The following is a 115,343-nucleotide window of genomic DNA, read 5'->3' on the forward strand; positions in this document are numbered from 1 at the left end:
TATTTCGTAGTACAGCGGCGGACGGTTGGTAAATCCCAGCTCTATCATTACTGCAGGTTGATCATGGCAATACACGCATCCCCATTTCGCCGTATTGCCTGCGGTGAACAACAGTGAGGGAATGGAATCCATGATAAACCGGCTTTGCTGCCACTGTTCGGCCGATTGCTTTACCACGGCAGAATCAACCTTAGGACCGTTGGTATCCAGCCAGGTACGTTCCAGTGTGTGAACCGTAATTTTATATTTTGCACGTACGCCCATGGAACTCACGCCAAACTTCACCCAGTCCAGGGCATTATTGGCAGTAGGTGTTTGTGCAGTTGCGCAGGCGCTTACCAGCAGCAGGAATACAAGGGGGAACAAATATTTGCCCATACTAATAATTTGTAGTTAAACTTCTGTCCTTTCTCATGATATCCCATTGCCATTTGAAAAACGAGCACATTTTATCTCCTGTTTCAAAAGGGTTACGGTTGCCATTCTTCTGCCAGGTGTAGTCCATGATATTATCTGTATGGCCCTGGAAGAAAGTAAACGGCGGTGGTGTAAGGCCTTCCAATGGCGAACCAGCGCTAAAGGTGTGCTGCAAGCTCAATGAGTGGCCGGCTTCGTGCAGGAGTGTATGCCGGTGATTCAATCCATCCAGGAATATCACGTACGCATTTCCCCATTGAAATTCCTTCGCAACGTTACCTTCGCCGGAGGTTAAGCCCAAGAGGGTACCAGCAGGAGCGTCTGTCAGGAATATGTAGGTGCGTTTGTTTGCATCGCCGTCAATACTTCCACCAGCAGGCTTGTGCATACCATATTTCTCGTATAGCCTGATGATGTCATGCAGATAGGTATCTGTCGAGAAAGGCCGGTTCTGGAGTGATAAATTATCCAGGCAGAAAACCACGTCCATGTCCGTAGAGGGGAGGGTACTGATTTCGAAAGATGTATCTGTCTTTAGTTCTGCTCTGATAAGGGCCTGATTAAAAGAGTTTCTTTTAAACTGGTATTCAAAGTCCTTTACGTGTTTTTGCTCAATGGTAGCCATACTGGTACCACGGTAGCCTACCCGCACCAGCACCAATTCCATTTTAGGAATTTCATTGTTCTGGTATACCATCAGTTTTCCTACTTCGGTTTTCTTGTTACCCAGCTTCGCGAAAATTTTTACTTCTTCGTGCTGCGACAATGGGGCATCGTTATTCACCACATTGATGGCGGCTTTCAGGGTATAGTACATCACTTTTACTCCGCCGGGTAAAAACTTCTTCTTCTTACCGGTGCCGATCAATGCGCCGATACTTATTTTCTGCGGGCTTACTTTCAGGTGTGGATTTTTGCTTTCGAAGATAATCTCCGTACCATCGTTGATGACTTCCTCAATTTCCTCCAGTTCCAGATCCAGTTGCGCGCCGTTTTTATTCATAGATGAACCGTGCTTAAACTGCGCCGCGGTGGTATGCGGAAAAAGCGATAGCCATGCTGGGTAATAGTCTTTCCCATAAGGCTTTACCGGGCTTTTCACATCTTTCAGATAAGTGCTTTTCACGGCTGCTACATTATCTGCCAGGGGAAGGTTACTCATACAGGAGCTACCGTTATTATCCCGTTCTATGAAGAAGAGTGGATAAATATATTCATCCCGGACCCAGTCGAAACCATATTCGCCTTTGTAGTCGGCGGGTCTTCTGACATGTATCAGGAATTTTTTGAGTTCTTTTTCCTTTTGCTCCGGTGCTTTATACTTATCGTAAACAATTTTATCGGTGCTTTTCAATTTCACCTGGTTGGCGGCATTCAGGCTGATATCGCCGTTGGTGGCGTAGGTAACAGACTGCTCCGAATGCTCTACAATTGTTTTCGCTACAGAAATTATATTTCCCATGTGATCAGCTGATAGGGTTAAAACATTTTTGCTTTGTCGCCGCTTTTATTCACAATTTGTTTAGCGCTGTGCATTTCAATATTTTCTTTTGTGCTGTTCATGCTCACTTTCTCGGCTGTTTTCTCTATACTTTTAGCGGTGCGCTGCAGCGTATCATCCGCCACTTCTTTGATGTTAGCAGCCAGCAGACTAAAATCTTTGGTGGCGGTTTGTGAAATATTTTTGCCGGCGCTCACCTGAATATTCTCTTTAGCGGTGAAGCTGATATTTTTTGCATTGACAGTAATATTCTCTGGTGCGCTGATATTGATGCTTTGGGCGCTGGTGTCCAGCGTAACGATATTGCCGGATTTATCCGTGATGGTAATACTTTCGGCACCGTCGGTATCATCGAGGCGGATAATGTGGCCACTGCGTGTTTTAATGACTTTCAGGTTATTCTGTGCGTCGCCGAAACTCGTTTTGGCGTTACCGTTATACACCGTTCCCATGACCAACGGGGCCTCGGCATTGCCGGCTTCAAAATCCACCCATACCTCTTCTCCTGTTTCGGGGATAAAGTAAAAGCCTTTATCGGCGCCTCCATGCGGTGATACAATGCGTAACCAAGGGGTACTGCCTTGTTGCTGCCACTGGAATTTCACGCGTACGCGGCCCAGTCCTTTGGGGTCGTTATTATMTGTCACTACCGCACTTTGTGGCTCGCAAAGGGGTATCAGCCCAACATTCACCGTAGGCATGGCTGCTGCAGCAGGAATAGCTTCGAACGTATTTTTATACAATCCGTTTTCGGTGCAGTGATGTGTCAGTTGGGTAATCACAAATTCACCGTGGTGCTCCTGCGACAGCACTGATTCATTCACGGAAATAATATCCCCGATGCGCAGGGCGCTTTGCTGGCTGGTACCTTTCAGTACGGCCATCTGCGACAACTTTCCTTTCTTTTGCAGGGTAGTATATTTATCCAGTTGTGCTTTAGCACCGCTGGCCACGGCCTGGTTCAGGTTATAAAGAGAAGTTTTCTTGTAGAGTCGTTCGCTCACTTCTTTCATATGGCTCGTATATACGTCGAGGTTACCTGCCGCTGCCGTATTGGTATCATTGCTGACTGCCTGATTTTGGCGGTACTCAAACGCATGCAGGCAGCTGTTATTGGACTTCACGGTGAGGTCGAGATGAAAGTCGATCAGGTCTACCTGGTGCGTGAGGGTTGTTTTTTGCGGGCGATAGTTGCCAAACACTACTTTTTCTCCATCATAGAAAAACCATTCCCCGAAGCGGGCGGCCAGTCGTGATACAAACTGGTAGGTAGTTTCCTTGTATTGCACAATGTACTTGAGCGCATCGGTGGTGGCCGGATCTATGGAAGGGGATTTGGCGTAAGGTCCGCATCCCTTCAGCGCTTCCGTAACAATGGCGGATAATGTTTTTTGTTCGAAACAGGCAATGTGTTCATCATCTTCCAAAAGCATAGTAATACTATGTCCTTTGATAATACAAAAGCCATGGGTGCCATCACTGGCTTTGCCCATGCTGATCCCGCTTACAATGCCATTAAAAATTAACGGTTTATATACGCCATTGGCTTCTACTGGTTTTATGGAGATGGAAATTTCCTTGCCCAAAAATTCTTTACTGGCGCTGAACAGGCCTTTCCCTAATTTGGTAAGCCAGTCGTAGCCAATCATAATTTCAAAGGCATGATGTCCACTAATGGTTTGCTGTAGTTCCAGGGAATGAAAAGAGGTGAACTGGTGATCACCAATAGAAAATGAGGTGTGCGTATACAATGACATTTCGCAGCTTTTACGGTTTTAAATATGGTTATAAACAATATATCCTTTATCAGCAGCCGGTTCCGGCGCTTGAAAATGATATGGGCCAATACTTCAACATGAAATTATTCAGGAGCTGCCTGTTGAAATAACACGGGTTGAACACTCAACGGCAGATAGATATGGTTCCTAATAATCTGCACCTAATATACAACAAGTGGTAGAATTTCCAGCAACCGGATTCAAAAAATACCACCCATCACATTTAATCTGCAAAAGAGCTCTGCCGTTGCAAAAATGTCCAAATGAACGATTAAGTTTACAAGCTCAAAATCACTACTATGTCCCCTACCCGTATAAACCGGCTACTGGCCGGCTTCTTGTTGCTAGCCTTACCCTGTAGCAGCCAGCAACAAATTCCTAAAAAAAATATCGCGGAGATCCGCTCTATTGATCCCGCTGATACTGATTTTTCTGATCTCGAAAGTATCAAGACCGCCATCGGCGATACCCGTATTGTTTTGTTGGGAGAACAAACACACGGGGAAGGATCAACTTATCTAGCCAAAACAAGACTCATTAAATACCTTCATGAGCAGTTAGGATTCAGCGTGCTGGCGTTTGAGAGCGGGTTCTATGACATGGCCCGCATCTGGGAAAACACCCTTCATGGCAGCCCTTTCCAAAAAGAAATTCCCGGCAGTTTATTTTACATGTATGCACAGAGTAAACAGATGTTTCCTTTGTTCGATTATATACAATCGAAAGTGCACCAGCCGGATGAATTGACGGTGACCGGTTTTGAAAGTCAGCATTCCGGAGAAAAAGCGAAAACGCTGTTGTTCCCCGATTTTGAAAATTTTCTGAAAGAAAGGAATCCTTCCCTGTTAGGTACCGACTGGGAAATTTTCAAGAAGCTATCCGTAGCCACCATGGCTTCCAGAGCTTATCGTCCGGCAGAAGACGAGAAAAAAACCTTCTTCCGTGAACTGGCTGCTTTAAAGAAATCTTTATCGCCGGATGACGTAACACCAGACAACCATTTCATCAACTCCGGTGGCTTCTGGTACCGCGTAGTGGCTAGTATTGAATCTGAAGCACTGCGCTATTGGGACATGGTATCCGGCAATGAAATGGCCGTGCGGGATCTGCAGATGGCGGAGAACATCATCTGGCTGGCAGAAAAAGTATATCCCGGTAAAAAGATCATTGTATGGGCACATAACGTACACGTATCTAAAAGTACCCAGGGCATCAAAACAGCGATAGATCCTATAAATGGCTTCTTCTCTACCTATGCACCACTGGGAGTAACTGTTCACAAACACTTCGGCAAAGCGGCTTACACTATTGGATTTACAGCGGGAGCAGGCACCTTCATCGATTTCAATGACGGCAAGCTGCAAACTATTTCCCCATTGGACCCTAACAGCATAGAAGCCACGCTGTCTAAAACCGGCTATAAATATAGCTTTACCAACTATCAGTCTTTAAAAGGTAAGCCTGCATCAGGTATGCTCATGGACTATATTCCTGGAACCGCCGTATGGACCGATGTATTAGACGGATTATTCTTCATTAAAAATGCTACACCGGTAGATCGCTAACAATACTTACAGGCAGCCATCCATTTGTTGCCCGTTGCTTTTTATAAAATAACGAGTAATTTCAACCCTTCTACAACTTTAAATAAGGGATGATGAAATTAAAAGGATGGCTGCTTGCATGGATAGCCTCTACCGGCAGCATGGCTGCAGTGGCGCAGGAATACACATTACGTTCGCCGGATGGTAAAACGGAATTACGTATATCCGTAAAAGATAGTATACGATATGCATTATCGTACAACGGAAAAGCGCTGCTACAACCGGCTATTGTTGGACTCTCCACCTCCATTGCGCCGGATGGGCCGTGGAAAGTGGCCAGTACCAAAACCAGCACCGTATCACAACTACTTCACCCGGTAGTTAGACAGAAGTTTGCTACCATCGACGATCATTACGACCAGCTACAACTCAACTTTAAAAATCGTTTTGCGCTGCAATGGCGCGCCTATAACAATGGTATCGCATGGCGCTGGCTGGTGAATACCAAAGGCGCCTGGCAAGTCACCAATGAAACGGCTAACTTCTCCTTCCAGCCTAAAGACAGCGCCTGGTACCCTGTAGAAGATGGCTTCTTCTCCCATAATGAGCGCCTTTATCATCACCTGGCAATTAATCAGATCAAGGAAAAACAAAGCCTGGCCAGCCTCCCCGCTTTATTTAGTGTAGATGGTGTAAAGATCCTCGTTACAGAAACGGCATTGCTCAATCATGCCGGCATGTGGCTGAAAGGTGATGGTGGTAATACCATCCACGCGGTATTCCCTAACTACCCGATTAAAAAAGTAGCCACCTCCGACCGCGATGAACACGTAGAAACCCGCGAAAATTTTATTGCTAAAAAAGAGGACGCCGCAGAACTCCCATGGCGCATTGTCATGATTGCACCAGAAGATAAAGACCTCCTTGTAAATGAATTGCCTTATCAGCTGGCAGCGCCTTCTACCGGCGACTATAGCTGGGTGAAGCCCGGTAAAGCCATCTGGGACTGGTGGAATAACAACAACGTATACGGCGTAGATTTCCGTGCCGGTGTGAACACCGCCACTTACAAATATTACATTGATTTTGCGGCTAAATACGGCCTCGAATACGTGGTGCTGGACGAAGGCTGGAGTGATACCAGAAGTCTCCTGAAAGTAGCACCAGATATGGATATGGAAGAACTATCCAGTTATGCAGCCGCTAAAAAAGTAGGCATCGTGTTATGGGCCAATTGGCTGGCACTGGATCATGAACTGGATGCCTCGCTCAACCTCTTCTCCAAGTGGGGCGTAAAGGGTATTAAAGTAGACTTTATGCAGCGGGATGATCAGCAGATGGTCAATTTCTACGAAAGAGTGGCCCAAGCCGCTGCTGCACACAAAATGCTGGTAGATTTCCACGGTGCACATAAACCAGCAGGTTTACAACGTACTTACCCCAACGTAATTTCCTTTGAAGGCGTATATGGACTGGAGCAAAGCAAAGGCGACGACAGCAAATCTATTTCACCTGAGCACAATGTCACCTTTCCTTTTATCCGTATGGCGGCCGGCCCGGCTGACTATACACCCGGCGCCATGCTAAATGCACAAAAAGACGACTGGGCGCCTCATTGGACCAACCCCATGAGCATGGGTACCCGTTGCCATCAACTGGCCATGTATGTGGTATTTGAAAGCCCGTTGCAAATGCTGGCAGATAATCCTACCCACTATTACAAAGAACCGGAATGTATGCAGTTCCTGCAAGCCGTTCCTACTGTATGGGATACCACTCTTGTACAACAGGCCAGTGTAGGGAATTATATCCTCACTACCCGCAAAGCCACTAATGGCGACTGGTACGTGGGCGGTATGACTAACTTCTCCGCACGTACGTTAACGCTGGATTGCAGCTTCCTGCCGGAAGGTACTTATACTATGCACATCTGGAAAGATGGTATCAATGCAGATAGAAATGCACAGGATTATAAGATGGAAGAAATTACTGTTGATAGAAATTCCAAAGTGCCGGTGGTAATGAACATCGGTGGTGGATGGGCAGCACGCATCGTGAAAAAATAATGCAGCTGAAGGGCCTCCTTCACATCTTCCAAATAAAAAAGCGGGTGTTCTTTTAAGACACCCGCTTTTTTATTTATAATTTAATGACCCGTATCACTTCCGACTTCCCTCGTCCTTCCAGCGTCAATAAATATATTCCATTTCTMAATCGTCCCAGGCTTTCGCTGATCCGGCGTGTTCCGGGCGTGATCTTCCAACGGAATACCACGATGCCTGTTGCATCTACCAAAGTAGCTCTGTCATAAGCGTCCTGGAATGCGATGTTGAGTTGTTCGGTAAAGGGATTAGGATAGACCCGTGTTTTAGTCAGCGTAATGGTTTTAGGCGGCGCCATTGCCGATGATTGCATGGCTGACAGCGACTGTACCGGTGTACAATTATCAATGTTAAACCAGTTGAATTTAAAGGTACCGGCTCTCACATGAATACCGGTGTATGTCAATGCCGGCAACGTGATAGTGTCGCTGATGGTTTGCCAGGTGCCACCGGTATTGGGGATATTGATCACCCCGTAAAGTACGCCGCCGCTGCCCATGCCAGCCTGTGCAGGCGCAGTTGTTAACACCCGCAAACGTACGTTATACTTGCCCGCTGTTGGTACAATCAGGTTGCTATAAGCAAACCAGTCGCTCAGTTTTAAGTTGGTAAAATTCTGTCCGCCGCCCACATCCGTGCAGGTTTCCTTCACTGGTCCGGAGATATAAGACGAAGCGCTTTCTGCTTCATACCGGTTATTCACCGCGCAGTTGTATGCTGTAATACGCACATTGGCGGATTGACTCACGCCACTCACGGTAGCGGTTACACTGAAATTACCCAGGGTACTGTCTGCAGTAAATAATCCCGTAGGACTAATGCTGTTACCCGCGCCGGTCACCGTCCAGGTGGGCCCAATGTCTATTACATTGTTGGCGGCATCGTAGCCGGTGGCCGTAAATTGTTGTGCATTGCCAACCGGTAGCGTTACATCAGCAGGTGTGATTTCAATCCTGGCAGGCGGTGGGGCTACACAATCATCAATCGTGAACCAGTTGAATTTAAACGTGCCTGATACCACGTGTATACCGGTATAAGACAACGCTGGTAAGGTAACGGTATCTTTGATTGTTTTCCACACGCCGCCGGTAGACGGAATGTTAATGGTACCAAACGTTTGGCCGCCATGACCGATAGACACCTGCGCCGCCGCGGTAGACAATACCCGCAAACTGATATTGTATCTGCGGGCCACGGGCACATTCAATGTATTATAAGCAAACCAATGACCGGCATACAAATTCTTGTAATCCTGTCCGCCGCCTATATCGGTACACGCTTCCAGCACTGGTCCGGACGACAATGCCGATGCCGATTCTGCTTCGTATTTTCCATTTACGGTACAACCATAAGCGAGTGTTACCATAGCCGTATCTTTGATAGCTCCAGCGGTTAAGGTTACCTGGTAATTACCTATGTTATTGCCCGCCGTGAGTACACCACTGGCCTGTATACTGTTACCAGCGCCTGTTACCGCCCACACTTTGGATGCTGGCAAAGGCATCACACTATCCGTTTGGTCATAGCCTTTAGCCGTAAAGGTATAAGTAGATCCTACCGGAATGGTTACTGTATCCGGCGTGATCCTGATCCGCGTTAGCACCGGCAATGGTAACACTTTAACCGTAGCAGCGCCGGTGATACCGTTGGCTTTTGCCTGAATGGTAAAGTAGCCGGTGGTATCTGCTGCGGTAAACAAGCCGGTTTGACTGATCATCTGATGGCTGTTATTCACCATCCATTCCGGTGTAATAGCCATCTTAACACTATCCTGATCAAAGCCGGTGGCGGTGTATTGCTGTGTAGCCAATGCTACTACTGATACGGAATCCGGTGTAACCTTAATGCTGTTCAGGGTTACGGCCTGGGCTGGAATAATTTTCAGCCAGTTAAAATTCCATCCGGAACTGTTAGAGAAAATACGAATGGTCTGCGTTCCCTGCTTTAAGGTAAAGGCCGGCGAGGTAATGGTATACCAGTTTTGCCAGCCCCCGGAAACAGGCATGTTCATAGTGACAAGGTTAGTAGTATCCAGCTGCACAGACAGACTGGACAGCGTACTCACCGCTACCCGGAACTGTATGCGATACAAGCCGCTATCCGGTACATTCAGGTCGTATTCCATCCACGTGCCTTTGCCGATATAACTAATGTTCACATTACCGCTGGTATCAGACACCGGCTCGGTGCAACAGGTATTGCTGTTGTCAAATGCCTCTGCCTCTATCCTGGCGGGCACCGGCTTATAGTTGGTAGCGCGGATATTGGCGTAGGTAGTGGCGGAGCGCGTAATGGTATCTACAGTAGCCGTTGCCGTTATAGTACCGGACGACTGAAAAGTAGCTTTACCACTGGCAGTAATGGTGTTGCCTGCGCCAGTAATACTCCATACCGGATTGATGGCAATAGGCCGCCCGTTCTGATCATTAGCGGTAGCAGTATATTGAATCACTTTGCCAGGCAGCAATACCTGATTGCCGGGTGATATCATGATGGTATCCAGCATCGGTGTTCCCAGGCCTTTCTGATAAATTCTCACATAGTCCACATTCATGCTATCAGGCCAGTTGGAATCGGTAATATTACCACCCATACCGCCGCCAATAGCGAGATTCAGGATCACATGAAACTTCTGGTCGAAGGGCCAGTCTTTCCAATCGGTTTGCGGATTAGCATACGCATATATGCGACTGCTATCATAAATGAAGATGAGTGAATCGGCCGACCACTCCATCGCATACACGTGATAAGCCGTGTTTACATCCGGGATAATTTTTGAGCCGGTAAGATGACCACCATTTGTCCAGTTACTATTCTTTGTATGTACGGTAGACAACACATTACCCAGGTTATTACCTACTTCTTCMATGATATCCAGTTCCCCACTGGCAGGCCATGCGCCATAAACGCTGCTGGTAGGCATCAGCCAGATGGCTGGCCAGGACCCTTTGGCTTTAGGCAGTTTAGCCCGTACTTCTACTTTTCCGTAGAGGATATCCATTTTGCCCTGGGATATTAATCTGCCGGAAGACCATGGCTCAGTGGTGTTGCCGTTGGGATAATCTTTTTTCCCGGTGATCACCAGATCCCCATTGCGTATACGGATATTATCGTGCGTGGTATCTGTATATACCTGCTGCTCTCCATTGATCCATCCCTTTGGTTGTGGATCTACTGTCCATTTGCTGCGATCCGGCAAACCGTCGGTATTAAACTCGTCGTTGTATACGAGCGTCCACGCAGGGTTTCCGTCAAACACCGCATTGCCTTTAGCCACATAATAAGGCAGGTTAGCCGAGTCCAGTTCTGTACCGGCCACGGTTAACTGTAATGTTCTCCGGGAGTAGTTGGCGGAAGAATTACCACCCAGCACAATATTGGCCAGGGTATCGCTAATGCGCTGAATACTATCTATCCGTACACCAGGCGGAAGATTCGCTGCCGTCCAGGATAACTTATTCAGYTGCGCTTTAAAGGCTGCACCATTGAGTTTGGCAGGAATGATAGCGCCATTCTCCTGTCCCATTAATATCCGTGTATTCATTAACGTGACACCGATGGGATTAGGCGCCTGTACCAGGTCGAAATACAAAATACCGTTGGCCTTTTTACCATCGATAAATTGTACCGCGATATTGTTCAGGTCTGTGCGGTTTTTTACACTTTGGAAGTTGAAGGTGGCTTCTTCCCACTGATTAATATTCTTGATTTTGTACGTTAAATAAACTGCTTTCGTATAGTCGCTACCGGGTTGCAGTTTAAACATCACTTCTTCTTTTACATTACTGTACACCAACATCTTGAAGGTACTGTTGGCAGACAGATCAAAGGGGGTATTCAGGGGACAGGTGGCACTCATGTACTCAAAACAGGTAGTATCTTTCGTAAACTTTGCCACGTAGGGGCTGGGATTTACGGTAGATGGAGCTGGATTGGCTACATGAAAAAGCACCGATCCGGTGGCCCCTGCGCCGGCATAGTACGACCATCGGCCGGAACAGGGACCATGTCCTTCCATGTCATCCAGTAACAGGTACTGGGCATGGAGGGTTTGACACAGCAATATGCTGCACCAAAAGAGCAGTAACATTTTTTTCATAACGGGTATTTTTATCGTGGAATAAAAAGCATTACAGATTTGGATTCATCACTGCATCTGCACCCGGAATAGGCATCCAATATTTTTGTTTCGTAATAGGTCCGTTAACGGGTAAGTCGTCCGGACTTTTGTTGGCGTTGGCCGCTTCCACTTTCTCCAAGCGTACCAGGTCAAACCAACGGCTCCATTCACCGGCCAGCTCCCAGGCTCTTTCATTGACTACCGCCTCCGCAAAATCGGCACCCGATAAGTTAGCCGGCAGTTTGGTCAAACCAGCGCGCAACCGCACCGCATCCACAGCTGCGTAAGCTTCCGTGCTGGGCGCACCTGTGGCCCGCGCCTGCGCTTCCGCATAAGTAAGCAATACCTGTGCATACCGCAGCATAATCACCGGGTTATTGGACATGTAAGTATCTTTTTGTCCGCTCTGGATCGTGAATTTTTTATAGTAAGGGTGTTTAGTAGTTACCTGCTGCCAGGGGATGGTTTGTCCTTTTACTACAAACTCGGTGGAGAAAGTAGCATCTTTACGACGGCCTGCCGGGAAGTTATTGAAGAAATTAATTTCCGGGAAGAAGTCGGACCAGCCGCCTTCATTTTCCGGCATGGTTGATAAGCCATAGAAAGAATTGTAAGTAGACCACTGCCCACGTGTGAACAACGTGAATACATCTTCCGAAGTACCTCCTGCAAATATTTTCAGGTAATCATCCTGGTAAAGATCAAATTTATAGGTGGCTTTGTTGTCGATAACTTCCTTCGCTTTAGCCGCAGCCAGCGCATATTTGGAAACATCTTTCACAGGCCATCCCCCTTCTGTCAGATATACTTCTGCCAGTAACGCTTTTACGGAACCTTTGTTGGGTCTGCCCGGATCACGTTTGTTATTAGGTACCCAATCCTCTGCTTTCTGCAGGTCATCTTCCACCAACTTATACACTACGGCTGGGGTACTTTTCTTCAGTGTCAGCAAGTCGGGGGTGTATTTCTCAGAAGGAATGATGGGTACTTCTCCCCAATATCTTGTTAACCAGTAGTAACAAAGCGCGCGTAAAAAGTAAGCCTCTCCTACAATGGCTCGTACAGTGGCTTCAGTACCATCTTTTACTTCCCCATAGTTATTGATGATGTTGGTAGTAGATTGTATGGTTTTATAACAACCGCGCCAGATGGGCGTCATACGGCTGTTCAGTGAGGAAACATTGAAGCGGTCAAACTCCCGGAACTCTTCTTTGTTGGAACCGGGATGCGTAGTAAGATCATCTGCACCCATGCACATGGCGATTTGAGACACCGTGGTAAAGCCGCTTTCCCAGGGAACCATCAGGCTGCCGTAAGCGCCTGTGAGCGCAGCTTCCAACCCAGCCTGACTAYTAAGTCCTGCATTGCCGGCAATCAGTCCCCGGGGATTTTCTTCCAACGACTTGCTGCAACCTGCTAATATGATGATGAATGCGAGTGAATATATCTTTTTCATGTGGAATCGTTTGAGAAATTAAAAACTAAGCGAGAAGCCGCCTGTAATTGTTTTTGCATTAGGATAAGCGCCATAGTCAATACCCTGTCTGAAATCACCCGCGGAAGAATTCGATTCCGGGTCTATACCGCTGTAATTGGTAATCGTCAACAAGTTGGTGGCGCCAATAAATACTTTGATGGCTGCAATATTCCTGATCGCTGATTTAGGAAATTCGTAGGACAGACTAATATTTTTCAACCGCACAAAATCTCCTTTTTCGAGGAAGCGGGTAGATTGTGTGAAGTTTCTGTTGGTAGTGCTGAAAGCAGGAATATTGGACGTTTCATTAACACCCGGAATGTAGCGATCAACGATCTGATGCAGGGTTGCTTCACGCGCATCGCCGCCGTAGTACATGGTAGCCGCATTGTTATAATTCAGCCGGTCGAAGCCAAACATGCCCTGCAGGAATACGTTCAGGGTAAAATTTCTGTAGCTCACTGTGTTATTCCATCCGAGGGAGGTTGTAGGAATACCACTGCCAATTACGCCATAATCATTGGCATCAATTACACCATCTGCTTTCAGATCCAGGTAACGGGAATCGCCCGGTTTAGCCCCAAATTTGGCCGCTTCCGTTGCTTCTGAAGGTTTCCATGTACCCAGGTAAGTAAGGCCCCAAATGGCGCTCAACGACTGTCCGGGCATTACTACAAATTCTGACTGGGGCGACATACCAGAGCCTATCTTACGGGTATTGGGATCAAATAAGATAGTTTTGGCGCCAATAGACACCACTTTATTTTTCACGAAGGATACGTTGAAGTTGGTATTCCATTTCAACGGTCCTTTGTCGATCACCGCTGCTTCTACAGATATTTCCCAACCTTTATTCTGTACCGTACCTACGTTACGGGTAATAGTATTACCACCCAGGTAAATAGGCAGGGTTTCATTGAGTAACAGGTCCCGGGTATTTTTCACGAAATAATCGGCACTCACGCTGAAACGTTCATTTAAGAAACCCATATCCAGTCCTATGTTCTGCTGCTCGGTGGTTTCCCATTTCAAATCCGGGTTGCCAATATTACCCAACACAATACCATTCAAAAAGGTGCTGTTGGTAAAGGAGGCTATTCTGTTGGAGTAAGCAGAAAAAGTACTGTAGGGTCCTACGCCTTCGCTACCGGTAGAACCCCAGCTACCGCGCAGTTTCAGGCTGCTGAATAAACGCTGGTTTCTCATGAACGATTCTTCAGAAATCACCCAGCCAACAGACGTGGAAGGAAAGTAACTGAACTTATTTTTGTCTACAAACTTAGAAGACCCATCTCTGCGCAAGGCGCTGGAAATAAGATATTTCCCGGCATAGGCATAGTTTACGCGACCTACTAAAGAGAAAATACTCCATTTGGAATAGCCGGAACCAGGGCTGCTGGCAGTTCCCTGCGACAAATTATTCCATTGAAAGTTTTCATAGGTAAGGTTGGACGCACCGGCAGATACATAGTTATAGGTAGACTGCTGATATTCTGCTACTCCCGTGATGTCCAGGCTATGCTTCCCAAATATCTTCTTATAGTTCAGCGTGTTGGTATTCTGTAAGCGCATTTCTTTGTTAGACCGGATGCCGGCAGTAGCCGTACCGGAATTCACTACTTTTCCCGTAAAACTTTTATCGTCGTAACTCAGGTAGTTGGCGCCGAACTGTAAATTCAGCGACAAGCCAGGTACGAGGATATCATCAAATTTAAATCCGCCAATGATATTTGCGAGCATGCGTTCCCGTTCTGCCAGCTGCTCTGTAGTCAATGCTACCGGATTAAAAAATACGGACCCAATCGGATCGCTGGGGGTATAAGTACCATCCGCTTTACGCACCGGCACGGTAGGCGACCAGGTAATGGCCTGTGCCAACGGGCTGTGGGGACCATCTGCCGGAATATCGATATTTAGTCCATCGCTGTAAGAGCCGGTGATGTTGAGTGTTGCCGAAATTTTATTGGTCAGCTTTGAATTGATGTTAGAGCGGATCGTATATCTTTTGAAAGAAGAATTTTTGATGATCCCATCCTGGTTGAGATAATTACCGGATATAAAATAACCTGTTTTATCATTTCCGCCGGAAAGACTGAGCATATACTCCTGTGCAAAAGCGCGGCGGAATATTTCATCCTGCCAGTTGGTACCGCCTTTCGCCGCCAGGTCCTTTATCTGGGATTCAGAGAACGGAGCAGTAGTACCAATGGCTGCCGCATGGGCATTGGCGGTTTGCGCAAAGGTAGTGGCGTCCAGCAGGTCCAGTTTTTTAATTACTTCTGAAGAAGATAAGCGGGTAGAGAAGTTCACTTTCAGCCCACCTTTAGTCCCTTTTTTGGTAGTAACGATGATAACGCCATTAGAACCTCTGCTTCCGAAAATAGCAGTGGCAGAAGCATCTTTCAACACCTGAATAGATTCGATATCATCCGGGTTGATGGCAAATAATTCTGCACCCACAAAACCATCTACCACGTATAAGGGGCTGTTATCGCCATTGATGGAGTTGGCGCCACGGATACGGATACGTACACTTCCTCCCGGAGCACCGGCGGCATTGGTGACCTGTACACCGGAAACCCTTCCCTGTAATACCTGATCCAGCCTGTTCACCGGCTGTTCCGCGAAATCCTTCGCAGAAATAGAAGAAATGGCGCTGGTGAGGGAACCTTTTTTCTGTTCACCATACCCGATCACTACCAGTTCCGTCATTTTGGAAGCGGCGGCTTGTAAGGTGATGTTAATTTGCTGCCGCCCATTGATCCCAATCTCCTGGCGGTCAAACCCAATATAGGAAATGAGCAATACCGCATTTTTATCCGGAACGCTGATTTCATACGCCCCTTGTTCATTGGTGACTACACCTTTAGCCGTGCCTTTCACCTGAATGGTGACGCCGGAAAGCGGTTCTCCTTTATCACTGAATACTTTTCCTTTCACTATAATATCTGCTACAGGAACAGGGGCGATATTTACGACTTTCCTTTTAACGATAATCGTTTTATCCGCAATCACATAGGTGAGCGCCTGGTTCTCGAAACAGAGATCCAGCGCTGTTTTCAGAGACACATTTTTTACCTGCAGGGTCACGTTCTGTGCCTGCTCCATTTGCTCGCTGGTACAGAGGAAAGCATACCCTGTTTGCTTCCTTATTTCACGGAAGATTTTCTCCAGCGAAACATGTTCTGCTGAAATGGATACCGTTTGTGCATATCCTGTCGCATATCCCTGCATGAGGGCTAACGTCATTAAAAGCACTGTCAATTTCATGATCCGGAAAATTTTTACTGACAATCGTGAAAAATGCAGGGGACGCCACATCGCACGGGAAGCCCTGCCTTGGAAAAAAAGCCTTAAATACATACATTTGTATGGTTTGGGTAAATGAAAAATAATTGCTGAAACGATTATGGTTTATAGACCCATATTGACCGGGAGTGCTTCGAACCACTTCCGGTTTTTTAGTCTTTGGTTGTTTTTATGGTGATACGATAATTTGGTGTTCGCGTATGTCAAAATGTACTTCGCCAGTTAATTCCATCATTTTTAATACTTGAGAGATAGGTACGTTTCTCGGTATAATTCCGCGGAAATGTGCAGGTACTTCTTTTTGGTATATCACCTCCACATTGTACCAGCGGGCTATTTGCCTCATGACTGCGTGGAGGTCGTTTCCTTCCAGTTGGATAAATCCGTTTTTCCAGGCGATGGCTTCTTCTGCATCTGCGGCTTTCAATACTTTAATGACTCCGGTGCTACGATTAAGGTGTGCGCCCTCTCCGGGTGATAGCTTTTGGTTGTAATGGCCGTTATTTACTTTCACGGCGCCTTCCAGCAAAGTGGTGTTGATGTGTGCTTCATCGTCATAGGCCATGATATTAAAATGGGTACCCAATACCTGTACTTCCATTTGATCTACTTGTACGATAAACGGTTGGGCGGCATTTTTGGCCACCTCAAAATAAGCTTCTCCGGTTAACTGCACGGTGCGGTGCTGACTGGTGAAGGCCGCCGGATAACGTAGGCTACTGGCGGCATTCAGCCAAACCCGGGTGCTATCGGGCAGGGTAAGCTGGTATTGTCCTCCTCTTGGTGTGGATATTTTATTGAATAGTGCCGTAGTGTTGGTTAGGTGATGATCTGAGGAGCGATACAACAATTGCCCGCTGGCAGATTTGATAACAGCGGAACTTCCCTGTTGCGCCAGCGTTCCATTGGCGGCGCTGTCCAGCGATATTACACTTCCATCTCCCAACGTCAGCATCGCCTTATTACCACCTGGCATAATATCTTTGGCGGCTTTTGCAGCCACGACCCTGGTGGGTGTTGCGGTGCGGTGTTGCAGAAAGAAATAACCACCCATACCCAGCAGCAGCAATACAGCGGCAGCGGCGGCAATGCGGGTCCATGGCCACATGCGCACCACTTTGGGCCGGTCTGCCTGCAGAATATTATCTGCCAGCAGTTCCCAGTTGATGGTATCATTTACAGGAGCCACTGGTGTAGCCAACAGCTGTTCCACCCGGGCAGCGAGTGCGCCCGTATTATCTTCCAGCAAAAGATCACACAGCTCCTGCAACTCTTCCGGAGTAGCAGCTTGTTTTTCAGCCTGGTGAACGAGGTACGCCAGGCGTTCGTGGATAGTCAATTGGTATCGTTTTTCAGTTTAACGTGGTCATTCCTGATATAACAGACGCGCAATGGAACATTTAGGACCTAATGATTTGAAAAAAAATTTTTACTGCCCGTAAAACAGCCACAGCAGCCAAAAAGGTAAAATATATCCTGCAGTTTCCAGGTGTTTCCGGATGCTATGCAGTGATCTGACGAGAGAATTTTTAACGGTACTGGGAGAAAGTGATAGTTCGGCAGCGATTTCCGGAATCTTCTTACCACTTTCCCGGCTTAACAAATAAATACGTTTGGCCTGCGGCGGCAAAGCCTGCACCGCTTCATTAATCAAACGCAGGGTAGCCGTAAACGCCACTGCCTCCTCCGTGGTGAATTGCATATCCGCCTCTGCGGCCAACAGGTTCATCGCCTTTTCATGTACGGCCTGCCTACGTAAGTAGGAAAAAGACTGATGGAACAGAATACGTAGCAACCAGGACCTTGGATTTTCAATCCCCGGCAGTTTATCGCGACTCATCCACACCCGCAGGAAAGTTTCCTGTATAATATCTTCCGTTACCGCAGGCACTTTTGTCAGATGAATGACCAAAGGCTGGAACTGTGGACCATAGGTATAAAACAGTTGTTTGAAGGCCGCCTCATCGCCTTCAGCAATCAGCTGAAATAATTCTCTATCACTGTATAGCTGGTCATGCATGCGTTGGTAGGCCTGTGGAATGTTTTATGTCAACACCTGACTAAAGTAGGAAAAATAAATTATAGTTTCCAGACCAGGTATGCCAACGGCAGCATGCATCTGCCGCTTTCCCCTTGTACCTGATAAAAAAATAGCCACCCCGGTGTGGAGTGGCTATTTATATTAACAACTTGTTATTACTGCCATTCGGCCGCTGCATCTGCCACCGCTACGGCCTCTATCTCAATCAGCGCATCGGGAGAATACAGGGAAGACACTTCCAGAATCGTATCTGCAGGATAAGGCGCTTTGAAATACTTCGCTCTCAAAGCAACAATCTTATTGAAATTGCTCATATCTTTTAACAGAATAGTCACCTTCACCACATTTTTAAAACTGGAACCGCCCGCCTTCAGTACTTTTTCCAGGTTTTCAAAAGCCCTGGTAGCTTGTTTGTCGAAATCACCAATTCCCACTAACTGACCATTATCATCAATAGCCGTTTGTCCGGAGATGAATAACAAGTCGCCCACACGGTGGCCCTGGGCAAGGTGAAAGGGTTGATATGGATCTGGTGTGATTTTTATTTGTGAAATTTTCATTTTATTATTTTTTAATTGATGAGTTGAATTACTTTTTTGTGCAAAAGCATGGATGCTATAAAAGCTGATGAGTACTAATAAGAAGGTTTTCATAAACTGATGAGTGGGTTTGATTTAATGACTTTGTTAGTATGTTGGATGGTAGCTTCCGGCCAAAGCATATCCGGATGGAAATTAAGTGGCGATGTTCCATTGAGCGCATGCAAGGGCCATGCAGGATCTGCGAGCGCTGCTTTCCCTATCGCCAGCACGTCGGCATGTGATTCGTTGATCACCCTGGCTGCTCTTGTTAACTGATGCATGCCCCCGTTGGCAATAATGACGGCGCCGGTAATTTGTTTGGCCAATGCGGCATAGTTGGTGCCATCGGAGTAAAAGCTGTCCCGCTCCCACTCTCCGCTTTGAACGGCAATATGGATAAAGTCGGGCGTTACGTTGCGAGCTTCCTGCAATATTTCGATGGCCATGGTAGCGCCCTCTGTCCAGCGATACTTGAGGTCGTTCACCTTTCCTTCCGACAATCTGATGCCCACCAGGAAATGCGCGGGCACCACCGCCCTGATAGCCTGCATGATTTCGCGGATAATCCGGAAACGGTTGGGAGTATTACCCCCGTATTGATCTGTCCGAACGTTTAATTCAGGAGTCAGGAACTGATCCAGCAGATAGCCATTGGCGGCGTGTAACTCTACGCCATCAAAGCCCGCCTGTACAGCAATTTTAGCAGCATTCACAAATCCATTTTTAGCAGAGAGGATATCATCCTGGCTCATGGCCTCTGGGAAAGGATATGCACCGGTACCGCCATATTGTACCATTTTTACGCCGGTGGGTTGTACGGCAGAAGGAGCCAGCGTTTCATCGGAGTACTGCGATAGCGCGCCTGCATGCATCAACTGCGCAATGATCAACGCGCCATGTGCCTGTACCTGTTCTACGGCCGGCCGCCAGGCCGCTGCATGTGCGGGAGTAATAAGGCCGGGCTGATGACGATAGCCTTTACTCGCTATCTCATCTGTATAATTACCTTCCGTGATCACCATACTGAAACCACCTTTTGCAAAATGGGTATAATAGTCTACCATTTCTGCGGTGGCCAGTCCATCTGCTGAAGCGCTTACCCGTGACATGGGCGCTACTGCCAGCCTGTTTTTCAGCGGATGCTTTCCCCATGGCAAGGGTTGAAATATAGCGTGATTATTTGTGTTCATATGCTTAACGATTATGAACACAAAAGTATTTCAGCCGTTATTGCTGCACGTATAACTAGTATAACAAATGGGCTTAAACTAATTTAATTTTTTAAGTTCTTCTTTCGGATCTGACTGAGGAAAACGGGGGTGATACCGAGATAGGAAGCAATATGTTTCAGCGGCATACGCTGATCTATAGCAGGATATTTCTTTAATAGCCGGGCATATCGTTCGGCGCCGGTAATAGCGATGTTGTCGAGGATACGCTCATCCTGCGCCGCGCAGGCATTTTCATTGAGTATACGCCAGAAACGTTCCAGTGCGGGAATTTCTTGCAGCAAGGCGTCTCTTTTATGCTTTTCTATCTGCAATACAGTTACCGGCTCCATGGCTACAATACTACGGGTAGCGGCTTCCTGTCTGATCAGGCTTCGCAGATCGGTGATCCACCAATCTTCCATGGCAAAATGCAGGGTATGTTCATCGCCCTGATCGTCTACGTAAAAGGAACGGAGAAATCCTTTACATACATAGCTTTCCTGTCTGCAAATATCTCCCTGTTGCAGCAGGTACTGTTTCGGCAGTATACGCCGGATGGTTAATGCGTCGCAAAAACGTTGCTGCTCCTCTTCCGTTAAGGTGATCCGGGCAGTTAAATGATCAAGGATCATCTCATAATAGTTGGAAGCATCAGACATAGCAACGTTTTTGCGGGCAAAGATAAATAATAAGCCTATTTACTTTGGCGATCTGTCATTGCTTCCCTGCATTTCCTTCAGCATCTTCGTGGCAATAAACACCAGAAAGACGGCAATGGCAATCAGTGCGGCCCATATCCACCACTTGCTGCCGAATACGGTTAACGAGCTGTTTTTATTATCGGCCATGGCCGCTACCGCAATATTTACCGGCGCTTCCGGCTGAATCACGGGAATACTGGCTGGTACGCTGTCTTTGAAATAAGCCAGGTCGTATACCGGCGGTAGCAACGCGGCATCTCCGCCTTTGATTACATAAGCCGTGCCTTGCTGCAGGTTGGCCGTCAGCCAGATAGTTTGCTGCCAGGCGTTCACCGCACCGAATTGTAACGGCGGATTATCGTCATTATACACGATCAGCACCAACTCCTTATAGTTCCCGCCGTTCCCCAATACCACCTGCGCCGGCTGATCAGCCGAAAGATTGAACTCCCCCAGCCTGATGGAATGCACCACAGGGGGCTTTCCAATGGTTGATTCCGATGAATCCATTGCCACGATCTCTACCCTACGGCGATATAAGGCAGGTGCAGTAATGTTGAAAGATAATTTATTAATCAGGTAAGGCTGATCAAATTTCAAATGCAGGTGGGTTTCACGCGGATACTTAGCCGCTTCGGGCGTACTCATCACCGGCGCCGGCACGGCTGTATACTCAGTAGCACGGCTGTCCGACTTGTAGCGGCCAATCTTTTCTATAAATACCGGTGCGCTTGTAGAGTCATTAATCACCAGCTGGTACCAGGTGTATTTGGAAGATGGAATATCAATGGTTTTTACTACAATAGTCCCTGAGGCATCCGGTACTGCACTGGCGGGATCAAACACAAAAGCATCCGTAACACCATACCAATTCTTTTTATCATCGCTACCACTAATGCGCATGGTTTTAATCACGCGTGCATTCTTAAGCACCATTTCAAAATGATCCAGCGTGTAGTGATTAGCGTTATGAAATACAATAGTTGACTGTTTCCCGGCAACCTGGATATTATCAGCAATTTCAAATGGCTCAAATCCCGCTGTAGTGTAACCTCCTACCTGTTCCTGCAAAAGATAAGGCACCTCTTTGTTACCCTCCAATATCCTGAAATCCGCCCTGCCATTTACCCTGGCCGCTATTGCGGGGGTCACCATAATATGATAAAATCCAGTGGCCGGTACCGACGGCAACGCCGCCTGCCACGTATAACGTGGCGGATTTTGGGCATTTGCAGCCCCTGCTGCTAACAGCAACAGGAGCATTGGCCATTTATGCGTTATTTTCCGGAACATCTTTTTGTTGGTCATCTGCAAATAATATTTTTTTCAAACGCTGATACATAAATGAAATAATCAGCAGGATAACGCCCAGCGAAATGAAAGCAGCTATTTTTCCACCTTCTCCCAAACCTGTAAAATCAAACAGGAACAACTTCAGCAAAGTAAGGCCAAACAGCGATATGGAAATAATACGGACGGTCTTCGACTTCCAGCGCAAGCCCAGGTAAATCAACACAAAGGCAAATGCACCCCACAAAATGGCATAACCTACCCGATGCGTATTGTACAGTAAGTCGGCATCGTGGCCGCTGAACACCACCAGGTGATCCAGGCTGGCACTCACAATATAAAGAATGGCAGCAGAGCTGATCCATTGAAAAATAACGACAAACTCCCCACCCTTCAACGAACTAACCGTTTTCCATGCCTGGTAAATTACACCCAGCAACAGTACAATTAACAGGTAGTGCACATAGAAGTACACTGCCGGCGCCTTACCAGCCAGTACCTGCGCTCTTACATCAATGATAGCGGGGTTATAATATAACGGAAACGCTACCACGAAGCATAATGTTAATAACAGCAACGGCAAACGAACCGCTTCAAATTTACGGCGACTCAGATACAACAACACGCCAATGAACAGGTAATTATAAGCACCCGCCCATACAGGCGTTAATAACACAAAATGATGATTGCTCTGGTATATAATTTCCAACAGCAATACCACATAAGTCAGCAGCACCCCTAATATCAACAGTCCTGTATTGTAAACAGATACAGATAAGTCAATAATAAACGGCTTCGCCGGATCTTCATTTTTACACAGCCTGCGTAATAAAAACACCGCCGCTACGGATACGGCACCTGTTATAAAGGCTTTATTAATAAATGGCAGGAACAGCGTTTTGGAACCATCATACAGTTGTGTCCAGTCGAGCATCAGGCTAATCATCATCAGGGCCAATACCAGTACAGACACATACTTCATCAACGTGATACCTGACTTCTGCCATAACCATAATAACAACACGGTTTCCGCTGCCCAGAATAAGGTGATATAATTCCCATGCAGCTGTATAGGCGCGGTCAGACTCACAAAGCTCAACACCAATCCTATCAGTAAGAATATCAGGGTACGGTCAGCACGCTTATTACGGTACAGGCTATACGCAAAAACAAAGTTAAATACCGCCATCAGCGCGGTGAATAAACCTTGCCAGGTATCGCCGCTCAATTGATTCAGAATCAGCATGCCAGCGGCATAGTACAAGAATGTATTGCTCAGCAATATGGCGATATCGAAAAAGTCGAACTTCCTTTTATTACGCACATTGTTGATCACGTTCATCGCGAAGAATACGAAGTAATACAGCGTAGCATATACCAGCGCGGTGCCGTAAGGCGTAGGCTTCGTTAACGTGGTATTTTTCAGGTGAACAAACAACCAACCACCAAACAACAGGATAGTAGCGATGTAGCAAATGATATTGACAATATTCCATTTCTTGAAATATGCCAAAATCAACATACCTATATCCAGGATCAGGATGTAGGTAAACAGCACCACTATATTACCATCACCGGTACTCACCAGAAATGGCGCGGCAAAGCCGCCTACAATGGCTATCACCGCCAGTTCTTTCCGGTTGTAGTTCAGCGACAGTAATACCGTAAACGCTGTAATAAAAATAGTGAGTATGAAAGCCAGGGGCTGGCTAATCAAATGATATTGTTGAAACGCAATAGTGATGGTAAAATAAAGTACGGATACCCCACCGCCTACCAGCACAGAGCTGAAGGCTGCAAAAGTTTTGCGCATTTTATAAGACAACCCGATGAGCAATCCGCCACAAAGGATGCCTATAAACGTACGGCCTATTTCATTGATCCAATCCTTATCGATGGCGTACTTCAGGAAAAACCCGATGCCCAGCACCAATACCGCAATACCTATCTTATTAAACAGGTTCTCTCCAATGAATTTCTCAATATCCGGATTCTTTTCCCAGAAAGTGGGTTGTGGAGGCTTAACGGCCGCATGTTCTTCTGCATGGTACAGCACTTCCGGCGATATTGTCCAGCTGTTAGCTTCCACTGCAGCTACTGGCTGCGCTATGGCAGGTTCAGGTTCCGGTTCAGGCTCTCTTACCGGTTCCGGATCTGGTATTACTACCGGCGGTTGGTAGGTTGCTACTGGTATAGGAGGAGGCAATACCGGCTCCGGCGCCCTTACCGGCGGCGGTGGCGGCGATGACCTCACCGGCGCTTCAGGCGCTTGGTCGGCCAAAGACTCCGGTTTTTGCGCTGACTCCAACTCCCGGAGCTGCTTATGCAGGTCCAATATCTGGGTCCTTAAATTAAGTATAGCGGCAGATGTTTCATTTTTGAAAATTAACAACACAATGAAAATGGCCACCAATAACAAGAAAACGACAGCTTCGTACATATTTTATGACAGGTATGGTTGAATAATAGTCCAACAACAGTTAAATATAAATTTAAAATCGACAATATATTAATTTATTGATTCCCAATACCCTGATTGCGTAATATCCCGCTTGACAAGATTAAACCTCTCTACTGCACCGCTTAACATTAAAATAACCTTGCTGATTAATCATTTATAATTCACTTTGCAGAATCCTGATCCATAAAAAACGGCCGCAATATTTATATTTAAATGCTCAACATTTCACTAATAAAGGATGGAAACGAAAAAGCGTTTAAACAACTATATGACCTTTTTCACGTCAAATTATTTCATTACTTCCTTAAACGGAAACAACCCCATGACATCGCCCGGGAGCTGACCCAATGTACCTTTATTAAGATCTGGCAATACCGCCTTTCGTTAACGGAATCCTGCAGCATCGACACCCAGGTATTTACCACCGCCAACTCCGTTTTGATAGATCATATCCGCATGGAAGCACGGCAGGCGCATATCTCCGTGCATACCCTTGAACTATCCCATCCCGAAACAGCTGCCCCTGTACAAACTTTTGAAAAGAATAATTATATCCATACCTATATCGCCCAACTCCCTCCTGTCAGGAAAAAAGTGATTGAACTAAAACTGGTACATGGATACTCCAACAAAGAAATCGCCCATCAGTTAAGTATGGCGGTAAAAACGGTAGAAGACCATATCACCAAGGCTTTACGCACTATTAAAACATTGCGCCTGTTCCTGTAATATTAACTAAATGTTAAGAGCAGGGGTTACCCCACCGCCTATACGTAAACAATAAGTAACTATTTATTTTTTAGTAGCTATTCATGCAAATAACAAAAGAAAAGATTCAGCAATTTCTAAGTGGCGGTTGTACAGCGGCGGAAGCAGATGAAATAGCTGCGTGGCTGAGGAACAACCCGGAGGTATTGAACAGCTACCTGGAACAGGACTGGCAAACCGTTTCAGACGAAGGCCAATTGTCGCCCGATGAGAGCAAAGCCATGTACCAACAGTTATTACAACAGTTATCGCTGAAGAAATCATCCATTTTCACTATAAAAAAAATGGGACTGGTGGCGGCGGCTTCCCTGCTATGCCTGGTAGTGGTAACCCTTTATAACGTTTCCAAACAACCAGCTACAAAAGTAGCCGAAATTACTACCACCATCGCCCCGGCAACAACAGCTCCAACATGGACCGTATGCGAGAACAACGGCCCGAAAAAGAAAAAAATCACCCTCCCTGATGGCAGCATTGCCGTGCTATCAGGGAACAGCCGGATAAGCTACCAGCAGCCTTTTCCAGCCAACAAAAGAGACATTAACATGAACGGACAGGTATATTTCTCTGTGCATAAAGATCAATCAAAACCTTTTACCGTATATGCCGGCAACACCGCTACTACGGCATTGGGTACTGCTTTCCGCATCCACATGCAACAAAAAGAAATTACTATCCAACTGTTTAATGGTAAAGTAAGGATTCAGCCACTGCCAGGAACAACAAAAGGATGGGACAGCACTCTTTACCTGATGCCCGGAGAACAGCTACAGTACAACATTTCAAAATCATCTACCACCATATCTACATTTATTAAAAATACTGCTCATGAGGAAATATTGCCAACAACCACTTTATCATTCAATAATGAACCTATAGACAAGGTATTCGATAAGCTATCCGCAAAATATAAAGTCACTATCCTTTACAATAAAAAAGAAATCAATGGCATCTCCTTTACAGGAAGCGTAATGGAGAAAGATTCATTACCCATGATATTACATATCATCGGCAAAATGAATGGCCTCGAAACAGATCAGCAAAACAACGCATTCATCATTAAAAAAACAGCCGTACCGAAATAATTTATTCATCGTCACCCAATAAGATACCGATGCAGGAAATGCCTGCGTATGGGCATTCTATGCGTATTCACTAACATCACTTTACATTTTATGCATTTTAAGAGCAAACTACGCCGGGAAAAAACCGGACTACTTACCTGCCTTTTTTTATTGCTGTTTGGACAAGTTGCCTTGTCGCAGGAAAAACTGGCTGAACTCACAGGTACTGTTATGAGTGAAAAAGGTGAAACACTGCCAGGCGTAAGTGTTACCGCCACTGATCAACATACCCATCAACACTTTTCCACCGTTACCGATGGAACAGGTATTTTCATCTTCAAAAAATTAATACCCGGTAATAAATATGATCTGAACTTTACTTTCATGGGCTATCTGCCCGGCAACTATAAAGGCTTTGAAGTAAGCGCTGCTACCAACAACCTGCTCATGCGCTTACAGGAAGATACCAAAGCCCTCAGCGAAGTAGTAGTAACCGCCTTAGGCGTTAAAAAAGAAATCAAAAAGATCGGTTATGCCGTGCAGGAAGTAAAAGGCGCCGACCTCGTAAAAGCCAGGGATGCCAACCCTATTACCGGATTAACGGGTAAGGTGGCCGGCCTCTCCGTAGCTGCCAACACAGAAATGCTGGGTACTCCTTCTCTGGTGATGAGAGGTAACCAAATCACCCTGTTTGTAGTAGATGGTGTACCCATCAGCTCCGATACCTGGAACATCAGTCCGGACGATATTGAAAGCTACAGCGTACTGAAAGGCCCAGCCGCTGCTGCATTGTATGGTAGCCGCGCACAATACGGCGCCATCCTCATTACTACCAAAAAAGCGGGTAACAAAAAAGGCATGAGCGTAGAATTCAATTCCACCAACTCCGTTGATAAAGGATTTATTGCCATGCCACACACGCAGCACGAATATGGTGGGGGTATGTATGGCCAGTATGCTTATGCAGATGGATTTGGCAGTGGGGTGCAGGATGCCCAGTACCAGCTCTGGGGACCTAAGTTCCGTGGACAGCTGCTGCCGCAATACGATGGTGAATACGATCCTAATCAAACCTATACCACCATCTTCGGTGACCTGAAATACAATGGACATATCAAACCAACGCCTTACGTAAACCGCGGTTATGTAAACGGTAAAAGCAACCTGGAAAGATTCCTGAAACCAGGCTTCCAGTCCACCAACAACCTGGCCTTATCCGCTACCGGCGAGAAATACGCCCTGCGCTTTTCCGTATCGCAATCCCACCAAACCGGCATCGTTCCTAATACCGGCGTAGATGTGGCTAACTTCAACACCACTGCCACCTACAAAATCACGCCACGCCTGACGTTCAACTCAGACGTGAACTTCAGCAGAACCTACACACCTAATATTCCTGATGTAACCTACGGCCCCAACAGCCTTATTTATAACCTTTCCGTATGGACCGGTGATGAATGGAATGTTGATGCACCGGACATCCGCGGCAAATGGCAACCAGGACAAAAAGATGTGAAAATTGTATTCCCCGAGCACGTACACTATAACAACCCCTGGATGATGGTGGAAGACTGGCTCAGAGGACATTACAAAACAGATATCAATGGCTATTTATCCCTAAACTATAAACTGAACGATCACCTGGATGTAACCGGACGTACACAGGTAAGCACGTATAGCCTGTTCCGTTCTGAAAAAATGCCATGGGGCGCTTATACTTACGCCAGAACACTCGGGCAGGGCGACTATCGCGAAGACCGCCGGAATATGTTCGAGAACAACACCGATGTACAGTTGAATTATAATTACAAGGTGAGTCACCTGATCAGCGTTTCAGGCCTGGCGGGCGCCAGTTTAAGGTCGTTTACCTATAACTCTAATTTCACTTCTACCGATTACCTGGTGGTACCTACGGTATACAACTTCAGTAACTCGCTCAATACCCTGATGACGAATAACTTTAGTTCCGACATGCGGGTACTCAGCGCCTATGCTTCTATGGATGCGTCTTTCGGGAGATATGCTACGCTGTCAGCTACCGGAAGAGTTGATAAGTCATCGGCGTTACCTAAAGGCAGTAACGTGTATTTCTACCCAAGCGTATCACTGGCATCTGTTGTCTCTGATTATGTGAACCTGCCGTCTGTGATCTCCTTCCTGAAAGTACGTGGCTCCTTTGCTACCGTACACGGAGATGCTACCGCTACTTACATCGGCGCTACACCTTACAATGTATGGAGCCAGCTGAATGGTTCTACTGCCAACAGCTTAAACACCAACTTCTCCCAGTATGGTAATAACTATTTAAGCCCCTATGGCGGTCCGGATTACTCCCTGCAATCGGCTTTCTCTACAGCTAAAAAATATAACAACGTTACGGCTGCATTTTCTACCAACAGCATCTTCGATCCAAATATCAAAACATTTAACCGTGTAAACTTTGAAGAAGGACTTGATGTAAAAGTGTTGAAAAACAGGCTAGGTCTGAGTGCTACCGCCTTCCAGTATATTGATGGACCACAGATTTTACCAAATCCAATTTCTCCCTCTACCGGATATACTACTTACTACATTAACGCACTGAAAACAAAGAAAACAGGTTATGAGCTGTCATTGATGGGTACCGCTGTAAAAGCAAAAAACTTCAGCTGGGACGTACTGGTGAACTGGTCTACCTTCAAAGAAGTATATAACGAACTACCGCCCGGACAAACCAATTACAACACTTACTTCCAGAAAGGCGACAGAACCGATAAATTATATTCTACCGGTTTCGTAAAAACCCAGGATGGAAAGATTGTGTATGATGCCGGTGGTAAGCCATTGAAAAATCCCTATCCACAATTCCTCGGATACATGAATGCGGACTACATGTGGTCTTTCAGCAATAACTTCCGCTACAAAGATTTTAATTTCAGCTTCCAGTTCGATGGTAGCGTAGGTGGTGTAATCAGCAACCGTCTTTACTCGCTGACCATGCAGGGCGGCGCCAATATCGCCACGGTAGAAGGTGCGATCGGTAAATCCAGGCTGGATGATGATGCCAATGCTGGTGTAGGCGCTTACAAAGGTACTTACGTAGGCGATGGCGTACAGGTATCCAATGGCGTACCTATTAAGTATGACAACTATGGTAACATCACCAACTACAAAGACCTGCAATTTGCCACTAACAAATCTACCAGTACCGTACAAAGCTGGGCTACCCAATACTACGGCCAGATACAGGAAGGCATGCTCACCAGCAAAACCTACGCAAAACTGAGAGAAGTAGTAATTGGCTACAACCTGCCACAGCAATGGTTAAGCCGCACTTTCATCAGCCGCCTGACTTTATCGCTGGTAGGCAGAAACCTGCTTTATTTCTATAAAGACAATAAATACAAGGGTATTGACGTGGAACAGTATAATACTGCTACCGCTTCTTCCGGTTTGCAAACACCTACCACCCGCAGATTTGGCTTTAACGTTAATGTCTTATTCTAAACCAGCATCATTTTATGAAATCAGTACTTAAAAATATATTCATTGCCGGTACCGCACTACTGCTTACCGGAAGCTGCAAAAAAAGCTTTGATGAGCTTTATGTGAATAAAAACAAACCGTTGTCTGTACCGGCCTCCCTGCTGTTTAATGGTATCCTCAGCAGCATGATAGATGCGCCAGGCGGACAAATGGACAGAACTAACCAGTTTCAGCTACAGAACAACTCCTACTTTGGAAATAATCAGTACCTGTTTGGCGCCGGCGATAATCTCTATGCTACGTTAACCAACGTAGTGAATATGGAAAGCCAGGCGAAAGTATTTGGTGCCAGAGATCAAAACCCTTATCATGCTATGGGTAAGTTTTTCCGGGCCTATCTCTTTTCAAGGATGAGTCTTCAGATGGGTGATATTCCCATGTCGGAAGCATTGAATGGACTGAATAACCTGAAGCCTAAATACGATCCGCAGAAGCTGGTATTCAAGCAGGCATTTGCCTGGCTGGATAGCGCCAACACAGACCTCGCACAGTTAATCACCAACAATGATCAATCCTTATCCGGTGATATGTACTTCTCCAATAACCTGAAGAACTGGCAAAAAGTGGTGAACACTTTCCGTCTGAGATTACTGATACATCTCAGCAAGAAAGCAGCTGGTGAAGCGGATCTCAATATACCCGGACAATTTGCCGATATTGTGAATAATCCAACAAAGTACCCGGTTATGGAAGGTCCGGCCGACAACCTGCAATATATCTGGCTCAATCCCACCAACAAATATCCCATGAACCGGGAAACATTTGCAGATGGCGCGTTGAACAATATTTCCGCTACTTACGTCAGCTTATTAACCACGCTGAAAGATCCGCGCGTATTTATTACGGCTGATCCTGCGCCGGGTATTGTAGCAGCAGGCACCAATCCGGGTACGTTTGCAGCCTTCCAGGGCGGCGATCCGGGCTTAGACATGGGCGTACTGGCCAGCCAGAATGGTGGCGGGAAAATAGGTTATGTAAACAGGTACCGTTACTTCCTCGGCTACACCGGTGAGCCAACACCTATCATCGGTTATACCGAAATGTGCTTCAATATTGCAGAAGCCATCAACAGAGGTTGGTTAGCTACAGGGCCTAAAGGCGACGCCGAAGCGTATTACAATGCAGGCATCAAAGCTTCACTGGCCTTCTATAATATTCCGTTGAAAGGCAATATCACCGCCTATTCCCTGCCTCCGGGCGCTAAGTTAACAGATCCTAATCCTTTTGTGGCTACGCCGGTAAGTGTGGATTACGATACTTACTATGCACAGTCCACCGTGAAATATGCGGGTAATAACGCCGCGGGTCTTACCCAGATCCTGCAACAGAAATACCTGGCATTTTTCCTCAACAGCGGATTAGAGCCTTATTATAACTGGCGTCGTACAGGCGTACCCGTATTTACCACCGGCGTAGGTACCGGCAACAATGGTAAAATTGCCATCCGGTACAAATACCCAACGGCTGAACAATCTGCCAACACAGACAACTATAACGCTGCTATTGCCCAATACAACAATGTTGATGATATCAACGGGCAAATGTGGTTATTGAAATAATGCTAAAAATATATTGATATGAATCGTATAATATTATCTTTCTGTGGTGCGCTGCTTTGTGGCAGCGCCTTCGCACAGCAATCAATTGATGTACAGGCGCACCGGGGCGGTATGGCGCTGATGCCGGAAAACACTATTCCTGCCATGCTCAATGCCGTGAAACTGGGTGCCAGAACACTGGAACTGGATTGCGTTATTACCTCCGATAATAAAGTGGCGGTATCTCATGATACGTATATGTCTGCCGAATTTATGCGCAAACCGGATGGATCGGATGTTACCAAAGCAGAAGAGAAAAGCCTGGCACTGTATAAAATGACGTACGACAGCATCCAACAATATGATGCCGGTACCAAACCACATCCCCGTTTTCCGCAGCAAGCGAAAATGATGGTGCATAAACCGTTGTTATCTGTGCTCATCGACAGCGTGGAAGCTTATGTAAAAGCACATCACCTGAAGCCGGTGTATTACAATATGGAAACCAAAAGTTCCCCTGATGGCGATGGCACTTACAATCCGGCGCCAAAGGAATTTGTAGCGCTGCTGATGCAGGTGATCAAGGAAAAGAAGATTGCCAACCGGGTAATCATCCAATCTTTTGATGTACGTACTTTACAGGTGCTGCATCAATCTTTTCCTAAACAAAAAACAGCTTTATTAATTGGCAATAAAGATAGCTTCAGCGCCAACCTCGAAAAGCTGGGATTCACACCGGATATCTACAGCCCTTACTACCTGCTGGTAAACGCCGATCTGGTAAAAGAAGCACATGCTAAAAAAGTAGCCGTGCTGCCATGGACCGTAGATGAAGACAGTGATTTCAAGAAATTAATAGCAGATGGAGTAGATGGTATTATTACCAATGCACCGGATAAGCTGATCAAAGTAGCGGGTAGCTACCAGCGTTAGACGAGCAGAAAGCAGAAAGCAGAAAGCAAAAAGCTATTGAGGCGAATGATCAAAGCGAGATAATATTCGCAATGGTCATTCGCCTCAATAGCTTTTTGCTTTCTGCTTTCTGCTTTATGCTTCTTTAAACTCGTCCAACACTACCTTTATCTGATTCAGGTATCTTCCATAATAAAATTTCACCCAAAGGTTCACCGATAACATCATCACCAGCACAGCAACCAGGACGGGAATCACCAGGGCTACCGCCATCCCCTGATTTGTTTGCGCAGCCTGAAACAATAACTTCATCTTCTCATTTGACGTACTCGTCATACGTAATCCCACCCCTATCAATGTCAGTGGAATTAATGTATAGGCAAATGATTTATACATTTCAATATTCAATTTTCCCTCATAATACAATTCGTATAAATGATCCTTCGAGCGAAGCGTGCTTGTATTCAGATGTTTATAAAAAACATGGAATTTGGAAAAATAATAGATCGAAATAGTTACCGCAACAAAATATATTACGTAAAAAGGCATAGCTGCTATCGGGCCCACATAGCCAAATTTTGGTGCCACTCCTATCATCACTAAACTAATCAATTGTATATATAATTCCAACTGCATCCTTCTACGGATCTTTTCTATAGGAAGTGCCAGTGTCTTCAATTGCGTTACGCTATCAGGTACTGTACCTTCTCCCTTATCATCATTCCACATAGATTTTATATCATCAAAATTCATAGCCTTGTTTTTTAATAAGTACTTTTAATTTGTCTTTGGCCCTGCTGAGCTTTATTCTCGCATTCCCTTCCGATATTCCCAGGTTGTCGCCTATTTCTTTATGCGAATAATTCTCGAGATGTAGGAACACCAAAGCTTTTTCTAATCTTTCCAGTTTTTGTACAGCCTTGTAGAAGTGTGCCAGTTGCAGTTCTTTGGTAGCCGTTGCACCTTCCTCTATTGCTATATCTTCCGGCATCATATCGGTAACTGGCATTCTCTTCTTTTCTCTTTTGAAGAATACGAGGGCGGTATTCAGGGCCACCCGATACATCCAGGTAGAGAAGCGGCTTTGTTGCTGGAACGAATCAAAAGATTTCCACAATTGATAAATGATCTCCTGTGTTAAGTCCTGCTGATCATCTTCCGCATCCATGTACATTTTGGAAATTTTATGGATGATTCCTTTGTGGGTGGCTATCAAATCCAGAAATTCTTTTTCCTTGCTTTTCAAAACAGCGGGGCTTTAGTTCATAACAGGCTTAACAGTATATCCTTTTGCTTTCAACAATGCAATAACGCCACCAGGACCAGGAAGATGGCCCGCGCCTACCGCAAAGAAGCAGCTTTCTTTCTGCATCATGCCTGGCATCTTTTCCGCCCAGTTGCTGTTTCTTACCAGCAGCATGTATTTCATGGTATTTTCATCCATTAACTCAGGCGAGGTCATTAAGGCATACAAGCCGTTAATATCTTCTGCTTTATACCGTGATACCAATTTGGCAGACCCGTCCACTGCGTTATCAAAATCCTTCACTTGTGCTATAATCTGTGAATCAGTAAAGGCTTTATTCAGGAGCCGCATTTGTGCCACCACTTCCTCCATGTAGTCTCTGTGCATATTGTGTTCTGTAGCCATTTTATTAAACACCATTTCAAATGATTTTGGGGTAGCACAGGGAAATGTTTTAACCGCTACCAGCGACATCACCATGGAGAGTTTAAAGTTGTCGAATGTTTTTAGTGGCATGCCACATTTCAATTGTAAAATGGAATCTACCGCGGCATATTCCGGAGCGGTCAGCTTTTTACTCAATGGCACATCCGACATCATTTCCGCCTTTATTTCACTACCGATATTTGGATTAAACACATCTGCTTCCAGCACCAGCGCAGCCGTTTTATTGAAGGCCTTTGTCACTTTGTCTGTGATTTTAAAATCGTTTTCGCAGATCATGTGGATAGTGCCATAGAGATAAGAAGGCTGCTTCAGGCCCTTGCCACTCACTTCCCATAAGAGCGAATTTTCTTTCGAAGACGTTTGTGYAGATGCGTGACCTACAGATAAACAAGCCAGGATGACAACAAGGACGATATTACGAAGGGTCTTTTTCATATGCTTTTAAGTTTCTTTTCATCATTAGTAGGTGGTGAAATCATTTCGTTACAGATTTTCTCCACTTTTTTTAAAAAATTCCTGAAACCAGCCGCAGATAAGGAAAAGGCCCCGCTAAGTGCGGAGCCTTCCTGTATTTAAAAGTATTATTTTTATTCAAAAGGCAACTCCGCCCGTTTGGTAACAATATGAGTCAGCCCGTGATGAATCATTTTCTCCAGCAAATCATATCCGGCATTGGGACGGATATGGGCAAACTCCCGTTCCAGTTTGGTAATAGGCACTAACCAATAAAGGTTAACTTTATCTCCATATACTTCCGGTAGTGAAACGGCAGGGCCATTATATAAAGCAGTGGATGCCACCACGCTTTCGTACGGTTGAGGAAGACTTTCAGAGCTAACGGTATGCCCCTCTCCCAGCCACGTGACCTGCTTCCAGGGACGGTCGGCCAGGCCAGACATGAAACCCGCCAGGTTCATAATTTCCTCATCAGTATAGTCTGCCTTATTAAAGGCCATTGCCAGTTCCATCCGGCGGAAACCAGGCGAACGCTCATTGTATAACAGTTCTACCCAGGGCATAGGTCGTATACTTACTCCCATGGTACACAGGTACACTACTTCATCCTTTTCAAATTTTCCTAATGCCATGGGTGGCCATTGATCTCCATCTATGGCGTAGTATTTTACCATTGGGCCATAAGCTGCCTCATAAGCATTAATATACTTTTCTTGTAAGATGCCCCATGCCTGGGAAGCTTCATCGGACCACTCCTGCCAAAAGGCCTGTGCCTGATCTACCCTTTCGTACATCACGTTAACCCCGCGCTTACCCAGTGGCATCAGCCGGTCGGTATCACCGGCGCCGATGCAGTCGGCCGCATAGGCCACCGCATGTTCTTCATTATATAAACTCCAGCCGGGAATGACGCCGAGTATTTCCCCATCGTACAGCACCGCGGCGCCATCTCCTTCTTCCATCCATACTATACTCAGCCGTTCTTTTTCCAAAGGCTCCTTTCCCTGCGGATGATTACAGTAATCGGCCTGCAGCATGGGCGCCATACCTTCCTTCATGGCAGCGGTATCTCTCTTTTCCGGCGCTGCCTGCAGGTTGCGTAACCAGCACGGACGCGGATTATATTTAGATTGCAATAATTCTGATGGATACAGATAGAAATAAGCTACCCTGTCGTCCTGCTCTACTACGGCGTATAACGTTCCTCGGTTATTAGGCTGGTCTATCAACATTACCGGTTCTGACATAACTACATTTTTAATATTACTCAAAAGTAATGCATTCAAACAGGACTATAAATCCTGATTTATTTGCTGTATTTTGTTCCCTATACAATTATTTTATGATGAGAAATTCCACTTTGTTATTGGCACTGCTGCTGCTATGCGCTGTTACCCTTTCTGCCAAAGAGCGACAATTTTACCAGATTAAAATTTACCACCTGAAAACCGCTGCCCAGGAAACGCTGGTAGATAATTATCTCGAAAAGGCATACCTGCCTGCTTTACATCGGGCTGGCATCAAACAGGCCGGCGTATTCAAGCCCGTGGTAACGGATACGGCAGATATCCGGATCTATGTATTGATTCCTTACCAATCGCTGGAACAATTTACTCAACTGGGTCAAACACTGCAAGCCGATAAAGCCCTGGCCGCTAACGGTGCCGAATATACGGATGCATCCTGGAATAATATTCCCTATGCCCGTATCGAATCTATCCTGCTACAGGCCTTTCCAGGTATGCCGGTATTGGAAGCGCCGTCACTACAGTCGCCCAAAAGCGAGCGGGTATATGAGTTGCGCAGCTATGAAAGTCCTTCTGAAAAATACCATGTGAATAAAGTAAAAATGTTCAATACCGGCGATGAAATTGGTATTTTCAAAACCCTAAACTTTAATGCCGTATTCTATGGATCAGTGATTTCCGGTCCGCGGATGCCGAACCTCATGTATATGACCACCTTCAATAATAAAGAAGACCGGGATGCACACTGGAAAGCCTTTAGCGCCGATCCAAAGTGGAAAAGCCTCTCGGCGATGGAAGAATACGCCCATAATGTTTCCAAATCAGAGATCACTTTCCTGAGACCCACCAACTATTCAGATCTGTAGATATTATTAATAACCCCATATGGCTACTACCCTGCAGCGGGTAGTAGCCCCTCCCGCCCCTTTGATCACGAAGTATTAACGTGGATTTTTCGTTAAAATGCCTTAATTTAAGGTTCACTATACCCTCCAACAGGATAAGAAATGAGCCACCACACATTTTGCGTCCTGTTTCCAAAACTTCATTTTTAAAATTTCAAAAACTGACTTCTCATGGCAGATGAAATTCAACACAAGGTTCAGACAGCACTCGGCGACGTCGCCGCAAGACAATTGGCCATTGCCACCCGTACGGTGCCGCAGATGTCTACCATCACCCCACGCTGGCTCACCAGATTAATGAGCTGGATACCGGTAGAGTCAGGCGTATACCGGCTCAACAAAGTAAAAGATGAAAGTAATGTGGCCGTAGATTGTTCCGGCAGGGATGAACGGGAACTGCCACAAACCTTTGTGGATTACATCGATAATCCCCGGGAGTATAACCTCAGTGCAGTAAATACCGTACTGGATGTGCATACCCGCGTGTCAGACCTCTACAGCAAGCCTTACAATCAAATCAGTGAACAGCTGCGTCTGATCATTGAAACCATCAAAGAAAGGCAGGAAAGCGAATTAATCAACAACAAAGAATATGGACTACTCCACAGCGTAGTACCTGGTCAACGCATTAAAACCCGTACCGGCGCGCCTACCCCGGACRATCTGGACGAACTGATCACCAAAGTATGGAAGGAGCCGGGGTTCTTTTTGCTGCATCCCCTCACCATTGCCGCCTTTGGCCGGGAATGTACCCGCCGGGGCGTACCTCCGCCTACCGTTTCTTTATTCGGCTCTCAATTCATTACCTGGCGCGGCATCCCGCTGATTCCGTCAGATAAAGTGCCCATAGAAAACGGCAAGTCTAAAATCATCTTATTACGTACCGGCGAAGCCAGACAAGGCGTAGTAGGGCTTTACCAGCCTAATTTACCCGGAGAACAATCTCCCGGACTGTCGGTGCGCTTCATGGGTATCAACCACCAGGCGATTGCTTCTTACCTGGTATCCCTTTACTGCTCACTGGCAGTATTGGTGGATGATGCCATTGCGGTATTAGATGATGTAGAAATAGGCAAGTACCATGAATACAAATAATTTTCATAGCGACGGACTCCCGGATATTGCCGCCCTGGAAAAGCTGGCCAACCAGTTATTTACTTCGCTGCAATCCGGTAATGAGCCCTTATCGCCGGCATATGCCACCGCTGCTCCCGATCCGCTGTTGCAACAGGGCAGCGTGAGCGATGTAACGCAGGCGCCCACCAGCTTACCGGACCCTCATTTTTCCGGTAGTGGCGGCATTCCCGCCTCTGTAGCGGGTAGTGGCATTTCTCCTTCTGCTGTACAACAACAGCCCACTGCATATGACTCCCCTTTTGAAAAGGAGTTGCAGCGCGCCTTGCAAAGTATTCCGGTATCAACTTATACGGCGCAATTGCCATCAGCGGCTACATCGTATTATTTTCTGCCGGCACACACCGCCGGCATTACCGGCGCCACGCCGCCTTCGCTGGATATCAACCGTGTTCGGGCCGACTTCCCCATTCTGCAGGAACATGTAAATGGACGCCGGCTGATATGGCTGGATAATGCCGCCACCACACAAAAGCCCAGATCCGTTATTGATCGCATCAGCAGCTTTTACGAACACGAAAATTCCAACATCCACCGCGCCGCACACGAGCTGGCAGCGAGAGCCACAGATGCCTACGAAGGCGCCCGCGAGAAAGTGAGGGCTTTTCTCAACGCAGCCTCCGTAAACGAAATCATTTTTGTTCGCGGCGCCACAGAAGCCATCAACCTCGTTGCCAAAAGCTGGGGCGAACAATTCCTGCAGGCAGGCGATGAAATTATTCTCAGCCACCTGGAACATCACGCCAATATTGTACCCTGGCAACAGCTGGCCAACAAAAAAGGCCTGCTGATTAAAGTGATACCCGTAGATGATGACGGCCAGATTATATTGGCAGAATACCAAAAACTGCTCACTACTAAAACAAAGCTGGTATCGTTTACACAGGTATCTAATGCCCTGGGCACCGTAACGCCGGCACAACAGATTGTTGACCTGGCTCACCAGGCCGGCGCTAAAGTACTGGTAGATGGCGCACAGGCGGTGTCACATATGCGTGCGGATGTACAGCGGCTTAACTGCGACTGGTACGTATTTTCCGGACATAAGGTATTCGGCCCTACCGGTATCGGCGTGTTATACGGCAAAGAAGCATTGCTCAATGAAACAGGTCCCTGGCAAGGAGGTGGCAATATGATCAAAGACGTTACATTTGAGCATACCCAGTATCATGCGGCCCCCGGCCGCTTTGAGGCAGGTACCGGCAACATCGCCGATGCCGTAGGCCTGGGTGCAGCTATTGACTACGTAAATCATATAGGCATTGATGTTATATATCAATATGAGCATTACCTGCTCACTTACGCTACGCAATTATTAAAAGACGTACCAGGACTGCGCTTAATCGGTACGGCGCCAGACAAAACCAGTGTGCTTTCTTTCGTATTCAAGGATTACACCACCGAGCAGGTGGGTGCAGCCCTGAATGAAGAAGGCATTGCAGTACGGTCTGGTCACCATTGTGCACAGCCCATTCTACGCAGGTTTGGCGTAGAAAGTACGGTAAGGCCATCGCTGGCTTTTTACAATACCTGCGCTGATATCGACACCCTGGTAAATACTTTATTGCGCTTGCGGAGGAGCCGGATTTAAATATTTTAGTAAGATGATGGAATGATAAATTGCCTGATTTGCTAAGAACATCTTGTCATTTCATCATCTTACAAAAAATATTTTTCCGATACAGTCAGTTAAAATACAGCCAACCAAAATCCCCTCAAACACAATACAGCAAAGAATCACAGCGCACGCCAACATCCACGTCAAAAAAGGCAATCTTCTGAAATGCAGTGCTGTGCGGGGAAAAAAGTACATTTAAATTTTGCAGATTGAATTAATTACCTACATTTGCACTCCACATTGCGAGGTAGAGCAGAGGTAGCTCGTCGGGCTCATAACCCGAAGGTMAGTGGTTCGAATCCGCTCCTCGCTACAAACAAACGGCTTTCAAGTATTACTTGAAAGCCGTTTTTCTTTTAGGTAATTCCTTACTCATGAAATAGGTAACGTTACTCTCCAACTTATTTTCCCTTAAAAAATACATTCCTGCTTTACTTTATATTAGCCTAATAAAATTGAAAAAAAATTCATGAAAAAAACGAGCCTCTGTACACTGTTAATGTTGCCTTTATGCTGCTTAGCACAAACCTCTTCCAAAGTAAGTAAAGGCGTAAATACAAAGACTAGTAGCAAAACCTACGCTGACAGCGTATCTAAACAAAATGATTTTCTGAAAAATTTACCGACGCTACAAATTGACACCCTGCTAACAACAGAAATTGGTGGCATTAAACAAGTGATAGGAATTAAAACAGCCGATTACAACAGACCTGTCCTTCTCTTTTTATCGGGTGGCCCTGGAAGCTCCATGATGAAAGGCGCGCCTGCTTTTACAAACGAATTAATAAATAGCTTCACTATTGTTCAATGGGATCAAAGAGATGCCGGGAAAACATTGAAATTAAATGCTTCGCCAGTACAGCCATCCGTTGCGCAAATGGAAAAGGATACTTACGAGGCCGTAAATTTTGTAAGAAAAACATTGCACCAGGATAAAATATACTTACTCGGTAGCTCCTGGGGTAACGTTTTAGGGTTCTATATCGTAAGAAACTATCCTCAACTATTACATGGTTACTTTGCCTCCAATCCGGTGGTGAGCCAATTAGCAAGTGAGAAAGAAATGCTGCAAATCCTGAAAACACATTTTAAAGATAATACGGACGCCAGTAAAGAATTGGCGTTGGTAAACATCCCCTTTAAAAATGATGATGACCTGTTCTATTTAAGAAAGTGGCTCTTCTATAAAGACGGTAAAGAGTTTGTATTAACGGATAATTTCAAGACCAATTTTCTACAATGGACAAAAGTTTGGTCCCCTGTTTGGAATGAAGTAATGAACATCGACTTACCAAAAACTTTAAAGAAAGTAGATTGCCCGATCTATTTTTTTGTTGGTAAAAACGATATCCAAACATCAACAAGAATCACCAAAGAGTATTACGAACAATTGAAAGCACCTAAGAAAGGGATATACTATTTTGAAAATTCAGGCCATCAGATTCACCAGGATGAACCTGCGGAGTTTCAAAAAGTAATCACCCAGATACTGAATAGCAGTATAGCTGGAAAGTAAGGACCACATTACTCCCAACAAAAAAGCTTTTAAGTGACTACTTAAAAGCTTTTTATTTTATACACAGTAAGGTGGAAAATTTTCAATAAAAAACATTACCACGTTCTATAATTGTTCAATATGCTCTTTAATTCGCTCAAGCAATATTTCAAAAGGTAATTGCCCATTGAAATAAAGATCTTTAGTTGCTTCGTATCGTTCTTTAAATCGGCTTTGCAACGCAGGGGAAGCCAAATGAAATGCGTCATTTTCTGCGAGTACTACATCTTTATCCTTCCCTGCAAAACGACTTTTCTTATGACTATGATAATCATCCGTACCAATAAATTCCCTTACTAAAGGGTTGCCAAGCAAACAATAAACATCATAGTATTGCCGCATCAGATTCGGTTTTTCCACCCCCTGTTCCTGTTCAACCCTAAACTTTGTTACAATAGTCTGGAGCTTCTCAACAAAAGTATATCCGGGATGATAGCAAGCAATATCCACTCCGCGATTATCAGCCATCTTAATTCCGGCAGTCACTCCGCGATCATAAGCCCATGAACTGATTGTCAGATTGTTATTAGGTGTTACTGTATCAAACCCTACTTCTAAAAGAATTCCATCTTTTGCACCGGCGACTTTATCTGTGAAGCTTTCGTAAGACAGTCTAATGCCACCGCTATTATAATTCCTTTCATTATCAAACGCTCTATCCCGCACCACTGCTGTAACTCCTTCAATTTTTATTTGTTCGGCAAGCCAATCATAATATTCCTTTCTTGACACTACCGCTTCCTTTTTGATATTTTTAGGATCAGACACTACACTTAAATCATTTGGCGGATATATTTGTATATCTATATCTTCTGAAAATCGGTCTATAATGCCATAACCTTTTGATAAGGAAGTTCCGCCCTTCATAACGAATGAAAAATTCTGTTTCCTGAGTCCATATAGAACATGCATAATCCAGTAGTCCTTTTCAATCAGACCAGCCAGAATCCCTTTGTCTCTCTCTAAAATCCTTAACAGATCAGCAAAATCTTTATGTTCGTGAAGAAATTTAGACGACATAGATAATCACATTTTGTCTCCTAAATACGGAGACAAAAGCGATCTGGTTTTAAGGTTACCATAATTATTCAGCGATTTCTTTAATTGTTTGGTGTCCATGGAAATGGCCTTCGCAAAAACATTTTTTAAAAGCGCCTCTTTATCTTCTGCCAGATCATCTAAATTATTAACCAGATCTATCAACAAGAATTCCTGCGTAAGTTTTTTCGGGAAACGATGCTTGGCATGAAAAAAAAAACGTTTGCCACCTAAACTGAATTCACCATGTCGCTTATGATTATAAACTACTCGTTTATTATACAATTGCGTAGTTCCAACTCCCAGATTATTGTAAGCATTCGGTGAAGTCAGCAAAAAATCATCATCTTTTAAAAAAGTGCGCACCAATGTTTCCTCATCAGGTGGCGCCTCACCAAAAGCAGTTTTCTTCGGAACATGATATAGCCCGGCCGATACCTTCTCCAGGTATCCCTCCTGTACCAGCATAGCAATATGCCGGTCAACGGCATTAGACCATTGAGCCAAATCAGCCCGGCGATATACACCACCGCTTTTCAGATGCTTTTTAAGTTCCTGTAGCTTTTTCAATTCTTCATTCCTCATAGTAAAGATAGCGATAAATTGTGTACTTTGCATGTTTTTTTATTGAAAATTCATGCAAAAAAAGCCTTCAACCACCACCCCACCCTTTTTTTTATAAAATAAATAGTATTATTACACCGGGCCTTCAATATGCTATAGCAATTTTGTTTGCCATTAACCTAATCCCATTATTAAAATTTAAATCATTCAATGAAACAAAAACCTTCCACGGCATTTATTGCCGCCTCCTGGGTAGCAGTTTTTGCAGGTGTACTAGGCTTCGTCATTGGCCTCTGGAACGCCAACACTATGCAACTGAACGAAAAAGGTTATTACTTTACGGTATTAATGTATGGCCTTTTCTCCGCTGTATCTGTACAAAAATGCGTACGCGACAGACTCGAAGGCATCCCTGTTACCGACATTTACTACTCTCTTGCCTGGGTATCTATGTTGCTCACCATCATACTGCTAACAGTAGGATTATGGAATGCTACACTGGMCGCCAGTGAAAAAGGGTTCTATGCATTTGCATTTCTGCTCAGCGTTTTCGGCGCTATTGCAGTACAAAAAAATACCCGCGACAGTCAGGCTGCAAAAGATGACGCACCTGTTGTTAAAGAAAATGCTTCTTCCAACTTTTAATGATTGACAACCGCGCTTTACGGCGCGGTTGCTTTGCTCCCCCATCAGCTCCCCTTTTTCCGGAATACATAAATAGTTTTCCTGATTCGTCTTACGCCATCATTACCGCCCCACTAATTTTGTACCTCAACTAAGTCGTATCCGTTCTCGTCCCAATGAGAACACAAATTTTTTACCTCTCAATGAAACATATATTCTTGCTGACCATCAGTTTGATGGTAGCTGTCGGTACTATTGCACAAAACAATACAGGCGCTATCAAAGGCACGGTTACCACCTCCGACGGCATCGTCGCGCCGGGCGTATCTGTACAATTAAAAAACGGGAATAAGGGAGCTGTCAGTAATCACAAAGGCGCTTTCGAATTTGGGAAATTAGCACCGGGCAACTACCAAATACAGGTGTCGCTGATTGGATACAAAACCAGTCAGCAACAAGTTACCGTAGCTGCCGGGAACATCACTACCGCCAATATTACACTGGATGCTTCCGACGCACAACTACGGGAAATTGTAGTTTCCTCCAGGCAACAGCGCTACCAGGTGAATGCGGTATCTCCTACCTTAAGGCTCACTACCCCATTGCTGGAAACACCGCAAAACATACAGGTGGTAACGGCTAAATTACTGGCCGACCAACAGGTGTTCGATATGCTGGAAGGCGTAACCCGCAATGTAAGTGGCGTCACGAAACTGGAGCATTGGGATAATTATGCACTGATAAATATGCGTGGCTCCCAGGTAACGGCTTTCCGGAATGGTATGAACGTAAAAATGCCATGGGGTCCACTGGCAGAGGACATGAGCATGGTAGAACGTATTGAATTTGTAAAAGGACCGGCAGGATTCATGATGGGAAACGGAGATCCCAGTGGATTCTATAATGTAGTAACTAAAAAACCAACCGGTGTTACTAAAGGAGAAGCTACACTCACCGCAGGTAGCTTTGATACCTATCGCGCTACTATCGATCTGGACGGCAAACTGGACAAACCTGGTAAGTTATTATACCGTCTCAATGTAATGGGGCAACTGAAACGTTCCCACCGGCATTTTGACTACAACAACCGTTATAGCGTTGCCCCCGTGCTGATGTACAAGTTCAACGATCGCACCTCCATTACTGCAGAATATAACTACCAGTTTTCGAGAATGGCCATGATCGGCGCCAACTATGTGTTTTCCCCCAATGGTTACGCAGATCTGCCACGTAGCTTTACGTCAGCGGAAAAAAATTTTCCGCCTACCAATATCAATGACCACAGCGCCTTCCTGAATTTCCAACACCAATTCAACAGCAAATGGAAATTTACTACCCAGGTGGGATATATGAATTTCACACAGATTGGTAGCTCCATGTGGCCGGATTCATTACACGCCAATGGAGATATGTACCGCAGCGTAGGCATGTGGGATGCACATGGAGAAAACTATATTGGGCAGGCTTACGTAACCGGAGAAGTCCGCACAGGTAGTGTACAGCATAAAATACTGGGTGGTATTGACCTGGGGCATAAAAAATACATTGCCGTTTTCGCACAACCGTTTAAATTAAATGGCCCCAACGGACCATTTAACATCTATCATCCTGTATATGGACAAACACCGGCGCCACAATTTGACCGGTCAGTACCATTAAAAGATAGAGCAGGTAGTCCGGATGATMAACGTTATATCAGTTATTATTTGCAGGATGAAATCCATTTGTTTCATGATGTAGCGCGACTTACACTAGCCGCCAGATATACTACCGCCACTTATAATGACACCAGCAAAAACAGCAAACTCACTCCACGTATAGGCGTAAGCGTATCTATCGATAAACAAACTTCGGTATATGCCTTATATGACCAGGCATTTGAACCACAAGCCGGAAAGATATATCCTAACATTGTTCCTAAGCCGCTGCTGGGTGTGAATACAGAAGCTGGCATCAAAAGAGATTGGTTTCAGGGACGATGGAACTCCACCCTTGCGGTATATCGTATTCTGCGGAAAAATCAGTTGGTAGTAGATAATGATACACACGGAGAAGGAATGACGAATTACTCGTTGCAAATAGGAGAAAGCGAAACAAAAGGCGTGGAACTTGATATCCACGGAGAAATTGCCCGGGGCTTGAATCTCACACTCAACTATGCTTATACCGATTCAAAAATCACCAAAGATACCGCGGGCTCCAAAAAAGTAGGAGAAGCCGTACCGGGATTTGCAAAACATGTTACCAATGGATGGCTGTCTTACCGCTTTGAGAAAGGTACTTTAAAAGGAGTAGGTATTGGCGCCGGCTACCAGTACCAATTAGGCCGTTCTACCTGGAACTGGGGCGGCGCTCATCAGCTGGCACTTCCTGACTATTTCCGGATGGATGGCAGCATATCCTGGCAAAACAGCAAATATTCGGTAGCGTTAAATGTCAATAACCTGCTAAATGCTTATCTATACGCTGGCGCACCTTACGATACTTATTACTATTGGCAGGCAGAACCGGGTACTAATTTCCGGGTAACTGCCGGTATTAAATTCTAATCTATCCTTTTAATTCCCCTGAGCAAAGCCTCCTGCCATCTATGCAGGAGGCTTTGTTTTGTAACTTATTCGGGAAATGTACGCCACGAAATAGTCTCCACTCCTACTCTCTTACAAATGCTACATTACATTTTCGCGACAACGAAAAAAAATGTTAAAAATGATTTCATTTAATACAAATAAGTATTACTTTTATTCCCGAAGCAGAGAGAAAGTGCCTTTGTTTATCGAAACTTGTTATTAATTGATCAGATTCTCCGGAATCTTTTTTTGGAAACCATTGCTAAATCGATTTTTGTAGAGATGAAGCCTATCATCTTTAAAGAGTCGTTGTAGGAAAAAACCTGCGTATATGAAAGAAATTATTAAGCTAAATTTTATTGTTCCAGGCATTATCCGGTGACGTTTTTTGTTGAAACTTGTTATTCTAATTGTTAGCTAAATCGATATTCTGCTGATTAAACAGTACTGTAAGTATCGGGTGTATTTTGCTTATGCTATATTATTAGGGAAACCATTGCCAGCCTGACCGGAAGCCAGGTAACATCTCCACAGGGAGACTATTTTCTATTTTCTAAAACCACTTAAATCGCATCAGAATTTTAAACAAAATAGCCTGTGGCTGTATTGCTAAATCGATTTTATAAATACTGATACCACAACGCTTCTTTATTAACCACTATCAATAAATGTATATGCACAAACGATCCACGTTTTGGGCTCAGGTAAGTATTGCCAGTACTTTCCTGCTGCTTATCTCGCTATTCGCCTTCTCGCAAGGCAAAACAATTTCCGGCAAAGTGACAGATGCCGGTGACAACACCCCCATATTGGGAGTATCCGTACAAATCAAAAACACCAGCACCGGCACCATCACCAAAGCAGACGGCACCTTCAGCCTGCAGGCGCCAGCAAACGCAGTGTTGGTATTTTCATTCATCGGATATCAGCAGCAGGAAGTGCCCGTTGGCAACGGCACACCAATCCTGGTGAAAATGGCGGCAGGTGTAAAATCACTGCAAGACATCGTAGTAGTTGGTTATGGTACACAGAAAAGAAATGAAGTAACCACCTCCGTAGCAACTGTCAAAGCGGAAAACTTTAACCAGGGCGGCTCACGCTCTCCCATGGACCTCATCCAGGGTAAAGTAGCCGGCCTCTCTGTTACCAGGACCCAGGGTAATAACCCTAACAGTGGCGCCTCTATACAAATCAGGGGCATCAGCTCCCTGTCGGGCGACAAAAATCCACTCATCGTTATCGACGGCATCCCCGGTGGTAACCTCGACCTGCTGCAACAGGACGATATCGCTACCTTCGATGTATTGAAAGACGGGTCCGCCGCAGCCATTTATGGTACCCGCGGTAATAACGGCGTAATCCTTATCACCACTAAAAAAGGAAAAGCAGGAGAACCACAATACACCTACTCCACCTATCTGCAACGGGAAGCAGTCGCCAAAAGACCCAGCATACTCAACGCCGCTGAATACGCTAAAATTCCAGGCGCCGACAATAAAGGCGGCGATGTGGATATGTATGATATGCTGCTCGACAAAGACAACCTAAGCCATTATCACAACTTCGCTGCCTCCGGCGGAACCGTTAACAGCAACTACCGCGCATCACTTTACTACAACGACGCAAACGGTATTGCCAAACAAAATGGACGCAAACAATACGGCGGCCGCGTAAACGTTAATCAAACCGGACTACAAGGCATGCTCACCATGCAGTTTAATCTGGCGGCCAACTTCAACAAAGCCAACCTGAACGGCGGCAACAGCGGCGGCGGTGACAACAAAGCCGGTAACGCCGGCGCCGACTTTGAACAAGCCGTACAACGCAATCCCACCGCCCCTATCTACGGAGCTGATGGCAAATTCATTGAAACCAACGGCTTCAATAACTACAATCCCCTGGCCCGCCTCCAACAGGAACTGTACGACAGAGATCAGAAAACATACTCCGGAGACGCACGTATAACCTTAGAGCCTATACGTGATTTAAAACTGTCCGCTTTCGGCGCCATTGTACGCGATGAGTACAACGACCGTCAATATAAACTCAAAAGCTCCCGCTCTTCCGTACAGGACTATAAAGGCGGTGGATACGCCTACAAAGCCAATTCCGCAGCCATGGACAAAACTTTTGAGGCCACCGCTGACTATACCCGGACCATCAACTCCGACCATACCATCAATGTACTAGGCGGTTATAGCTACCAATACAGTACCCTGGAAAAATATTCCATGGATAACAACGGCTTCCTGACAGATGCTTTCCAGGACTGGAACATCTCCGCCGGTAATGCACTAAATGATCAAACATTACCACGTCCCAAACAAAGCAGCAACAAAATAGATAATACGCTGATCGCCTTCTTTGGCAGAATCAATTATAACTACAAGCAGAAATACATGTTGCAGGCCATCCTGCGCCATGAAGGATCTTCCCGCTTCGGCGCCAACTACAAATGGGGTAACTTCCCCGCTGTTTCCGGCGGATGGGTGATTTCGAAAGAAGCCTTCATGCAGGACATCACCGTCATCAACAACCTGAAATTACGTGCAGGCTACGGGGTTACCGGTAACCAGGGTATCCCCAGTTATCAGTCTATCATCACTCTTAGTACGGGTGGCCCCTACATCCAATACGGACAATGGATACAAACCTACGGTCCTAACAAAAATCCTAACCCGGACCTCAGATGGGAAAAGAAGAAAGAGTTTAACGTGGGACTGGATTTCTCCCTGCTGAAAAACAGGCTAGGCGGTTCCATCGACGTATACAGCCGCAAAACAGAAGACCTGCTGTTCAACTACACTGCACAACTACCGTCCAACATCCTGGACAACATCTTCACCAACGTAGGCGCCATCTCCAACAACGGGGTGGAAGTAGTGATCAACGCTATACCGGTACAACTAAAAGATTTCACCTGGCACAGTGATCTCACCTTTAACTCCCAACGGAATAAAATGGTGTCATTCTCCAACCAGATCTTTAAAACCACCGAGCAATACTATGGCGATCTGCCTTCTCCCGGCAACCTGGGCTCCGCGATCCGCGTAGTAGAAGGTGGTCCGCTGGGTACCTTCTTCGGCTATCGTTACGCAGGACTTACGGAGAATGGCAAATGGCAGTTCTACAAAAAAGATGGCAGCATTGGCACCATTGAAACCATGAATCCGGACGACAAAGCCGTGATTGGAAACGGTATTCCTAAATACATGGCTTCCTGGAACAACACCTTCCGTTATAAAAATTTCGATCTGAGTATTTTCTTCCGGGGCAAATTTGGTTTCGATATCCTGAACCTGCAGGATATGTATTTCGGTAACAAAAAATGGGTACCAAATAACATGCTTACTTCAGCCATTGGTAAAAATGCTAAACTCAATGCAGATCCACAGTTCTCCGATTACTACCTGGAAAAAGGAAATTTCGTAAAACTGGATAATATCACCCTGGGGTATAACTTCCAGCTTCACACCAAATATATCCGCAGCCTGCGKGTATATGCCAGCGGACGCAACATCGCTACCTTCACCAAATACACCGGCCTGGACCCTGAACTGCAGGATACCGCCCTGGATTCCGGTATCGATGGCAGAGGATTTTATCCACGTACCCGCTCTTATACTATTGGCCTGAACCTCGGATTCTAAACGCAGCAAAATTGTAACGTATGAAAAAAAGTAAAGTATATATCAGCGCAGCCTTGCTGGCCCTCGGTATGAGCGCCTGCACCAAGCTCGATGAAAAACCATACAGCGAAATCATCTCTAATCAGTTTTATAACAACCGCCAGGAAGTATTGTCCGCGGTACTCCGTCCCTTCACACATGCCGGCGCCTGGGCAGCGCCTACCGGTCAAACCGGCTACTGGCGCCTGCAGGAGCTTTCAGCCGACCAGCTGGCATGGCCACAAAAAGGACGCCACGGCTATGATGGCGGTAACTGGATACGCCTGCACTACCACACCTGGATTGCCAATGAAGACAATGCCTGGAATCCATGGCGACTCATGTTCTGGGGCATGGGCTTCTGCAACAACACCATCAAAGACCTTACACCACTGGACTTTACCAAGATAGGTATGACGGAAGCAGAAAAAACTACGCTGCTCGCAGAAACCAAAGTACTCCGTGCCTGGCACTACCTGAAGCTGATGGATCTCTATGGAAACATTCCCATCGTTACAGAAGTGGCCAACTCCGCCTCTCCTGCCACCAAATCCCGCAAAGAAGTATTTGCGTTCATTGAAAAAGAAATAAAAGACAATATCGACGGGCTACAGCCCTTGTCGCCTGCTATGGTTGGCCGCGCTACTAAAGCATCCGCCTACGCCATGCTGGTAGAATTATACCTCAATGCACAGGAATGGACCGGCACCCCACGCTGGGATGATTGCATCACCTACTGCAATAAAATTATTGCAGGGGAAGGCGGCTCCCTCAGCGGAACCGTGCCCGCACTGGAACCAGATATTTTCCGCGCCTTTGCCAACACCAACAGCACTTCCCCGGAAGACTTGTTTCAGCTCACCTACGATCTCAGAGCCGGTAACTCCCGCTTCGGATGGCAAGGCGATTTCTGGCACTACCGCCAACGCCAGATCTACAACGCAGATGTAGATGGCAACAACAGTATCGTAGTGATTCCTTCTGCCTATGATGCGTTCAAAGACAATGACCTCCGTAAACAAAACTGGATGCTCATCGGACCACAGAAAAAAGATCCGGCGCTGCGCACCAGTGTGGGCGACAGCCTCGTACTGGGTACAGAAGAATATTCAGATAAACCGCTCGTTTTTGTAAAAGAAATTCGCAAAAATGCTGCCGGCGAAACTGGTCCTGGTGGCATGACACAGGGAGAAGAAAACAGTGGCGCACGTTTCGCCAAGTACTTACCCGGCAAACAAAGCGATGCTAACTACTGGGGCAACGATTTTGTACTATACCGCCTCACGGAAATTTATTTCAATAAAGCAGAAGCCATTATGCGGAAAGCCGGAGGTACGGCTTCTCAGGAAGCGGTAGACCTGATCAACACGTGCAAAAAACGGGCTTTTAAGGCGGAAGACTGGCCTAAGGAAGCTTATACTACCTCAACCCTCACTATGGACGAGTTACTCGCTGAAAGGGGCAGGGAATTCATTTTTGAGGGCAAGCGTCGTACGGATCTGATCCGCTTTGGCAAATTCACCACAGCATCGTGGTGGGATCACCAGCCATCTGCAGACAAATACAAATTGTTCCCGATTCCATTCAAGCAAACCAGTATCAATCCTAACCTGGCGCAAAATCCAGGCTACTGATAAAAGGAAATGAATAGTTGTAGTAAACACAATTATTCAATTGGCGGAAAAACGAGAAACGCCCCCCCGGTTTCAGCGGGGGGGCGTTTTCTTGCTATCAAAAGTTGACTACAAAGTAAAGGCATTCACATTCCCCGAAAAATCTGCTACATATAACAATCCGTTAGAGATAGCCATTTCTGCAAATACGGGAGCGCCTGTACGAAAACGGGATACCGGCTTACCTGTTTTCAAATCTGCCACATATACATATCCATCGGAAGCGCCAATGTATACGCGGTTGCCTGCGCATAACGGTGTAGATTCAATGGTAGCAGAAGATGGCTGTGTATACGGCGCCGTATAGAACAGGGCTTCTCCCGGTACAAAGCGCCACACCAGCTGTTTGGTATGTTTATCGTACGCTGCCAAACCATTGGTGGCAGTAGATATCAATATCAACTGATCCGTTAGCACCGGTGCTGTCATTGTCTTCAATTCATCATTCATCGGAATACTGTCTACCGTACGGCCATTTGCCGGATCAATAATGTGCAGCTTATTCAACCCGTGCACATACAGCTTACCATCATAAAATGCCGGTGTACCGCTGCGGAAACGAATCCCTTCATCACTGCGCTTCCAACGCAATTTACCGGTATGGAGGTCATGGGCAAACAGGTGATTCCAATTGGAAGAAGTGACCAGGCAATCGCCTTGCACCGCCATAGCCGCAGGGGTTCCTTCTCCCCCACTCCAATCCTGATTCGTCCATTTTACCGTTCCTGTCAGGATATCCAATGCCTGCATGTATTTCCCGGCACCGGTATAGTATGTACCATTTTGTATAACACCACCGGAATTGTAAGACGCCAGGCTTTTCATATTGCCGGCATGCTGCCAGCGCAGCTTACCGGTAGCTGCCTCCAGCGCGTATGTAATTCCTTCTGCGTCGGTTGCCAGCAAGAGATGATCAGCATAACTAATGCTATGTTTAATGGAATTTTTAGTGGCAAACTGCCATACTATTTTACCCGTGCGGGCGTCCATTGCAATAATGCCACTGTGGTGATTACCTTCATCATCCAGGGTACCCACAAATATTTTGCCTTCGGCACATATGGGAGATGATTTCCAGATATTACCACCAATGTTGGCAGACCATAACAGGTGGAGCCCTTTGTTGTTATTGCTTATATCAGCTACCACCCCTATGCGCTGTGCATTCTGCAACACTTCTGGCCATACAGGCCCGGTAATAGCAGGTGTTTTAGTTTTTTCCAGGGAGAAGGTATCCCTTCTGAACAATATTTGCCCCGTACTGGTAGTGGCTTCTACCGTAGAAGTATATACGTTCTTTAACCATGCAGCAGGAACAGCGGTAGTAGTAGCCCAGTTCCAATCCGTGCGGGGTTGCAGCGGTAACTGCTTCAGTAACTGCCCTTGCTTGTTGTACAGACTAAAGAGTACCTGCCGGATGTTGGCCGCCGTGTGATATGCATTCACACTCACCAGCAGTTTGTCGCCTTCAAATGCCACGCCTGTAGCGGCCGGTGATACCTGCGTAATTTGATTCTCCACGTAGGTATAACGTCTTTCTACAGATGAAATTCCATCTTTATTAACGCCTATTACATCAAAATTGCTGGCAGAATTATCGATGCCGCCATCGGCTGCCGGCGCAGAACAAAGTGAACGAATACCGGTGTTACCATGTTCCTTGGCAAAATTGATGTGCCAGTGCCCGTAAATCCATGCTTTCAGGCGGTGATCATTCAGGTTGATGCTATCTTTGTCTGTACGGATAGTAAACAGCGTATCGTAAGTCAGCAGATCATGATTGAAAATGATGACTGGCTTAGCTGGATCAGTGGCAGCCAGATCATGCTTTATCCACTGCAATACATCATCTGCGGTGTAAGATGGCGCATAGTCGCCATACCACATAGGCGTTACAATAAAATGCGCAGGCCCGGCTTCGAACGAATAAAATACCGGTCCGAATAACGACTCATACAACGCTTCTCCATAAGGGCCTTTCACCAGGTCGTGATTACCGATGCAATAGTATACCGGTAATCCCATCGTAGCGGTATTCACCTGTTTGGCATGAAACTTCATACCATCTTCGTAACAGATATCACCAGTATGCACAATGAAATCAGCCTGCTCATTCTTTGCATAATCTTTCGCTTCAGTAATCCAGTTATTGTAAATGGTGGTTTCGGTGTCCGTTAACCGTACAAACTTCGCTGCAGTAGCGGATGCCTGCTTTACCGGCATCAGCGCAAAATCATAAGCGGTTTTGCTGCTGTCTGTCTTGAGATAAAACGATTTGGTAAACCGGTAGCCGGCAGGCGTGGTAATAAACACAAACCGGGTTTTAGGCGATGCCGGCAAATGAAACTTACCTGCTGCATCTGTAACGGTAACGGCTACACCGTTCGATACCCTTACCCCAGCCATTCCGGCCTCTCCTGCATCGCAAACATTATTGCCGTTGCTGTCTGTAAATACTTTCCCGGAAAAACCCTGGGCCATCGCTGCCTGCGTACACAACAGCAGCAAGGCTGTTCGCATGATACTTTTATACATCTCCATTGTTTTTTGCCATGTCTGGATATAAATAGCAAAGGGGAAGACCGTAGCCTTCCCCCTTACCTTCTTCATCATTTACTCTTCCCAACCTAAAATTTGCTTCAGCTTGTCGTTCAATACTGTTTGATCCTTCGGTATAGGACGATAATAGTACTGATACTCTTTAAAAGTGCGACCAGCACGGTCTGCCACAAACATAATGTGACCACTGGTGCCATTTTCCAGATAGAAGTTCTCATTTAAATAAAAACGCGCCATATCTTTCTTCTCTGACCAAGGCATACCAGCGATAGAAGCAGTATCCGTGGCAGAAGGCAGAATGGCAATATCTGGCTTATTATCTCCGGTCATATCGATAGCACCTACTGCAGGTACATACATTCCCTGTGGAGCTTTTCCGAGCAATTTACCCGCTGCCCATCTGTTCACATCATTGGCACGTAATCCTTCGCAGGCAGTTTCTACTCTTCTCTCTCTTCTGATTTCCAATATCACGCCCTTATTACTGCTTGTTATTGTACCAACACCATTTTCCTGTACAGGATCGGGATGGCTGTTAGCAGCCGCCATATTAAGGCCTGGCATACCTACCCGCTTACGTATTTCGTTAACGGTATCATCGATGTCTTTCTGTGTAAGGCTACCCAACTCCGCTTTTGCTTCTGCATAGTTCAGCAACACTTCTGCGAAACGATAAATAGGTAAAGCAGTATAGTTCGCCTCCCACCCCTGACGCAATGCCGGATCACGTGGGTAGAATTTCAACTGATCATAACCGCCGAGATTCGGTTTCGCCACATACAATATGCTATTCTGCGTAGTTGAAAAACCAGGATATGCGATTGTTTCCGCCATGCGGGGATCACGGTTGGCAAAGCTGCCTACGAATCCTATTTTATCATATCCTGCGATATCAGTAAAAGGAGTACCGTCTTTCATCAGGTAACTGTTCACCAGACTTTGGCTCAATGACCATACCCAGCCCAATACCGTGTGCGTATTGTTTCCCACACCCATTGAAGCCTGGTAGTCGCGCCATTGAATAATTTCCGGATTACCACCCAGTGAAGTACTCGTAAATAATGCCCGGTAAGAAGCAGCGCCATCACCATTCTGATAGATCGAAAATTTCTTGCTATCCATGATCTGTTGCGACGCCCATACTGCAGTATCCAGGAATTTTTTTGCGCTACCAGCCAATTTCAGTTCATCATGGTATTTACGGAAAGTTCCCTCAAACAAACCGAACCTCGACATCAATGCCAACGCGGTATACTTATTCACACGGGTGTTGTTACTCTTGCTATCCGGCACTTTCAGGTGAGCTACGGCGTACTGCAAATCATCCAGTACAGAGTCTGCCACCATGGCACGTGGATCACGGGCTTTATACATAGCGCCATCTGCCTCCCCCAATGCCTGACCATACCAGGGCACATCAGAATAGGTCGCTATTTTTGCGAAGTAGAATTTCGCGCGGAAATAACGCGCTACCGCCACATAATGTGCGATCTCAGCGGCATCACCTTTTGTTCTGTACACGTTATCAAGCATAAAGTTCACCCGGCGCAGTTGATCCCAGTCGTCCCAGCCCCCAACGGTATTAGGCGTAATAGCGCCACGCACCAGTTTATCCATTTCACTGCCGGTATAGCTGGAAATGTTATCAGAATTGGCATCGTCGTATGGAGATGATAATTGCTTATCATAGAACCCATTAACGTAAGTATTCAGATCCGCCGGGGTGTTAAAAAATTGATCCGGAGAAATTTCTGTTTGTGGATTACGCTGCAGGAAGTCCTTTTTACAGGAGGCTGCAGTAATCCCTAATATAGAGAGTGATAATAAAAGCCACTTATTTTTCATGTTGCACATTTTAGAATTCATTAAAAGTTCAGGTTCAGACCACATGAATAGGTTTTCTGATAAGGATACAATGCTCCGTCCAGACCTTCCGGATCAATATTCGCTTTCAGGTGAGAAATAGTGAAAATGTTCTCTGCACTGAAGTAAAAACGAACACGGTTAAGCTTGATCCGTTCTGTCAGCTGCTTAGGTAATGTGTAGCCCAGGGTCACGTTCTTTAAACGGGTATAAGCAGCATTCTGTAAGTAACGGGTTTGTGGAGCACCCAGTTCTGTAGCATCTTCCGCGATGTAAGATTTCAGACGTGGGAAGTAGCCATTTGGATTGTCTGGTGTCCAGCGATCCAGGTTGTGCAGTTGCACGTTTGTCCACGGTTGCGCATATACGCCCCAGAAGTAGTGGTTGCTTGCATTCGGATACCAGTCTCTTTTACCGATACCCTGAATCAGTGCACGGATATCAAATCCTTTGAAAGAGGCAGCCAGGTCCACACTATAAGGGAAACGAGGTGCAGTGTTACCAATGATTCTTCTATCACCAGGATTAGCAAGTGTTTTGTCTCCGTAGTTAATCTTACCATCGTTGTTGAGATCTTTAAACTTCAGATCTCCTACATAGAACAAATAGTTCTGATCATCGGAACCAACTTCTGTTTGCTTGGCATGCTTATCTATTTCAGCCTGGCTCTGGAAAAATCCTTCTGTTTCCAATCCCCAGATATCACCAATCTCCTGTCCAACATAATAGTTTCTCTTAGTAGGATCAGAATGATCATAGTCTATCAACGACCCTGTTGGGTTAGCATAGCGGGTAATGAAAGAACGGCTGTCGGCCACCAACAATTTCACACTGTAGTTAAACGGATCTTTACCAATGTTAAACTGATCTCTCCAGGATAAAGTCATTTCCCATCCACGCGTTTTCAAGTCCGCGGAGTTGGTTTTAGGAGATGTTGCGCCATATACATTCGGCAGTTTCTGACTGGGAGCAAACATACCGTTGGTATAACGGGTATAACGGTCATAGCTAAACGACAATCTCTCTTTCAGGAAACTCAGGTCTATACCGCCATTGATAGTTTTTACCGTTTGCCAGGTATACGTAGCGGTTACAGGTACAGGATCAAATACGGCCACCGGTTGTCCGCCGTCCAGGATAGTAGTGATATTACCCGGCTTCATCAAAGACATATAACCATATTCGCTCCATTGTTGATCTCCCAATGTACCATAAGAGCCACGGAGTTTCAAAAAGTCCAGTCCGGCAGCTTGTTTCACCCCTTCAAAGAATTTTTCTTTAGAAAGTACCCATGCAGCAGAAGCAGATGGGAAGAAGCCCCAGCGGTTGTCTGCACGGAAGCGGGAAGACCCATCGTTACGGGCATTCAGTTCCACGATATATTTATCATCGAAAGTATAGTTCAGACGATAGTAAACACCTCTTACTGCCCAGTCTGCGATCCGTTGCTGTTGTTTAACCAGACCAGTGGTTAATTGCGCAGTAGGCAGGCTTGGACTAATCAATCCGTTGGCAGTAATGTAGAAGTTGTTGTAGTAATGATATTCCTGGTTAAAACCCACCAGGGCGCCTACGGCATGCTTCCGGTTAAATGTTTTATGAAAATCCGTATACACGTTAAATACGTTATACTTTACATCATTGCTGCTGTTGGAAGCGGATGTTAAATTACCACCAGTATAGCTGAGCGGCTGATTAGGACCGGTACGATACGCCACCGGAATACTAAATCCTTTACCTATACTATTCCCACGTCTCCACGTAGCATCTGCTTTCAGGGTCCATACATCTTTAATCAGTCCCAGTTCTGCATTCAGGGTCGTCATAAATTCGCTCCAGGTGTCCGTTCTGCGCCCACCATCCTGTAATACTCCCAACAGGCTGGCACCATCTGATGTCCAGGTACCATCCGGATTACGGGGTATAGATAAAGAAGGCGTACGGTTCACCGCGTTGAAGAAGGAATTGTTGGTATTTCCTTTATAAATGTCTGCATCGGAGGTACTGGTAGCAAACGGCTGGTCATACTTCGTATTGGTATACATAGTATTGGTACCCAGCTTAAAGCGGTCATTAAAGGTATAGGTAGCTTTTGCACGCAGGTTATAACGTTCGTATTTATCGGGATTATTGCGCATCATACCATCTTGTGAATAATATTCACCAGATAAATAATAGTTCAATTTTTCATCACCGCGGGATACGCTGAAATTTGCGGTGTAAGCCGGGGCCGATTTATTGTATACTTCATGCAGCCAGTCCGTTTCACCGTAATAGTTCCAGCTCTTAGCGTCTGTTGGACTCACAATCGCTCTCGGCAAAGAAGGATCTTTCTGCAGTTTCAGTGCATAGTCTCTGTCTGATTGCGGATAGAGGTTATATAACGGGGCCCCTGCATCATGCTTTAACAGCATGGTGGTGAGTGGATCGGTCGTAATTTTAGGAACCATTCCCAGTGTACGCACCGCATAGTTGGTATTAGCAGTTACTGCAATGCGGCCGTCTTTACCTGATTTAGTGGTAATCAACACTACGCCGAAAGCAGCACGGGCACCATAAATAGCAGCAGAAGCCGCATCTTTCAATACTGTTACGCTCTGGATATCTGCCGGGTTAATCCGGGATACTTCGTCACTCGTAAATGGAATATTATCTACCAGAATAAATGGATCACCACCATTGATAGAGGTCATACCACGCAGGTTAAACTTCTGCGCAGAAGAGGCCCGGCCATCGGTGTTGGTGATATTCAGGTTAGGGATCAATCCCTGCAAACCACTACCCACATTGGTAATAGGGCGACTTTCCAGCTCTTTACCGGAAATGGCGTCTACCGCACCACTGAGGTTAATTCTCTTTTGTTTACCATAACCAACTACCACTACTTCATTCAAACCACTGGAATTGGCTTTCATGGAGATATTATAGTGTTGATCTGCTTTGGCAGTCATCTGCATGGTTTCGTAACCAACGTAAGAAAACTCCAGTATGGCATTTTCAGGCGCATCCAGGGAGAAACGGCCGTTTTCATCGGTATGCGCACCATGGGTGGTACCTTTTACCAATACGGTTACACCGATCAGCGGATTGCCCGCTTCATCAGTCACCTTACCTTTTATGTTAATGTTCAGCACTTTATCACCTGCCTCCACAATCACTACCAGGTTATCCTTCATTACTTTATAGTCTAACGAAGTGCCTGCCAGCGCATTATCCAGGACTTCCCGTACGGGCGCATCCTTCATGCTGATGGATATCTTCTTATCCGGAATGATGGCGTTCTTATACAGAAAAGTATAATCGCTCTGCTTTCCGATGATTGTCAGGAGTTTGGCAATGTTGATGTTCTTGTAATCAACACTGATCTTCTCCTGGGAAAATCCATGTGCGCTCAATTGCAGAAAACCTGCACAAAGCAATACAGAAGTTAATTTCATACTTAGTAACAATTTCCTCATACGCCGACGGGGAATATGAGAAGGCCACCAATGACTTTTTTTCATAAATTTGTTTCGTTAGGTTAAATAATTAGGCCATTACCAGATTGTGTGGATCGGTTTAGTTGTTTTAGCCAGCAAATTTGAAAGGGGAATGTTCGAGCATTTCCCTTTTTTTATTTGCAGACCGCCATAAAAAAAGTAATATGATTTATGTGTCTAAAAGATGTTTACCATATGTCAATAACATTTTCCTTACTGTTCACTTCATAATGAAATCCGGACGTTAGCTGCAATGCCTGCAGAATGCCGTCTATGCTCTGTTTCCGAAAGGCGCCACTAAATACTTCGCTTTTGTAACGGTCGTTTTTAAACCGGATGGTTACATTGTACCAACGCTCCAGATCGTGTGATAACTGCTCAAAAGTGATTTTATCAAAATCAAATCGATCATTCATCCAGGCGGTAGTAGGGCTATTAACCGCTGCATCCCCTTCCTGGCTGACCTTTACAGGCGTAATGGTGTAATTGCTATTGTTGTTGGCATTCGCTGCTTTCACGGGTAAAGCAGTGTTATTATTTTTATCGATGATTAGTTTTTGCTCCGGTTGTAATACCACTACTTTATGTCCGCCGGAAGCTGACTTTTCCGGGAAGCTGACTTCTACTTTACCACTCAGCAAAGTGGCTTCCACCGTGGCATCTTCGGCATAAGCCTTTACATTGAATACGGTTCCCAATACCTTGATATTGGCATGTTCTGTTTGAATAATAAAAGGATGTTGCGGATCATGTTTCACGTCAAAAAACGCTTCTCCCACCAGGTTTACTTCCCGGTCGCCATTCAGGAATTTCGTTACATCATAACGTAAATGGCTGCACGCATTCAATACTACGCTGGTACCATCTGGCAGTACCACAGCGGTTTTTGAACCATTTTTAGTCACCACCTCATTGCGCAGATTCTTGTTCTGTGGATGCTGCCAAACACTGTACGCCGTTACCAGCACCACAATACAAGCCGCTACTCCCATCACCTTTTTCCAGGGAAACATCCGTCTTTCTTTTGCCAGCGCCGGTGTTGCCATCAGGCGATCTAAATCAGATAGCCCCTCCTGTAATAAGTGCTGTTCTTCAGCAGCCGTAAAGCCATTCCCTTCTCTCAATACCTGAATATCTTCTACAATGGTATACGCATAATGAAGACCGGGAAATTCCAACAGCAATGCTTCCAGTTCCGTCAACTCCTCAGGAGAAGCTTCCCCTGCAAGTTTCCTGGCCAGTAAAATGTTTATCCGGTGTTCTTCCTTCATCTAATTTTTTCGAATTACAACAGAAGGACGAAAAGAAATTGAAAAACCCCCAAAAGGATTTTAAAAATAATTTTCTGTTCATTTAACAAGGGCCAGAAGCAGCCAACAGGAGAGAATACTATCAATTTATCATGAAATAACATCAGTCTGGAAAAGATAACGTGATAATTATTTTTGTTAACTTTAACGTAATCTACGTTATATAATTTGCAACCATTATCAGCGGACAAAGGAATGGATGAGTCTACAATAAGTGAACTATTCAATAATATCACAGCGAACAATGATCAGGCAGCCTTCCGGGCTTTCTACAATCATTTCTTTGTGACGTTACTCCGTTTCTCCTATACCCTCACCCACTCCAAAGAAACAGCCGAAGAAATTACCAACGATGTTTTTATGCATTGCTGGGAAAAAAGAGCTTCCCTTTCTCACATCAAGAATCCGCAAGTATATTTGTTTGTCATCGCTAAAAATAAATCCATCGATCACCTGCGTAAACAGGCTTCGTCGCGACAAGTAGTATTTGAAGAAGAAGAAAAAATGGAAATAGCATTCGACAGCAATCCGGAACAACTGATGATTTCTGCAGAGATGGTACGTAAAATGGAATTTGCTATTCAGCAACTTCCCCCCAAATGCAAAATGGTATTTACGCTGATAAAACAAAACGGTATGAAATATAAAGAAGTAGCTACCGTATTAAACCTCTCCGTTAAAACAGTAGAAAATCAACTGGCCATTGCCATGAAACGCCTGACAGCTACAGTAAATTTCACCTTAGGCACTACCCCTAAACCTGTAAAATAATCCCGTTTATTTTCCCTGTAGCAAAGCTGGCAGCCCTTCTTTTTCAAAAATAATCCGTCCTATTTTCAAGTCCGACCAACCTGCACGCAGCCGGTAAAGAAATTGTGGCGCTTCATCCTTCAACACGCAATCAATATACCATGCATTTACAGTGGACAACAGCGGTTGTAATTGATACAAGTGTGTGGAGATGGTAAAAAAGCTGCCTGTAAAGCGCTGCAGTCCATGGATCGTTTGCGCAGAAATATCCAGGGCATCATCTACATTGGTACCTCTGAACAATTCGTCAAATACGGCAAAACAACGTTTGCCTGCATGTGCCTCCAGTACTACCTTTCGCAGGTGTTGTACCTCCATCATAAAATGACTGTATCCTTGTTTCAGGTCATCAGATAAGTTAATGATCACCGTGATGGAATCGAAGTAAGGCAAGCTGCACGACGTAGCAGGCACCCCTATGCCCGCATGTGCCAGGTACACACAAATCCCGATGGCCTTTAGCAGCGTAGATTTCCCGGACATATTAGGCCCTGTCAGCAACATCACCGGCCCGGTAGTATCCAGGTCATTCTTCACTGGTTGCTTCAACGCTGGGTGATAAAAATCTTTCATCCGGATGCCGCTGTCTGTGAAAACAGGAAAAACAAATCCATGTTTCACCATGCCTTTCGCCAGCGACAACCACGCTTCGTAAGCATAAAATGTTTCCCAATGCTGTGCTGCCTCTTTCTCTGTGATGCGCCGGTTCAGCAAGTCCAGTAAGAACAATTGATCCTTGATACCAAAGCGGTTCTTACGTATGCGCTCTGCAATTTCTTTAGCGCGAAACCGCAACAGGTATTCCTTCAATGCGGCCATGCGCTCACCAAATGCCGGTGGAAAAACAGCCGCATCTATCTGTTCAAAATACTGCTGCAGCAAGTCCATGAAAAGTCCCAGCTGCGCAAGACGGCTTCTCATGGCATAACGATGATGGCGGCGCCACAATAGCTGCACCGTAGCTATCGTAGGGGAGCTATCGTAATAATAGTACTGATCATTTATTTGTTTGAATGCCTGTAATACTTCCTCATAATCCTGGCGGGAGTAAGTAATTTGCGTATATACGTATCCGTTAGTAATGAACGACTGAATAAGTTGTTGCCGTTGGTATACTTCTTCCTTCGTTTCGGGTAGTTCCAGCAATACATTGATCAATGCCCGGCGGGCGCTGATATTGCCGGTAGTATCAAATAATGGGAGTAGTTGTTTTTCTATCTCAAGGTCAGTAACATTGGCTTTCATTGCCAAAAGATAGAAAAAATGAAGGGATGCCGGGGCGGTGGGAAAACATTTAACAAAATGTAAGGAAGCACGTAAACGCGCTTCCTTACTCATAATTATCTAGTATTAATAAGCTAATAATTCTTTGATGGCGGCTTCCACTTTTTCTGCGGTAGGCAGCATAGCGGCTTCCAGACCGGTGTTCAACGGGATAGCCGGCAAGTCCATGGCGCCCATGGTAAATACAGGAGCATCCAGGTAACGGAAGCAGGCCTTTTGAATACGACCGGCAAGTGCCTGTGCAAAGGAATTATTGAGTTGTTCTTCTGTGAGGATCAGGCACTTTCCATGTTGCTGTACCATGTCAAATACCAGCGCTTCATCCAGTGGGAACAAGGTGCGCAGGTCTACAATAGTAACATTACCAGGATACGCTTTGGCAGCTGCTTTAGCCCAGTATACGCCCATACCGTAAGTAATGATACAGATGGCGTTACCACGTGAAATATCTTTAGGATGCGCATGTAATACCACATTCCCTTTTCCCATCGGCAATACGTAGTCAGCCGCAGGTTCTACTGTCATGGCTTCCAGCGTGCCCGGCACCTTGCTCCAGTAAAGACCCTTGTGTTCCAGCATCACCACCGGGTTAGGGTCGAGGAAAGCAGCTTTCATCAAGCCTTTCATGTCGGCAGCATTGGAGGGGTATACCACTTTAATGCCTTTGATGCTCAGTAAGGTAGATTCCACGCTGCCGGAATGGTATGGTCCTCCGCCCCCATAGGCGCCAATCGGCACACGGATCAACGTTTGCACGGGATATTTACCATTACTTAAATAGCATGATTTAGATATTTCTGTTACCAGTTGATTGAATCCGGGATAGATGTAATCCGCAAACTGTACTTCCACAATAGGTTTTACGCCTACGGCAGAAAGCCCTGCAGTGGCGCCTATAATATACGCTTCCTGTATCGCGGTGTTGTATACACGATGGCTGCCAAATTTATCACCCAGGGTAGCTGCTTCGCGGAAAACGCCTCCCAGTCTGCGTCCTACATCCTGTCCAAAAAATATGGCTTCCGGATATTGTTGCATAATTTCTTCTACTGCGTGTAAGGCAGCATCTACCATCACCACCTTCGTTTTAGTGTCCGGGGTGCGGGTACCGCTTTCTGCTGTAATGGCAGCAGGTGCAAATACGTGTTCCTGTACTGTTTCAGGCGAAGGTTCCGGTGCAGCCACCGCTTTATCAAAGGCGGCCTGTATGTCCGTTACTGCCTGCTGTGCAATGCGATCCAGTTCTTCATCCGTAACGCCATGCTTTTGCAGCAGCGCTTTTAATTTAGGCAGGGGATCATTGGCTGCATGTTTTTCCAGGTCTTCCGCTGTACGATACCATTCTTTCCTCACGCCGGAAGTATGATGCCCCAACAAAGGCACATTGGCCTGTACCAATATAGGGCGGCGTTCGTGGCGCACGTAGTGGATGGCTGTTTCCATAGCGGCATAACTGGCAGTAAAATCACTACCGTCTACCCGCATGCGCTCCAGTCCTTTAAAACCGGCGGCGTACTCATAGGCGTCCATAGTGCGTACTTCCGCTGCGGTAGCGGAAATGCCCCAATCGTTGTCCTGTACCAGGTATATAATGGGTAGTTGTTTCAATACGGCAAACTGAAAGGCTTCGCTTACCTCTCCTTCGGTTACGCTGCCATCTCCCAGGGAACACAATACTACTGGGAATTCTTTGTCGGGGCTGGCTTTCAGCAGTTCGGAGTGAATCTGTTCCAGGTATTGTATGCCTTGCGCCATACCAGTAGTTGGAATCACCTGCATGCCGGTAGCGCTGCTTTGATGGGGGATTTGCGGTTTATCGGCTGCGCGGCTGTTCGGATGACTGTAATAAGATCTTCCGGCAGAAAACGGATCATCTGCTTTGGCCAGCAACTGCAGCATCAGCTCATAGGGGGTGAAGCCCATGGCCAATAACATGCTCTCATCCCGATAGTAAGGACTTACAAAATCCCATGGCCGCAATTGCAGGCCTGTGGCTATTTGTATGGCTTCATGACCTCGGGAAGTGGAGTGAACATATTTGCAGATAGGCCGGTTAGCTTCATAGGTGGCAGCCATTTGGCCTGCTTCACACATCAGGCGCCAGGCTGTTAACAATTCAGCCAGTTCGCCACTGTTACGCTCCGGATTAACGGCAGGCGCTTTTAAAGTTGAAACGCTTGTGCTATCTTTAAACACAATAAGACTGTTTTGGTGATGATGGTGGTTCAAAAACAATAGTTGCCATAGCAACAGTTGCTAATGCAAATTAATTAATATGACTGATACTTTCGTCAGTAATCCCTCTTTTTTTAAGTTGGATGCTACGCTTAAAAAATTGCGCAACTACTGGCAAAAAATGTTCGATGCCCAACAGAAGGACATCACAGTGGATCAATGGCTGCTAATAGAGAACCTCTATAAGCATAAAAAAACTACTCATAACGAACTGGCGCGTAATACTTCCAAGGATATTACCACCATTTCGCGCATTATAGAATTACTGGTAAAAAAAGGACTGGTAAAAAGGGAAACCGATGCACAGGACCGTCGCAAGGTATATTTACAGCTAACCCCGGAGGGTGTGGATAAATATAAAGACGTGAAATCACTGGTATATGATATGCGAAAAATTGGCTGGAAAACACTCTCAGAAGCTGATTATTCGGAGCTCACCCGCATCCTGGATACTATTTATGCCAATATTCCTTCTTAGGGTTAAAAGGGCTTAAAAGGACTTATTTTCGACTGATTTTTCCGTTTTAAACTCATTTTGCAATATCTCACAAAAAAAAAATTGGCGAAGAAAGCAGGTGTAAAACTGCTTTTCTTCGCCAATTCTTCTATTAATAAACAGGCAAAAAGCTTATTTCACGGAAAATTCCAGCAGGCTGTCGTCTTCAATAAAAGCTTCAAATCCATCTCCAATTTGAGCAGGTCCTACACCGGCAGGTGTACCGGTAAAGATCAGGTCGCCAATATTCAGGGTAAAGAACCGGGAAATATAGGCTACCAGGAAGTCGAAAGAAAATAAGAGATCCTTGGTATTACCTGACTGGGCCAATGTTTTATTCTTATATAAACAGAAGTTAATATCTTTTTTATCCATTTCCGGGGTAATGGGAATAAAATTGCCTACCAGAGCGGAGTTGTCGAAAGCTTTGGCTATTTCCCAGGGTAATCCCTTCGCTTTTTGCTTATCCTGCAGATCACGCGCGGTAAAGTCAATCCCTACGGAAATGTGGTCATAGTACTTATCGGCAAACTTTTCCTGTATATGCTTCCCATTTTTGCTGACTCTCAGCACCAACTCACATTCGTAATGCAGATTGGTGGTAAATTCCGGGTAATAGAAAGGATGCCCATTTTGTAGTAATGCATTCTTTGGCTTCATGAACAATACAGGTTCATCAGGCACTTCGTTCTTTAACTCTTTGGCATGGTCGGCATAATTCCTGCCTACGCAAATAATTTTCATAATGCGCTTTTTTTTAAAGATAAAAAAAACAGATAGCGATCAGTGATGCCATCACAACTGGAAGGTGAGTTTATTACAGTCATTCATGGTACGGGCAATGCCGATACTGGCGAAACTCTCTATAATTTCTGTGCTCTTATTAATTTTCTCCTGTACTACCGCTTCCTCCACATTTTTCCATTTGCTGAGTACAAAATCCACCTGGCGGCCTTTGGGGTAGTTGTTGCCCACACCGAAACGCAGTCGCGGATACTGGTTAGTACCTAATGATTCCTGGATGCTTTTCAAACCGTTATGTCCGGCATCGCTGCCACCGGGGCGCAAACGGATCACTTCAATAGGAAGCGCCAGATCGTCGAGGATCACGAGCAGGTTTTCTACTGGAATCTTTTCCTTATCCATCCAGTATTTGATGGCCCGGCCACTGAGGTTCATGTACGTAGTAGGCTTAATCACGATAAAGGTTTTGCCTTTCCATTTACATTCGGCTACATCTGCCAGGCGATCGTTATTAAAAACCGCGTTATGCTTGGCAGCAAAAGCATCTACCACATCAAACCCGATGTTATGGCGGGTATGCTTGTATTCATCTCCGATATTGCCTAATCCTGCAATTAAGTATTTCATTTGAGAAAATTACGAATTAGGAATTACGAATTACAGATTTGTGAGAAGATAATTACGGAAGATCTTCCCGAAGATCCATAATTCGTAATTGGTAATTCTAAACTAAAAAGCCCCTCTAAAAGTAGAGAGGCTTTTTGGAAAAATATTTCTAAAAGATTATTTCTTTTTAGCGTCTTTTTCAGCAGTAGCTTCTTCCTGACGCAGCTGACGGGTCATTACCACAGAAGCGATAGGAATACGTGGAGAGTTGGTAATTTCGATACCTTCTACTTTCACGTCTTCAACACGGATGTTTGCATTCAGCTCCAGGTTATCGATGTTAACTTCGATGTTTTCTACCAGGTGCTTAGGCAAAGTTTTTACTTTCAGTGCTTTCAGTTTGCTAACCAGTTTACCACCAGCTTTAACACCTACAGAAGAACCTACCAGTTTAATTGGAATAGTTACGCTTACTTGTTTGTCGTCTACCAGCTCCATGAAATCGATGTGAGCCAGTTCGTCAGTAACTACATCAAACTGCAGATCTTTCAATACACATCTGTAAGTTTTAGCGCCCAGTTTCACTTCTGCGATTTGGAAATCGGCAGTGTAAACCAGGGTTTTGAATGCTTTGGCAGGAGCTGAAAAATTAACAGTTTCTGCACCCCCGTAAATAACGCAAGGCACTTTTTCCTCAGAACGGATCTGGCGGGTGGCTTTTTTGCCGAATTCGCTCCTGAGTTGTCCTTCGATGGTTATTGTTTTCATTGTTTAGACAATTTATATTGATGTTTAAAAATACTCGTTATTCTCCCCGGCGATGACTGTGAATAAACAGGCTGGTGATAGATTTGTTTTCGTGCATGTTACGAATAGCTACCGCAAACAGCTCTGCTACTGAAATCACCTTTATTTTGGAATCGGGCCCCTGTGGTTTGATAGGAATGGTATCACATACCACTATCTCCTGCAGTACTGAGTTCTGGATGTTTTCGTACGCATTTCCGCTAAATACGGGGTGAGTACAAAATGCACGTACACTTCTGGCGCCTTTTTMCTTTAACAGGTTAGCAGCTTTGGAAAGGGTACCTGCAGTATCACAGATATCATCAATGAGCACAATATCCCTGTTTGTTACGTCTCCGATCACTACCATGGATGCGATTTCATTGGCACGCTTACGATGTTTATCGCAAATCACCATTTCCGCATTAAAGTAGGAGGCTACTTCACGTACTCTGTTAGTACTTCCTACATCAGGGGACGCAAAGGTAAGGTTTTCCAGCCTTAAATTCTCTATATAAGGAATAAAAATAGCGGAACTATCGAGGTGATCTACCGGGATATCGAAGAAGCCCTGGATCTGCGGAGCATGTAAATCCATGGTTATCACCCTGTTAGCACCTGCAGAGGTCAGCAAATTAGCGACCAGTTTAGAGCCGATGGCTACACGGGGTTTATCCTTTCTGTCCTGGCGGGCATATCCGAAATAAGGGATTACTGCGGTAATGTAGCCGGCAGAAGCACGTTTGGCAGCATCAATCATCAGCAGCAGCTCCAGTAGATTATCTGATGGAGCACTGGTACCCTGAATGAGAAAAACATAGTCGCCACGGATACTTTCCAGAAATACCGGCTGAATTTCGCCATCACTGAATTTCTGGATCTTTACTTTGCCAAGACCGCCATTAAGACCCTTGCCATATTTCTTGGCAATTTTCTCGGCCAATGCCGGATTACTGTTGCCTGTGAAAATTTTTACTGAAGGTTGCATACTAGATACTAGTGGAAAAGAGGTTGCAAAACTATGATTTTTGGGTGTACCAGCCTGATTTTTTTTAAAATGCTTTCCATATAGTTGTTTTTAAACAACTATAACATGCTTTGTATCATATTGCTCGGAAAGGTAAAAGCTCCCGAAAAATTCCCATAACGATCGATACCCAATATAACAATTTTATAATGATCAGAATCATATAGAATAAAAAAATGGGGAGGAGTGGAAGACAAACCGGGGGAAGAGAAGTATATTTGGGTAAATGGAATAAGTCATGTTTGTAACCCCTAAACCAGCCACTTATCTGGCCATTCGCTATTGGCCGGAAAATGAAAAACCCAGGGAAAAATTAATGAATACCGGCGCCGCCACCCTCAGCGATGCAGAACTACTCGCCATTTTATTGCAAACCGGTCATAAACACAAGTCAGCCCTGGAATTAGCCACAGAAATACTACGCCTGGCACATAACAATCTTGCTGAACTGGGAAAAATCAATGTGAAACAGCTGAAAAACCTTCGTGGAATGGGACATGCCAAAGCGGTCACCGTTTTAGCCGCTATGGAACTGGCCCGCAGACGACAGGCGGGCGCCATCCACAAAAAAAGCGTTATCAGGTGCGGTGCAGACGCCGCCCTATATTTTAAGCCTCTGCTCGCCGATCAATACCATGAATCTTTCCATGTCATGTTTCTCAACCACGCCAATAAAGTGTTGAAGCACCGTTGTATGAGCAATGGCGGCATGACCGGCACCGTAGTAGACACCCGCATCATTTTCCGTGAAGCACTCGATGCCAACGCCACCAAATTACTCCTCTGCCATAATCACCCATCCGGCAGCCTCCGCCCCAGCCAGGCAGATATCCACATCACCCGCAAAATAAAAGATGTGGGAGGCCTCTTCGATATTGATGTACTGGATCATATCATTGTTTCTGAAACCGGCTATTGCAGCCTTGTAGAAGAAGGAGTGATCTGAGATGATGATATTTGTTTACTTTCGCGGATATTTATTCATTCCATATGCTCAAAATAGGACTCTTCGGCGTAGGACATTTAGGTAAAATACACCTCTCTCAACTAGCCACTATGAAAGACGTAGAAGTTATAGGCTTCTATGATCCAAACAATGCTAATGCAGCCAGTATCTCCGAGCAATATAATATTCCGCGCTTTACCGTGGCGGAAGAACTCATACAGCTGGTAGATGCCATCGATATCGTGGCGCCCACCACCCTCCACTTCAAATTATGTGAACAAGCCATCCGGAACGGCAAACACATATTTGTGGAAAAACCAATGACCAACACCATGGATGAAGCTAAAACACTGGTAAAACTGGTGGATGAAGCCAATATCAAATTCCAGGTGGGCCATGTGGAAAGATTCAACCCCGCCTTCCTGGCACTCAAAGGGTATGATCTGAAACCCATGTTTATTGAAGTACATCGCCTCGCTGAATTTAACCCACGTGGCACCGATGTAAGCGTGATCCTCGATCTGATGATCCATGATATCGACATCATCCTCAGCATCGTGAAATCTACCGTTAGCCGCATCTCCGCCAGTGGTGTAGCCGTAATGAGCGACACACCGGATATCGCCAACGTACGCATCGAATTCCATAATGGTTGCGTAGCCAATCTCACTTCCAGCCGCATCTCCCTGAAGAAAATGCGCAAAATGCGCCTCTTCCAGAAAGACGCCTATATCGGCATCGACTTCCTGGATAAAAAAGCAGAGATCATCAAACTCAAAACACCAGAAGACGAAGGCTTATTTACCCTGGATATCGAAACCAACAATGGCAAAAAAACCATCGCGATCGATAACCCGGAAATCAAACAATCCAACGCTATCCGCATGGAACTGGAAATGTTCCGCGACAGCATCCTGCAAAATAAACCAGTAGTGGTCAATGCCATTGATGGCCTCCAGGCAATGGATGTAGCACACCAGATTTTAGCGAAAATAAATAAAGGCCTGTCTGAAACAGCTGCCGCCAAATAATTTGTTATTGTAACAATAGCCGCCGTCTGCCCGTTTTCATAACACAACCAATAATTATGAAACGTATACTTTTTGTACTGACGGCGGCCCTAATACTTTCCTCCTGCTTTAAAGATCCCCCTCCTCCTGTTGCAGCCTATATGTCGCATAAAGAAACCCTCTGCAATGATCCCTGGGGTAAAGCATTAACCACCACCAGCGACACCATTGCCAACTGGCTGACCAAACAAAATATTAAACATGAATACGTTACCATCCAGGGACAAATATTCCAGGGCGCTGCCAACGTGACCAAATGCGATACCTTTACCAATCGCATGATTGTAGCATCTATTCCTTTTACTGACACCGCAAAAGCAGCCGCCGTTGGCTTCCACAGATATTATTAAAAGCAACTGATTTTATACAGCCGCTTGCCTGTCTTTCAACAGCGCTTCCGCAATCGTCAGATCCAGTGGTTTGGTAATTTTGATATTAGATTCCTCTCCTGCCACCAGGTACACGGGATGTCCCAGTCGCTCCACTACCGTAGCTTCATCCGTAAATAACGGATCAAACGGCAGTTCAAAAGCAGGCAGAATTAATTCCGAAAGAAAGGTTTGAGGGGTTTGAATGATTTTGAAACGATCACGATCCACAGCAGCATTATTGCCGTCTGTTATCTCCCGGATACTATCTTTCATATCCACAACAGGAATAGCACTACCATGGCTGATAGCAGCTTCATAACAGTGACGGATCAACGTAGGAGATACCAACGGACGTACGCCGTCATGTACAAATACCACAGATGGTGTGGTCACTTGTTGTAACCCATTTTTTACGGAATGGAAACGGGTTGCTCCTCCGTTTACAATGGTAATAGCCGGCCGTTGTTCAAAGGCAGATAATAAATCGCTGGCAAAAGTGAAGTGAGCTTCCGGCAGTACCAATACAATTTCCATATCCGGAAAAGCAGTGGCGAAAGCAGTAATAGTGTGGTATAGGACAGGTTTTCCTGACAGGTCCAGAAACTGTTTTGGGACAGTACTCTGCATCCGGGTACCGGAGCCTCCGGCAACAATGATGGCTACTTTTTTATATTCCATATAAAAAAGAATTACGAATTACCTATTCCAGGCTACGGGAGTAATCTGAAATATGCAATTCGTAATTCATAACTTTTTTAAACGATCAACATGGCATCGCCATAGCTGAAGAAACGGTATTTTTCCTTAATAGCCTGCTGATAAGCTTCCATTACCAGGTCATATCCTGCAAAGGCGCAGGTCATGATCAGTAAGCTGGTCTTAGGCAGGTGGAAGTTCGTTACCATTGCATTTGGAATAGCAAATTCGTAAGGCGGATGAATGAAGGTGTTAGTCCATCCTTCAGCAGCCTTCAGGTGGTTTTGCGCAGTCACAGAAGATTCTACGGCACGAACAGAGGTAGTACCGATTGCGCAGATTCTGCGGTTCTCTTCCTTCGCTTTGTTCACCACTTTCACAGCATGATCTTCGATGTGAAAATACTCCGCATCCATTTTGTGCTTGCTCAGGTCTTCTACCTCAATTGGGCGGAAAGTACCTAAACCAGTGTGCAGCGTTACTTCTGCAAACTTAACACCTTTGATTTCCAAACGCTTGATCAACTCCCGGCTGAAGTGCAAACCTGCGGTAGGTGCAGCTACAGCGCCTTCGTACTTGGCATACACCGTTTGATAACGCTCTTTATCTTCATCTTCCGGCTTACGTTTAATATACTTAGGCAATGGCGTTTCACCCAGCTGATCTAACACCTGTTTGAACTCATCATCATTACCCTCAAATAAAAAACGAATAGTACGGCCTCTGGAAGTAGTGTTATCAATTACTTCTGCCACCAACGTTTCGTCATCGCCAAAATACAATTTGTTGCCTACACGAATTTTACGGGCCGGGTCAACAATTACATCCCACAGGCGGTTTTGCTTGTTCAGCTCACGCAGCAGGAATACCTCAATTTTTGCTCCTGTCTTTTCTTTACGACCATACAATCTCGCAGGAAATACCTTCGTATTGTTCACAATCATTACGTCCTTGTCATTGAAATAACCAAGGATGTCTTTGAATACTTTGTGCTCAATTTTGCCGGTATTACGATGTACCACCATTAAACGTGATTCATCTCTTGTCTTGCTTGGGTGCTGGGCGATCAGATTTAAAGGAAGATCGAATTTGAACTGTGATAGTTTCATATTACGGTATGAATGAATTTTTAGAGGTGCAAAACTACCGATTAATATCAACATCATCAAAAAATGATATAGAAAGCGTATTAATCAGATAATTATATATTACATTCCTTTAGGAATAGCTGCAATCAGTTGTCGGGTATAAGGTTCCTGTGGGTAATTATAAACAGCATCTGCCGCCCCCATTTCTACTATTTTCCCCCGCTGCATCACCATCATCCGGTCGCTGATAAACCGTACCACCGACAAATCATGGGAAATAAAAATACAGGTGAAGCCCAGCTCCTCCCGTAAACGGATCAGCAAATTCAGCACCTGCGCCTGTATACTCACATCCAGCGCCGCCACCGACTCATCACAGATAATGAACGATGGCTCCACCGCCAATGCGCGCGCAATCACAATCCGCTGCCGCTGCCCACCTGAAAATTCGTGCGGATACCGGTGATAGTAATCGGCTGGCAGGTTTACCTTCTCCAGTAACGCTACTACTCTTTCCCGCTGACTACGTTCATTTCCATACAAACCATGCACCTGCATGGGCTCCAGAATAGCCGCTCCAATGGTTTGGCGCGGATTCAGCGAAGCATACGGGTCCTGGAAAATCAACTGCATATCCTTGCGCAATGCCCTCATTTCACCCGGTGATAAGCTGCCGATGTCTTGCCCTTTATAAATAATTTGTCCGGCCGTGGGGGGTATTAATCTTAACAAAGATCTTCCCAGGGTAGTTTTACCACAGCCGGATTCTCCTACCAGGCCAAGGGTTTCGCCCGTTTTTACTTCAAAGCTCACATCGTCTACGGCCTTTGCCCATTGCAGCACTTTGCCGGTAATGCTTTTCTTCACCGGGAACCAGGTTTTAAGTCCGGTTACCTGCAGCAATGGCGGAGCTGCCACCAGTTGTTGCTCCCGTTGTTGTAACATAGCCGGCGGAATCACCAGCGAATGTACCAGCTCCTGGATGGCGCCGGCTTTTTCGTATATCTGTCCCTGTGAGTCTGTTTCCATGAAGTCGCGGATCACCGGGAGTCGTACCAAACGCTTATCCAATGGGGGCCTGCAAGCCAGCAGCCCTTTGGTATAAGGGTGTTGCGGATGCTGAAACACGGCTTTCACTTCTCCCGTTTCTACAATATTTCCTTTATACATCACCACTACCCTGCTGGCAATTTCAGCCACCACGCCCAGATCGTGTGTAATGAAGATCACGCTCATATCCATTTGCTGTTGTAGCTCCCGGAGTAATTCCAGGATGGCCTTCTGCACGGTGACATCTAAGGCGGTGGTAGGTTCATCGGCTATCAGCAGGCGGGGATGGCAGGAAATAGCCATGGCAATCATGACCCGCTGCTTTTGACCACCGGACAATTCATGTGGATAACGATTCAGGATGCCGGCAGGATCAGGCAGTTTTACTTTTTCGAAGAGGGCAATTACCTGTTCCCGGGTAGCTGCGCGGGTGGGATGGTTATGCTGGCGAATGACTTCCGCTACCTGATCGCCGCAGGTATGTAGCGGATTAAGAGCCGTCATCGGCTCCTGAAATATCATGGCTATTTCATTGCCCCGGTAGCTGCGCATGTCTGCAGCGGGCAATTGTAGCAGATCTACTGCTACTTCATCTGTTGCCTGGTAAAGGATTTTTCCTCCGGAGATGACGCCGGGCATGTCTATCAGCCGCATGAGCGAGAGCGCCGTAACAGATTTACCCGAACCGGATTCTCCTACTACACCCACTATTTCTCCCTTACCAATGGAAAGGGAAATGTGATTAACGGCTGTTGTTGTGGTGGGGCCTGACCGGAAAGTAACGGCCAGGTCCTGTATCTCTACCCGCGTGGAAAGCATAGCGGGAAGATACAACAATTCTAAAAACGCAGGTGCTTCACGGTTTGGTGACTGTCGATCAGCTTCTGTAAAGAGTCGATCCCCACTTTCAGGTGACGTTCCACAAATTTAGTAGTCACTTTTTTGTCGCTTTCTTCCGTTTTCACGCCTTCTGGCACCATGGGCTGGTCAGATACGAGCAATAAAGCGCCGGTAGGAATTTTATTATAGAAACCCACAGAAAAAATAGTAGCGGTTTCCATGTCCACTGCCATGGCCCTGATCTTTTCGAGGTATTGCTTGAATTCGCCGTCATGCTCCCATACGCGGCGGTTAGTAGTATAGCAGGTGCCTGTCCAATAGTCGTAACCGGAGTCGCGGATGGTCGTGGAAATGGCCTTCTGCAGGGCGAATGCTGGCAGTGCAGGTACTTCCGGCGGGAAATAGTCGTTGCTGGTACCTTCTCCCCTGATGGCTGCGATAGGCAGTATCAGGTCGCCGATGTTGTTTTTCTTTTTCAATCCACCGCATTTTCCGAGGAATAATACCGCTTTGGGAGAGATGGCAGATAAAAGGTCCATCACGGTAGCAGCACCGGGACTTCCCATCCCGAAGTTAATGATGGTGATATCGCCTGCAGTAGCGCACTGCATGGGTTTACCGGCGCCAACGATTTCAACGTTGTTCCATTCGGCAAACATAGTTACATAGTTACTGAAATTGGTGAGGAGGATGTGTGACCCGAATTGGTCCAGTTTCTCACCCGTGTAGCGGGGCAGCCAATTAGCTACAATTTCTTCTTTTGTCTTCATAGCCTTTTGACACGCAAATATAAGGTTTTGTTCGCTAACGGCAATATTATCCTAATGTGACTATCTTCGCAACCGTATTAAAATCAATCGCACCTTGATCGCTATCAGCTTCCCACCACCAGATTTTAAGATTACCAGAGAAGGCGACAAAGAACTGATCTTTGACCGCTATCGTAAAAAATATGTGGTATTAACCCCGGAAGAATGGGTGCGGCAAAATTTTCTCAACTACCTGGTGCAGGTACTACAATACCCGGCTTCGCTGATAGGTATTGAAAAAGAAATTTTTTTGGGAGAGATGAAGAAGCGGTATGATATCGTGATCTACAATCGTGCGATGCAACCCTGGATGCTGGTAGAGTGCAAGGAAATGAATGTGCCGCTCACCGAGCAAACCATGCAACAGGTGATTCGCTACAATATGGTAATACCGGCTACTTTTCTGGTAATTACCAATGGTACTCATACCTTTTGCGGCAATTATATCGCCACGGAAAACAAGTGGCGGTTTCTGCATGCGTTGCCGGCATTTGAGTAACAAAGCACCCTCAAAAAAAACCTCCGCCAAAGGCGGAGGCTACAAAAATTATTGATCGCGTAGCATCAAGGGAAAATACCCAGTTGCTCGTAAGCAGCACCTACTTTATTGATAGCTACTACATAAGCAGCAGTACGCATATCATGAATCTGCGGATTTGCCATCATCACATCACGTACTTCGTGGAGTGCAGCGTGCATGGTTTCTTCCAAACCGGAATATACCAGATCCACTTCATCCGCACCGTGTCCGATGAATTTCCTTTCTTTCTCAGATACTTTTTTACCAGTCAGGTCTTCGATGGTTTGCAGGATATGAATGTTCATATTCTCATCAAAGCGTTTTCCTAAACGGCCATAACGCACGTGGCTCAGGTTTTTCAACCACTCGAAGTAAGAAACGGTTACACCACCGGCATTCAGGAACATATCCGGAACAACGATTACCCCTTTCTTATTCAGGATTTCATCTGCTTCCGGTGTTAACGGACCATTGGCAGCTTCCCCGATGATTTTTGCCTTTACATTAGGCGCGTTATGTTTATCAATTACATTTTCCAGGGCAGCTGGGATCAGGATTTCGCAATCCAGTTCCAGACCGTCTGTATTTTTATTCAGGTTGGTAGCACCGGCGAAGTTGATGATAGAACCGGTAGCTTTTTTGTGCATCAGCACTTCATCAGGATTCAGACCCTGTTCGTTGAAGATAGCACCATCCCACTCGATCAGACAGATAACTTTAGCACCTGCTTCGTGGAAGTATTTAGCAGCGTGGTAGCCCACGTTACCCATACCCTGTACAATCACACGTTTACCTTCAATACCAGTAGTCAGGCCCAAACGGTCCATATCTTCCTTGATATTGCACAGTTCACGTAAACCGTAGAAAACACCTAAACCAGTAGCTTCTGTACGACCACGTACACCACCCTGTGATACAGGTTTACCGGTAACGCAACCATAACCGTCAATTTCACCCGGACGTAAGCTCATGTAAGTATCCAGTATCCAGCTCATTTCTCTTTCACCGGTTCCATAGTCAGGAGCCGGAACGTCTGTACCGGGGCCGATAAAGTTTTTCTTTACCAGTTCAGCCGTATAACGACGGGTAATAGCTTCCAGCTGGAAGGGAGTATAGTTGCGGGGATTGATTTTCAAACCACCTTTAGCACCACCAAACGGCACATTCACAATGGCACATTTGTAGGTCATCAGGGATGCCAACGCCATTACTTCGTCCTGGTTTACTTCTTCGCTGAAGCGGATACCACCCTTACAAGGGAGCTTATGATGGGAATGTTGTACACGGTAAGCTTCAATTACCTGTACAGAATCGCCTATTCTCACCGGGAATTTAATCTGGTAAACGGCGTTGCAGGCTTTGATCTGCTCCAGGATACCTTTGTCCCATTTGGTGAACGCAGCTGCTTTGTCGAAGCTTCTTTCCACACTCTGGAAAAAGCTATAATGCTGATCTTGCGACATAAATTATTGTTTTGGTATAACGATTAGATTTTAAGCAATTATGGGTTATTTCTATCTCTTTCTTCCAGCTTACCGATCTTTCTATCCAATCTGATCAGAAACAATACAATTCCGGTAAAGATGATCACTAAAACGCCTACTATCACATATATCTTATCATTGCTGCGAAAGAATTCGTTGACAGGTCCTTTCTCTGTATTCTGCTGTTGTGCATTTGCCAGTACTGATATTAATAACAAGGCCAGGCTCAGGCAAAATGAAAACGCTTTGTTGATCATTTAAAAATATTTTTAAGCTGTAATTTCTTATAACGCACCACCAGTGTAAAGATCCACACACTCAGTAAAGTCCAGCCAATAAACGCCGGATACAACACCATTTTCATGGAACCATCTGTATCTTTAGAAGCAAAACCCGGTGTGGTAGCACTTCCCGGATGTAAGGAGTCCACCATGCGGGGAATGATATAGGTCAGTGGTATTAATAATGCAAATGCAAAAACATTGAAAACTGCGGATATGCGTGCCCGTTTGTCGAGGTCATGGATAGACATCCGCAATACCAGGTAAGCCATATAAATCAATATCGCAATGGCTGTACACATTTGCTTAGGATCATCTGTCAATGTACCCCCCCAGGTATAAGTAGCCCAAAGTGTACCGGTAGCAAAACCCAATACGCCAAAGAAAGTACCTACTCCAGCTGCGCTGGAAGCAATTACATCTTTCTTCAGATCATATTTTGACAGGTAAAGCAGGGAGTTGACAATCGAGATAGTGAACATGGTATACATACATATCCACATCGGTACGTGAAAGAACAATCCGCGGGATGATTGTCCATTGGTTCCTATTATAGGTATTTTAACAGTGAACCCGGCGATAATTACATATATAAGAAGCAGTATCGCTAATGCTTTCCACCAATGTCTGGCCATTTTTTAACAGCTATATTCGGGGGCAAACCTACAGGTTTTAAACCTAACCGCAAAGCTTTTCGGGGATTTTAAGTTTATCCAACAGCAGTAAATCCCTGTTAAATATCCTTTACATAAGTAGCGTTTTTATTTGATATTTCTAATATCAGTCTTTCCACAGAAACGGGAAAAGGATCATTGTCAGGGCAATTACGAGGATATCCATTCCCCCCAGCAACAGGAACATCTTAGGCAGCTCCGGTTGAAATACGGTCACAAAGGCCGACAAGGAAATATTAGCCAGCAACATCAGCACCGGCATAATCAACGGGAAGCCCATTACCGCCATGAGGGCAGCATTATGGTTAGCCTGAGCCGCTATAGCGGCCAGCATCGTAAACAACAGGGATAAACTAACCCCTCCCAGCAGCACCATTCCAATGAAATAAAAGGGGTTAATGATAGGATTCCCCAGAAACGCAATACTGCATACCAGTGCTATAAGGCTCATCAGGGTCATCAATATCACATTGTAAATCAGCTTGGCCGCAATAAACACCCGGGGATTGACTAATGAATAGAAGTACAACAAACGGCCCCTGCTTTCCTGCATGAAGCTTTTGGCCACTGCGTTTACCGCCACAAACAGCTGTATCACCCAGAAAAGGGCGTTCCACACCTTATCTTCCGGCCGTCCCATCATCAGGTTGATAACAAATACGGTAGAAACGATATAGAGTAATACCCCATAAAAAGCATACTGCTGGCGTAATTCCAGCTTAAGGTCCTTTTTTACGAGGGTAAATGTCTGGTGGATTGGGCTGTTTTGTTTCATGATCGCCGCAAAGATAACATAAAGCGGAAATCAGAAAACAAAAAGCTATCGAAGCGGATGAACAAAGGCAACATACTCGCTGGTCAACCGCTTCGATAGCTTTTTGCCTTCTGCTTTCCGCTTTATGCTCCTAAAGAACTATATTAGCCCCTCCATAAAAAGTAGCGATGAATAAAATTCTGGTTGCCAATCGGGGGGAAATAGCCTTACGCATTATGCGTTCTGCAAGGGAAATGGGGATTAAAACAGTAGCAGTGTACTCCGAAGCGGATCGTACCATGCCATTTGTACAATATGCGGATGAAGCGGTTTGTATAGGTCCTGCTCCATCCAATCAATCCTATCTGCTGGGTGAAAAAATCATTGCCGTGGCGAAAGAAAAAGGCGCTGATGGTATACATCCCGGCTATGGTTTCTTAAGTGAAAATGCCCGCTTTGCCCAACAGGTTACGGACGCCGGCATTACCTTTATAGGTCCCTCTGCTGCGTCCATTGAAGTAATGGGAAGTAAGCTGGCGGCCAAACAGGCGGCGCAGAAATTTGGCGTCCCCATGGTTCCCGGCACAGAAACCCCGTTGCGTAGCGTAGAAGAAGCAAGGGAAGTAGTGAAGAAAACAGGCTTCCCTATTCTCATCAAAGCCTCTGCCGGCGGTGGTGGTAAAGGAATGCGTGTGGTGAATGCTGCTGAAGAACTCGACGAACAGATCAGGATGGCGAAAAGCGAAGCCCTGAGTGCATTTGGCGACGATGCCGTATTTATAGAAAAATATGTGGGTTCCCCACGACATATAGAAATACAGATCCTGGGCGACCGCCACGGCCACTGTGTGTATTTGTTTGAAAGAGAGTGCTCTATACAGCGCCGTCATCAGAAGCTGATAGAAGAAGCCCCTTCTTCCTGCCTTACACCTGCTATCCGGGCTGCCATGGGACAATGTGCCGTAGATGTAGCCAAAGCCTGTAACTATTATGGCGCCGGCACTGTAGAATTTCTGGTAGATGAACAACTGAACTTCTACTTCCTGGAAATGAATACCCGCCTGCAAGTAGAACACCCGGTTACAGAGCTGATCACCGGGCTGGACCTCGTTAAAGAACAAATCAAAATAGCCAGAGGCGAGCAACTGTCCTTTACCCAGGATGACCTCAAAATCAATGGCCACGCCATAGAGTTACGCATTTGTGCAGAAGATCCTGCTAATAACTTCCTCCCTGACACTGGCCGGCTGGAAACGTATATCCGTCCACAGGGTTATGGCGTGCGGGTAGATGATGGTTATGAGCAGGGTATGGATATCCCTATCTACTATGATCCGATGATCGCCAAGCTCATTGCCTGGGGCAGTACCCGCGAAGAAGCGCGGCTTCGCCTGATGCGGGCCATTTCGGAGTACCAGGTAAAAGGCATCAAAACCACGCTGCCGTTCGGATATTGGGCGTTACAACAACCCGCATTTATTGAAGGAAACTTTGATACCAACTTTATCGGTAAGTATTTCACTCCGCAGGTGTTACAAACAGAATCCGCCGAAATAAATAAATTGGCGGCAATCCTGGCTGCATATGTGTGGCAGCAAAACAATATAAATTTACAACAGGCAGCTATCAGCAATACCCCGTCGGCTTCCGGATGGAAAAAAAGAAATATGTTAAGATAAGCTGCAACAGTTGTTAACTTTCGTTAAAGTATTTCCGAAAAACGGGAAAACGTATAACTTTGCGCCAATTTTTAATATGCTACGTAACATCATTATACAAATCCTGGAATTCTTCTACCAGCCTTTTTCAAAGGTAGTGCCCTGGCAAACCTTCCGCTACCTGGCCTGTGGTGGGGGTAATACCGCATTGGACATCTTCCTGTACTTTGTTTGTTACAATTTTGTCTTACACCAACAGATGGTACATCTGGTGTTTTTCAATATGAGTGCGCATATTGCCGCCCTGTTTATGTCGATGGCGGTTACTTTCCCTACCGGCTTCCTGTTAAGCAAATATGTGGTATTCTCAGACTCTAACCTGCGTGGACGGGTACAATTATTCCGTTATTTCGTACTGGTGGGCATTTGCATCGTACTGAACTATGTGCTGATGAAGCTGTTTGTGGATCAGTTACACTTCTTCCCTACCGTAGGAAAAATATGTACCACCGCTTTGGTAGTGATTTTCAGCTATCTTACCCAGAAGAAATTTACATTTAAAGTGCGGAAAGCATAAAGCATAAAGCTATTGAGGCGAATGATCAGCGCGAATATTCCGCTTTCATCATTCGCCTCAATAGCTTTATACTTTATTTTCTATGGCTAATGCTCTTCATAATAACAATGCCGGCATCTTGGCTCGTACAAATCTTTTTCCCCCAACAACAACGTTTCTTTGGAAGCAGACTTACGATAAGAATAGTTGGCAATATGCCCACACTTTACACAAATCGCATGGAGCTTGGTAATATAATCCGCTTTGGCCAACAGGAAAGGCATCTGCCCAAAGGGTTTGCCGGTAAAATCCATGTCCAGCCCGGCGATGATCACGCGAACACCACGTAATGCCAGCTGATCACATACATTGGGTAATTCGTCGTCGAAGAATTGTGCCTCATCAATGCCCACTACATCTACATCTTGCGCCAACAGCAATATTTGCTGGGAGTTTTCTATCGGAGTGGATACTATTTTGTTTTCATCATGAGAAGTAATGCTGCCTTCATCATAACGGGTATCTACAGCTGGTTTAAAGATCTCCACTTTCAAATTGGCGATACGCACCCGTTTTAGCCGGCGGATCAGTTCCTCGGTTTTTCCCGAAAACATAGAGCCGCAAATTACTTCAATCCAGCCCCTCCGTCCTCCTGCAAGAGAAGGTTCAATAAACATATTATACTAATTTGATTATTAATTAATTAAAATATTCTAATTTTATGAAAATAAAATAATTTCTATCATTCACCCGTTAACAATTAAGGCATGGAAAAGATTAATGCATTAATTGAAAAACTACAGGAATTAAAGAATTCCGGCGCGGACCTGTCCACATTGTCCTATTATGTACAATTGCTACAGGCGGAAGTGTTGCATGCACGTAACAAGCAACATCAACAACGGGTGCAGTCGACCCAGGGTAACATCGCCGTTATTATGCCGCAACAATCCACGGCAACAGACACCGTACACGTAACAACCGCGGCGCAAACTACAACATTACCACCAAATAAAACGCCTGAGCCATCAGTAGCTGAAAAGCCACTGCCCACTGCTCCAGAAATAGCTGCCAAAGCAGAAAGTCCGGTTATCGCCCCACCTGTTCCGGATAATACCCGGCAGGAGGCGGAAGATATCAATAGCCGCGCTGCCAGGCTCGATACAGCCAATACCATCAATAATATTATTCCTTCAGAAGACATTAACAGCCGTGCAGCAAAAGCACAAGATGCTCCCCCTCAGCCGGTAACCACGGAACCTGTTCCGCCTCCTGCCACCCCTGAGCCGGTAGCAGCTGCGGTACCACCCGCGGCCGACCTGGTACCTCCCAAACCAACACCGGTAGTCATTGCGCAACCTATTCCCACACTGGCTGCTTCACAGCCAGCTGCGGAAAAGCCTAAACCAGCCACGCTTTTCGATGATGTCCCCGCTACTAACGGGCACACGGATACGCCTAGCCCGGAATTGAAAAAAGACCTGAACGAACTGGCTGGCAATAATGGTCTGTCGTTAAATGACCGCTTGCGTCAACAGCAGGTAGAAGTAGCCCAGAAGCTGGGAGATATGCCTATACAGGATCTCCGGGCAGCCATTGGTATCAACGATAAATACCAGTTTATCCAGGAACTGTTCCGTGGAGACCGGGACCTCTATGAGCGCTCCATTAAAACCATCAACGAATGTGGTAACCTGCAGGAAGCAGATTACTGGATACAGCGTGAAATAAAAATTATACAGGGCTGGCAGGATGATCACCACCTGGTGCAACACTTCTATTCTCTGCTTAAGAAGCGGTTCTCCTGAATATAATGTATGATTTTTTGTGTAGCCCCTGTATTGGCGGCTACATAGGCTCCTGCTATGGCAGCTACTTCGTTATACTCCCGGAGATCTGTCAGGAGCCAATCCATATTGGAATGAAGCTGCTGATCATTGTTCACCACCAAAGCCCCTTTAGCCTTCACCAGTTCAACCGCCTCAAAATATTTGCTAAACTCCGGCCCAATAATCACGGGTTTGCTGTAGGCAGCCGGTTCCAGGATGTTATGAATACCATCTTTCCCAAAGCCTCCGCCCACATAGGCGATGCTGGCATAGCGGTATAAAGTCGTCAGCATGCCAATATTGTCGATAATCAGTACATTGGCCGTGGTCGGCTGTTGCAGGGTGGAATACCTCGCCGCATCGGGAAACAGTGCAAGGATGGCCTGTATATGTGTTTCATGAATTTCATGCGGGGCAATGACCAGCTTCACATCCGGTACTTCGTTTTCTTTCCACCACTCACTCAATACCTTTTCATCTTCCGGCCAGGTGCTTCCGGCTACCACTAACCTTTTCCCATCTGCAAAGGCGGTGATAGCGGGCAGGCTGGTTTGTTCCGATAAAAGGGCGGAAACCCGGTCGAAACGGGTATCTCCACTGATGCTGCTGTTATGCAGACCAATGCCTTGCAGTAGTTCCAGCGAGACATCATTTTGTACGAAGATATGGGTCAACTGCTGTAGCAAACCACGGAACATGCCACCATAGCCTTTAAAAAATACCTGGTCGGGACKGAAAATACCGGATACCAGTAAAGTGGGGATATTTCGTGTATACAAGGCCGTGAGGTAATGATACCAGAATTCATATTTTATAAAGATGGCCAACGCGGGCTGTGCAATATCCAGAAATTCCCGGGCATTGCGCCGGGTGTCCAGGGGGAGATAAAATACAAAATCGGCGCCTTTATAATCTTTCCGGACTTCGTAGCCGGAGGGTGAAAAAAAAGTCAGTAGTATTTTATACGAGGGCCAGGTGGCGCGAATGGCCTCCAGCACGGGTCTTCCCTGTTCAAATTCACCCAGGGAGGCTGCGTGTATCCATACCACCGGCTGGGCGCCTACACCAGCCTGACGCATACGGGTTGCCCAATCCTTCCGGCCCTGAAGCCAGTGTTGTGCTTTGGCTTTGCCGGCCATAGCTGCCAGCTGCACCCCTGCTTTATATAATTGAAGCCCTGCGTTATAAATTCCTTTTGCTATCATTCGCCTGCGTACTTTTACCTAATTTTCAACTAAATGCAAAGATAATCCCCAGCCATTCGCAAAATTTGTAAATTTGCACACTTTAAACAAAATAAAAATATACGATCATATGGTTCCTATTCAGATGGTGGACTTGAAACGCCAGTATACGAAGATTAAATCCCAGGTAGATGCTGCCATCGAGGAAGTATTGGAAAGTACCGCTTTTATTAATGGTGGTGCTGTACAACAATTTGCGGGGGCTTTACAATCGTACCTGGGCGCCAAGCATGTGATTCCCTGCGCCAACGGAACTGATGCGCTTCAAATTGCCATGATGGCACTCGGCCTGCAACCCGGCGATGAAGTAATCACTCCTTCTTTTACTTTTATTGCTACGGCAGAAGTGATTGCACTCTTACATCTGAAACCTGTTTTTGTGGACGTAGACCCCAAAACGTATTGCCTGGACATTGCGGCGGTAGAAAAAGCGATTACGCCTAAAACCAAGGCAATAGTGCCTGTGCACCTGTATGGTCATGTGGCAGATATGGAACCATTGATGGCGCTGGCGGCCAAACACAACCTGTTTGTGGTGGAAGACAACGCACAGGCGATTGGTGCGGATTATACATTTGCAGATGGCACTAAAAAGAAAGCGGGTACTATTGGTCATATTGGCTGTACTTCTTTCTTCCCTTCCAAAAACCTGGGCTGCTATGGTGATGGTGGCGCTATCTTTACCAACGACGATGCTATTGCCGCACAACTCCGTATGGTAGCCAATCACGGCCAGTCTGCCMGCTACTATCATGATGTAGTAGGTTGCAACTCCCGTTTGGATTCCGTACAGGCAGCGGTATTAAATATCAAATTGCCATTGCTGGATGAATACATCAATGCCCGTCGTGCTGTAGCTGATGCTTATGACGCTGCATTCGCTGATATACCACAAATTACAACGCCTTACCGCGCTCCCAACAGTTATCATGTATTTCATCAATATACGCTTCAATTAAACGGAGCAGACAGAAATGAATTGCAACAGTACCTGTCCTCCAAAGGGGTACCAGCAATGATTTACTATCCTGTTCCCGGTCACCGTCAAAAGATGTTCGAGCATTTCGGTGGCGCGTCCTTTAATCTCCCTGTAACAGATAACCTAACCACCAAGGTGATTTCCTTGCCAATACACACTGAAATGGATGCCGATCAACTGGAACACATTATCCAGTCCGTTAAATCATTTTTAAACAACACCCCCGCATGAAGATTACAGTAGTAGGAACCGGTTATGTAGGACTCGTAACCGGCACTTGTTTCGCAGAAACAGGAAATGACGTCACATGTGTAGACATTGATGCAAATAAGGTAAATAAACTTTCCGCTGGTCAAATTACTATCTATGAACCAGGGCTGGAAAAGTTATTTGAAAGAAACCTGAAAGAAGAACGTTTGTTTTTCACTACCAGTCTGGAAGAAGGTATTAAAGATGCAGAAGTAATTTTCCTTGCATTACCTACTCCTCCGGGAGCTGATGGTGCAGCAGACCTTTCCTTCGTACTCAATGTAGCTACCCACCTGGGTAAAATCATGACTGACTACAAAGTAATTGTAGACAAAAGCACGGTACCTGTAGGTACTGCTGAAAAAGTGATTGCTGCCATTTCACAGAATTGCCGTACACCGTTTGACGTAGTATCCAACCCCGAATTTTTACGGGAAGGAGTTGCGGTAGATGACTTTATGAAACCAGATAGAGTAGTCATCGGAACAAATTCTGAAAGAGCGCGTAAGGTAATGGGAGAACTGTATGCTCCTTTCGTAAGACAAGGAAATCCGATATTGTTCATGGATGAAAAATCTGCAGAACTCACCAAGTATGCAGCTAACTCTTTCCTGGCGACCAAAATTTCCTTCATKAATGAAATTGCGGTACTATGTGAAAAACTGGGTGCAGATGTTGACATGGTACGCAGAGGTATTGGTAGTGATGACCGTATTGGAAAACGCTTCCTGTTCCCTGGTATAGGATATGGTGGTAGCTGTTTTCCTAAAGATGTGCAGGCACTGGTGAAATCTTCCGAAGATGCGCAGTACGAGTTTAAAATACTGAATGCTGTAATGGATGTAAACGAGAAACAAAAACTCTTTTTATTACCTAAGATAAAGGCATTCTTTAACAACGACCTTACCGGAAAGCATTTTGCACTGTGGGGTCTTGCGTTTAAACCTAATACGGATGATATCCGCGAAGCGCCCGCTTTATATATCATTGACGCCCTACTGGCAGCAGGAGCTACTGTAAGCGTTTTTGATCCGGAAGCCATGAATAATGTAAAACAGATAATGGGAGATAAAATCACCTATGCAGAACATCAGTACACCTGCCTGGAAAATGCAGATGCCCTGATTATTGCTACTGAATGGAGCGTATTCAGAACACCGGACTTCCATAAAATTTCCGCCAGCTTAAAGCACCACGCTATCTTTGATGGTAGAAATCTTTTTGAAGTAACGCGTATGAAAGAATTAGGCTATCATTACGAAAGTGTTGGACGTATGCCTGTTACTCTTTAATAACTTACACCCATATATGGAAAAGAAAAGAATTCTCATTGCTGGTGCGGCCGGATTTCTCGGTTCTCACCTTTGCGACCGCTTTATAAAAGAAGGTTACCATGTAATAGCCATGGATAACCTGCTCACAGGCAATATCAAAAACATCGAGCATCTTTTTCCGCTGCCCGATTTTGAATATTACCACCATGATGTAACCAAGTTTGTACATATTCCAGGAAAACTGGACTATATACTCAACTTCGCTTCTCCGGCCAGCCCAATTGATTACCTGAAAATGCCTATTCAAACATTGAAAGTAGGTTCATTGGGTACCCACAACCTGCTCGGTTTGGCTAAAGAGAAGAAAGCCCGTATCCTCGTGGCTTCTACTTCAGAAGTATATGGCGATCCTAACGTACACCCTCAACCAGAAGAATACTGGGGCAATGTAAACCCTGTAGGGCCAAGAGGCGTATATGACGAAGCCAAAAGATTCCTGGAATCTATCACCATGGCTTATCACAATTTCCATGGCGTAGATACCCGCATCATACGTATTTTCAATACTTATGGTCCACGCATGCGACTCGATGACGGCCGTGCTTTACCAGCATTTATGAGCCAGGCATTGAATGGACAGGATCTGACTGTATTTGGCGATGGTAGCCAGACACGCTCTTTCTGCTATGTAGATGATCTCGTAGAAGGTATCTACCGCTTATTATTAAGCGATTACCATCTGCCTGTAAATATTGGTAATCCTCAGGAAATTACCCTGAACCAATTTGCAGAAGAAATCATTGCTTTAACCGGAACCAAACAGAAAATCGTTTACCATCCGTTACCAAAAGATGATCCTAAACAGCGTCAGCCAGACATTACCAAAGCCCGTACGCTGCTGGGATGGGAGCCGAAAGTAAGCAGGCAGGAAGGTTTAAAGATCACTTACGAGTACTTTAAAAAGGCGTTATTAAAATAAATTAAATCTTAGCTGGAATGAAGCGGAAACTATTGATTACCGGCGGGGCCGGGTTCATTGGTTCACATGTAGTACGGTTGTTCGTAAATAAATATCCGGACTACCAGATCGTAAACCTGGATGCACTTACCTACGCAGGGAACCTGGAGAACCTGACTGATGTAAAAGATAAACCTAACTATATTTTCGAGAAGGGAGATATCACAGAGGAAACTTTTATTGATGCGCTTTTTACTAAATATCAGTTCGACGGTGTTATTCACCTCGCAGCAGAAAGCCATGTAGATCGTTCTATCATGGACCCGCTGGCATTTATTAAAACAAATGTATTAGGCACCGCTGTATTGTTGAATAATGYCCGGAAACATTGGAAAGATAAGATGGATGGAAAATTATTCTACCATGTATCTACTGATGAAGTATACGGATCTTTGGGAGAAGAAGGATTTTTCCTGGAAACAACTGCCTATGATCCCCGTTCACCGTATTCCGCTTCAAAAGCCAGTTCAGATCACTTTGTGATGGCTTATCATCACACGTATCACTTACCGGCAGTGATTTCTAACTGCTCTAATAATTATGGTTCTCATCATTTTCCAGAGAAACTAATTCCACTGGCGATACACAATATCAAAAATAATAAGCCAGTGCCGGTGTATGGTAAAGGAGAAAATGTACGCGACTGGCTATATGTAAATGATCATGCCAGAGCAATCGATACTATTTTCCATCATGGTAAAATCGGGGAAACCTACAATGTAGGCGGCTTCAACGAATGGAAAAATATTGACCTTATTCAGCTGCTGTGTAAAATCATGGATCAAAAGCTGGGACGTCCGGAAGGCACTTCTGCACAACTCATTACCTATGTAAAAGACCGTGCAGGACATGATCTCCGTTATGCCATAGATGCTACCAAACTCAATAAGGAATTGGGTTGGGAACCGTCTCTCCAATTTGAAGAAGGACTGGAAAAAACAGTAGATTGGTACCTGGAAAATGAAAGCTGGCTGAACAATGTTACCAGCGGAGAATACCAGAAATATTATAACGAACAATATCAAAAAAGATAGCAATTAACCATTAGCTTTTAGCTGTTAGCCTATCATTGGCTAATGGCTAAAAGCTAACAACCAATTGCTAACATCATTATCTATGGGCTTTCAACAAACCGGAATACCAGGGCTTTTAATTTATGAGCCCAAAGTACACGGCGATCATCGTGGCTATTTTTTCGAGAGCTATAACGCCAATACTTTCAGCGCAGAAGGTGTCACTTACCAATTTGTGCAGGACAACCAGGCACGCTCTACCTACGGTGTATTAAGAGGATTACACTATCAGCTGGAACCATATGCACAAACCAAGCTAATACGTGTACTGGAAGGCGCTATTATTGACGCGGTAGTAGATATCCGTAAAGGCTCTCCTACTTACGGTAAATCTTTTGCCATCGAATTAACTGCGGCCAACAAACTGCAGTTGCTGGTTCCTAAAGGATTTGCACATGGTTATGCTGTTATCAGCGAAACCGCAGAAGTGATGTACAAATGTGATAACTTCTACCAAAAAGGCAGCGAAGGTGGTATTATTTACAATGACCCCGCATTGAATATCGACTGGGGCATTGATCTTAAAGATGCCATCGTTTCTGAAAAAGATCTGATACTACCTACACTGGCAGACGTACAACATAATTTCATTTTTAACAGCTGATCATTTGCTATGAAAAATATTCTTGTTACCGGCGGAAACGGTCAACTGGGTCAATCTCTGCAAAAAATTGCCGGAGCATACCCGCAATTCAACCTGTTATTCACGGATTCTCAGGACCTGGACATCACGAATGCAGATGCACTTGCTGCGTACTTTGCGGCCCAACAAATTGATGCCTGCATTAACTGTGCCGCTTATACTGCAGTAGATAAAGCCGAAGAAGATGAAGACAATGCGTTTTTGCTGAACTTCCAGGCCGTAATCAGTCTCGCCGAAATCTGCTCACAACACAATGCGCAACTGGTACATATTTCTACCGACTACGTATTCAGTGGCAAACAATATCTGCCCTATACAGAAACGGACGACACCGATCCGCAAGGCATTTATGGCGCCTCTAAAGTACGGGGAGAAGCAGCCGCAATGGGCTATAATGAAAACACCATCGTGATCCGTACCTCCTGGCTTTACGCTGAATATGGTGTCAATTTCGCCAAACGCATGAAAGAGCTGATGCAGGAAAAAACGGAATTAAACGTGGTTTTTGATCAGATAGGCACCCCTACTTATGCCGGCGATCTGGCTACTGCCATCCTGGATATCCTCCAATACAAAACACTTCATCAGGATACGGCTATTGGCGGTGTATATCACTATAGTAACGAGGGAGTGGCCAGCTGGTACGACTTTTCGCTAGCCATTAAAGAAATGACCAACGCTACTACTGCCATTTTACCGGTTACATCAGACAAATACAAAACTGCTGCAAAACGCCCGGCATACAGCGTATTAAACAAGGAAAAAATTAAAAGCACGTTCGGTATCACTGTTCCTTACTGGAGAGACAGTTTAGCGAAATGCCTGAAAAATATATCATAATATACCGGAAAGGCTGATTAAAGAGACGGATACCTATGTGGTACTTTCTTTTAATCAGCCTTTTTTCATGCCCGCAAATTATTTCTTTAGCCCCGTAATCAGCGTTCCTCCTACCTTTTTCCCCTCCATAAAAGAGGCCGATTTAACCGGACCAAAACCAGGTGCAAACCACTCCGTAGCACTAAACTTCCTGGGCACCACTTTATTCATCATCGTCATCTGGAAATCCAGGTCGTAGTTAATGACATAGCAATTCCAGCTGCCGGCCGCCGTAGTAACAGTTTCCCTACCGGTTACTTTCCGGTTGCTGATCGTATAACGGAACACCATTTCCATGCCTTTCACCGCGCTTTTCATTTCATAAGACCCTCCGGGCAGCTCCTGCCCTACTGTCATATGCGCCGGATAATCGAGAAAAGCCGCATTACTTTTACCTTCAATCTTAGTCTCCGTGGCATTGGGCATAGCCGGAATACTCATTTTCATATCTATTGCTGCGCTGCTACCACTGCATTTGAAATGTCCGCTACCATTGGTTACCTGCTTATTGTTCTTATCATAAAATGTATTGGAGAAGTCAGAAACAAGGCCGCTGCCGTCATTATGCACATTATTTACCTTGTAAATAGTTTTGCCGGTGGCCGCACCACTGGCATCATAAACCGTCATTTCAATTTCTGCATTGTTGAGCAGGTAATAAAAACCTTTGCAATCCTGTGCCAGTGCGGGGATACTACCACAGCAAACCATGACAATCAGTAATAAGCGTTTCATAAAACAAGGAGTTTTGGGGGAGATGAGGAATAGTTACCGGATGAATTAACGCTGGATGGATGAATCAGCTACAGGGCTGTTGTTATAAAGTTACGCAGATATCGCCAGATCTGACCGGACCGCCTTAAAATGGGTGAATCCTGTGAATTTTATGTAGGTTTGCAAAAATTGTTATTAAAATCATGAATCTGATAGAAGAACTGCGCTGGCGGGGTATGCTACAGGATATGATGCCTGGCACGGAAGAGCAACTGCAAAAGGAAATGACCACTGCATATATTGGTTTTGACCCTACTGCGGAGTCGTTGCACATCGGGAGCCTGGTGCCTATTCTGCTGCTGGTGCACCTGCAAAAGGCAGGACATAAGCCCCTCGCGCTGGTGGGCGGCGCTACCGGTATGGTAGGCGACCCCTCCTTTAAAGCGGAAGAAAGAAAAATGCTGGACCTGGATACCCTGCAAAAAAATGTAAATGGTATCAAAGCACAGCTGGAACGCTTCCTCGACTTTGATCCTGCCCAACCGAATGCGGCAGAAATGGTGAATAACTTCGACTGGTTCCAACACATTTCCTTCCTCGATTTTATTCGCGATACCGGTAAACACATCACCGTCAACTATATGATGGCCAAAGATTCTGTGAAAAAGAGAATTGAAGGCGACAACGGGATGTCTTTCACGGAATTCACCTATCAACTGATACAGGGTTACGATTTCTATCATTTATATACGGCTAAAAACTGTAAACTGCAGATGGGTGGCTCCGATCAGTGGGGTAACATTGTTACCGGTACTGAGCTGGTACGCCGCAAAGCCCGCGGCGAAGCTTTCGCTTTCACCTGCCCGCTGATTAAGAAAGCGGATGGCACCAAATTCGGCAAAACCGAATCCGGTACCGTATGGCTGGATGCAAAACGCACCTCTCCTTATGCGTTCTACCAGTTCTGGTTCAGAACAACTGATGAGGATGCCGAAAGCTATATCCGCATCTTCACCTTCATGGAACAAGCCGAAATAGAAGAGCTGATTGCACAACACAGGCAGGATGCCGGACAGCGACTGTTACAAAAGCGCCTGGCCAAAGAGGTTACTACCTTCATTCATGGCGAGGAAAGCTACAACTTTGCCGTAGAAGCATCTTCTGTTTTATTCAATAAGGATACCGCTGCGATATTATCTTCCCTCTCTGAAGAGGATCTGACGGATTTGCTCAACAACATCCAGAAGTATGATATTTCCAGAGCAGAAATTGAAGCTGGTAAAGACATTGTGAGCCTGGCTGCTGAAAGTGGTTTACTCCCCAGCAAAAGCGAAGCACGCAAAATGGTGCAAGGCGGTGGTGTAAGCGTTAATAAAGTAAAAGTCCCCGGCATTGATATGATGGTAAATGCCGAACATTTACTGAGGGATAAATATATTCTTTTACAAAAAGGAAAAACATATATCGTTGTACAAACGGTATAAATCTTACCCATAAAAGAAAGGCCCCCGCATCAGCGGAGGCCTTTTCCTTTTATACTTACACCCCATATTATTTTAGTCCATACTTCTTTTCATATTTCTCATACAACTGCTTCTGCTTATTATCCAGGTTAATTTCCCGACCCTGAATAAAGGCTTTGCTGATAACGCTGGATTTCATATCCATGATATCGCCGGCGCTAATAGCAATATTAGCATCTTTGCCTGCTTCCAGGGAGCCGGTAGTTTTATCAATGCCTAATATTTTAGCAGCATTCAAAGTCATCGCAGCAAGCGCTTCTTCTTTGCTGAGGCCATAAGTGGCCGCCGTACCAGCTTCATAGCCAAGGTTACGCTGCTGCCAGAAACCATCGTTGCTCAGGCAAAACAGTACACCGGCTTTTTGCAGCTGGGCCGCAGTTTTATAGGGCTGATCTACATCATCATCTTGCATGATAGGCAGGCTGTGTGGCTGCGTCAATACAACCGGCACATTATTTTGCTTCAGGATGTCGGCAATGAGCCAGGCATCGCTACCACCTACAATGGCCATATCCAGATTAAATTCCTTTGCAAAGTCAATGGCGATAAGCATTTCCTTTACCAGATCACAGTGAATAAACAGCTTTTGTTCCCGGGTAAACAATTGGCGCATCGCCTCAAACTTCAGGTTGGTGGCGGCATGCTTTGATTCCTGCTGATAAGCACGGGCATCACGGAAAAAAGCCCTCACGTGTTCAATCTGGTCCATGGCTGCTTTCAGGCGATCCGTAGAAGAAGCGCTACCACGGCCACTACTGGCCACGGGCAGCAAACTGGGCATATAAAAATGTAAGGCATTATCTGTTTTATACGCTGCATCTTCCCAGTTCCACGCATCCAGTTGTACTACCGAAGAAGTACCGCTGATAAGGCCGCCTTCCGGCGTTACCTGTGCCAGCAGTATACCATTGGAGCGCAGTGTATTGATCACTTTTGAATCCGCATTATAGGCAATAATGGAGCGCACAGAAGGGTTGATTTCGCCTACTTCCCGCGCATCAATAGTAGCGCGGACGCTTTCAAACTCCACCAGTCCCAGTTTGGATTCCGGCGCAATAATACCGGGATATACATGCTGTCCTTTCAGATCTACAATGGTGGCGTCGCTACCACCTGCAGGCACATTATTACCTACCGCAGTAATTTTTCCTTTGCTGAAGGCAATGGTACCATTGTTAATCACCTCCCCATTGCCTATGTGGATAGTGGCATTGGTAAGATAAACCGGCTTGTCCTGTGGCAGCGCCGGGGATATAGTTTCCTGTGCATAGGCGGTATGTACTCCCATGGCCAGGCCTAATAAAATTAAATGTCGTTTCATCGCTGTTTGCATTTTGCGTGTAGCTTTTAATAATTAATAGCCAATGGCTTGCTGGTGTCCGCCCTGTAAGTCTTCACAGTGGTACATTTCATCTGCCACAAAAGCTGCCTTTTGGGTAGGGGTACCTTTCTTCTTTTCTGACAGCAGCAGCTGAGTGAGACGGTTACGTTCTGCGGCGATGCGTTTACGCAGCAGTAAATCATTATCGCGGTCAAATTCCACGATACCATCTACAATGGTTTTCTCTGCTTTGGCATATATGCTCAATGGGTTACCGCTCCACAATACTACGTCGGCGTCTTTTCCTACTTTGATGCTGCCCATGCGGTTATCCACATGCAGCAGTTTAGCGGGATTGATGGTCACCATTTTCAGGGCCTCCTCCTCGCTTACACCGCCATAGCGGATGGTTTTGGCGGCCTCCTGATTCAGGCGGCGGGCCATTTCCGCGTCATCTGAGTTGATGGCGGTTACTACCCCTACGTTATGCATGATGGCCGCGTTGTAAGGAATAGCATCCTGTACTTCCATTTTATAAGCCCACCAGTCGGCGAACGTACCGGCACCGGCGCCATGGGCTTTCATTTTATCGGCTACCTTATATCCTTCAAGGATATGTGTGAAAGTATTCACGCGGAAGTGGAAACTATCTGCCACATGCATGAGCATATTGATTTCACTTTGTACATAAGAGTGACAGGTAATGAAACGTTGCTGGTGTAAAATCTCTGCCAGCGCATCCAGTTCAAGATCGCGGCGTTTGCCGGGGCCTTGCTTTTCATAGTCACGGGCACGGGTAAACGCATCTATATAAATCTGCTCTACACCCATCCTCGTTTGTGGAAAACGTACGGTGTTCCGCTCGCCCCAGTTGGATTGCTTCACGTTTTCGCCCAGCGCGAATTTGATGAAAGGGTCCCAATTGGCGACTTTCAGGTCTTCTGCGTTCTGGCCCCAACGCAGTTTAATCAGCTGCGACTGCCCACCAATAGCGTTGGCACTACCATGTAATAAATGGGAAGCAATGACGCCACCACTGAGTTGACGGTAGATATTCACATCATCGGGATTCAATACGTCGGCAATCCGTACCTCAGCGGTGACCGACTGCGAGGATTCGTTGACGCCCTTGCTGATGGCGATATGCGAGTGTTCGTCGATAATGCCGGCAGACAGATGTTTGCCGGTACCATCAATCACGCGGGCATTGCCGGCGGAGAGATTTTTTCCGATCTGTGCAATTTTTCCATTGCGTAATAACACATCGGTATTCTCGAGTTTACCTTCTTTTTCGTTGGTCCAAACAGTAGCGTTTTTGATAAGCAGGTCTTCCTGTTTAGGCAGTTTCTCCCAGCCATAGCCGTTAAACGGATATAAGAGGGAACCGATTGCCGGAGCAGGTTCTTTCTTAATTGCTTCCGTTTTTTCTGTGGCATTACTCACAAATACCGCCGACCATTTCACCAGGTTGCCGCTGGTATCAACGCCCGTGCCGGTCCAGCTGTTACCGCTGATGATACCGCTGAGACGAATGCTGCTTTTGCTGCTTTTAGTCAGTGGCAAAGACATCGACACCAGTTTCTCATTTACATCGATGCGGCCGGGCAAGGTATCTTTTTGTAGTACAGACAACAGCGGAGCACTGGGAGTACCTCTTACTTCCAGGCTGTAGCTGTTACCTGGCGTGAGTGTAACGGTATAGATACCGCGGATATCATTCCATCCGTCACCTTTGATGATGTAACGGTTGCCTTGTACCCAGTTTTGATACAGGACCGTTTTATCGCTGAACACAGGACCGGAGGTGATGAGGAAGTTAGCGAGTTTACCAGCTTCCAGGCTCCCTACTTTGTCGTATGCTTTCAACAGGGTGGCCGGCGTTTTAGTCAATGCTTCGAGGGCTTTTTGTTCGCTGAGGCCATAGGCAATCGCTTTGCGAACATTGGCCATAAATTGTTTCACATCTTTCAAATCAGCAGCTGTTAAACAGAAAGGGATATTGGCTTTTTCAAAAGCGCCGGCTTCGGAGGGAGCCATTTCCCAGTGTTTCATGTCTGACAGTGATACAAAGCGGGCATCAGCGGGATCTTCCATGTCGATGGCGCCGGGGAAGTTCAGGGGCAAAATGAAAGTGGCTTTGGTGGCCACCATTTCAGGGATGCGCTGGTATTCGTTGCCACCGGCTTTGATGATATATTGTACACCAAATTCATCTCCTATTTTATCGGCGCGGAGTACATCCCATTTATCTGCGGCTTCAAACACCTGTGGTAGCTGCTGATTAGCGTTCCATGCCTGCAGGCTGAGGTTTACCCCTTCCTTTGCGGGCTGGGATTTGTACCATTGGGCATCCAGGTAAGTTTGACGTAGCAGGGCAATACAGCCCATCAGGGAGTTAGGATAATTCTGTGTAGAAGTGCCTTTATCGAAAGAATAGGTGGCAGCCGCTTTCTCCCGGATGATGGCTTTGTTGTCTCTCACCGTTGCCAGCGTTACCAGGGCGGCCGTACCACGGGCGATACCATCCGGTTGCTGGGTGAGCACCGTTCCAAAACCGGCTTCCCGTAATGGGGCCGCTTTACCATCATCTCCCGTAAACAAATCCACCGCATTTACCTCACTCCGGATAGCCTGATTCCAGCCGTATGCCCCTTTGGTGTTAGACAAAAACTGAGGTGGTGCATTCCAGGAAGAGCCGCCGCTTTTGGCTTCCGACAATCCATAGCTGCTAAAGATATCTACAAAGGAAGGATAGATGTATTTCCCCTTACAATCCAATACCACGGCATCTTTAGGAATAACAGCAGTTGCATCCGCCGCAATAATTTTTCCATCCCGGATAACGAGGGTGGCGTTTTGCAGGGTGGTTTGCGCATCTTTTACAATGGTAGCATGTGTGAACGCGAAACATCCTTCCCGGGGATCTGCGATACCGTTCACAGGAAAAGTCTCCTGTGCACTGGCGTAAGTACCTGTTCCCAGCAAGGCCAGCAACACCAACTGGCTGCGATACCGGTGCAGGGCATGGGTTAAGCATCGTGACAGCAATGCCATCGCGGGTTTCTCAAAAGCTCTTTTCATGTAAATCTTTAATTTTTCGGTACAGATTTAGTTGATTCGCTAAATGTAGTAAATCATTGAGGCGGACGTTAACAAAACACGATATTTTTTATGAATGGTAGCCGGTTCTAAAATTTTGGATTCACACGAAAAAGGGATAATTTGACAGGGGATTAGATACTAAGTTTGTTTTAAATCGATAATACTTGCTGACTATGCATTTTTTTTCTATCTATACACAAGTACTGCGCATCTGTTTGCTGGCAGTGATCACTACCTCCGCCTTCGCGCAAACCAAGGATAGTACTGATATAAAAGGCCGCTGGAGCGTGGAAGGAAGGGCCGATAAAATCACTGATAAAATTTCTCATAAAATAGGGCTGAATAAAGAGCAGTCCCAAAAAACGTATGAGATCAATGAAGACATTGTGCGCCGGAGAGATGCCGTAAAAAACAATCCTTCCCTTACACAAAAAGAGCGGATGACACAGTTTAAAGCATTGGACTCCGAACGTAGCCAGCGCTTTAAAACCGTTTTTACCGCCACACAGTATAAGAAGTGGAACAACTGGGAGATGAATAAAAAAGAGCATCTTGAACAGAAAATGGAAAAGAAGCGGCTGAAAAAACAAACGAAAAATGCCGCCCCGCAACAATAAATAACTTATTTTTAAATGGATAAGCAGTGAGTCTTCTCACTGCTTTTTTATTTTTAGGCATATGACCACGACTGATATCCGCCATATATTTTTACACGCCGCGGCAGCGGTACATCCGCAGGAGCTGATGCGAAAAAATGTACAGGTGCTGCCGGCTACCCGTATAATAAATATTTCCGGAGATGAATACCTGATCCCGGAACATGCCCGTGTTTGGGTACTGGGAGCGGGCAAAGCTGCCGCCGCAATGGCACAGGAACTGGAGCAGTTGCTCCTTCCCCATTTTCCGCTACAGGGCGTGGTGATCACCAAATACGGACATGCGTTGCCGTTACAGCAGCTTACCCTGCTGGAGGCGGGGCATCCGGTGCCCGATGAAAATAGTGTAGCCGCTTCCGTTAAACTACAAGCCATTACGGCGCAGGTGCAACCGCAAGACCTGGTGATTTTCCTCCTGTCTGGCGGCGCTTCCGCCCTGCTGGCCGATGTTCCGGCTGGCAGTACCCTGCCGGAGGTGCAGCAGTTGTTTGCCGCTTTGCTCAACAGCGGCGCAGATATCCGCGAAATGAATGTGGTCCGTAAACACTTATCAGCCATCAAAGGCGGACAGCTGGCCAAAAGCATATATCCGGCCACGTTATGTACCCTTATCCTGAGTGATGTAGTGGGCGACGACCTGAGTGTGATAGGCTCCGGCCCTACCGTGCCCGACCCGTCTACCTTTGCGGATACCCTGCAGTTACTCCGGCAGTATCATTTACCGGAAAAAATAGCGCCCGCATTACTGCAACATATCGAAAATGGGGTAGCCGGAAACGTACCGGAAACACCCAAACCAGGAGATCTCCATTTCAAACATACGCATAACTACCTGGTGGGCACTAACCGTATTGCGCTGGAAGCCGCTGCCACAAAGGCCGGAGAGCTGGGTTATCATCCGGTGCTGTTATCTGATACTATTACGGGAGATGTACACGCAGTGGCGCAGCAACTGGTACAAACAGGGCTCGATTATCACGGACCACTGCCAGCCTGTTTATTAGCAGGTGGAGAAACTACCGTAACAATCACGGGAAACGGCCTTGGTGGCCGTAATCAGCAGTTGGCTCTGGCGGCTGGTATTGCTTTGGCCAACCATCCCCATATCACTTTTTTAAGCGGAGGCACCGATGGCAGCGACGGGCCTACCGATGCAGCCGGCGCTATCGTAGATGCGGCTACGATGCAAAACGCCCAAAACAAGCAACTGGATGCAAATAGTTTTTTGCACAACAACGACGCCTTTCATTTCTTCTCAAAAGCAGGCGGGATAATGGTTACAGGCCCTACTCAAACCAATGTCATGGACCTCATGATCCTGCTCATCACGGCAGATACGCCTGAAATTTAAAATCAAAGTTTGTATCTATGTAGATAGATTATATTTTTGGGGTTTGGAATTAGAAATTCTGTATTTACAAAACGTATTTGCATTATGCTGAGAATGGAACAGACATGGCGATGGTACGGGCCCAATGATCCGGTTAGCTTGTCTGATATAAAACAGGCTGGCGCTACTGGCATCGTAACAGCATTGCACCATGTACCTAATGGCGCGGTATGGACGAGAGAAGATATATTAAAGCGAAAAGCCATCATCGAAGCGGCAGGTCTTACCTGGTCAGTGGTAGAAAGTGTGCCGGTGCATGAAGATATTAAAACACAACGTGGGAATTTTAGAGAATATATCAACAACTACCAGCAAACCTTGCGTAACCTGGCAGCCTGTGATATTCGTACGGTAACGTACAACTTTATGCCAGTACTGGACTGGACCCGCACCGATCTTTCCTATACCGTGGAAGACGGCTCCAAAGCACTGCGCTTTGAAAAAGCCGCATTCATCGCTTTTGATTTGTTCATGCTGCAAAGACCAGATGCAGCCAAAGATTACAGCGATGACGACATTGCCCGTGCGAAAGAACATTTCGACAGCATGAGCGAAGAGGCACGCACCCTGCTACAGAAAAATATTATTGCCGGTCTTCCCGGATCTGAAGAAAGCTTTACGCTGCAACAGTTTCAGGAAGCCCTGGATAAATACAAAGGCATTGATGCCACCCAACTGAAACTGCACCTGTTCTATTTCTTACAGCAAATAGCGCCGGTAGCAGATGAAGCCGGTGTAAAACTGGCTATTCACCCGGATGATCCTCCATTCCCAATTTTCGGGCTGCCACGTATTGTGAGCACCGAACAGGATGCACGGGAACTGCTCATTGCCGCTCCTTATGCCGCCAACGGCCTTTGCTTCTGCACCGGCTCTTATGGCGTACGGGCCGACAACGACTTACCCGGCATGATAGAGCGCCTTGGCGATCATATCCACTTTATTCACCTGCGCAGCACCCAACGGGATGCGTTGGGCAATTTCCACGAAGCCAACCACCTGGAAGGTGATGTGGACATGTTTGCCGTAGTAAAAAATATCCTCGTCACCATGAAACGCCGCAATGTATCTATTCCAATGCGCCCGGATCATGGACACCAGATGCTGGATGACCTCCATAAAAAAACCAATCCTGGCTATAGCGCCATTGGCCGTTTACGCGGCCTGGCAGAGCTTCGTGGCCTGGAAATGGGCATCGCGGGGGCTTTAGGCTCTGATTGACTGACGTCTACCAGTATCAGGTCTGCACAAAGAGTAAAGGTGGGGATAAGCAATACCATCGTCGGACTGAGATGCTACACCAGGGCAGAAAGCGTATTTGAACACATACCGTAATGGCTGATTACGCGTACAAATTACACTGACCTACTAAAATATAAAGGACCCGCCTTGTTGGTGGGTCTTTCTTTTTATAACACTTTTTATAATCTCAAAAAATCAATGCTTTTTTGTAGCATTGCATCAGGATAACATTTTATCAACTGTACACTTTACCAAACCTACAATACGATGAACGCAACTATAGATGCGAGATATGAGGCATGCCTGGCCAAAAGACCAGATAGCCTTGCCCGGCTGATCAACCTCTTCAAAAAAGATATCGACACGCGCGTTACCAACAGGATTCAGCAACGGGGCTACCAGAATTTTAAATTGGGCGATATGTCGCTGTTGGTGCATATAGATCCGCAAGGCACCATCAACAATGACCTCGCCAGAAAAGCGCGTATCAGCAAACAAGCCATGAGTAAAGTGGTGAAAAACCTGGTGGCAGAAAACTATATCGGCACCCGTAAACACGACACCGATAACCGCGCCAGCATCATTTTCCTCACCGAAAAAGGCAAAGAATTTATGATCAACGTGTACGACGGCGTAGATGAAACTCAGGCGTTATACGAAGAGATTATAGGAGTAGATGGCGTGGCGGAGTTGAAAGCCATTCTGAAAAAATTAAACGCAGGCTTAAAAATAGACTAATCCCTCCCCGTTATTTCATACTTACATAGTAACGATTAGCGCTGTCTTTTACGATCGGCACACGCAGCATTTTACGCAACATCCCCAGGGTTTCATCTGCCGACCGATGTTCGAAATCTGCCGTGAGCCGACGTTTATACAGGTCATCCGCAGATGGTGGCACCAGTATTTCAAGACCGTAATAACTATTTACTGCATCCAACACCTCTTCTAAAGGAATATTGCGAAACTTGAGCAGCCCGGTTTTCCAGGCCAGCTGCGACTGACTTTTCACCGTTTTCTTTTGCAGCGTGTGATGCAACTCCCGCTTTGCCTGCATATTGGCCGTTAATTGCACTTTCTTGCCCTTATCCGGCACGAGGGTTACCTTTCCCTTTACGACCAATACCTGGAACATGGTGGCCGTTTTATGCACACCAAATATGGCATTGGCAGTGTATAAAACGGTGTGCTGATCCAACTGCATGCGAATACGCTCCGGCTGATGAATTTCGAAATAGGCGTCACCGTTAAGGAGCTGTAGCTCCGGCGTTAGGGCAAACTTTGCCGCGTAGGCGATAGTGGTTTCTTTGTTGGTTATAGCCCGGCTGCTCTTCGCCAGCTGAAGGGTATCAATACCGTTAGTATGATTGGCATATTGCAACATGTGAGCTGCCGGCTGCCACCAGTAAAAAATAACGCCACAAAGCATCAATATTCCACCAATGATAAGTGCCACCCATTTAGGCGACCAGCGACGAGGCTGAGGCTCCCTTAAAACAGGCACTAACCGCTCTACATTAGCCACCGGCACAGGCGCACCTTCCTTTAACCACCCCGTCAACCGGCTCTCCACATAAGCCGCCTGTTCAGGTCCGGCAGCTGCCAATGCAGCCACCTGTTCCTGTAAAAACGGATCTTGCGGAGATTGTATATATCGTGATATCAGGTCACTGATATCTGGCGGCGGTTTATACATGTTATATGGATACTGTCGGCTATAGCTGGTACATCCGGCAAGATACTTAACTTCCTTACAAGTTCCACCGCATAGGCACTGCATTTGTATACAGAATAAATAATTAGGTCACTTGCGCAAGGTTTAATATTTTTAGTAAAGACGAACAAGGCAAAAACGATATGTATGTCACCTGAACCATTAATTCATAACGACCAGGAATATATTGAGGGATTGCTTCACCATACACCAGCAGTAATAGAAAGCATCTACCAACGGTTTGCCTCCAAGGAAAAGCGGTTTATCCTTCAAAAAAGCGGTCACGTAAAAGATGCCGCACATATCTTTGAAGAAGCCCTGATGGATATCTATTACTTCGCCAGACGTCACCCACTCAAAGTAACCGACTTCGAACCCTTTCTTCAACTCCTCTGTAAACGTATCTGGGAACAGGAACTGGAAAGACGCGGACAACGCATTCCCGGACTGGAAGCCGAAGAACTCTCTACCATGAGCCGCGATGATATCCAGGATGTGGAAGATGTGCTGAAAGAAGGAGAAAAAAGAAGGATGGCCTATCACTACTACCTCGCCTTATCCGACGAATGTAAAGAACTACTCCGGTGGTCGCTCACTGAAGGATGCCTGCAGGAAGACATTGCCGCCGAAACCCATATTCCCGTAGGGGATTTGCCCGCACACAGAGCTGCCTGCTATCGCAGCCTGTTCAGAGATATCGACACGAAGTTAAAAGCCAACAGCCTGTCAGAAAATGACCTGCTGGATACCGATCGTTTCCTGAGTGGACAAATGAATGAGACTGACCGGAAAACCTTTACCAGCCGGCTTCAAACAGATGCGTTACTGAATCAGCAGGTAAAAAGATTTGATGTAGTACGACAACTCCTGTCGCAAAAAATATGTATTGATAGCAACCGGGATGAACTGCAACACTTGCTGTTTACACACCGCAACGCGTGGTATACACTGAAAGATAATTACACCACCCCCATCCGCAATTACGTGATCCTTACCGCGCTGATTGCCGCGGGTATGGCCATTTTGCTGTATGTAAGTCCGTGGAGAAAAAATATCTACCGGCAATTTGCCTCTACAGAAATGCAGATACCAGATATTGATAGTCTTCGTGTACCCGAAGAAGCCATTAAACAATTCAACCACGGCCATTTCAACGAAGCCATTGTATTGCTGAATAATACGCTGACCAGCAATCCGGGCAACCAGTATGCCCGCTATTACCGCGGTGTGGCATTAATTGATCAGAACCGGCTGGAAGATGCACGCAAAGACCTGCTCGCTGTATACAACAACAGCAACGAACTGCGCAATGAAGCCAGCTTTTACCTGGCACTAAGTTATCTGAAAGAAGGGCGCAAACAGCAGTGCCGGGAGTGGTTATTAAAAATTCCACCCGGAGCCCCCAATTATCCTAAAGTGCAGAAACTGATAGAAGAATTAAAATAATTAGTTCAGGTATAGGCCTTTGCTACAATGAATAATACTCTCCACTTCTCCTTTAATCAATTCATACACAGGCGCCTTGTCTGTTTTAATACGTATCAATTGTTGTAATACCAGGAAGTAAATTTCACCTCTGTTACAGCCGTCAATCTGGGCTTTTAAAATGTTATGTTTTACCTCTTCACAACCGGTGGCATCCAGTTTCTGGTAAATTACATACAAGTCGTCCATCCAACTCATATCTCTAAAGTTTAAACATAGTGTATAGTCCTCTAAAGTTAACTAATTATATTAATAAAAACAGCCATCCGAATCTTAATAAATTGTAAATTCTAACCTACTCAAAACCAGATAACTGGGTTCCTTACTGGCAGGTTACGCAGTACTTCTTCTTCCGTGGGATCAGCATCCAGCGAGCGCCATAAACGATAGTATTCAGTATGTTGTAAAGCAGCCGCGCCAAAAAGCAGGAAAGGCTGGGCTACCGGCCAGTTATTCCAATACATGACGTCATGGGCGTAAGGCCAGCTATTTTTGTTTTTTACATAGGGAGACAGGAACGCAATCCCCTTGCTGATACTCCGACCATTTTCCGTGGTGTACTGCCACAGATTGTTTTCTTTCGTACTCAGTAGTTGACACAATGTACTCATCGCGTCCAGGTTAAACAGCGAGTAGCCGTATGGTTTAGTACGTTTCAACTCCCGTGGAAAGCTGCCGTCATCGGCCATTTGCGAAGGCAGCAACACCGTTTTATAACGATCAATACAGAAATTCAGTAACGTTTTATCTTCCACAAAACGGGCAAATGCGGCTACCTGCATCACCCAACAGGTGCCATGGTTGTTGGCGGCATTCATTTCATCTTTGCCATAAGGATGCGTGGTAAGCCATTGCAGATAATCACTGAACCATTGCTTAAAAGCGGCCAGATCAGCCGGCGGAATAGCACCCGCCTTTTCCATAATACGCAATGCCTGCACTACTTCCATCAGGTKAATGGTATCAATAATACCAATTCCACGGCCCGTTGCGCGGCCCTTTATGGCCTGCGCATACAACAACGATGGATTCATGCGGGTGGCTGCTTCTTCAAACCAGGCTTTTGCATGTAACAGCGCATGCTGCAAATAGGTACGATCGCGGGTAGCCACATATCCCGCGGTCAACGCTCCCATCACACGACTCAGCCGGATCATCGCCTGGCGGTGCGCCACAAAATTATCCGGGTTGGATTGTCCGTCGCGCTGGATATAAGGACTATCCAAATGCGCCGGGTCCGGCCACCAGTAGTCTCCTTCGGAATAAAAGTCGTGTATACCTCCCGCGCTACGATCACAATGAAAAGCCGTAATGGTTTGCGGCGCCTGCTGCAAAGCCCAGTTGGCGCGCTTTACAATAGCAGGCCGTGTATCCTTGATCAACTGCTGCAGGAAAGGCGACTGCGCGTTCGCCGCATACATTATACAACAAAACAGCGCCAGCAAACCAATACGTTTAGCCATATCTATTTTTTTGGTGTCAATGCCAATACCCGTCCATCGTGCCCGGATAGTTTCAATGAAAAGTTACCTGTAAAACTTCCCAATACCTTGCCTGTCCAATAATCGGCCACCTCATAGGTTTGATCAAGTTTTACGGATATTGTTTTGGGAGATGCCTGCCAATTGAGCAAAATCAACTGTTGCCCGGTGGCTGTAGCCACCCTGCCAATTTCATAATTGGTATTTTCAAAGGCGGCTGCCTTCGCTGTGGGTGGTACAGCCTTGCGTAAAACGTTTAGCCGTTCGGGTGATATTTTCGTCAGATCGTCTCCACTGAGTAACATGCCACCGGTGGCGTATAACAACGCGGCATGGAAATTAAATTCGTTGTCAGGCATATTACCCGTGAGTACTAAACAGTCCGGATCATTCCACCATAAGCGCCCATTCTGCCAGGCCCGGGATAAGTTTTCACGGCCGGAGCGCTCAAAGATGGTCCAGCTACGTTTGATATCCATGGAACTGCGGCTGCCGTGTACCAGGCCTAAAGAAGGCCACAGCGGGTGATTACAGCCCAGCAAAAACGCATCTTTACTACCACGGATAATCGCTTCCATACCACGCCGATATGCCTCTACGCGTGTAGCTTTCTTATCATAAAAATAGCCGCCATGAATAGCACCCCAGAAATTGGCGTCCAGCTTAAAATAAGTAACGCCCCAATCGTTGCGCATGGTGCGGAACAGTTGCTCCAGATGCTGTTGCACAGCGGGATTGGTACCATCCAGTGCATACCAGGGTTTCAGACGCCATCCGCCAAATGTTACGAGATCACTGCGTAGCGGTGCGCCAGTACTATCTTTCACTAACCAGTCTTTATGATTTTTATAAATCGTCGAATTGCTATCACAAATGAACGGCGCTACCCAGATAGCCGGCTCAAATCCCTTATCACGGATACTCCGTAATACCTGCTGCACATTACCTCCAAAGGAGTTGCCCACTTCGAGCCAGTCGCCCATATGTGGCTGGTACCCATCGTCGATCTGTATATACTTCAATGTAGGGATATGATCCTTGATATAATCCAGGTTATCATAAATATTCTGTGCGGTCACTTTCGGACCGAAACAATACCAGGAACACCAGCCGGTGGGTGGTTGCTTAAACTCAAGGCGGGGATGGAAATGTTGAATACGATCTGCAAATCGATCCAGTAACTGATTACCATCTTTTCCAGTGGCCAGCATCAGCTCCTCCAGGCTAAAAGTGTCGCCGGGAGCCAGTTCCAGGTTTTCCAGGTCCGTCACCACTTTAATGGTATCGGCAGATAAATAAAACTTCCCTACAAAGCGTTTGCTGGAAGTATAGCCCAGTAATAGCTGCTCTTCACCGGCAGGATATAGTCGCAGCAAATTATACACAGCAAGATATCCGGCAGGTTGTGGGATTCTATAATGCGCCGCATCGGTGTAGTTACCCAGATTTTCAGGTTTAGCGAGTGTGCCGGCGGTTTGTGTGAGCATCTGGAAACCTTCCGCATAAAAAGGCGTGGTGGCAGGCAGCACTTTTCCCACCATACCAGTCACCACTTCTTTCAAGCGTACGGCAGTGCTACCGGTATTGACTACACGCACTTCGCACAAATCACCATTCCAGCTACGGAGCACTTTCACAAATGCCGGTGCGGGACTACCATCGGTGGTATATGCCACCGGCGTGCTATTTTTCAATGCCTGGAAAAATCGTTCCGGATCACCGGCGCTGGCAGCGATAGCGCCGCTCAGTAAACAACATAGCAAAAACAGGGTATATTTTTTCATCGTGGAAATTATTATTAAACTAATATACGCTACACATCTTTACTTAAGAAACACTTTCGATATGATAAGTTTTACCGGGTGCAGTGGGAGCATCATACTCAAATACTTTTCCCAGCTGCAACACCGGCAATTTTGTTGGATCTTTCACCACCGTTTTACCAGGTGTCTGTAATTGATAAAATACGTTCGCATTGTTTCCCTCAGCCACTTTCGCCACCTTACCATCTACCTTCACGGCAACGCGCGTACGAATACGACAGTTGCCGCCTAACGCAGATCTGATCACCGCGTGCGTCAGCTGTCCGTTCTTCCATTCCATATCTACTTCAAAACCACCTCTTGCTTTCAATCCTTTTACGTTACCGGAAGGCCAGGCATCTGGTAGTGCCGGCAACAGATATAACACGCCATCATGGCTCTGCAGCAACATTTCCGTGATTCCGGAAGTAACGCCAAAATTACCATCTATCTGAAACGGCGGATGTGCGTCAAACAAATTGGGATAAGAACCGCCACTGCTGCTATTGGCGACACTCACGGATTGACCGCCAGAGAGGAATAATTGTTTATTCAGCATCGTGTATGCGTGGTTGCCATCTTCCAGACGCGCCCACCAATTAATTTTCCAGGATTTAGACCAGCCGGTACCACCATCGCCGCGTAGCAGCAAACTACGTGTAGCCGCTGCCGCGAGAACAGCATCTCTTCTCGGCGAAATAAAACTACCTGGGAATAGTCCGTATAAATGCGAGGCATGGCGGTGGGTATCTTCCGGATCATCCCAATCTTTATACCACTCCTGCAATTGGCCGTACTGGCCGGTATGGAAAGGATAAATATCTTCCATGGTTTTCCGCAAGCGTGCTACCAGTGGCGCATCCAGCTGCAACACAGTGGCAGCCTGTATGGTATTGTTAAACAGGTCGTGAATAATAGACAGGTCCATGGTGGTAGCAATACTCACGCTGCCAACACGTTTGCCGTCAATACGAAAATCATTTTCGGGAGAAGTAGATGGATTGGTGACCCATTGTCCTGCATCATTTTTGATGAGCCAGTCCAGCATGAATTCAGCCGCCCCTTTCAAGTCGGGATACATTTGTTGTAAGGCCTTTTTATCACCGGTATACAGATAATGCTCCCACAGGTGACGGGTGAGCCAGGCCCCGCCCATTGGCCAGATGGCCCAGGTGGGCTTGCCATTGGGGTCTTTGAAATCAAAGCCTCCGGCAGGATTGGTCATATCCCAGATATCCGAATTATGGTGTGCGGTCCATCCTTTGGCGCCGTAGTTAACGGTAGCGGTTACTCGTCCTTTCTGCGACAGGCGATGAATAAAATCAAACAATGGCGTGCCGCATTCCGACAGGTTCGCCGATTCCGACGGCCAGTAGTTCATCTCTGTATTGATGTTGATGGTATAGTTAGAACCCCATGGTGGTTGCATTTCCTTATTCCACAATCCCTGCAGGTTCATAGCTGGCCCACCTTTGCGGGAACCGGATATCATCAGGTAGCGACCGTATTGATAAAGTAATGTAGTCAACTGCGGGTCACGATTGCCACCGTGTTCTGTGTATACTTTCAGGCGCTCATCTGTAGGTAAAGTAGCGCCTTCATCTATACCGAGATTAATGGATACGCGGTTAAATAACTTCGTGTAATCGTTTACGTGAGTGCTTAATAATTTTGCATAATTACCGGTGTTCAACAAGGGCGCGGCAGCGGCAGCATGTGCATATTTTCCATTGGGTTGTCCATCTTTAAAGCTGGTGCCTACCGATACCAGCAACAAAGCTTCTGTGGCGCCTTTTACATGTATGCCGGCGGTATCTGTTGTTACCTGTCCGCCGTTTACACGGGCGTCCAGGTGCACTTCATAATTGATGCCTTTATCACCGTATACAATCTGGTTTGCTTCGTAAGCTCTGGCGGCTACATATTCCGGGCAGCGGCCTTTCATCACCAGATAGTGATTATTCACTACCTGATTGGTATGTGGCATACCATTGGCGAAGCGGGTGCTGAACTGCAACTGTGCGGCCTTGCTGGCGGTATAGCGTACTACCAGTAATTGTTGTGGATAACTGGCAAATACTTCTCTCGTATAGTCCACACCGTTAGCAGTGTACCTTACGCGGGCAATACCCTTGTTCAGATCCAGTTCACGTTTATATTGTGTAGCTTCCTGCGGAATATCGTTATCGATCAACAGGCTGCCCAGCGTGAGATAGCGGGCGCTATAGGTACCCATCATTTTTTGGGCCAGCACATGTGCTTCGGCATACTTTTCTTCAAACAGCAGCTTGCGTATTTCAGGCAGGGTTTCTTTGGCAAGTGGGTTATTGCCATTGCGGGGAACGCCCGACCAGAGATAGGCTTCGTTTAGCTGCAATTCCTCCTGCTGCACACCACCGAATACCATGGCGCCGATGCGGCCGTTGCCAACCGGCAAAGCCTCTACCCATTGTTGGGCGGGCTGCCGGTACCAGAGCTTCAGTAACGAATCGGCCGGTGAAGCGGCATAGGTAGTGTGTGTAAACAGTATTACAGCGGAGGCTGATGCTAACAGATACTTTATCATGAATACGTTATTTTTTTATTTGAGTCATGCCTGTTTCTAATCCTTTTCCAGTGGCAGCTATTACCACAGTCCCTTCGTTGACGGCTACACGAATACTTGCTTGTCCGTTGGCCAGTTGTACTTTCCGGGAACCTCCTACGGTACCGAGATCATCTAACAGGCGGCCGTTGCCGGCTAAAGAAAATTCGATTTCGTTGGCTGCATCCAGGCATAGTACGCCTGCGGCATCTACAGCTTTAACGGTCACCTGATCACCATTGTGTGCCAGCAACAGTTTTGCAGGTTTGGACCAGGTGGCTGTTTGATATTGCCAGTTTACTTCATCAGTCACCGTTTGTTTGCCGTTACGGGCTACTACTTTTACGATGTTGTTGCCGTTGTTGAGTGGCACTTTCCAGTGCAGGCCTGCGGCGGGAAAGTCGGCGCTATGGCGTTGGCGGATACCGGCACTTTTGCCGTTTACAAATAATTCAGCTTCGGCACAATTGGAGTACACGCGGATTTCCTTAGCTTCTCCTTCTTTCCCCCAGCGTACCGGCCAGGCATGCCCCAGAATATGTGCCATGGGCTGTTTGGTCCAATACGACTGAAACACATAATAGATTTCTTTCGGGCGGAGATCACGGCCAACGATACCTTTCTGATTCACATAAGGTACAGGATTTTCGGGACGAAGTGGCGTAGAAAAATCCTTGAAAACCCAATAGGCCGAACCGGTGAGCTGTGGCATGGTTTCCTGTTCTTTCAGGTGCCAGTCGACCAGATTTACCGCATAGGATTCTGACCAGTCGCCATCTTTGGAGGCGCGGGCATTACCGCCGGTGAGGGCAAAATCGCCGGTGCGTTCATCAGCGCCATTACCGGTGGCTATCTGTTTGATAAACTTTTCCGGGTCTTCTGCATAGCGTCCCTGGTGGCTGTCAGCGCCCCATTCGGCGTGAAAGAAATGGGGTACTTTGGCGATTTCACTCAGGCTTTCCGCTTTGTATTCGGTGTAACGACCACGATACCAGCCCGCCCATATAGAAGGCGAGTAAACGTCTACAATATCTTTACAAAAATCGCAGCGGCGGATGGTGGTGTTGCGGGTGCTATCCAACTGATGCGCCAGGGTGTTTAACTCCGTCATAAAGGCGCGGATTTTTTGTTTATCGAATTCGGGGAAGTCGCCGGGCCAGTCGTTTTCATTACCCAGTCCCCATAAAATTACGGACGGGTGGTTGCGATGTTGTACAATGAGATTCGTGAGCATTCGCCGGGCTTGCGCCTGGTATAGGTCCCCACCGAGGCCGCCGCGGCACCAGGGAATTTCTTCCCATACCAGTATGCCGAGGCTATCACAGAGGTGGAGTACGATCCGTGATTGCTGATAATGACCGAGGCGGATAAAGTTAGCGCCCATATTTTTGATGAGGATCATTTCATCGCGGATCATTTGTTCCGTCATAGCAGCGGCTACGCCAGCATGATCTTCGTGGCGGTGGGTACCTTGCAACAAGAGTCGTTTTCCATTCAGTAAAAAGGGTCCATGTGTTACAAATTCCGCATGCCGGAAGCCAGTTTGCACGGTGGTGGTGGCTACGCCGGCGGTGCTGGTAAGCGTCGCTTCTACGGTGTACCGTTGTGGTACATCCGGTGACCATAACTGTGGTTTTTTCAGGGAGATGACCGGCAGTTGGAAAATACCTTTTGTGGTAGTGATATTTTGGGAGATGGTTTTAACAGGTCGTTGCTGTGGGTCCAGGATGCGCACGGAGAGTGTGCCGGCGCCGATGTTGGCGGCATCCTGAAAAGCGGTGCTGATAGTCAGCGTTCCTTCTTTCCCCGTAGCATCTGTTTGCGTCTGTACCTGAAAATTCTCCAGTGATAACGCGGGCGCATATACGATATTCACATAGCGGTATAAGCCGCCATATACATTAAAATCAGACATGCTGGAAGGAATCATTTCCAGGTCGCGGGTATTATCGCAACGGATGGAGATGGGGATTTTTCCTTTGTAGCGTTTAGCGGCGGGCGATTGCAGGAAATCGTTTACTGCATTGGTGATGTCGGCCGACCATTCATCATAACCGCCGGTGTGTGCAGCTACTTTTGTCGTGTATACATATACGGTAGTTTTTTGTCCGGCGCCTTCGAAGTGCAGCAATACGCGGCCGTTAGGGTATGGTTGTTGAATGTTCAGCTGTGTTCTATACCATCCGGGGCCCTGGTAGTAGTTTTGATCCGGGTTTACCGCATCCCGGGCATTGAAGCAATGTGGCAGGGTAACCGTTTCCCAGAGGGGCACGGACTCCGGGCTTCCTTCGGTAGCGGGGCGTACGGCTTCCCAGATACCGCCCAGGTCCCCCCGGAGATATTCCCAGGGTTGTTGTATGCGGATGGTCTGCTGGGCCAGGATGCTGATGGAAAAGAGTAATGCCGCACAGCCTGTGATTATTTTTTTGATCAACATGTTGTACTGTTGTTTTTATAACCGGAATTAATCAGGCGATACCAGTTGGTTCGTCTTATTTTATTCATTCTTTTTTATAGGAACAGTAATGGAATTTAAACAGTTAAAAAGCAAACGTTTGCAAAAACGTTCCTGGATCTAAAAATCAATGCTATATTAATTTTGTACGCCTATTGGTTGATTCATGGTGCTAATAAAATTCGAATTTATGCAATCGATTGTATTTAAATGTATGCAATTTTACCTATTTCAGATATCTTTTTCAGGCAGCGGTATACAATAATTACGTTTCCGGATCGTCTGTTAAAATAGGTGAAGGAGATAAAAGCGAATCGGCTTAATTTGTACTTATGAKAAAAGATAAGGCATCCGGTATTGTGTCATACAGTTTGGAAGAGGTATTGATGGAGCCTGGACTGCGAATAGACGTACGTTACAGGATATCAAATGACAGGCACCCACATGGTGGTTTAATCGGGGCACACAGGCATGAGTTTTACACGCTGGGGGTTTCCGGCCCGCAGCCCAGTACGCACATGGTTGATTTCAGGCAGGTAGAAATGCCCTCCAACAGTATGTTCTTATTATCACCCTGGCAGATACACATGCCCACGGAGGAAGCATTGACGGCAGAATTATTCCTGATTTCGTTTATGCCGGATTTCTTGCCGGCAGGAATGCCGCCATTGCCTGTTTGTATGGAAAATCCGGTGACACCTGATGCAGAAGGGTTTAAAGAAATCTGGCATCTCTGTGAGCAATTACACCGGGAGTCTATCCAACGCAGGCCATTAAAACAACCCGTGCTGCAACAATACCTGACCTTGCTGCTGACATTATTCACCCGTCATTTACCAGAAAATAATACGGTCAGCCATTTACAACCGGAACTCCTGACCCGTTACCGGGAGCTGATGGAAGAACATTTGCTGAGCTGGAGTAGTTCAGGCGATTATGCGCGGGCGCTGCATGTAACAACGGATCATCTGAATGAGGTAGTCAAACAGGAAACCGGGCAAACTGCATCGGCTCTATTGGCCAACCGGCGCATCCTGGAAGCCAAGCGCATGTTACTGCATTCCTCGCAGGGCATTAAAGAAATTGCCTGGCACCTGCACTTTAACGAGGTGACTTATTTCAACCGGTTTTTCAAACAACACACCGGACAAACGCCCGTGGCATTCCGTATTGCCAGCCGGGAAATGTATAATTATAACCCGGAATAGTATAATAACGGATATTAGCCGGTCCGCTAGCTTTGCACTTATTAAATAGTAGCCTATGGCCTGGCAGATATGCAGGTCTATTATAACCCGAAAAATAAACTTTACATGCCTTCAATTAAAGACAGGGCGACCAGTTTACTGTTGTCGCGCATAGGAAAAACTGCGTCTGTCAATAACGTACATCGCATTGGTAATTTCCTGATGCAGGTAGAACTGCAATTACCTCAACTACTGCCGGATCACGGCGCTCAATACCTTAAATGCGAAGTAGCGCCACATACTTATCGTGACTACACCATTGCACATTGGAATGCCAGCACACAAATAGCCACGCTGCTGATCGACTGCGGGCACGATGGCGCCGGCAGCTACTGGGCGCTGGACCTGCAGCCCGGGCAGGAGGTGTATTATGTGCGACCCGGTAGCGGAATACATCTCCCTATTACTACTCCCTACCTGGTATGCATTGGTGATACCAGCGCAGCTGCTTACTTCTACACCGTTTACGAGCAAAAGGCAGCAACGCAGCATTTTCATTGTTTTATGCCACTGGACAATCCAAAGACCAGACAAATACTACAAATGCCGGTGCAACCCCTTTCTGACAACCAACACTATTTCACCGACCTGCATGAATGGTTATACAGTCATAATTTCCCCTCAGCAGAAACTACTTTTAATGTGGCCGGTAATCAACAAATGGTAGTGCAGGTATGTAACTCTTTGCGTCAGCTGGGTGGACAAGTAAAAACACAGTATTTCTGGGGCTAAAATGTTGCGTACATCAGATCAGGTGTTCTTTCATTGCTTTCACGATGGCATTGGAACGGGAATTTACATCAAGCTTGCGATAAATATTCATGATATGGGAGCGTACCGTACCCACACTGATATGACACGTATCCGCTATTTGCTTATAGGTATCACCATTCACCAGGCAACGCAGGATCTCCTTCTCCCTTGGCGATAGTCCATAGGGGTCCTGATGGACCTGCTTCTCCTTACGGAAAAACGCCAGTACTTTGTTCACCGCCACTAAGTTCGACTGCAGCGCCGTTTCATACACCTGTGCAATAAATTCAGACAAGGATACCGGCGGAACGGGGTCCGGTTCATATCCCTTTGCTACTGCCGGTATCTGCGTCAAACCCTGCTCTTTTTCATTCAGGGTCAGCAACAACACATTTACATCAGGGTACGCTGCTTTTACTATGCTGGCGGCTTCTATCGCAGTCAATCCAGGTATCTCTATATCCATAAAAACCAGGTTGCAGATATCTTTTGCTAATTGTTGTAACACTTCTGTTGATTCGCTGTGCAGTCCCGAAACTTCTAATCCACGCGCTTCTCCCCAATTACCAGGACTTATAGGCCGCACTTTTTTCATAATATTCCTTTTGGGTTATGTATATTCATATGAAATTTCCCATTGATAACTGCAAGTTCTCGGAAGCTGGTATGGTTGATAAAAATTATAAATGGAAAGATGACACGGTTTCCATACCCGTAACAAATTTGAAACAATTACATGCAGTAGTCAATCGGATAACTATATGGTTTTTCAATAAATATTAATATACAATTTGTTTTATATTACTATTAAAACAACAGTATAACGTGGTAATCTATAGCTCTTTGTTGGATTAACGCCTATATAATACTCTAAAAATCAGCTCTTTAAAAGTTGGCCCATCTTCCATTTAAAACAAATTATATTTAAACATATATATCACATTTGCACCTTTCCGGCCATTCTTCGGCCAGTTCCTTTGTTATTTGTGAGATCATCTCCCAAATCATTCCGGTACTTTTCTGCGATCGCTGTCAGCATTTTCACGACCTCCGGAAATTGCTTTTGAACATCCAACGTTTCACCAGGATCACGGCGCATGTCATATAATGCCAATGGAACATCTACTTCTGGTTGTGCTCCCGGGAATCCATCATAACCCGGCAAATTTAATTTGTACGTCCTGCTCCGGTGTGGCAATACCAGTTTCCAGGGACCTTTACGGATAGCCTCCAGGCTATTCACCTGGTAATATACGGCTAACTCATCTCTGGGGTTTGCATCCTGTTCATTAAATAATAGTGACTTCAAATCCACGCCATCAATTTTCCGTACCGGCAGCCCGGCGCCGCAGAAATTAGCAATCGTAGGCAACAGATCAATAGTAGCCGCCATTTTATTACACACCGTGCCTGCTGGAATTTTAGCCGGCCAGCGCATAATACAGGGCACCCGCAAGCCACCTTCCCAGGAAGTACCTTTCCCTTCTCTCAGTCCACCCGTGTTCCCCGCATGATTACCATAAGATAACCAGGGACCATTATCACTCGTAAAAATAACCAGGGTATTTTCTGCCAACCCGTTTTCTTCCAACGTTTTCATCACCT

Annotated in this window: 88 protein-coding genes and 1 tRNA gene (2 of these 89 cut by a window edge); 39 read left to right on the forward strand and 50 right to left on the reverse strand. The window is 46.0% G+C overall.

The window, feature by feature from the left end; genetic code table 11:
- The 3 genes in view from AC1DFM_RS06305 to AC1DFM_RS06315 are tightly spaced (at most 17 nt apart) and all read right to left on the reverse strand, a layout consistent with a single transcriptional unit that may run on beyond the window.
- Window positions 1–378: the 5' portion of a hypothetical protein gene (locus tag AC1DFM_RS06305; protein WP_477075847.1), read on the reverse strand. 108 nt of this gene lie to the left of the window's left edge; 378 of the gene's 486 nt are visible here — the first part of the coding sequence; it begins with the start codon at window positions 376–378; its stop codon lies off the left edge, out of view.
- A gap of 1 nt (window position 379) precedes the next feature.
- Window positions 380–1,879 carry a hypothetical protein gene (locus AC1DFM_RS06310; protein ID WP_477075848.1) on the reverse strand — a complete coding sequence of 500 codons (1,500 nt, stop codon included), beginning with the start codon at window positions 1,877–1,879 and terminating at the stop codon, window positions 380–382.
- Window positions 1,880–1,896: 17 nt separating this feature from the next.
- A complete protein-coding gene (locus AC1DFM_RS06315; RefSeq protein ID WP_477075849.1) occupies window positions 1,897–3,675 on the reverse strand; it encodes a type VI secretion system Vgr family protein in 1,779 nt (592 codons plus the stop codon).
- Window positions 3,676–3,995: 320 nt separating this feature from the next.
- Between AC1DFM_RS06315 and AC1DFM_RS06320 the strand changes: the two genes are divergently transcribed.
- Both AC1DFM_RS06320 and AC1DFM_RS06325 read left to right on the forward strand, forming a co-directional pair.
- Window positions 3,996–5,261, forward strand: a complete 1,266-nt coding sequence (locus AC1DFM_RS06320; RefSeq protein ID WP_477075850.1) for an erythromycin esterase family protein — start codon at window positions 3,996–3,998, stop codon at window positions 5,259–5,261.
- An 89-nt stretch (window positions 5,262–5,350) separates the two neighbouring features.
- On the forward strand, window positions 5,351–7,306 hold the full coding sequence (locus AC1DFM_RS06325; RefSeq protein ID WP_477075851.1) for a glycoside hydrolase family 97 protein: 1,956 nt from the start codon (window positions 5,351–5,353) through the stop codon (window positions 7,304–7,306).
- Window positions 7,307–7,379: 73 nt separating this feature from the next.
- On the opposite strand, the gene AC1DFM_RS06330 is transcribed toward AC1DFM_RS06325, so the two are convergent.
- From AC1DFM_RS06330 to AC1DFM_RS06375, 10 genes are all read right to left on the reverse strand, one after another.
- Window positions 7,380–11,441: a carbohydrate-binding protein gene (locus AC1DFM_RS06330; RefSeq protein ID WP_477075852.1), complete on the reverse strand. Its 4,062-nt coding sequence runs from the start codon at window positions 11,439–11,441 to the stop codon at window positions 7,380–7,382.
- A gap of 31 nt (window positions 11,442–11,472) precedes the next feature.
- Entirely contained in the window at window positions 11,473–12,918 is a 1,446-nt protein-coding gene (locus AC1DFM_RS06335; protein WP_477075853.1) for a RagB/SusD family nutrient uptake outer membrane protein, read from the reverse strand.
- Window positions 12,919–12,936: 18 nt separating this feature from the next.
- A complete protein-coding gene (locus tag AC1DFM_RS06340; protein ID WP_477075854.1) occupies window positions 12,937–16,209 on the reverse strand; it encodes a TonB-dependent receptor in 3,273 nt (1,090 codons plus the stop codon).
- A gap of 208 nt (window positions 16,210–16,417) precedes the next feature.
- The gene (locus AC1DFM_RS06345) at window positions 16,418–17,587 is read right to left on the reverse strand and encodes a FecR family protein (protein WP_477075855.1); all 1,170 of its coding nucleotides are present in this window, start codon (window positions 17,585–17,587) and stop codon (window positions 16,418–16,420) included.
- 90 nt (window positions 17,588–17,677) lie between these two features.
- A complete protein-coding gene (locus tag AC1DFM_RS06350) occupies window positions 17,678–18,268 on the reverse strand; it encodes an RNA polymerase sigma factor (protein ID WP_477075856.1) in 591 nt (196 codons plus the stop codon).
- Between the two features lie 176 nt (window positions 18,269–18,444).
- On the reverse strand, window positions 18,445–18,849 hold the full coding sequence (locus AC1DFM_RS06355; RefSeq protein ID WP_477075857.1) for a RidA family protein: 405 nt from the start codon (window positions 18,847–18,849) through the stop codon (window positions 18,445–18,447).
- 89 nt (window positions 18,850–18,938) lie between these two features.
- Window positions 18,939–20,060 (reverse strand): oxidoreductase, encoded by a 1,122-nt coding sequence (locus AC1DFM_RS06360; RefSeq protein WP_477075858.1) that lies wholly within the window; start codon window positions 20,058–20,060, stop codon window positions 18,939–18,941.
- An 83-nt stretch (window positions 20,061–20,143) separates the two neighbouring features.
- On the reverse strand, window positions 20,144–20,740 hold the full coding sequence (locus AC1DFM_RS06365; RefSeq protein WP_477075859.1) for a Crp/Fnr family transcriptional regulator: 597 nt from the start codon (window positions 20,738–20,740) through the stop codon (window positions 20,144–20,146).
- Window positions 20,741–20,779: 39 nt separating this feature from the next.
- Window positions 20,780–22,090 (reverse strand): hypothetical protein, encoded by a 1,311-nt coding sequence (locus tag AC1DFM_RS06370; RefSeq protein ID WP_477075860.1) that lies wholly within the window; start codon window positions 22,088–22,090, stop codon window positions 20,780–20,782.
- Entirely contained in the window at window positions 22,053–24,512 is a 2,460-nt protein-coding gene (locus tag AC1DFM_RS06375; protein WP_477075861.1) for a DUF2339 domain-containing protein, read from the reverse strand. The genes AC1DFM_RS06370 and AC1DFM_RS06375 overlap by 38 nt, the downstream gene beginning before the upstream one ends.
- Before the next feature lie 234 nt (window positions 24,513–24,746).
- On the opposite strand from AC1DFM_RS06375, the gene AC1DFM_RS06380 reads away from it, so the two are divergent.
- The 5 genes from AC1DFM_RS06380 to AC1DFM_RS06400 all read left to right on the forward strand — a co-directional run bounded on the left by AC1DFM_RS06380 (window position 24,747) and on the right by AC1DFM_RS06400 (window position 32,361).
- Entirely contained in the window at window positions 24,747–25,262 is a 516-nt protein-coding gene (locus tag AC1DFM_RS06380) for an RNA polymerase sigma factor (protein ID WP_477075862.1), read from the forward strand.
- 83 nt (window positions 25,263–25,345) lie between these two features.
- Window positions 25,346–26,386, forward strand: a complete 1,041-nt coding sequence (locus AC1DFM_RS06385; protein ID WP_477075863.1) for a FecR family protein — start codon at window positions 25,346–25,348, stop codon at window positions 26,384–26,386.
- 48 nt (window positions 26,387–26,434) lie between these two features.
- Entirely contained in the window at window positions 26,435–29,851 is a 3,417-nt protein-coding gene (locus AC1DFM_RS06390; RefSeq protein ID WP_477075864.1) for a SusC/RagA family TonB-linked outer membrane protein, read from the forward strand.
- A 14-nt stretch (window positions 29,852–29,865) separates the two neighbouring features.
- Window positions 29,866–31,449 (forward strand): SusD/RagB family nutrient-binding outer membrane lipoprotein, encoded by a 1,584-nt coding sequence (locus tag AC1DFM_RS06395; RefSeq protein WP_477075865.1) that lies wholly within the window; start codon window positions 29,866–29,868, stop codon window positions 31,447–31,449.
- Window positions 31,450–31,467: 18 nt separating this feature from the next.
- On the forward strand, window positions 31,468–32,361 hold the full coding sequence (locus tag AC1DFM_RS06400) for a glycerophosphodiester phosphodiesterase family protein (protein ID WP_477075866.1): 894 nt from the start codon (window positions 31,468–31,470) through the stop codon (window positions 32,359–32,361).
- Window positions 32,362–32,475: 114 nt separating this feature from the next.
- On the opposite strand, the gene AC1DFM_RS06405 is transcribed toward AC1DFM_RS06400, so the two are convergent.
- The 4 genes from AC1DFM_RS06405 to AC1DFM_RS06420 all read right to left on the reverse strand — a co-directional run bounded on the left by AC1DFM_RS06405 (window position 32,476) and on the right by AC1DFM_RS06420 (window position 35,736).
- Complete coding sequence (locus AC1DFM_RS06405) at window positions 32,476–33,093, reverse strand: hypothetical protein (RefSeq protein WP_477075867.1); 618 nt, start codon at window positions 33,091–33,093, stop codon at window positions 32,476–32,478.
- On the reverse strand, window positions 33,083–33,586 hold the full coding sequence (locus AC1DFM_RS06410) for an RNA polymerase sigma factor (protein WP_477075868.1): 504 nt from the start codon (window positions 33,584–33,586) through the stop codon (window positions 33,083–33,085). The genes AC1DFM_RS06405 and AC1DFM_RS06410 overlap by 11 nt, the downstream gene beginning before the upstream one ends.
- A 12-nt stretch (window positions 33,587–33,598) precedes the next feature.
- The gene (locus tag AC1DFM_RS06415; RefSeq protein ID WP_477075869.1) at window positions 33,599–34,468 is read right to left on the reverse strand and encodes a TraB/GumN family protein; all 870 of its coding nucleotides are present in this window, start codon (window positions 34,466–34,468) and stop codon (window positions 33,599–33,601) included.
- Window positions 34,469–34,620: 152 nt separating this feature from the next.
- A complete protein-coding gene (locus tag AC1DFM_RS06420) occupies window positions 34,621–35,736 on the reverse strand; it encodes a suppressor of fused domain protein (RefSeq protein WP_477075870.1) in 1,116 nt (371 codons plus the stop codon).
- Between the two features lie 95 nt (window positions 35,737–35,831).
- On the opposite strand from AC1DFM_RS06420, the gene AC1DFM_RS06425 reads away from it, so the two are divergent.
- From AC1DFM_RS06425 to AC1DFM_RS06445, 5 genes are all read left to right on the forward strand, one after another.
- Window positions 35,832–36,602, forward strand: a complete 771-nt coding sequence (locus AC1DFM_RS06425; RefSeq protein WP_477075871.1) for an NIPSNAP family protein — start codon at window positions 35,832–35,834, stop codon at window positions 36,600–36,602.
- Window positions 36,603–36,812: 210 nt separating this feature from the next.
- Window positions 36,813–37,736 carry a family 2A encapsulin nanocompartment shell protein gene (locus AC1DFM_RS06430; protein WP_477075872.1) on the forward strand — a complete coding sequence of 308 codons (924 nt, stop codon included), beginning with the start codon at window positions 36,813–36,815 and terminating at the stop codon, window positions 37,734–37,736.
- Window positions 37,723–39,366, forward strand: a complete 1,644-nt coding sequence (locus tag AC1DFM_RS06435; protein ID WP_477075873.1) for a family 2A encapsulin nanocompartment cargo protein cysteine desulfurase — start codon at window positions 37,723–37,725, stop codon at window positions 39,364–39,366. Before AC1DFM_RS06430 ends, AC1DFM_RS06435 begins: the two co-directional genes overlap by 14 nt.
- Window positions 39,367–39,634: 268 nt before the next feature.
- Window positions 39,635–39,706: transfer RNA gene (locus AC1DFM_RS06440), tRNA-Met, on the forward strand.
- 156 nt (window positions 39,707–39,862) lie between these two features.
- Entirely contained in the window at window positions 39,863–40,909 is a 1,047-nt protein-coding gene (locus AC1DFM_RS06445; RefSeq protein ID WP_477075874.1) for an alpha/beta fold hydrolase, read from the forward strand.
- Between the two features lie 105 nt (window positions 40,910–41,014).
- On the opposite strand, the gene AC1DFM_RS06450 is transcribed toward AC1DFM_RS06445, so the two are convergent.
- Together AC1DFM_RS06450 and AC1DFM_RS06455 are read right to left on the reverse strand one after the other, a co-directional pair.
- Window positions 41,015–41,968, reverse strand: coding sequence for a nucleotidyl transferase AbiEii/AbiGii toxin family protein (locus AC1DFM_RS06450; RefSeq protein ID WP_477075875.1), 954 nt, complete (start codon window positions 41,966–41,968; stop codon window positions 41,015–41,017).
- A gap of 6 nt (window positions 41,969–41,974) precedes the next feature.
- On the reverse strand, window positions 41,975–42,604 hold the full coding sequence (locus AC1DFM_RS06455) for a hypothetical protein (RefSeq protein WP_477075876.1): 630 nt from the start codon (window positions 42,602–42,604) through the stop codon (window positions 41,975–41,977).
- 156 nt (window positions 42,605–42,760) lie between these two features.
- Between AC1DFM_RS06455 and yiaA the strand changes: the two genes are divergently transcribed.
- The 4 genes from yiaA (at window position 42,761) to AC1DFM_RS06475 (ending at window position 51,046) form a co-directional block, all read left to right on the forward strand.
- A complete protein-coding gene (gene yiaA / locus AC1DFM_RS06460; RefSeq protein ID WP_477075877.1) occupies window positions 42,761–43,195 on the forward strand; it encodes an inner membrane protein YiaA in 435 nt (144 codons plus the stop codon).
- Between the two features lie 182 nt (window positions 43,196–43,377).
- Window positions 43,378–45,723 (forward strand): TonB-dependent siderophore receptor, encoded by a 2,346-nt coding sequence (locus AC1DFM_RS06465; RefSeq protein ID WP_477075878.1) that lies wholly within the window; start codon window positions 43,378–43,380, stop codon window positions 45,721–45,723.
- A gap of 695 nt (window positions 45,724–46,418) precedes the next feature.
- Window positions 46,419–49,394 (forward strand): SusC/RagA family TonB-linked outer membrane protein, encoded by a 2,976-nt coding sequence (locus AC1DFM_RS06470; RefSeq protein WP_477075879.1) that lies wholly within the window; start codon window positions 46,419–46,421, stop codon window positions 49,392–49,394.
- Window positions 49,395–49,414: 20 nt separating this feature from the next.
- The gene (locus AC1DFM_RS06475) at window positions 49,415–51,046 is read left to right on the forward strand and encodes a RagB/SusD family nutrient uptake outer membrane protein (protein ID WP_477075880.1); all 1,632 of its coding nucleotides are present in this window, start codon (window positions 49,415–49,417) and stop codon (window positions 51,044–51,046) included.
- Between the two features lie 108 nt (window positions 51,047–51,154).
- Here the strand turns inward: AC1DFM_RS06475 and AC1DFM_RS06480 are convergent, their stop codons facing one another.
- From AC1DFM_RS06480 to AC1DFM_RS06495, 4 genes are all read right to left on the reverse strand, one after another.
- Window positions 51,155–53,620: an outer membrane protein assembly factor BamB family protein gene (locus AC1DFM_RS06480; RefSeq protein WP_477075881.1), complete on the reverse strand. Its 2,466-nt coding sequence runs from the start codon at window positions 53,618–53,620 to the stop codon at window positions 51,155–51,157.
- 78 nt (window positions 53,621–53,698) lie between these two features.
- Entirely contained in the window at window positions 53,699–55,489 is a 1,791-nt protein-coding gene (locus AC1DFM_RS06485; RefSeq protein ID WP_477075882.1) for a RagB/SusD family nutrient uptake outer membrane protein, read from the reverse strand.
- Between the two features lie 20 nt (window positions 55,490–55,509).
- On the reverse strand, window positions 55,510–58,944 hold the full coding sequence (locus tag AC1DFM_RS06490; protein WP_477075883.1) for a SusC/RagA family TonB-linked outer membrane protein: 3,435 nt from the start codon (window positions 58,942–58,944) through the stop codon (window positions 55,510–55,512).
- Between the two features lie 230 nt (window positions 58,945–59,174).
- The gene (locus AC1DFM_RS06495) at window positions 59,175–60,257 is read right to left on the reverse strand and encodes a FecR family protein (protein ID WP_477075884.1); all 1,083 of its coding nucleotides are present in this window, start codon (window positions 60,255–60,257) and stop codon (window positions 59,175–59,177) included.
- Between the two features lie 207 nt (window positions 60,258–60,464).
- On the opposite strand from AC1DFM_RS06495, the gene AC1DFM_RS06500 reads away from it, so the two are divergent.
- Window positions 60,465–61,067 carry an RNA polymerase sigma-70 factor gene (locus tag AC1DFM_RS06500; protein ID WP_477075885.1) on the forward strand — a complete coding sequence of 201 codons (603 nt, stop codon included), beginning with the start codon at window positions 60,465–60,467 and terminating at the stop codon, window positions 61,065–61,067.
- A gap of 6 nt (window positions 61,068–61,073) precedes the next feature.
- Here the strand turns inward: AC1DFM_RS06500 and AC1DFM_RS06505 are convergent, their stop codons facing one another.
- Together AC1DFM_RS06505 and AC1DFM_RS06510 are read right to left on the reverse strand one after the other, a co-directional pair.
- A complete protein-coding gene (locus tag AC1DFM_RS06505; protein ID WP_477075886.1) occupies window positions 61,074–62,351 on the reverse strand; it encodes a MutS-related protein in 1,278 nt (425 codons plus the stop codon).
- Between the two features lie 105 nt (window positions 62,352–62,456).
- Complete coding sequence (locus AC1DFM_RS06510; RefSeq protein WP_477075887.1) at window positions 62,457–64,586, reverse strand: alpha-ketoacid dehydrogenase subunit alpha/beta; 2,130 nt, start codon at window positions 64,584–64,586, stop codon at window positions 62,457–62,459.
- 79 nt (window positions 64,587–64,665) lie between these two features.
- Here AC1DFM_RS06510 and AC1DFM_RS06515 point away from each other — a divergent pair, with 79 nt between their 5' ends.
- Window positions 64,666–65,103 carry a MarR family winged helix-turn-helix transcriptional regulator gene (locus AC1DFM_RS06515; protein WP_477075888.1) on the forward strand — a complete coding sequence of 146 codons (438 nt, stop codon included), beginning with the start codon at window positions 64,666–64,668 and terminating at the stop codon, window positions 65,101–65,103.
- Between the two features lie 150 nt (window positions 65,104–65,253).
- Here the strand turns inward: AC1DFM_RS06515 and AC1DFM_RS06520 are convergent, their stop codons facing one another.
- The 4 genes from AC1DFM_RS06520 to AC1DFM_RS06535 form a co-directional block, all read right to left on the reverse strand.
- Window positions 65,254–65,865: a fumarylacetoacetate hydrolase family protein gene (locus AC1DFM_RS06520; protein WP_477075889.1), complete on the reverse strand. Its 612-nt coding sequence runs from the start codon at window positions 65,863–65,865 to the stop codon at window positions 65,254–65,256.
- 51 nt (window positions 65,866–65,916) lie between these two features.
- Window positions 65,917–66,492: an aminoacyl-tRNA hydrolase gene (gene pth, locus AC1DFM_RS06525; RefSeq protein WP_477075890.1), complete on the reverse strand. Its 576-nt coding sequence runs from the start codon at window positions 66,490–66,492 to the stop codon at window positions 65,917–65,919.
- A gap of 156 nt (window positions 66,493–66,648) precedes the next feature.
- Complete coding sequence (locus AC1DFM_RS06530; protein WP_477075891.1) at window positions 66,649–67,239, reverse strand: 50S ribosomal protein L25; 591 nt, start codon at window positions 67,237–67,239, stop codon at window positions 66,649–66,651.
- Window positions 67,240–67,276: 37 nt separating this feature from the next.
- Window positions 67,277–68,245, reverse strand: a complete 969-nt coding sequence (locus AC1DFM_RS06535) for a ribose-phosphate pyrophosphokinase (RefSeq protein WP_477075892.1) — start codon at window positions 68,243–68,245, stop codon at window positions 67,277–67,279.
- A gap of 277 nt (window positions 68,246–68,522) precedes the next feature.
- On the opposite strand from AC1DFM_RS06535, the gene radC reads away from it, so the two are divergent.
- From radC to AC1DFM_RS06550, 3 genes are read left to right on the forward strand one after another with little or no spacing between them, the layout of a single operon-like run.
- Window positions 68,523–69,230, forward strand: a complete 708-nt coding sequence (radC, locus tag AC1DFM_RS06540) for a RadC family protein (protein ID WP_477075893.1) — start codon at window positions 68,523–68,525, stop codon at window positions 69,228–69,230.
- A 44-nt stretch (window positions 69,231–69,274) separates the two neighbouring features.
- Window positions 69,275–70,261, forward strand: coding sequence for a Gfo/Idh/MocA family protein (locus tag AC1DFM_RS06545; RefSeq protein ID WP_477075894.1), 987 nt, complete (start codon window positions 69,275–69,277; stop codon window positions 70,259–70,261).
- A gap of 56 nt (window positions 70,262–70,317) precedes the next feature.
- On the forward strand, window positions 70,318–70,650 hold the full coding sequence (locus AC1DFM_RS06550) for a membrane lipoprotein lipid attachment site-containing protein (protein WP_477075895.1): 333 nt from the start codon (window positions 70,318–70,320) through the stop codon (window positions 70,648–70,650).
- Window positions 70,651–70,662: 12 nt separating this feature from the next.
- On the opposite strand, the gene AC1DFM_RS06555 is transcribed toward AC1DFM_RS06550, so the two are convergent.
- The 4 genes from AC1DFM_RS06555 to AC1DFM_RS06570 all read right to left on the reverse strand — a co-directional run bounded on the left by AC1DFM_RS06555 (window position 70,663) and on the right by AC1DFM_RS06570 (window position 75,115).
- The gene (locus tag AC1DFM_RS06555; RefSeq protein WP_477075896.1) at window positions 70,663–71,349 is read right to left on the reverse strand and encodes a 2-C-methyl-D-erythritol 4-phosphate cytidylyltransferase; all 687 of its coding nucleotides are present in this window, start codon (window positions 71,347–71,349) and stop codon (window positions 70,663–70,665) included.
- 77 nt (window positions 71,350–71,426) lie between these two features.
- Window positions 71,427–72,476, reverse strand: coding sequence for a tRNA preQ1(34) S-adenosylmethionine ribosyltransferase-isomerase QueA (gene queA, locus AC1DFM_RS06560; protein ID WP_477075897.1), 1,050 nt, complete (start codon window positions 72,474–72,476; stop codon window positions 71,427–71,429).
- 99 nt (window positions 72,477–72,575) lie between these two features.
- The gene (locus tag AC1DFM_RS06565) at window positions 72,576–74,324 is read right to left on the reverse strand and encodes an ABC transporter ATP-binding protein (RefSeq protein ID WP_477075898.1); all 1,749 of its coding nucleotides are present in this window, start codon (window positions 74,322–74,324) and stop codon (window positions 72,576–72,578) included.
- 20 nt (window positions 74,325–74,344) lie between these two features.
- Window positions 74,345–75,115, reverse strand: coding sequence for an AMP nucleosidase (locus tag AC1DFM_RS06570; protein ID WP_477075899.1), 771 nt, complete (start codon window positions 75,113–75,115; stop codon window positions 74,345–74,347).
- 94 nt (window positions 75,116–75,209) lie between these two features.
- Between AC1DFM_RS06570 and AC1DFM_RS06575 the strand changes: the two genes are divergently transcribed.
- Window positions 75,210–75,653 (forward strand): type I restriction enzyme HsdR N-terminal domain-containing protein, encoded by a 444-nt coding sequence (locus AC1DFM_RS06575; RefSeq protein ID WP_477075900.1) that lies wholly within the window; start codon window positions 75,210–75,212, stop codon window positions 75,651–75,653.
- A gap of 65 nt (window positions 75,654–75,718) precedes the next feature.
- Here AC1DFM_RS06575 and AC1DFM_RS06580 read toward each other — a convergent pair whose 3' ends face one another.
- The 4 genes from AC1DFM_RS06580 to AC1DFM_RS06595 all read right to left on the reverse strand — a co-directional run bounded on the left by AC1DFM_RS06580 (window position 75,719) and on the right by AC1DFM_RS06595 (window position 78,888).
- Entirely contained in the window at window positions 75,719–77,137 is a 1,419-nt protein-coding gene (locus AC1DFM_RS06580) for a Glu/Leu/Phe/Val family dehydrogenase (protein WP_477075901.1), read from the reverse strand.
- Between the two features lie 38 nt (window positions 77,138–77,175).
- Entirely contained in the window at window positions 77,176–77,415 is a 240-nt protein-coding gene (locus tag AC1DFM_RS06585) for a CcmD family protein (protein WP_477075902.1), read from the reverse strand.
- Window positions 77,412–78,074 (reverse strand): cytochrome c biogenesis protein CcsA, encoded by a 663-nt coding sequence (gene ccsA, locus AC1DFM_RS06590; protein WP_477075903.1) that lies wholly within the window; start codon window positions 78,072–78,074, stop codon window positions 77,412–77,414. The genes AC1DFM_RS06585 and ccsA overlap by 4 nt, the downstream gene beginning before the upstream one ends.
- Before the next feature lie 145 nt (window positions 78,075–78,219).
- Window positions 78,220–78,888, reverse strand: a complete 669-nt coding sequence (locus AC1DFM_RS06595) for a heme exporter protein CcmB (RefSeq protein ID WP_291918019.1) — start codon at window positions 78,886–78,888, stop codon at window positions 78,220–78,222.
- A 167-nt stretch (window positions 78,889–79,055) separates the two neighbouring features.
- On the opposite strand from AC1DFM_RS06595, the gene accC reads away from it, so the two are divergent.
- Both accC and AC1DFM_RS06605 read left to right on the forward strand, forming a co-directional pair.
- On the forward strand, window positions 79,056–80,546 hold the full coding sequence (gene accC, locus AC1DFM_RS06600; protein WP_477075904.1) for an acetyl-CoA carboxylase biotin carboxylase subunit: 1,491 nt from the start codon (window positions 79,056–79,058) through the stop codon (window positions 80,544–80,546).
- A gap of 76 nt (window positions 80,547–80,622) precedes the next feature.
- A complete protein-coding gene (locus tag AC1DFM_RS06605) occupies window positions 80,623–81,102 on the forward strand; it encodes a GtrA family protein (protein ID WP_477075905.1) in 480 nt (159 codons plus the stop codon).
- A gap of 86 nt (window positions 81,103–81,188) precedes the next feature.
- Here AC1DFM_RS06605 and AC1DFM_RS06610 read toward each other — a convergent pair whose 3' ends face one another.
- Window positions 81,189–81,758 carry a thymidine kinase gene (locus tag AC1DFM_RS06610; RefSeq protein WP_477075906.1) on the reverse strand — a complete coding sequence of 190 codons (570 nt, stop codon included), beginning with the start codon at window positions 81,756–81,758 and terminating at the stop codon, window positions 81,189–81,191.
- Between the two features lie 90 nt (window positions 81,759–81,848).
- Here AC1DFM_RS06610 and AC1DFM_RS06615 point away from each other — a divergent pair, with 90 nt between their 5' ends.
- Complete coding sequence (locus AC1DFM_RS06615; RefSeq protein WP_477075907.1) at window positions 81,849–82,889, forward strand: hypothetical protein; 1,041 nt, start codon at window positions 81,849–81,851, stop codon at window positions 82,887–82,889.
- Here the strand turns inward: AC1DFM_RS06615 and AC1DFM_RS06620 are convergent.
- On the reverse strand, window positions 82,859–84,115 hold the full coding sequence (locus AC1DFM_RS06620; protein WP_477075908.1) for a 3-deoxy-D-manno-octulosonic acid transferase: 1,257 nt from the start codon (window positions 84,113–84,115) through the stop codon (window positions 82,859–82,861). The genes AC1DFM_RS06615 and AC1DFM_RS06620 overlap by 31 nt on opposite strands.
- 109 nt (window positions 84,116–84,224) lie before the next feature.
- Between AC1DFM_RS06620 and AC1DFM_RS06625 the strand changes: the two genes are divergently transcribed.
- The 6 genes from AC1DFM_RS06625 to rfbD all read left to right on the forward strand — a co-directional run bounded on the left by AC1DFM_RS06625 (window position 84,225) and on the right by rfbD (window position 90,230).
- A complete protein-coding gene (locus tag AC1DFM_RS06625; protein ID WP_477075909.1) occupies window positions 84,225–85,364 on the forward strand; it encodes a DegT/DnrJ/EryC1/StrS family aminotransferase in 1,140 nt (379 codons plus the stop codon).
- Window positions 85,361–86,674 carry a UDP-glucose dehydrogenase family protein gene (locus AC1DFM_RS06630; protein ID WP_477075910.1) on the forward strand — a complete coding sequence of 438 codons (1,314 nt, stop codon included), beginning with the start codon at window positions 85,361–85,363 and terminating at the stop codon, window positions 86,672–86,674. Before AC1DFM_RS06625 ends, AC1DFM_RS06630 begins: the two co-directional genes overlap by 4 nt.
- A 16-nt stretch (window positions 86,675–86,690) precedes the next feature.
- A complete protein-coding gene (locus tag AC1DFM_RS06635) occupies window positions 86,691–87,635 on the forward strand; it encodes a UDP-glucuronic acid decarboxylase family protein (protein ID WP_477075911.1) in 945 nt (314 codons plus the stop codon).
- Between the two features lie 17 nt (window positions 87,636–87,652).
- Window positions 87,653–88,708 carry a dTDP-glucose 4,6-dehydratase gene (rfbB, locus tag AC1DFM_RS06640; RefSeq protein ID WP_477075912.1) on the forward strand — a complete coding sequence of 352 codons (1,056 nt, stop codon included), beginning with the start codon at window positions 87,653–87,655 and terminating at the stop codon, window positions 88,706–88,708.
- An 82-nt stretch (window positions 88,709–88,790) separates the two neighbouring features.
- The gene (rfbC, locus tag AC1DFM_RS06645; protein ID WP_477075913.1) at window positions 88,791–89,351 is read left to right on the forward strand and encodes a dTDP-4-dehydrorhamnose 3,5-epimerase; all 561 of its coding nucleotides are present in this window, start codon (window positions 88,791–88,793) and stop codon (window positions 89,349–89,351) included.
- A gap of 9 nt (window positions 89,352–89,360) precedes the next feature.
- Complete coding sequence (gene rfbD, locus AC1DFM_RS06650; RefSeq protein ID WP_477075914.1) at window positions 89,361–90,230, forward strand: dTDP-4-dehydrorhamnose reductase; 870 nt, start codon at window positions 89,361–89,363, stop codon at window positions 90,228–90,230.
- A gap of 78 nt (window positions 90,231–90,308) precedes the next feature.
- Here rfbD and AC1DFM_RS06655 read toward each other — a convergent pair whose 3' ends face one another.
- Complete coding sequence (locus AC1DFM_RS06655; protein WP_477075915.1) at window positions 90,309–91,004, reverse strand: TapB family protein; 696 nt, start codon at window positions 91,002–91,004, stop codon at window positions 90,309–90,311.
- 182 nt (window positions 91,005–91,186) lie between these two features.
- Between AC1DFM_RS06655 and tyrS the strand changes: the two genes are divergently transcribed.
- On the forward strand, window positions 91,187–92,467 hold the full coding sequence (gene tyrS, locus AC1DFM_RS06660; RefSeq protein ID WP_477075916.1) for a tyrosine--tRNA ligase: 1,281 nt from the start codon (window positions 91,187–91,189) through the stop codon (window positions 92,465–92,467).
- 67 nt (window positions 92,468–92,534) lie between these two features.
- Here tyrS and AC1DFM_RS06665 read toward each other — a convergent pair whose 3' ends face one another.
- On the reverse strand, window positions 92,535–93,827 hold the full coding sequence (locus AC1DFM_RS06665; protein ID WP_477075917.1) for an amidohydrolase family protein: 1,293 nt from the start codon (window positions 93,825–93,827) through the stop codon (window positions 92,535–92,537).
- 33 nt (window positions 93,828–93,860) lie between these two features.
- Complete coding sequence (locus tag AC1DFM_RS06670) at window positions 93,861–96,908, reverse strand: amidohydrolase family protein (RefSeq protein ID WP_477075918.1); 3,048 nt, start codon at window positions 96,906–96,908, stop codon at window positions 93,861–93,863.
- A gap of 194 nt (window positions 96,909–97,102) precedes the next feature.
- Here AC1DFM_RS06670 and AC1DFM_RS06675 point away from each other — a divergent pair, with 194 nt between their 5' ends.
- The 4 genes from AC1DFM_RS06675 (at window position 97,103) to AC1DFM_RS06690 (ending at window position 100,955) form a co-directional block, all read left to right on the forward strand.
- Window positions 97,103–97,546, forward strand: coding sequence for a hypothetical protein (locus AC1DFM_RS06675; protein WP_477075919.1), 444 nt, complete (start codon window positions 97,103–97,105; stop codon window positions 97,544–97,546).
- Window positions 97,547–97,607: 61 nt separating this feature from the next.
- Window positions 97,608–98,936, forward strand: a complete 1,329-nt coding sequence (locus tag AC1DFM_RS06680) for a glycerate kinase type-2 family protein (protein WP_477075920.1) — start codon at window positions 97,608–97,610, stop codon at window positions 98,934–98,936.
- A gap of 84 nt (window positions 98,937–99,020) precedes the next feature.
- Window positions 99,021–100,196, forward strand: a complete 1,176-nt coding sequence (gene uxuA / locus AC1DFM_RS06685) for a mannonate dehydratase (protein ID WP_477075921.1) — start codon at window positions 99,021–99,023, stop codon at window positions 100,194–100,196.
- A gap of 288 nt (window positions 100,197–100,484) precedes the next feature.
- Complete coding sequence (locus tag AC1DFM_RS06690) at window positions 100,485–100,955, forward strand: MarR family winged helix-turn-helix transcriptional regulator (RefSeq protein ID WP_477075922.1); 471 nt, start codon at window positions 100,485–100,487, stop codon at window positions 100,953–100,955.
- 10 nt (window positions 100,956–100,965) lie between these two features.
- Here AC1DFM_RS06690 and AC1DFM_RS06695 read toward each other — a convergent pair whose 3' ends face one another.
- On the reverse strand, window positions 100,966–101,913 hold the full coding sequence (locus AC1DFM_RS06695) for a FecR family protein (protein ID WP_477075923.1): 948 nt from the start codon (window positions 101,911–101,913) through the stop codon (window positions 100,966–100,968).
- A gap of 165 nt (window positions 101,914–102,078) precedes the next feature.
- Between AC1DFM_RS06695 and AC1DFM_RS06700 the strand changes: the two genes are divergently transcribed.
- On the forward strand, window positions 102,079–103,377 hold the full coding sequence (locus AC1DFM_RS06700) for a tetratricopeptide repeat protein (RefSeq protein ID WP_477075924.1): 1,299 nt from the start codon (window positions 102,079–102,081) through the stop codon (window positions 103,375–103,377).
- On the opposite strand, the gene AC1DFM_RS06705 is transcribed toward AC1DFM_RS06700, so the two are convergent.
- From AC1DFM_RS06705 to AC1DFM_RS06725, 5 genes are all read right to left on the reverse strand, one after another.
- A complete protein-coding gene (locus AC1DFM_RS06705; RefSeq protein ID WP_477075925.1) occupies window positions 103,378–103,614 on the reverse strand; it encodes a hypothetical protein in 237 nt (78 codons plus the stop codon). It abuts the gene before it with no gap.
- Window positions 103,615–103,715: 101 nt separating this feature from the next.
- Window positions 103,716–104,879, reverse strand: coding sequence for an alginate lyase family protein (locus AC1DFM_RS06710; protein ID WP_477075926.1), 1,164 nt, complete (start codon window positions 104,877–104,879; stop codon window positions 103,716–103,718).
- A 2-nt stretch (window positions 104,880–104,881) separates the two neighbouring features.
- Window positions 104,882–106,681, reverse strand: coding sequence for a glycoside hydrolase family 36 protein (locus tag AC1DFM_RS06715; protein WP_477075927.1), 1,800 nt, complete (start codon window positions 106,679–106,681; stop codon window positions 104,882–104,884).
- A gap of 43 nt (window positions 106,682–106,724) precedes the next feature.
- Window positions 106,725–109,265 (reverse strand): glycoside hydrolase family 95 protein, encoded by a 2,541-nt coding sequence (locus AC1DFM_RS06720; protein WP_477075928.1) that lies wholly within the window; start codon window positions 109,263–109,265, stop codon window positions 106,725–106,727.
- Window positions 109,266–109,272: 7 nt separating this feature from the next.
- Window positions 109,273–111,720 carry a glycoside hydrolase family 2 TIM barrel-domain containing protein gene (locus tag AC1DFM_RS06725; protein ID WP_477075929.1) on the reverse strand — a complete coding sequence of 816 codons (2,448 nt, stop codon included), beginning with the start codon at window positions 111,718–111,720 and terminating at the stop codon, window positions 109,273–109,275.
- Between the two features lie 350 nt (window positions 111,721–112,070).
- On the opposite strand from AC1DFM_RS06725, the gene AC1DFM_RS06730 reads away from it, so the two are divergent.
- Together AC1DFM_RS06730 and AC1DFM_RS06735 are read left to right on the forward strand one after the other, a co-directional pair.
- Window positions 112,071–112,946: a helix-turn-helix domain-containing protein gene (locus AC1DFM_RS06730; RefSeq protein ID WP_477075930.1), complete on the forward strand. Its 876-nt coding sequence runs from the start codon at window positions 112,071–112,073 to the stop codon at window positions 112,944–112,946.
- Between the two features lie 105 nt (window positions 112,947–113,051).
- Window positions 113,052–113,717 (forward strand): ferredoxin reductase domain-containing protein, encoded by a 666-nt coding sequence (locus AC1DFM_RS06735; protein WP_477075931.1) that lies wholly within the window; start codon window positions 113,052–113,054, stop codon window positions 113,715–113,717.
- 13 nt (window positions 113,718–113,730) lie between these two features.
- Here AC1DFM_RS06735 and AC1DFM_RS06740 read toward each other — a convergent pair whose 3' ends face one another.
- Entirely contained in the window at window positions 113,731–114,333 is a 603-nt protein-coding gene (locus AC1DFM_RS06740; protein ID WP_477075932.1) for a response regulator transcription factor, read from the reverse strand.
- A 342-nt stretch (window positions 114,334–114,675) separates the two neighbouring features.
- Window positions 114,676–115,343, reverse strand: partial view of a sulfatase family protein gene (locus AC1DFM_RS06745; protein ID WP_477075933.1) — the 3' end only. It continues 790 nt past the right edge of the window; the window shows 668 of its 1,458 coding nt (coding positions 791–1,458); its start codon lies beyond the right edge, outside the window — the gene reads right to left on this strand; it ends in the stop codon at window positions 114,676–114,678.

The sequence above is a fragment of the Chitinophaga sp. 05T412 genome, from assembly GCF_056396465.1.

Bases quoted from the DNA above. Each gene is read 5' to 3' on its own strand.
- AC1DFM_RS06700 (WP_477075924.1), top strand. From the start codon at position 102,079: ATGTCACCTGAACCATTAATTCATAACGACCAGGAATATATTGAGGGA.
- AC1DFM_RS06340 (WP_477075854.1), bottom strand. From the start codon at position 16,209: ATGAAATTGACAGTGCTTTTAATGACGTTAGCCCTCATGCAGGGATAT.
- rfbC (WP_477075913.1), top strand. From the start codon at position 88,791: ATGGGCTTTCAACAAACCGGAATACCAGGGCTTTTAATTTATGAGCCC.
- AC1DFM_RS06515 (WP_477075888.1), top strand. From the start codon at position 64,666: ATGACTGATACTTTCGTCAGTAATCCCTCTTTTTTTAAGTTGGATGCT.
- queA (WP_477075897.1), bottom strand. From the start codon at position 72,476: ATGAAACTATCACAGTTCAAATTCGATCTTCCTTTAAATCTGATCGCC.
- AC1DFM_RS06405 (WP_477075867.1), bottom strand. From the start codon at position 33,093: ATGAATTTTGATGATATAAAATCTATGTGGAATGATGATAAGGGAGAA.
- AC1DFM_RS06505 (WP_477075886.1), bottom strand. From the start codon at position 62,351: ATGAAAGCCAATGTTACTGACCTTGAGATAGAAAAACAACTACTCCCA.
- AC1DFM_RS06615 (WP_477075907.1), top strand. From the start codon at position 81,849: ATGGAAAAGATTAATGCATTAATTGAAAAACTACAGGAATTAAAGAAT.
- AC1DFM_RS06400 (WP_477075866.1), top strand. From the start codon at position 31,468: ATGAATCGTATAATATTATCTTTCTGTGGTGCGCTGCTTTGTGGCAGC.
- AC1DFM_RS06360 (WP_477075858.1), bottom strand. From the start codon at position 20,060: ATGAACACAAATAATCACGCTATATTTCAACCCTTGCCATGGGGAAAG.
- AC1DFM_RS06450 (WP_477075875.1), bottom strand. From the start codon at position 41,968: ATGTCGTCTAAATTTCTTCACGAACATAAAGATTTTGCTGATCTGTTA.
- radC (WP_477075893.1), top strand. From the start codon at position 68,523: ATGTTTGTAACCCCTAAACCAGCCACTTATCTGGCCATTCGCTATTGG.
- AC1DFM_RS06490 (WP_477075883.1), bottom strand. From the start codon at position 58,944: ATGAAATTAACTTCTGTATTGCTTTGTGCAGGTTTTCTGCAATTGAGC.
- AC1DFM_RS06320 (WP_477075850.1), top strand. From the start codon at position 3,996: ATGTCCCCTACCCGTATAAACCGGCTACTGGCCGGCTTCTTGTTGCTA.
- ccsA (WP_477075903.1), bottom strand. From the start codon at position 78,074: ATGGCCAGACATTGGTGGAAAGCATTAGCGATACTGCTTCTTATATAT.
- AC1DFM_RS06595 (WP_291918019.1), bottom strand. From the start codon at position 78,888: ATGAAACAAAACAGCCCAATCCACCAGACATTTACCCTCGTAAAAAAG.
- uxuA (WP_477075921.1), top strand. From the start codon at position 99,021: ATGCTGAGAATGGAACAGACATGGCGATGGTACGGGCCCAATGATCCG.
- AC1DFM_RS06520 (WP_477075889.1), bottom strand. From the start codon at position 65,865: ATGAAAATTATTTGCGTAGGCAGGAATTATGCCGACCATGCCAAAGAG.
- AC1DFM_RS06350 (WP_477075856.1), bottom strand. From the start codon at position 18,268: ATGCATGACCAGCTATACAGTGATAGAGAATTATTTCAGCTGATTGCT.
- AC1DFM_RS06665 (WP_477075917.1), bottom strand. From the start codon at position 93,827: ATGAAACGACATTTAATTTTATTAGGCCTGGCCATGGGAGTACATACC.
- AC1DFM_RS06495 (WP_477075884.1), bottom strand. From the start codon at position 60,257: ATGAAGGAAGAACACCGGATAAACATTTTACTGGCCAGGAAACTTGCA.
- pth (WP_477075890.1), bottom strand. From the start codon at position 66,492: ATGAAATACTTAATTGCAGGATTAGGCAATATCGGAGATGAATACAAG.
- AC1DFM_RS06605 (WP_477075905.1), top strand. From the start codon at position 80,623: ATGCTACGTAACATCATTATACAAATCCTGGAATTCTTCTACCAGCCT.
- AC1DFM_RS06705 (WP_477075925.1), bottom strand. From the start codon at position 103,614: ATGAGTTGGATGGACGACTTGTATGTAATTTACCAGAAACTGGATGCC.
- AC1DFM_RS06365 (WP_477075859.1), bottom strand. From the start codon at position 20,740: ATGTCTGATGCTTCCAACTATTATGAGATGATCCTTGATCATTTAACT.
- AC1DFM_RS06385 (WP_477075863.1), top strand. From the start codon at position 25,346: ATGCAAATAACAAAAGAAAAGATTCAGCAATTTCTAAGTGGCGGTTGT.
- AC1DFM_RS06325 (WP_477075851.1), top strand. From the start codon at position 5,351: ATGATGAAATTAAAAGGATGGCTGCTTGCATGGATAGCCTCTACCGGC.
- AC1DFM_RS06565 (WP_477075898.1), bottom strand. From the start codon at position 74,324: ATGCTTTCCACGCGGGTAGAGATACAGGACCTGGCCGTTACTTTCCGG.
- AC1DFM_RS06310 (WP_477075848.1), bottom strand. From the start codon at position 1,879: ATGGGAAATATAATTTCTGTAGCGAAAACAATTGTAGAGCATTCGGAG.
- AC1DFM_RS06390 (WP_477075864.1), top strand. From the start codon at position 26,435: ATGGGCATTCTATGCGTATTCACTAACATCACTTTACATTTTATGCAT.
- AC1DFM_RS06610 (WP_477075906.1), bottom strand. From the start codon at position 81,758: ATGTTTATTGAACCTTCTCTTGCAGGAGGACGGAGGGGCTGGATTGAA.
- AC1DFM_RS06420 (WP_477075870.1), bottom strand. From the start codon at position 35,736: ATGTCAGAACCGGTAATGTTGATAGACCAGCCTAATAACCGAGGAACG.
- AC1DFM_RS06555 (WP_477075896.1), bottom strand. From the start codon at position 71,349: ATGGAATATAAAAAAGTAGCCATCATTGTTGCCGGAGGCTCCGGTACC.
- AC1DFM_RS06580 (WP_477075901.1), bottom strand. From the start codon at position 77,137: ATGTCGCAAGATCAGCATTATAGCTTTTTCCAGAGTGTGGAAAGAAGC.
- AC1DFM_RS06530 (WP_477075891.1), bottom strand. From the start codon at position 67,239: ATGAAAACAATAACCATCGAAGGACAACTCAGGAGCGAATTCGGCAAA.
- AC1DFM_RS06690 (WP_477075922.1), top strand. From the start codon at position 100,485: ATGAACGCAACTATAGATGCGAGATATGAGGCATGCCTGGCCAAAAGA.
- AC1DFM_RS06475 (WP_477075880.1), top strand. From the start codon at position 49,415: ATGAAAAAAAGTAAAGTATATATCAGCGCAGCCTTGCTGGCCCTCGGT.
- AC1DFM_RS06675 (WP_477075919.1), top strand. From the start codon at position 97,103: ATGCATTTTTTTTCTATCTATACACAAGTACTGCGCATCTGTTTGCTG.
- AC1DFM_RS06425 (WP_477075871.1), top strand. From the start codon at position 35,832: ATGATGAGAAATTCCACTTTGTTATTGGCACTGCTGCTGCTATGCGCT.
- AC1DFM_RS06480 (WP_477075881.1), bottom strand. From the start codon at position 53,620: ATGTATAAAAGTATCATGCGAACAGCCTTGCTGCTGTTGTGTACGCAG.
- AC1DFM_RS06585 (WP_477075902.1), bottom strand. From the start codon at position 77,415: ATGATCAACAAAGCGTTTTCATTTTGCCTGAGCCTGGCCTTGTTATTA.
- AC1DFM_RS06545 (WP_477075894.1), top strand. From the start codon at position 69,275: ATGCTCAAAATAGGACTCTTCGGCGTAGGACATTTAGGTAAAATACAC.
- AC1DFM_RS06725 (WP_477075929.1), bottom strand. From the start codon at position 111,720: ATGTTGATCAAAAAAATAATCACAGGCTGTGCGGCATTACTCTTTTCC.
- AC1DFM_RS06550 (WP_477075895.1), top strand. From the start codon at position 70,318: ATGAAACGTATACTTTTTGTACTGACGGCGGCCCTAATACTTTCCTCC.
- AC1DFM_RS06735 (WP_477075931.1), top strand. From the start codon at position 113,052: ATGCCTTCAATTAAAGACAGGGCGACCAGTTTACTGTTGTCGCGCATA.
- AC1DFM_RS06680 (WP_477075920.1), top strand. From the start codon at position 97,608: ATGACCACGACTGATATCCGCCATATATTTTTACACGCCGCGGCAGCG.
- AC1DFM_RS06370 (WP_477075860.1), bottom strand. From the start codon at position 22,090: ATGACCAACAAAAAGATGTTCCGGAAAATAACGCATAAATGGCCAATG.
- AC1DFM_RS06355 (WP_477075857.1), bottom strand. From the start codon at position 18,849: ATGAAAATTTCACAAATAAAAATCACACCAGATCCATATCAACCCTTT.
- AC1DFM_RS06435 (WP_477075873.1), top strand. From the start codon at position 37,723: ATGAATACAAATAATTTTCATAGCGACGGACTCCCGGATATTGCCGCC.
- AC1DFM_RS06570 (WP_477075899.1), bottom strand. From the start codon at position 75,115: ATGAAGACAAAAGAAGAAATTGTAGCTAATTGGCTGCCCCGCTACACG.
- AC1DFM_RS06485 (WP_477075882.1), bottom strand. From the start codon at position 55,489: ATGAAAAATAAGTGGCTTTTATTATCACTCTCTATATTAGGGATTACT.
- AC1DFM_RS06380 (WP_477075862.1), top strand. From the start codon at position 24,747: ATGCTCAACATTTCACTAATAAAGGATGGAAACGAAAAAGCGTTTAAA.
- AC1DFM_RS06395 (WP_477075865.1), top strand. From the start codon at position 29,866: ATGAAATCAGTACTTAAAAATATATTCATTGCCGGTACCGCACTACTG.
- AC1DFM_RS06655 (WP_477075915.1), bottom strand. From the start codon at position 91,004: ATGAAACGCTTATTACTGATTGTCATGGTTTGCTGTGGTAGTATCCCC.
- AC1DFM_RS06635 (WP_477075911.1), top strand. From the start codon at position 86,691: ATGGAAAAGAAAAGAATTCTCATTGCTGGTGCGGCCGGATTTCTCGGT.
- AC1DFM_RS06455 (WP_477075876.1), bottom strand. From the start codon at position 42,604: ATGCAAAGTACACAATTTATCGCTATCTTTACTATGAGGAATGAAGAA.
- tyrS (WP_477075916.1), top strand. From the start codon at position 91,187: ATGAATCTGATAGAAGAACTGCGCTGGCGGGGTATGCTACAGGATATG.
- AC1DFM_RS06375 (WP_477075861.1), bottom strand. From the start codon at position 24,512: ATGTACGAAGCTGTCGTTTTCTTGTTATTGGTGGCCATTTTCATTGTG.
- AC1DFM_RS06445 (WP_477075874.1), top strand. From the start codon at position 39,863: ATGAAAAAAACGAGCCTCTGTACACTGTTAATGTTGCCTTTATGCTGC.
- AC1DFM_RS06715 (WP_477075927.1), bottom strand. From the start codon at position 106,681: ATGAAAAAATATACCCTGTTTTTGCTATGTTGTTTACTGAGCGGCGCT.
- AC1DFM_RS06695 (WP_477075923.1), bottom strand. From the start codon at position 101,913: ATGTATAAACCGCCGCCAGATATCAGTGACCTGATATCACGATATATA.
- rfbD (WP_477075914.1), top strand. From the start codon at position 89,361: ATGAAAAATATTCTTGTTACCGGCGGAAACGGTCAACTGGGTCAATCT.
- AC1DFM_RS06720 (WP_477075928.1), bottom strand. From the start codon at position 109,265: ATGATAAAGTATCTGTTAGCATCAGCCTCCGCTGTAATACTGTTTACA.
- AC1DFM_RS06740 (WP_477075932.1), bottom strand. From the start codon at position 114,333: ATGAAAAAAGTGCGGCCTATAAGTCCTGGTAATTGGGGAGAAGCGCGT.
- AC1DFM_RS06670 (WP_477075918.1), bottom strand. From the start codon at position 96,908: ATGAAAAGAGCTTTTGAGAAACCCGCGATGGCATTGCTGTCACGATGC.
- accC (WP_477075904.1), top strand. From the start codon at position 79,056: ATGAATAAAATTCTGGTTGCCAATCGGGGGGAAATAGCCTTACGCATT.